The sequence below is a fragment of the Aequorivita sp. IT1183 genome (assembly GCF_058068265.1).
This window is the reverse complement of sequence record NZ_JBYRHS010000006.1, coordinates 173,014-286,343: the sequence shown is the minus strand read 5'-3', so window position 1 is coordinate 286,343 and position 113,330 is coordinate 173,014. Positions and strand designations below refer to the sequence as shown.

Below are 113,330 nucleotides of genomic sequence, written 5' to 3'. Positions count from 1 at the left end.
TGTCTGCATTTTTAACTTGAATTGAAAGCTGGCAGCCACGGTCGTCTGGATTACGTGGAGTTATAATTTTAATTGAATCATTTTTCATTTCGTCCAACAAAAACTCTAAATAGCCCGTTAGTTTTTCAGATTTCTTTCTAATATTTTCAAAACCTGCTTCGGAAAACGTGTCTAAAGAAGCACGAATTGCAGCCATTGAAAGTATTGGCGGATTGCTTAATTGCCATCCTTCAGCGCCGGGAAGTGCATCAAATTCATGGCGCATATTGAAACGTGTTTTTTTATTATGACCCCACCAACCCGCAAATCTATTTAGGTTTTCGTTATTTGCGTGGCGTTCGTGAACGAAGCTGCCGCCCAAACTTCCGGGGCCGCTGTTTAAATATTTGTAAGAACACCAAACAGCAAAATCGGCTCCCGTCTCGTGCAGATTTGGCTGGATATTTCCCGCACCATGCGCTAAATCGAAACCGACCATACAGTCGTATTTATGCCCCAGTTCTGTTATTTTTTTCAGTGGAAAAGATTGACCCGTGTAATAATTGGTGCTACCAATCATTAACAAAGCAATTTCATCTCCGTGGTTTTTCATTATTTCTTCCAAATCCTCAAATCGGCAAAGTTCTTCGCCTTTTCTGGGTTTCCAAAGAATTAAGCCATCTTTTGGGTCTATTCCGTGAAATTTCAACTGACTTTCAACGGCATATTTATCGCTCGGAAAAGCATCGCTTTCCACTACAATTTTATATTTGGTTTTTGTGGGTTGGTAAAATGAAACCATCATTAAATGAAGATTGGTTGTAAGGGTGTTCATTACAACTACTTCCGAGGGTTTTGCGCCCACGATTTTCGCCATGTTTTCGGCTAAAAACTCGTGATACGGTAGCCAAGGATGTTCACCTTCGGTATGCCCATCCACACCAAAATTTGCCCAATCTGTAAGTTCCTCTTTTATGTATTCTGCAGTAATTTTTGGTTGTAAACCAAGTGAGTTTCCGCAGAGATAAATAAGCGGTTCGCCTGAAGCATTTTTTGGAATGTGAAATTTATTTCTGAAAGAGGCCAAAGAATCTTCGGCGTCTTGTGTTTTTGCGTATTCTAAAGAGTTTTGGAACATTTGGATACGTTGTATTTTATAGGCTTTTTACAAAAATAGGAATTTATATTCGTTTAATTTTCAGTTTCTTTTTTCACTGAAATGTTGGTGAAATACAGCTTAAAACCGGCTGTGCTATCCTTATGCATTTTTGCAATTTCAATTCCGTTGAAGTTTTCATAATCTTCCCAAGTGGTAGTCATAGAAGGTTTTTCGGTATTTGCTTTTCTATAATTCCATTCTTTTATTTTGAAATTTTTATCATAAAAAAAATCGTAGGCATCGCCTGGAGTGTATCCACCTTCGTTTTTGTAAACAATTGTAAGTTGGTTTAACGTGTCTTTGGAAATTGGAGCGACAACATTTTCCTTTTCAGAAATCGTAATACCTTCATCCCAAATTAATTGAAAAGGTGCCAATAGCCAATATTTATCGTTAATAAAAGAAGCATCGGTTTTCATGATAATGCTGTCCATATTTGAATGGTTGTAGCTAACATTTTGTGTGGCGGTCCTCATTAGCACATTACCCGTTTTTGGTTTCCAAACCCAAGAGCGATCAAAATGATTTTCTCCCCGGTCTACGTTGAATGTAAACGCAATTTCTGAAACGTCTTTCCAATTTTGAAAGCCGTTGGCCTTTGCAATTTTATACCGAATATCTGTTTTTTGAAGTGAATTATTACCTTCCAATAATTCGTTCGAAGTAGATTTTTCAGTGTTATTACAGCTTATAAAAGTGAAAAATGTAAATAAAAGAGTGATAGTAATTTTCATAAAAAATATGTTTCTTGTAAAAGTAAGGAATACTTTTGGCTTTCATATTTTTTGTATTTTTAATCTGTAGAAACAATATAACTTCTGATTGGTATGCGAGTGATTGATAATAAAGAAAAGCATCGGTTTGAGGCCGAAGAGAATGGCTACAAAGCCATTATTGAATATTCTGTGAAGCCTGGCATCTTATCTCTTAACCATACCGAAGTGCCAAAAGAACTTGAAGGACAAGGTGTGGCCAGCGAAATGACCGAGAAAGTTTTATTGCAAATAGAACTTCGGGGTTTAAAAGTAGATCCCGTTTGCGCTTTTACTAAAAATTACATTGAAAGGCATCCTGAATGGAAATCTATTGTAGCCGAATAGGCCAAAATTAAAAGCCCTCTCAATTTTCTTGAAAGGGCTTTTGTTTTAAATGTTTTGTATTATTAATCAACGGCGTCTTCTATATCGTCCGCTACGTCTTCAATTTTGTCTCCTACTGATTCCTTTTCTCTACAGCTAATAAAGCTAGTGCTTACTAATCCTGCTGCAAATAAAATTAAAAATACCTTTTTCATAATAGTTTGAGTTTAATAATTAATGGATAGTTTTTATTTTAATTATGGTCTGCGGCCGGTTGCTAATCGGTATAAAATACCAATAATTGCTAAGACCAATAAAATGTGAATTAGGCTTCCTACAGCGTCACCGAAACCGAAAAAACCTACGAGCCATCCTATAATAAGGAGTACTACAATTAACCAAATGATGTCACCCATGATGTTAGTGTTTAAATGTTAGTGTGATTAAAACTACAATAAAAGCAAATATCTTTTAAATTTTTAACCGATGTTTAACGAAAACAGTTCATAAATGTGAAAAGCATTAGTAAATGTGTTTTTTGAGTTAATTATATACCTTTATCAAAAACTAATATTTTGGATCATTCAGAAAAATTTGAAACTAATAGGAAAACATGGAATACTAAAGTCGCAGTTCATGCGAAGAGTGATTTTTACGATTTGGAAAATTTCAAAAAGGGTGAAACTTCATTAAATAAATACGAATTGAATGCTTTAGGCGATATCTCAGAGAAGAGCATTCTTCATCTTCAATGTCACTTTGGACAAGATACGTTGAGCCTTTCTAGAATGGGAGCCAAATGCACTGGCGTTGATCTTTCTGATGACGGAATTGAACTCGCACAGCAATTAAATGCAGAATTAAAGCTTGACGCAAAATTTGTTTGTTGCAATGTTTTGGATACTTCGGAATATGTTTCAGAAAAATTCGATATCGTGTTTACAAGCTACGGTACTATAGGTTGGCTGCCAGATTTAAGACCATGGGCAAAAATGATTTCAGAGAGATTAAAGCCCGGAGGTTTCTTTTATATTGTGGAGTTTCATCCAATTGCTTGGATGTTTGATTATACTGTTTCTCCACCCGTTATGAAATACGGCTACCATCAAAAGGATACTATTTATGGAGAATATGAAGGAACTTACGCCGATGCATCTTCAAAAATGAAAAGCAAGGAATACGGTTGGAATCACAGTTTGGGTGAAGTAATTACGTCGCTTTCAGAAGCGGGACTTCAAATTCAATATTTAAAAGAACACGACGCCTCGCCCTATGATATTTTTCCGGGTTTGGTGAAAAATGAGGAAGGCATGTTTGAGCTTAAAGACAAGCTTTATCCATTGATTTTTGAAGTAAAAGCAATAAAAAATTCCACAGTTTGAAGCTGTGGAATTTTTAAAAATATATGATTTTAGTGAAATTTAATGTCCAGAGTTTTTCTTTAACAACTCGGGTAGTTTTGCCTTAAACTTATTCAATCTAGGGATGGAAACATTCTGGATATATGGATTTCCGGGATTGTTGCGTTCGTAATTTTGGTGATAAGCTTCGGCTTCCCAAAATTTTTGGAACGGTAAAACTTGTGCCGCCACTTTATCTCCGCCTAATTCCTTGCTTAATGTGACTATTTTTTCATCAATTATTTTCTTTTCAGCATCATTTTGATAAAATGCGATGGAACGGTAAGAGGCGCCGTGGTCTGGTCCTTGTCCGTTTACTTGCGTAATGTTTTGTGAAGCAAAATACACATCTACCAATTGGCTGAAACTTACAACTGCGGGATCATAAATAACCTCTACCGCTTCGGCGTGGTCTGCGTGATTTTTGTAAGTTGGGTTTTCTGTTTTACCTCCGCTATAACCAGAAACCGCTTCTTTAACTCCGTTTACACTTTCGTATACTGCTTCTACACACCAGAAACATCCGCTGGCGAAATAGGCTTTTTTTAATCCATCTGCCGCGTCCGTCTGAACTGGAGTTTGTTCTTTTAGTGCCAAAGCTTCTTCTTTCTTAGAATCATTGGAAGGTTTGCAAGCAGCTTGAAGAGAAAATAGAAGAATACTTGCGATTAAAACTGTTATCTTTTTCATACGTTTTTTTTTGACGTTGGTCTTTTATAAAATAAAAACCTTGCATTTAAGGTACAAAAAAAGCCTTCACTTTATGTGAAGGCTTTGTTATAATAAATTTTAGACGCTTATTTAAGCTTGGTAAACAAAGCTTCCATTTTTTCGCGTTCTTCTGTAGCTAAATCTGGATCAACCAAAATACGGCCACTGTGTTCGTCTGTAATAATTTTTTTACGACCAGCAATTTCCATTTGCACTTGTGGTGGAATGGTAAAGAAAGAACCTCCAGATGCACCGCGCTCTACAGCAACTACTGCCAAGCCGTTTTTTACATTTGTACGGATTCTTTTGTATGCTTTTATAAGGCGTGGCTCGATCTGAGTTTCGTAATTTTCAGATTGCTTTAGTAGCGTTTGCTCTTCCTTTTCAGTCTCTTTTAAGATTTCATCAAGCTCGCTTTGTTTGTGCTTCAAGTGCTCAGAGCGTTCGTCGAAACGTGTTTTAGTTTCTTCGATTACCTGACTTTTTTGCTCAATCTGTGCGCGATATTCTTTGATATTCTTATCTGCAAGTTGAATTTCAAGTTCTTGGAATTCAATTTCTTTGGTTAAGGAGTTGTATTCGCGATTATTGCGAACGTTGTCCTGCTGGGTAGCATATTTTTTCATCAGAGTCTTAGACTCTTCGATGTTGTTCTTCTTTTCTTTAATTTGATCTTCAATAATTTCAAGATCAGATTTAAGTTTTTCCAAACGAGTGTTCATTCCTGCTACTTCGTCTTCAAGATCTTCTACTTCTAGAGGAAGTTCACCGCGAACATTTCTAATTTCATCTATTCTTGAATCAATAAGCTGAAGGTCATAAAGTGCTCTTAACTTCTCTTCAACAGTAACTTCGGTTTTTGTTGCCATAAATTATAAATAGCTAATAGGATTGGTATTTGTTTGTGATAAAAGGACTGCAAAATTAGTCATTTTTTTCTTAAGGAAAGAATGTAAAAGATCTTTTGTGTATTGTTCACTTTCATAATGCCCAATATCAGCCAAAAGCATAGTGTTTTCAGCCTTAAAGAAGTCGTGATATTTGAAATCTGCCGAAATAAAAGCGTCAGCTCCAGCGTTTTTTGCACTGTCAATAGCAAAACTACCGCTTCCGCCGAGCACAGCAACCTTTTTAATAGGCTTATTTAATAGTGCTGAATGACGTACACAATCTGTTTTCATGGTTTTTTTCAAAAATTGCAGAAATTCAGTTTCATCCATCGCATTTTTAAATTCACCTATCATTCCTGAACCCAAATGTTGATTTGAATTTTCTAGTGTAGTAATCTCATAAGCAACTTCTTCGTATGGATGCGCTTCAAAAAGTGCCTTTAAAATATGGCTTTGAAGATGTTTCGCATAAGTAATTCCTATCTGTGTTTCTTCTTCAAAGTGAATCTTCCCTTTCGTGCCAATAACGGGGTTTGAATCTTTATTTCCTTTAAAACTTCCGCTGCCTTGAATATTAAAACTGCAGTTTTCATAATTGCCTATGCTTCCGGCACCAGCTGCAAATAGTGCATTTCGCACTTTTTCAGCATTTTTTGACGGCACAAAAGTGATGAGTTTTTTAATCGTTTCTTTTTGTGGAATTAAAACCGATCCTTTAATTAGTCCGAGTTTTTCGCAAATCATTGCATTCACTCCATTCCAGGAATTGTCCAGTGCCGTATGGTTTGAAAAAATGGCAATATCGTTTTTTATTGCTTTTTGAACTACCCGTTCAACGTATGTTTTGCCTGTGATTTTTTTCAATCCAGAAAAAATAATTGGGTGAAAGCTAACGATTAAGTTGCAGTTTTTTTCAATGGCTTCATCCACCACAGCTTCTAACGTATCGAGCGTTACCAATACTCCTGTAATAGTTGCATTTGCATCGCCAACGAGCAAACCCGTGTTATCAAAACCTTCGGAATAAGAGAGTGGTGAGAGTTGCTCGAGGAGCGAAATGACTTCCTTTACCTTCATTTTTTTATAGTTTCAGTAAAGATAGTAGTTTAAATAATTTTTGAAGAAAATGGGCTCCACTTAAAATTTCGAAATGTTTGCAGTGTAGATTTCCACTTTCGTGGGAATTTGTACTTTCGTGAAATGAATTTGCTCCGAAAACTTCTTTTTCCCTTTTCGTTGTTATACGGTGGTATTACGGCGCTGCGTAATTGGCTTTACGATAATAACTGGCTTAAAAGTAAAGCATACGATATTCCAGTTATTTGCGTGGGAAACCTATCTACGGGCGGAACGGGAAAATCGCCGATGATAGAATTGCTCGTTTCATTTTTAAAAAATGACCATAGAATTGCAGTTTTAAGCCGTGGATATAAAAGAAAAACTACGGGATATCGTAATGTTTTATCATGCGATTCTGTAGAAGAAGTGGGGGACGAACCACTTCAGTTTAAAAAGAAATTTCCTGAGATTAGCGTTGCTGTCTGCGAAGATCGACAAACAGGTATTGAAAAATTGCAGAATACCGCTGAGGTAATTTTACTCGATGATGCTTTTCAGCATAGAAAAGTTAAGGCTTCGCTGAATATTTTATTAACGTCTTTTGATTCGTTGTATATAAAGGATTGTATGCTTCCAACGGGTAATCTGCGCGAACCTAAATTTGGAGCAAAACGTGCCGATGTAATTGTGGTAACAAAATGTCCAGAAAATATAAGCGAATCTACAATTGACACAATAAAACTTAATCTAAAACCCAAAAACAATCAAGAAATCTATTTTTCAAAAATTGGTTATGATTCTGAAATTTATAACGGCAACGAACAAAAACCGCTATCGTATTTGGCCCACCGAGAGTTCGTTTTAGTAACTGGAATTGCCAATCCGAAGCCTCTGATTTCGTATTTAAAAAATGAAGGGTTGCGTTTTGAAGAAAAGACTTTTGCTGACCATCATAATTTCACTATTTCTGAAATGGATGAGTTGAAAAAACAACCATTGATACTTACTACCGAAAAAGATTTTATGCGGTTGCAACCAATTGCTAGCACAACGGAAATTTATTATTTACCAATAAAAACGGTGATTCTAAATGATGCCGAGGCCGCTTTTAAAAGTAGAATTAAAAGTGCGGTAGCGTTGAAGAAGTAGTTACTTTATTAAAAATTCATTGCCGCGAATGGCGCGATTAATTTTTTCGAAGAAATCTTCGGCGTTGAAGGGTTTTGGGATAAATTCATTGAAACCTGCTTTGTAGAAATCTTCCAAATTTTCCTCAATAGTTATTGCCGTTAATGCAATAATAGGAACAGTTTTATTGAACTCACGAATCTTTCTAGTAGCCTCAATTCCGCTTATTCCAGGCATGTGAATATCCATTAATATAACGTCGAAGTCGGTCTCTTTTACATTCGCTATTGCATCCATTCCATTATCTACAACGGTACAGATCATTTTCTTCTTCTCGAGAATTTTCTTGGTAATCATTTGGTTAATTTTGTTGTCTTCAACAATCAAAACCTTTTTATCTTCGAGCATATTACTTTCAACAACTACTTCTAAGTTTTTAATGTTTTTACTATCCTTTTCAACCTCGGCGATATCATAACTTATATTAAACCAAAACTTGGAACCTTCACCCAATTTACTCTCCAGAAATATCTTACTTCCCATAAGTTCTAAGAGGTTTTTCACAATGGAAAGTCCTAATCCGGTGCCGCCGTATTTTCTATTTATTTGAAGTGATCCTTGCGAAAATGATTCGAAAATTGTGTTTTGTTTCTTTTTTGAAATACCGTCTCCAGTATCTTCAACTTCAAAATGAACTACTACTTTCTTTGCAGATTTTTCGGCGCTTACTATCCGAACCCATATATCACCGTTTTCTGTAAACTTGATTGAATTACTAATAAGATTGATTAAAATCTGAGAAATTTTTAAAGAATCGCCTAATACTATATTTGGGAGTGTAGTGTCGTAATCATAGTTTAGGTTGTTGTTTTTGGCCTCGGCAGATTTTTTTAAAGCTATTAAAACGCCGTCTATTCGCTTCTTTAAATTGAAAGGAACTTTTTCAATCTCCACTTTATTTGCCTCCAGTTTGTTGAGGTCTAAAATATTATTGATTAACGAAAGCAAATATTCTCCAGAAAATTTAAGGGAATTTAGGTGTTCTTTTTGTTCTGGTTTGGGGTCTTCTTCCAAAAGTAAATGGGTTAAACCAGTTACAGTGTACATTGGGGTTCGTAATTCATGCGTAATTGTAGAGAGAAACTGAGCTTTGGCTTGCGAGGCGCGTTCTGCATTTTCTTTTGCTTCTTGAAGTTCAGTATTTTTGTCTTGTAAAAGTTCGTTAGCCTTCGCTCTTAGATTGTTGTTTTTATAAAGTGAAAGCGTTAAAAGTGACAAAATTAGAATTAAAGCTATACTAAGCCAGCCTGTAAGTTTGCCAAAAAACAACGATTTATCTTGCTTCTTTAAATCGTTTTGCTGATTTTCAATAATTAGATTTAAGTCGCCAATGTCAGATTCTTCCTTTAATCCACGCTCAATTGCTTTTAAATGTACTTGACGCAGCGAGTCTTTTTGAGCTAAATAAAATTTAAACTCCTCTTCAGCTTGAGAACTCTTTTTCTCTGCAATAAAAATTTGTGAATTGATTCGGTGATTTTCTATCAGTATTTTTGTGTACCCTTTATCGGATGCAATATCAGTAGCATACTTTAAAAGTATTTTTGCTTCTGTCAAAGGAGATGGGTAGGTGGACGGATCTATAAGTGAAAGTGCGTCTGCAAGATTGCAATACGCAATTGCCTCTTGATAAGGCAATTGTTGAGTTTTAAAATCATTTGCTGCGCTTTTTAAATACTTAATGGCCTCGGCGTAATTTCCAAGACGGTGTTCTAGTAATCCTTTGCCATAAAGAAAATCTGCTTTACTATTTCGGGCGTTAAGTACAGTGTAAATAGAATCTGCTTTATCTAGATATATTTCAGCTTTGGCAGTCTTACCTTGAGAAATTAGAATTAAGGCATAAAGATTATAAGCTTTTCCCTGCTTAAAAGTATTTTTATAAATTTCTCCGTTCGCAATCGCTTTCTCGGTCTCTTCTTTTGCCTTTTCAAAATACTCCAATTTATAATAAAGCTCGGCTATATTAAGCTCTACATCTGTTTTGTAACTTTTATATTTCGGAATAGATGCAAGCTTATTGGCATCGTTAAGATGTTTAATAGCCTCCATAAATTTTTCAGCTTCCACGGCTTTACTTGCCGAAAACTGCAACTGTTTTATGGTTACAATGGTATCTTCTATTTGAATGGAAAATGACTTAACTGAAATCAGTAAACACAAAATAAGAGGCAAGAAGATTTTGTATTTTAGAATCAATTGGCGCATTTGTTGGTTTAAGAAGTCAATAAATATAGTTATTTCACAGAAATTCTTTCTATTAAATCAACAATTCTAGCTGAATAGCCGATTTCATTGTCGTACCAACCAATTATTTTCACCATTTTCCCAATTACCGAAGTCATTCCTGCATCAAAAATACATGAGTGTGGATTGCCAACAATATCTATGGAAACAATAGGGTCTTCGGTATATTCAAGTATTCCGGCTAAAGAGTTTTCAGCAGCTTTTTTAAAGGCTTCGTTTATCTCTTCAATAGAAACTTCTCTTTTTACGTTTAGTGTTATATCTGTTAAAGAGCCATCCGGCACTGGAACGCGAATTCCGCAACCCCCAATCACGTCGGATAATTCTGGGAAGATTTTCGTTAGCGCCTTTGCGGCTCCCGTTGTAGTAGGAACAATGGATTGTCCAGCTGCACGAGCTCTGCGAAGATCTCGATGTGGCTGATCGTGCAAACTCTGATCTGTTGTATAACTGTGAACCGTTGTAATATACGCCTGCTCAATACCACAAAGCTCGTTTATAATTTTGAGCATTGGTGCGGCATTGTTGGTGGTACAAGATGCATTCGAAATTATTAAATCGTCTGGTTCGAGAATAGAATCATTTACGCCAAGAACTACTGTTTTTATGTCATCATCCTCGGGTGGGACGCTAAGAATAACTTTTTTAGCGCCATTTTTTAAATGATTTTCAAGCTGACTTTTGGTCTTAAACTTGCCCGTACTTTCTATAACAACATCTACGTTGCCCCATGAAATGGCTTCAATGTTTTTTTCTGAAGTAAACGTGACTTTATTTCCGGCAACGATAATTTGGTTTTCAGTATGTACAATTTCTTCCTTTAAAACGCCGTGAATGCTGTCGTATTTTAATAGATGGCTCAACGTTCGAGTATCTGCCAAATCGTTAACTGCCACAACTTTTATGGAAGGATGGTTGAGCAATAATCTAAACACATTGCGGCCAATGCGACCAAAACCATTGATACCTACCGTTATTTTTTTGTCCATTTCAGAAATACTAATTAGGTAAGATGTTTTTGCGCTTTATACGAAGACCGCACTAAAGCACCACTTTCTACGTGGCGGAAACCCATCTCTAAACCTACGGTTTCATATATTTTGAATTGCTCTGGGGTAATAAATTCTTTTACCGGAAGGTGTTTTTTTGAAGGTTGCAAATATTGCCCGATGGTTAAAATATCTAAACCTATGTTTCTTAAATCTTCCATCGTTTGGAAAACTTCGTCTTCCTTTTCGCCCAAACCGAGCATAATACCACTTTTGGTTCGCGGCAATCCAGATAGTTTCAAATAATTTAAAACCTCAAGGCTACGTTCGTATTTAGCTTGTATCCGCACTTCGCGGGTTAGGCGCTTTACAGTTTCCATATTGTGACTTATCACTTCTGGTTTTACTGCAATTATTCTATCTATGTTGCGAGTGTTTCCTTGAAAATCTGGGATTAAAGTTTCCAAAGTAGTTTCAGGATTCATTCTGCGAATCGCCTTTACTGTTTCGGCCCAAATTATAGACCCCATATCTTTTAAATCATCACGATCTACCGAAGTTACAACCGCGTGTTTAATTTTCATGATTTTAATAGAGCGTGCTACCTTTTCAGGTTCGTCCCAATCCACAGTTTCGGGTCTTCCGGTTTTTACGCCGCAAAATCCACAAGAACGAGTACAAGTATTCCCTAAAATCATAAAGGTTGCAGTACCCTCTCCCCAACATTCGCCCATGTTTGGGCAACTTCCAGAGGCGCAGATGGTATTTAATTTATACTTGTCTACCAAGCCGCGGAGTTCGGTATATTTTTTCCCGGTGGGAAGTTTAACGCGTAGCCATTTTGGCTTCGGTCCCGAGGTTCCGGGTGTCTTTTGAATTTCCAAAGTTTCTGTGCTCATATAGGAAGCAAAAGTACGAAAAAAAGCCCCCTAACGCCCCAATGGATTACGCCATTTTTTTGGAATTAGAAATTTGAATTTTTATTCGGAATTTGAGTGTTTTAATCTTTTTGCGTAATAATTTCTGCAAGAAGTTTTCGAGCTCTCAATAGCCGTACTTTTACGTTATTTAGCGGCTCTTCAAGTGATTCGGAGATTTCATTATAACTCATTTCCTGAAAATAACGAAGATTAATTACTTCCTGATAATGTGGTTTTAATAACTTAATGTAACGTAGAAGTTCTGCGAGATTTTGCTCTCGTATTAATTTGTCTTCTGGAGTGGGAGCGTGGTCGGCAATTTTGTGAACCTGTTCGTTAAAGGCATCTGTGGTGTTTGAATAAATAGAGGCATTTTTTTTTCGAGAGCGGTCTATCTGAATGTTTTTTGAAATCGTAACAAGCCAAGTAGAAAATGCGTAGTTTTCGTCAAATTTTTCAATTTTATCGAATGCTTTTGCAAAGGTTTCAATAGTTATATCTTCGGCTTCGTGCTCATTGCGAACTCTTTTAAGTTGAAAGCCATAAACTTCGTTCCAATAATAATCTAAGAGAAATTTGAAAGCACCCTGCCTTCCTTTTTTCGCCTTTTCAATTTGGAGCCCTATTTCTTCTGAAGTCATTTCCATCGCGAATTTTTTTCGCCTCTGTTGGAAATAAAGATACTCAATTGTGTTACAACCAAAAACAATTCATATAAAGGAATAAAAGGAACCAAATCTTGTTCTTTTAGTTTTTTTGCGGCGTTGCCAATAATAATATATTGCACTAAAAACCTGATAAAGGTTATTGCAAGTCCAAAAATCCAATATTCAGTAAATAGCGTTATAATTGCTAGCGGCCAGAAAAGGAAATTAAAAGTATAATAGGCGCCTAAAAGTATACGGTGCTTGGGTTTGTAAAGTTTGGCAGTAGAATAATGTCTCTTTTTTTGAGTGAGCCATTTTTTCTTTTTCTTCTTCGGAATTGAATATGTAAATGCTTCTGCCTCGGTGCAAATAGCAACGTTTTTTGAAGTTGCTGCTTCATTTACAAAAAGATCGTCATCGCCCGATGGAATTTTCATATGGCTCATAAAACCTTTAGTGTCGTAGAACAATTCGCTTGTATAAGCTAGGTTTCTACCCACGCCCATATATGGATTTCCCGCTTTTGCGTACGAGAAATATTGCACTGCTGTCATCAGCGTTTCAAAGCGGATCATTTTATTTAGAAATCCTGGTTGCTTTTCATAAGCTCCATAGCCTAAAACCAATTGATTTTCGTTTGAAAATTTACTGGCCATTGTGGCTAACCATTCATTACTGGCGGGATAGCAATCGGCATCGCTGAAAACGAGTCGTGTGTTTTTTGAACGTTTTATACCCAATGTAAGGGCATATTTTTTGTTTGCCCAAAAGGCTTCGTTATTTTTTACGTTTACAATTTGAATGCGGGTATCATTTTCGGCAAAAGCTTCCATTACTTCTAAGGTGTCGTCCACTGAAGCATCATTGATAAGTATAATATCGAAGTTTGGATAATTCTGTTGTTGCCAAAGCGGAATGTGCTTTTGAAGATTTTCGGCTTCGTTTTTGGCGCAAATTATTAATGAAATAGAGTGGTTATCCGAAGTAATTTTCTTTGCAGTTTTTAGAAAAGCAAATTTCGAAAAGAGGAGGTAGTAAGCGCAGTTAATCAACGCAACTGCGCCGAAAACGTAAAGTAGCACCATAAAGATTTACGATTGAAGTCCCAATAACTTAATCGGGAGATGATTTTAGTTAGGCGCGTTTGCGCTTTAATTTATATTCTTGAAATTGATAATTATTCTGACGGTGCTTCTGGTTTGTGGCTTTCCTCTGCACAGTTTTCAAACTGGTCTGGGGTTTTTCCACAGAATCCGCAAGCTTGGCCTTCTTTATTCAAAAACGGACTTTGGCTAGCGCAAGTTCCAGCAAATTTTCCATCTTTTTTAGCCCAAATTTTTATTGCAATACCTGCAACGCCAAGTAATAATAATACTAATGTGATAAGTAAAAGTTTCATATCTAAAGATATTTGATAAAAAGTGTAGCTGTTATGCCCAAAAAATAACCGTCTATAGATTCAAAATTGTGATGGGCATTTCATCACTTTAAATTAGGCCACAAAAATACAATCTTTCTTGTCGTTGTCCTCGGAATTTAAGTATTTTTAGCCTTCATTTTAAATATTTTAACGATGCTGAAATCAATTACTTTCTTATCCATAGCAATGTTCACTCTATTAACTATTTCGTGTAAAAACGAAACGCAGGATAGCAAAAATAGCGATGTTGAAAATGTTACTACACAGGTGCCGGTAGATACTACTATAAGACGCGCAGCGAAAAAAGATTTAACACCGGCAGATATTGCATTGCTACAAAGTGTAATGGCGCGCGTAATGAACGAACCCCAATTGAAGAGGTTTGCGAGTTATCTTGTAACGGCTGCGTTGACCGATCAATTGTCAAACGAAGGAGCATTTACTGTTTTTGGACCATCAAATACAGCGGTGGAATCCTTAACTGCTGAACGCACAAAGTTCTATTCAATTCAAGAAAACAGAGCAAAGTTAGAAGAAATGCTGAAATCGCATATTGTTGTGGGAAAAATGGATAAAGAAACCTTGCTGCAAGCTATTGGAAAAAGCGGAAAAGCAAAACTAAAAACTTTGGCAGGAACTACTTTAACAGCAACGAAATCTGGTGAAGACATAGTTCTTTCTGACGGGAAATCAGGAAGTGCTAAGGTTACAAGTGTTGGTGTAGAGGGATCGAACGGAATGGTTTATATTATTGACGGTGTGCTAAACGCGAACTAAAATACATTTACTTCGGGCTCAATAAAAATACCCGTCATTTCCTTTACCTTTTTTTGAATATCCATTGCGAGCTGCCATATTTGTTTTCCGGTGGCGTTGCCATAATTTACCAAAACCAAAGCTTGATTTTTATGAACGCCTGCCTCGCCAAAACGCTGGCCTTTAAATCCTGCTTTTTCGATTAACCAACCTGCCGGAATTTTAAATTCGGTGGGTGAAACTTCGTAAAATGGTGCTTCTGGAAAATTTCTTCGGAATGCTTGAAATGTTTCAGAATCAACTACAGGGTTTTTAAAAAAACTACCACTGTTTCCCAAAACTTTCGGATCTGGAAGTTTTGATTGGCGAATTGCAATAACCGCTTCTGAAATATCTTTTATAGTAGGAACTTCAATTTTTCTTTCAGCTAAATTCTTTTGAATGTCGCCGTAAGAAATACTCGTTTTATGATTCTTTTTTGTTAGCCGAAAAGTTACGCTAGTAATAATATATTTTCCCTTCGCAGCATTTTTGAAGATTGAATTTCGGTATTCAAAAGCGCATTCGGCTTTGCTGAATTTTCGTTCTTTTAAAGTGTCTATTTCAACCGTATTACAGCTTTCGAAAGTGTCTTTCAACTCCGCGCCATAAGCTCCAATATTTTGAATGGGCGCTGTACCCACATTTCCAGGAATTAAGGAGAGGTTTTCTAACCCGCCAAAATCTTTCGCGATGCAATACTGAACAAACTCGTGCCAGTTTTCGCCAGCCATTGCTTTTACGAAAACTTCAGTTTCGGTTTCTTTTAGAATTTCAATTCCCTTTAAATTTACGTGAAGTACAAATGCATTTAAATCGGCGGTGAGCAGCATATTACTGCCACCGCCGAGTATAAATAGTTCTTCAGAAGGTTTTTTGGAAAGTACCTGTTTAAGTTCTTCAATGGTTTCCACCGAAGAGAAATAGCGCGCATTGCTAGCTATTCCAAATGTATTGTAAAGTTTAAGCGATTTGTTTTCTTCAACCCGCATTAATCCTTATATTTTTGAAGCGCAATTTTTAAGATTTTTACCGCTCTAATAAGGCTTTCTTTTTTCAGAACGTAAGCAATACGTACTTGGTTTAAACCAACGCCCGGGGTAGAGTAAAACCCTGCCGCTGGAGCAACCATAATAGTTTCGCCGTTGTCGTCAAAATCTTCTAACAACCATTGCGCAAATTTATCACTATTTTTTACGGGCAACTGAACGATGCAGTAAAAAGCGCCTTTAGGCTCGCCAACAACAACGCCAGGAATTTCTTTTAATGCCGCCACTAATGTATTTCTGCGATCTTGATATTCTGTTTTAACATTGTCAAAATAGCTCTGCGGGGTTTGTAGTGCTGCTTCACTGGCAATCTGTGCAAAAGTTGGTGGACTTAAACGTGCCTGTGCAAATTTAAGCGCTGTAGCAATTACCTCTTTGTTTTTGGATACCAAACAACCTATACGGGCGCCACACATACTATATCTTTTGGAAACAGAATCGATGATGATTCCATATTCTGCCAAGCTTTCTTCTTCAAGAATTGAGTAGTGCTTAGAGCCATCGTAGGTAAACTCACGATATACTTCATCTGCAACCAAGTACAAATCATGCTTTTTTACGAGTTTTGCTAAGGATTGTATTTCTTCTTTAGAATAAAGATAACCTGTAGGATTTCCGGGGTTACAAATTAAGATAGCCTTTGTTCTCGGAGTAATAAGTTTTTCAAACTCTGCAATAGCAGGTAAGGCAAAGTTGTCTTCAATTTTTGAAATAACGGGAACAATCTTTACATCGGTGGCTGTTGCGAAACCGTTGTAATTGGCATAAAATGGTTCTGGAATAATTATTTCGTCGCCAGCATCAGCGATGGTGCCCATTGCAAACAATAGTGCTTCACTTCCGCCTGTGGTAACTATTAGATCCTGCGCTTCAACGGGGATGTTGTTTTTTTGATAATATTTTGCAATTTTCTCGCGATACTCCTGCGAACCTTCGGAACGAGTGTATGCAAGAATCTCCAAATTATGGTTTGCCACAGCTTCCATCGCAATTTCTGGCGATTTAATATCGGGTTGACCAATGTTTAGGTGATAAACGGTTTTGTTTGCTTTGTACGCTTTTTCGGCGTAGGGCACCAACTTGCGGATGGGTGATTCCGGCATGTGTTTCCCTTTATTTGAAACTGAAGGCATAGTGGTTTATTTTGAGGCAAAGTTGCGAAATATATTTTATAATTCCATAGTGCCCAATACAACATTCGCCTTTTTTTTATACCTTCAAGTGTTTTCAAGGTAATTCTTAAAATTTTGTATAAATATCTAATCTTATGGTTTTTATTTAGTTTTTCTGCTTCATTAGTGGCCCAACCTGGATTTTTTCTTCTAAACAATAAAAAGAAAGATCGAATTCCTTTTAAATTGGTTAACAACGTACCAATAATTCAATTAGAAATTAACGGCACCCCACTTTCCTTTATACTCGATACTGGTGTAAAATCTACCATACTTTTTAGCTTAGAACAGGCAGATAGTATTCAACTTCGTAATACTACACCAGTGCTTTTGCAAGGTTTAGGTTCTGGGGGCTCTGTGGAAGCTTTAAAAAGTTTGGAGAATAAAGTGAAGGTGGGTAACGCGATAGACACGAACCACAAAATATATATAATTTTTGATAGCTCGCTGAATTTTTCACCAAGAATGGGAATTCCGGTGCACGGCATTTTAGGTAATGAGTTTTTTAAGAATTTTATTGTGAAGATTAATTATTCAACGCAAATTATAACTATTTATAATTCTAAGAAATACACGTTGAAGCCTTGCAAAAAATGTGAAGATTTACCGCTAAATTTTGTGGGTGGGAAACCCTATATTTCGCTATTAATTGAATCTGAAAATTTAAAGGAAAAAGTTACGCTATTAGTAGATTCTGGCTCGAGTGACGTAATGTGGATTTTTGACAATCGCGATTTTATAAAAGAATCTCCCAAGAATTATTTTAATGATTTTTTAGGCCTCGGACTTAGTGGTAACATTTTCGGTAAGCGTACTAGAATTCCAGGTTTGTCCGTTGGGAGTTTTCACTTAAACGATGTAAACACCTCCTTTCCTGAAGAGGATGCTATTCGGAAAGCGCGTTATTATGAAGAGCGTGATGGCAGTGTTGGTGGTGGTTTTCTGAGTCGGTTTACAGTAACTTTCGACTATGGCAACCAGTTGGTGCGCTTCAAGAAAAACCGAAAATTTAATGAACCTTTCAATTATAATATGAGTGGTTTAACTTTAGAGCACGAAGGTGTAGAACTTATAAGGGAAGAACGCCAAGCCTCTGTTAATACAAATCGGGAAAACTATAATGAGAGTTTAACAATGAATAGTATTTCCATTACTACGGAAGTTCACTTTTCACTTGTGCCGAAATATGTTGTGGTAGATGTGCGCAAAGACTCTCCCGCGGCATTAGCAGGGATTCAAAATGGAGATGAAATTATTACTATTAACGGGAAGCCTTGTTATCAATTCAAATTATACGAGTTAATAGCCATGTTTTCCACAGATGAAGGTAAAAGAGTATCTATGGAAGTAAAAAGAGGGGGTTACATTAATAAGGTGAAGTTTTATCTAAAAAGTGTATTCTAAAAAAAATCCGGTAAAAGCAATTTGCTTCCACCGGATTTGATTTATAATAAGTAAAGTTTTCTAGCTTTTTTCCAGCACACTTGACGAATCATTCATTACTTCACCTTTAATTTTTAAAGCAACCATTGGTTCGCTGGCGTTAGAATAAACTGTAATAGTTTTTCTAATCGGCCCAACACGGTTTGTGTCGTACTTTACTTGAATGGTACTACTTGCACCGGGTGCAATAGGTCCATCTGGTTTTTTAGGTACCGTACAGCCACAGCTGGATTTTACATCACTAATAATAAGCGGGGCATCGCCAGTATTAGTGAATTCAAATACACGAACTCCGTCACTACCTTTTGCAATAGTACCGTAATCCACGGTGTCTTCCTTGAAACTGATTTTTGCTTGTTGCGCCTGAGCGGCAAAACCGATAAAGGCAACAAGAGCCATAAGAGCTAATTTTTTCATGATTTTATATTTTTAATATCTGCTAAAGTATATAACTTTTGAACAATGAGCAAAATAACTTATTCACTTTTATTATCCTTTAGTTATAATTACTTTTGCAGCATATTACACAAATACCAGACCAATGTATGGCTTTAGAAGCAAAATATAATTCAAAAGAAATTGAAAACAAGTGGTATAACTACTGGATGGAAAACCGTTATTTCCATTCTGAAGTTGACGAAAGAACGCCATACACCATCGTCATACCTCCACCGAACGTTACAGGTGTCCTACATATGGGGCATATGCTCAACAACACCCTGCAAGATGTTTTAATACGTCGAGCACGTTTACAGGGCTTTAACGCTTGTTGGGTGCCTGGTACAGATCACGCTTCTATTGCTACAGAAGCAAAAGTTGTTGCGAAGCTAAAAGCAGATGGAATAGATAAAGCGAACCTTTCTCGCGAAGAATTTTTAGAACATGCTTGGGAATGGACGCATAAACACGGCGGAATTATCCTAGAACAATTAAAAAAACTTGGCGCTTCCTGCGATTGGGAACGAACTAAGTTTACCATGGATGAAGAAATGTCAGCCTCGGTGATAAAGGTATTTGTAGATTTATACCGAAAAGGAAATATATATCGTGGTTTCCGAATGGTTAATTGGGATCCGCAGGCAAAAACAACGCTTTCTGATGAAGAGGTTATTTACGAAGAAAAACAAGGTAATCTTTATTACTTAAACTATAAAATTGATGGTAGCGACGACACTTTAACAATCGCCACTACGCGTCCAGAAACCATTTTGGGCGATACTGCAATTTGTATTAACCCGAATGATGAACGCTTTGCACACCTTCGCGGTAAAAAAGCAATCGTTCCTGTTTGCAACCGTGTTATTCCTATAATTGAAGACGAATATGTAGATGTTGAATTTGGAACAGGTTGTTTAAAAGTTACTCCCGCCCACGACGAGAATGATAAAATGTTGGGCGATAAACACAATCTTGAAATAATAGATATTCTTAACGATAATGGAACTTTAAACAGTTTCGGTCTTCATTATGAAGGCAAAGACCGTTTTGTGGTACGTAAGGAAATTGTAAAGGAACTTGAAGAAATGGGCGTGGTTTCAAAAATTGAAACCCATATGCACAAAGTAGGTACGAGTGAGAGAACTGGTGCTGTTATTGAACCAAAATTGAGCGATCAATGGTTTCTTAAAATGAAGGAACTAGCGCAACCAGCATTGGATGCAGTACTTGACAAAGAAGTGCATCTTGTTCCCGAAAAATTTATAAATACCTACCGCCACTGGATGGAAAACGTGCGCGACTGGAATATTTCTCGCCAGCTTTGGTGGGGACAACAAATTCCCGCATATTTCTATGGCGACGGAAAAGAAGATTTTGTGGTTGCTGAAAATATGAACGAAGCTTTAAAGCTAGCTCAAGAAAAAACCAACAACCCACAACTTACGGCCGAAAACTTAAAACAAGACCCAGATGCACTAGATACTTGGTTCTCATCTTGGCTATGGCCAATCAGCGTTTTCAACGGAATCTTGGAGCCTGACAATAAAGAAATAAATTATTACTATCCAACCAACGATTTGGTAACCGCTCCCGAAATATTATTTTTCTGGGTAGCACGAATGATTATCGCGGGTTATGAATATAGAAACGAAAAACCATTCACAAATGTTTACTTAACCGGAATCGTTCGCGATAAGCAGCGCAGAAAGATGAGTAAATCTTTGGGTAACTCTCCAGATCCAATCGATTTGATGGAAACCTATGGCGCCGATGGCGTACGTGTAGGGATGCTTCTTAGTTCGCCAGCGGGAAACGATTTAATGTTTGAAGAAGACCTTTGCAAACAGGGGAGTGGCTTCGTAAATAAAATTTGGAACGCTTACAGATTAATTGATGGTTGGGAAGTTTCATTGGAAAAAGAACAATCGCAAAGCGACATAATTGCATTACAATGGTACCGCAGTAAATTTCAAAAAACCCTTGCCGAAATTGAAGATCATTACGGTAAATACCGAATTAGCGATGCTTTAATGTCTACTTATAAGTTGGTTTGGGACGATTTCTGCTCTTGGCTATTAGAAATGGTAAAACCACCTTTTGGCGAAAAGATTTCAGAAAAAACTTATTTGGAAGTTATTTCAGTTTTGGAGGATAACTTGAAAGTGCTTCATCCTTTTGTTCCTTTTATTTCTGAAGAAATTTGGCAGCACATTACCCAGCGCGATATTTCGGAAGCGTTGATAATTTCTGAATGGCCAAAGTTTGAAACTTTCGACGAAAAGATTATTAAAGATTTCGAATTTGCTTCCGAAGTTATTTCTGGAATTAGAACTATTCGAAAAGAGAAAAATATTTCATTTAAAGATACAATTCAGCTTTCAGTTTTAAATAATGATAATGCTTCAAAGGAATTTGATGCTGTGATTTCAAAACTCGGGAATATTTCAGAATTAAATTACATTTCAGAAAAACTGGATGGCGCATTAACTTTCCGTGTAAAAAGTAATGAATATTTCATCCCAATTGCTGGCGCTATAAACGTTGAAGAAGAAATAGCAAAACTTTCTGAAGAGTTGAAATATACTGAAGGTTTCTTAAAAAGCGTACAGGGCAAGCTTAAAAACGAACGTTTCGTAAGCGGTGCTCCAGAACAAGTTGTAGCCTTAGAAAAACAAAAAGAAGCAGATGCTTTGGCGAAGATTGAAACGTTAAAGGCAAGTCTCCAGGGATTGAAATAAAATAGCTAGCTATTTCTTTTCTTGGATTTCTACTGGTGTGAAGAATGGCCAATACGTATATGGCATTTTCTTCAATTATATAATGTATCCCGTACGGAAATGTTTTTGTGAAGCAAATCCTGATATTTCGATATTTTTTTTGAAAGTTCTCAGGCTGCAATTTAATGTAGTGAAGTGTGCTTTTTAATTCTGCGGCAAACCGTAACCCTAGATTCATGTCTTTGTTCACGTACCAATTTATAGCTTCGAACATTTCGAAATCTGCTTCCGGTTTTACGATCAATTTATAAGCCATATTTTTGGCTAAGTTCGGTCTCTATTTCTTCAATTGATCTGCCAGTTTGGGGATTATTGTTGTGCTTTTTAAGCCGCTCGTCTAATATTTCTTTATGCGCTTCAGAAACAATATAATCATCTTCGTTGAATATTTCAGCTGTTAGAAAATCATCAACTTTTTGTAATTTTTCGGGGCTCATTACGGTCATTAAGCGTTCTATCAATTTATATTTTTTAGCCGCGATATCCATAATTCACAATTTTATTTAGTTGTAACCGATCTTTCCACCTGTTATTGTGCTTGCTAATTTAAGGCATTATATTTATTTAATCTCAGTTAAAAACTCCTAAATTACTCAAAATGAAGGTTAATTATTTTTAAAAGAAGCGTGCTTGTTCGTAACTTGTATGAAAATAAAATAATTATGGATCAATCAAAGTATGACGAAATGCAATCTATGCTTCACAAATTGGAAGACATTAAAAACAGTCAGAGAAGTATTATCGACAAAATTAACCACGTAATCACAGACCTTTTTCAGCATCCGGATTCCGACCTTGAAAAGGCTATGGAAGCAGCTCATCAAAAGTCTTCAGAAAATGTGGAGAAAATTAAAGAAGCAATCGAAGATTACGAAATAAAATTCAACAAGGCACAGCAGGCCTAGTTTATTTTCGGTATAAAAAATATTGATTTACAGCTTCAATATAAAGCTCTTTGGCCTCATCTGTCGTTAGTCCACGAGTTTGGAAAAGCGCATTGGTTTTAAATGCAGAAATGTGCGGTTTTCTGCCGCTGGGCTGGTGGGCTTCATTTGTAGCGCGTTTGTAATACGCATACAGTCGTAACAAAACATCAGCAGGAAAAGGGTCCTTGTGGTCGTTAATGCTTTTTACAGCATTTTTAAAAGTGATATCTAACTCTTCAGAAGTCATTATTTTTCAGCGATTATCGAGATTCCTCCTTTAACTTTTTGGTTTAGGACTACTTTTATTTTTGCGTCTAGCGGAAGAAAAATATCTACTCGCGATCCAAATTTTATAAAACCACTGTCCGACGCTTGATCTACTTCTTGGTCAACTTCGGCATAATTTACAATTCGTTTGGCCAATGCGCCTGCAATCTGACGGAATAAAATTTCGCCAAACGCATCATTCTTTACCACAACTGTGGTACGTTCATTTTCTTCGGAAGACTTCGGGTGCCACGCCACTAGATATTTTCCAGGGTGGTACTTGCTATAAACTATTTTTCCAGCTACAGGATAGCGCGTAATGTGAACATTTATTGGACTCATAAATACAGAAACCTGCATTCTTTTATCTTTGAAATATTCCTTTTCAAATACTTCTTCAATAACCACAACCTTGCCATCAACAGATGAAATCACTTGGTCTGGATGGATTAAAAAATTGCGTTTTGGGTTTCTAAAGAACTGCAAAACCAGTAATAAAAGAATAATTAAGGAAATAATAACTCCGCCACGAATTGTAGGGTGTTCAACAAATACATTTGCCAAAAGGCTTAGCCCGATAACTACTACCAGCGCTATAAAAATAATTTTGAATCCTTCTTTATGAAACATTGTCAACAATTAATAAAAATGCATAAACAAATGGACTGGCGTAAATAATGCTGTCAAGCCTATCGTACAACCCGCCGTGACCGGGCATAATAATTCCGCTATCTTTTACCCCTGCCTGTCTTTTAAACTTTGATTGGATTAAATCGCCAATTGTGCCAAAAACGGCTACAATAACTGCCAGCGTTATCCAAACCCACAACGGGTAATTTTGAGCCTCGAACTGGAAGTTGATTTGCAATACTTTAAAGATAATAAATCCTGCCAAAAGAGCCCCTATTAAACCGCCTACAAAACCTTCAATAGTTTTCTTTGGTGAAATACGTTCTAAGAGTTTATGTTTTCCAAAGTTCTTGCCAATAAGGAAAGCAAAAGTATCATTACTCCAAATTAGTATAAAAACTGCCACGATTATTTCGGGCATAAATTTACCGTTTATATTCATTATAGGAATAAGCGTAAGAAACACAAAGCCGCTAATGATGTAGAAAATTACAGTTATGTATTTTTTCTTTTCGAACATTGGTATTTTACTTGTCCAAAGTACGTCCTTTAATAGAAACAGATTTACAAAACCACTTAAAATTAGGAGTAGATAAATTGCATTGTCTGAAAAAACCGAATAACTTAAAAAATAAAATCCCGCGGCAAGTAGAAAGTACGCGAGATAACTGGTTAGATGTACAAGCTTTAAAAATTCGCTTAAGGTGATAATTCCAAGTACAAAGAAAAGCCCCATAAACCACTCGCGCGAGGTGAACATTGCAAAAATGATGATCGAAATGTATAATACGCCCGACAGGGTCCGTATGAGAATTTCCTTCATATTATAAGTCTTCCAGTAGCAACAAATATAGGTTTTTTGTGCTACTTCCATAACTCATAAAATCCTTTTCTTTTTCAGTTTCAAAGTCTTGAATAGTAGTGATGTTACTAGGAATATAGTTAGAACTTTGGTTTTTAATGGTTCGCAATCCTTCACTAATAGTGTCTACAAACTGACTAGTGGTTGCAAAAATAATTACGTTGAAAGGTAATTCTTTCAACTTCTTCTCCTTTATTTGATTTGATGAAAGTAAAATGGAGCCATTGTTCGCAATTAGCGATTCGCAGCTAGATAGAAAAAATGTAGACTCTGCAGACTTGCCAAAGTTGAGGTTGAAACCATCAAATTTTTGACACAGCTGTTCGTTGACACAGAATACATCTTGTTCGTACCAATCGTTTTCAAGCAATATATTATCAAAAGCTTCGGTAACTTCTTCCCAATTTTCACAGTAAATAAACTTGCCTCCATTGTTTTTGAAGTTGAAAGTGAATTTCTCGTCGATCGGAAGTTTTTGCTCTGGGTAATAACTACTTTGGTCGGTTTTGTCGGCTTTCTTAGCCTTCTCTTCCGACTTCTTATAATTGGGATTTAAAAGTCTTTTAAATAGACTCATTTATAGTGAATTGAGAAGTTTTTATACATGTTATACTTCAAATATATAAAATCTATATTGAAGTAGTAACACCTGCAAAGTAAAGTTTCGACCGCAAACTGAAAATGGCAACAATTAAGTTGTTGCCACTCTCGGTACTTCTTCTGGCACATCGAACGGACGGTCTCCAAATATTTTTTGAAGATTGTCTTTGAATATTACTTCTTTTTCAAGAAGCACGTTGGCCAACTCGGTCAATTTATCTTTGTTGTCTTCTAAAAGTTGTACAGCACGTTGGTACTGACCTTCTATTAGTGCAGATATTTCTTTGTCTATTAATTCTGCAGTTTTCTCGCTGTAAGGCTTAGAGAAATTATACTCATTCTGTCCGCTGCTATCGTAATAAGTTAGGTTACCTATTTTGTCATTCAAGCCATAAATAGTTACCATAGCGCGGGCTTGTTTGGTTACTTTTTCAAGATCGCTTAATGCACCGGTAGAAATTCTATTAAAAATAACTTTTTCTGCAGCACGACCACCAAGAGCTGCACACATTTCGTCAAGCATCTGTTCTGGGTGAATAATAAGTCTTTCTTCTGGTAAATACCAAGCTGCACCCAAAGATTGCCCACGAGGAACGATAGTTACTTTTACCAATGGAGCAGCGTGCTCTAGCATCCAGCTTACCGTTGCGTGACCAGCTTCGTGATATGCAATGGCGCGTTTTTCGGCCACTGTCATTATTTTGTTTTTCTTTTCAAGTCCGCCTACAATTCTGTCAACTGCATCTAGGAAGTCTTGTTTACCCACAGATTTTTTACCGTTTCTTGCGGCAATTAAAGCTGCTTCGTTACAAACATTCGCAATATCTGCTCCAGAAAAACCAGGTGTTTGTTTTGAAAGAAAATCTGTATCTAAGTTGTCATCCTTTTTAATGGGACGTAAGTGAACTTCAAATATTTCTTTACGTTCGCGAACATCTGGAAGATCTACATAAATCTGTCTATCAAAACGTCCCGCACGCATTAAAGCTTTGTCCAACACATCGGCGCGGTTTGTAGCTGCCAATACAATTACATTTGTATTGGTGCCAAAACCATCCATTTCTGTCAATAATTGGTTTAATGTATTTTCACGCTCATCGTTACTACCGGAGAAATTGTTTTTTCCACGAGCACGACCAATGGCATCTATTTCGTCAATAAAGATAATTGCTGGCGATTTTTCTTTCGCTTGTTTAAATAAGTCACGAACACGTGATGCGCCCACACCTACAAACATTTCAACAAAATCTGAACCAGAAAGTGAAAAGAAAGGCACTTTAGCTTCACCGGCTACGGCTTTTGCCAGCAATGTTTTACCAGTTCCCGGAGGACCTACCAACAATGCACCTTTCGGAATTTTACCACCTAATGAAGTGTATTTTTCAGGTTGTTTTAGGAAATCTACAATTTCTTGTACTTCTTCTTTTGCGCCTTCAAGACCTGCAACATCTTTAAAAGAGGTTTTTACGTCAGTCTTTTCATCAAATAATTTTGCTTTCGACTTCCCAATATTGAAAAGTTGACCGCCAGCGCCACCGCCGCCACCCGAAGACATTCGGCGCATAATGAAAATCCAAATGGCAATAATGATTACAAATGGTAAAATGCCCATTAGTATATCGCCCCAAACATTGGAGTCTGTATGCCATTCCATTTTCGTGGTTAGGCCATTCTCCGCTTTTATAGTTTTAAACGAATTTTCAAAATTTTGCAAATCTCCAAATTCAAACTGATAATCAGGATCATTTGGGCCTGGAGCCAAAAAGGCCGGAGTTTCTTCTTTTTTGGAATGAACTTCTTTAGCCTTAGCCTCTGTGGTAAGATATACCTTGGCAATCTTTTTATTTATTAAATCAACCTTTTCAACATCACCATTTTTCAGAAATTCTTCAAATTGGGCTTGATTCGTCTTTTCTGGTTGCGACCAACTGCCACCACCAAAAATTTGGATTCCAAAAAACAACAGAATTATTGCTGCATAGATCCAATAATAATTAGGTTTTGGTTTCTTTGAATCGCTCTTTTTACTTTTCTTTTCTTCGGCCATAAGGCTTGTATGTTTTTTAAAGTGTTGTTTCTATTTTAACCGATTTTGCATCGCCCCAAAGTCCTTCAATATCATAAAACTCGCGAATGTGCTTTTGGAAAACGTGTACAACTACGTGTACGTAATCCATAAGTACCCACTCCGAGTTGTCGCTGCCTTCAACGTGCCACGGTTTTTCTTTTAAAGCTTTGCTTACTGATTTTTGAACGGAATTTACAATGGCGTTTACCTGTGTGTTTGAGGTACCATTGCAGATTATAAAATAGTCACAAACGGTATTTTCTATATCTCTTAAGTCAAGTATTTCTATATCTTGTCCTTTTACATCTTCTATCCCTCTTATTATTTGGGCAATAAGTTGATCTGTTCCTGCTTGATTTTTCTGCATTAATTATTTTTCTTTTCTATTTCGCAAAGTTATTACTTTTTTGTTTCTTGAACCGCCTTTAAAGACGTAATACTAAACATATTTATCCTTTTGAATATAATCAAACTTAATGCCATCGATTCTACCAATACTTACTTAAAGCAGTTGGCAAAAGAAACGTCCATAATGGATGAAACCGTAGTCGTGACAGAAAACCAACTTTCGGGTCGTGGGCAAATGGGTAATGGTTGGTTGTCTCGAGAGGGTCAGAGCCTAACATTCAGCATGTTTAAAGCTTTTGAAGGCCTATTTGCCGAAGATCAATTTATAATTTCGGCAGCTGTTTCTTTGGCTATTGCCAACTCAATTGCCAAGTTAAAAGTACCGAATGTTACTATTAAATGGCCTAACGACATATTGTCAGCCAAAACGAAAATTGGCGGTATTTTAATTGAAAACGTGCTGGAAGGCAGTTATGTGAAATATTCAATAATTGGAATTGGAATAAATGTAAATGAAACAGATTTTCCAAATCTGTCGCAAGCAAGTTCAATGAAGCTTGAATCTGGAGATACTTTTCAATTAGAAGAAGTATTACATACAATTTTGAAAGCTGTATACAGTAATTTAGAAAATCTTTCTAAAGCCAATTTTTCTGAAATAAAGCAACTATATGAAAACGATTTATTCCGAAAAAATATCATTTCAGTGTTTGAAACACCCGAAGGTTTACATTTTAACGGAATTATAAAAGGTGTTTCAGATATTGGGGAGCTTTTGGTAGAAACTGAAGATAATGCTGAACAGAAATTTCAACTAAAAGAAGTGAAACTAATTTATTGAAACTATCCTTCGGCTCCGCTCAGAAACCGAAGTTTAAATATAAAGAGAAATTAAAGCTAAACCTGCTCCATATTTGAGACAAGCGTGTCAATAAATTTAGTGATTGGCCCTTTTATCATCATAGCCATCATAGTATTGAATTCACCTTCAAAAAGTAGTTCAACCGTTGCAGTGCTTTCAGAAACTTCAGTAATATTTGCAATCAACGTAAAAGGAATTTTATCGCTAATAGCACCTAAAACAACTTTGTTTGGTTTTTCAACTTCTTTAACTTCCAATGCAATTTCGGGCATTCCTTTTAAGCCAAAAACAAATGCGTTGTCTCGTATCACTTCAAATTTGCTAATGTTCTCGGGCATTAGTTTTTCAAAATTTTTAACATCTGTCAAAAAATCACAAAGTTCTGGAGCTGATTTTTGAACGGTTACTTTTTTGCTGTTTAATTTCATCTAAACTATTTCTTAATAATTATTATTGTTTTTTGTTTGGAACCCTAAATTACTTCGGCGGTACTTAGCATTCAACTTTAAATCTTGAATTACTGTCCCCAAGTTTCAGGACTATTGCGCCATTCTCCCAGTAACTTAGCCTCTTCGGCATTTATATATTTAGAATTTTCGGCTTCTTCAACTAACATTTGGTAGTTGCTTAAAGTGTTTAAAGTAACGTCTGCATTTTTAAAATTGTCTTCCGCAGTTTTAAAACCGTAGCTAAAAATAGCTAACATGCCTTTTACATTGGCATTGGCTTCTTTTAGTGCTTCAACAGCCATTAAGCTGCTTTTTCCGGTGCTTATCAAGTCTTCCACAACAATAACATTGGTGTTTGGTGCTAAATAACCTTCAATTTTATTTTGGCGTCCGTGGCCTTTTGCTTCGGGCCGAACATAACAAAAAGGAACGTTTAAATAATCGGCAACTAACACGCCAATTCCAATTGCTCCAGTAGCCACACCTGCAATCATTTCGGGCTTTCCGTAAAGCTCTACAATTTGTTTTGCAAGGTTTTCGCGGATGTAATTTCGTATGTCAGGGTAGGAAAGTGTGATTCGATTATCGCAGTAAATTGGAGATTTCCATCCAGAAGCCCAAGTAAAAGGGTTTTGTGGTTGCAATTTAATTGCATTAATTTGCAATAATAATCCAGCGGTTTTTTTGGCCGTTTCTTTGTTTAATATCATAGTGCAAATGTATAAAGTTTTTGTAAAAGATATCCCCATTATTCTGTCAACAGAAAAAAATATTGGGGAGCATTACACCACCATTCCTTTAAAACAAGCGCGTTTTAAAAAATTGGTGAAGAAAATAAACAACGGCGAGCTGCTATATGTGAATTTATATCACAAAAATGCAGAGAAACTGGAACGCTTTCTTCGGAAGAAGATAAAGGTTGTAGAGGCTGCAGGTGGTTTGGTTTATAACAGCAAAAAGGAAATTCTTTTTATCCGCCGAAACAAAAAATGGGACCTTCCGAAAGGAAAAATTGAAAAAGGCGAAACCCATCGCGAAGCTGCAAAACGCGAAGTTATTGAAGAAACTGGAGTTCAAGATTTAGAAATCCGCGAGTTTATAATGACGACCTATCACGTTTTTACCCGCAACGATAAGTTTAGGTTGAAGATAACCTATTGGTACGAAATGTTCAGCGATTACGAAGGGCCGTTGATTCCTGAGCCACAAGAGGGTATTAAAAAAGTGAAGTGGAAAAACTTCGAAAAATCGCAAAAGGCATTGCAAGATTCCTACGAGAATATAAAGCTAATTTTCCCGAAAGAATATCTAACGAGCCACCCGAACGATAGGATAACGGAGGTGTGATTTTTCATAATAGGGTGATTGTTTATGAATCCAGTCTAATTGCAAATACCAATTTTTCGCAAAATCGGGTTCGTTGCTTTTTTTAGTTTCGAATGCTGTTTTAATCTTCGGATTATCTGCTAAAAACTTTTCAGCTATATCTTCCCAAACGTAGGGCGAAAAACCTTCCTTTTGCTGTAGAATTGCATCGAAAAAATTCCAATTAAAAAATGAGTCCGGGGCCGATGGTTCTAGTGTTTCCAAGAGGTAACGCACGCCAGGTTGCTGCGTTTTTATTAATATATCGCCTTTTCGTAGCACCACATTTTCTGTTCTTTTTGCAACTTCAGTTTTATAATGTAAATAATGTCCTTCGTATGCATTCTTTACTGTTTCGTAATTTTTTATTCGATATACTTGAGCAGAAATAGTGGAGTCGTTTTTAATTTCTGAAAATTCAATTTTATTGAGTTTTAGTAATTCAATTACATTCCAATAGCCTTTTGGAATAACGTAAGCAAAGGGAATTGTTACAGAATCTGCTGGTTTAAAATGATTATAATAGGTAACGTCTTTTGTAAATGGCTTGTCGCGGAAGTACTTTAATCGCTCTGCACCCGTGATGTTGCTCGGCACCATTTTTCCTTCAAAACCTTTAAATGAAAGTGTAGTTGTTTTTAACGAATCTACTCGCCAAGAAATAGGGTAGTGGTTTCCAACTTTATATTTTTCGAAATAGTTTTTCCGAAGTGTTTTAATTTTTTCGGCATCAACATCTACAATATTTATAAAAGATTTCATCAATTCGTAAGTTCCATCAACCCTTTGTTTATAGGTTTTTAGCATATGTGTTTCCACCATCATTCCCAAAGTATTGAATAATGTAGTATACCCTGTTGAATAGCGCGGCGAATCCATAAACTGCGTGAAACCATTATCTGGCACTTGGTTAAATACATTTACATATGGGGTAATGTCCCATTGTTTTTGATGAAGCGAATCTTCCAATTGCGGCATCAATGAATTGTGAAGATAGTCTCCCAAAGTACCGCCTAATTTATTATGTTGTGTAAAAAGATGGGTAAGCGCGTATTGGTAATCAGCACCATTGCTAACGTGATTGTCAATAAACAACTCAGGATTTAACCAGTGGAATATTTCGGCAAAAGCTCTCGCGTTTTTAGTGTCGGCTTTTATAAAATCACGATTCAAATCATAATTTCGTGCGTTGCCGCGAAATCCGTATTCCTCGGGGCCGTCTTGATTGGTGCGGGTGGTGCTATTTCTATTTAGCGCACCTCCTATATTATATATAGGTATTGTAGTAATGATTGTGTTTTTTGGGGTGCGAATTTTGTTTTCGGCAAAGTCGCGAAATAAAAGCATTGTGGCATCAATACCATCGGGTTCGCCAGGATGGATTCCGTTATTTATAAGTAATACGTTTTTGCCGTTTTTTTGAAATGCGCTATTGGTTTTCTTTGCATTTGAATTTTGCGGATTAAAAACCACCAAATGAAGCGGAAAACCACTATCGGTTTCGCCTATTTCATATATAGAAATTGCAGGGTAATTTTCCGATAAAGTCGAATAGAATTCAATTATTTGCGCATAAGTTTCCGTTTCAGTGCCTTGCGATTTTTCATAAGGAATAAGTGTTTGTGAATGAATTGGAGCGAAAGAACCTAAACATAGTAGCAGTAAGAAAAGCTTCATAATTCGATGAATTTGGACAAATATAATGGTCTAAACTGAACTTTTTTGAAAAATGGCGTATCAAAAAACCCTAAAAAAAAGTTAAAATTTTTATGATTGATTACACTAAAGAGATAGGCGCTAGTGGGTTATATAAACTGAATTTCCCATTCGTTTTATTGAGGTTGCAATTGCTTTTTGTCTTTCTATATAATTCTTAGCTTTGGCAGAGTTAATTATTAATAATTTTAAAAATAGTATAATGAAAAAAATTACTTTATTGCTTAGTGCAATGATGCTGACTTTAGCAGCACAATCTCAAACTCTTCTTACTCAATCTGCAGATCCAACTAGCGTTACTGACGGTGGCGTTGCTTGTTGGGATTCAGCAGGTGGAACTTACAGTGAAAACTCTTTTTTAAGAGCTTATGTTCTTGCTGATTTTGGCGTAACAGGTCAATTTGTAATCTCTGAAGTTCAATACGGACAGGGAACTGCTGACGACGGTAAATTAATCAACTTAAACATTTACACTGCTGATACAGATGATTTAGCTACTGCAACATTAACATTAATTGGAGGAACTACTCACGTTAGTAGCTCTGCTGATGATCTTTCTGTAGTTACTGAGCCTTTAGTTGCTACTATTCCTGCAGGATCTATAGTTGTTTTTGAAGTAAATGCTGGTGACAGTGGAGTTAACACTGGCGAGACTTACTTCCCAGGAATTAACCTTACAGGTGAAAATGATGATAGTTACTTATTAGCTGAAGATTGTGGTATTTTAGATCCTACAACTGCAACTACAATCGGTTTCCCAGACAATCAATACGTAATGAGCGTTCTTGGTGACGAGCTTCTTTCTGTTGGAGATAACTTAGCCGAAATGGTTTCTGTATACCCAAGTCCTGCTACTGATGTATTGAATGTAAGACTTCCTTCAAATGTTGTAGTTCAGAATTCTGCTTTAGTAAGCATTCTTGGTAAAACAACTGGTGTTACTCTTTCAAATGGTGTAATGAATGTTTCTGGAATTGCTCCAGGAGTTTACTTCCTTAACCTTGAAACTAACATGGGAACTTATACTCAAAAAGTTATTAAGCAGTAATTGCTTTTTCCTAAACGGAAATAACTTTTAGAAAAGCCTCAATCGAAAGATTGAGGCTTTTTTTTGTTCACTAAACCTAGAAGAAAGCGTTATAGTTTTATAGCTACTTGATGAAGCTAAGTATGTGATTAATATTAAACTTACAGGTTCGTTTCAGCTTGTATTAGCAATAAAATGCTAAGTTGGCAAGCAAAGTATTGTGTAATAAAAAAAGTCCCTCAAACCTGTGTTTGAGGGACTTTTTAGCTATTGTATAATTAGTTGTTATCCGTTCATCGAAATCAAAAACTCTTCGTTGTTTCTGGTTTGTTTAATACGGTCGTTAATGAATTCCATTGCTTCTACAGGATTCATATCTGCAAGGTATTTGCGTAACACCCACATACGTTGAATTGTGTTTTCATCAAGCAATAAATCATCTCGACGTGTACTTGAAGAAGTAAGGTCGATTGCAGGGAAAATTCTTCGGTTAGAAATTTTTCTATCCAATTGAAGTTCCATGTTACCAGTTCCTTTAAATTCTTCGAAAATAACTTCGTCCATTTTAGATCCTGTTTCAGTCAAAGCCGTAGCGATGATACTTAGCGATCCACCATTTTCAATGTTACGTGCAGCACCAAAGAAACGTTTTGGTTTGTGTAATGCGTTTGCATCTACACCACCACTCAATATTTTACCACTGGCAGGCTGCACGGTGTTATATGCTCTAGCCAAACGCGTAATAGAATCTAAAAGAATTACAACATCGTGGCCACATTCTACCAAACGTTTTGCTTTGTCAATAACTAGGTTTGCAACACGAACGTGCTCGGTAGCCTCTTTATCAAAAGTTGAAGCAACTACTTCGCCACGAACATTTCGTTGCATATCAGTTACCTCTTCTGGGCGTTCATCAATTAAAAGTATAATTTGGTAAACCTCAGGATGGTTTGCTGCAATTGCATTTGCAATATCTTTCAGCAACATGGTTTTACCAGTTTTTGGTTGCGACACAATCATGCCACGTTGTCCTTTTCCTATAGGAGCAAAAAGATCTATAATTCTGGTTGAAATAGTACTTTGCTTATCTGCAAGGTTGAATTTTTCTTGTGGGAAAAGTGGCGTTAAATGCTCAAAAGAAACACGGTCGCGGACCACATTAGGGTTTAAGCCATTTATTTTATTCACCTTAATTAAAGGGAAATATTTTTCTCCTTCTTTCGGCGGACGTACTTCACCTAAAACTGTATCTCCAGTTTTTAGACCGAAAAGGCGTATTTGTGATTGTGAAACGTAAATATCATCAGGAGATGATAAATAGTTATAATCGCTAGAGCGCAAAAAGCCGTAGCCATCTTGCATTATATCTAGCACACCTTCACTTTCAATTATACCGTCAAATTCATAATCTGGCTCTCGGTAACGATTGCGTGAATCTTTGTTGCCATTACTTCTGTTGTCCTGCACATTACCGTCCTTTTGTCTGTGGCTTGGGTGTTTTTGACGATTATCAGAATTTGGATTATCGCTGCGCTGGTTTTTCTGTCTGTTGTCGTTAGCGTTGGGATTCGATTTTTGGTGTTGTGGTTTTCTGTCGCTTTCCTTTTTGTCGCCTTTATCGCTCTTATCATTGCTAGAACGCTTATCGGTTACAACTTTTTTATCGTCATCACCCTTATTGTCGTCATCGCTCTTTTTGTCATCATCACTTTTTTTGTCGTGATGTTGCTTTTTTGGCAATGGTTTTTTGTTTCTAGTGTCGTTTTTTTGCGGACGTGGTTTTTGTTCCTTGTCGCGATTATCGCTAGCAGCTGGAGTATTTTCCTCCTTTTTTGGTTCTGGGGAAGGTTCGTCCGCTTTTAGAACTGCTTTTACCGCCGTAGGATTGGCGGCTTGGTAATCGAGAATTTGATACACCAAGTCTAGTTTTTTTTGTGTGCGATATTTCGGCACATTGAGTTCTTTTGCTATATCCTGAAGTTCAGGTAGCTTTTTGTTTTTTAAATCTGAAATTTCAAACATGTATAAAATACTGTAGTTAAAGTTGATACTAATGTGTTCCTTTTGAGAAGATAAGTACGTTGAAAGTTTTTCGAAGACTAAGTAACCTTTATTGAGCTGGTTACGAATAGATACTGCAATAATACAATAATAAATTAAAAAGTACTGTTATTTTTTTTAAAAAGAAACTGTATTTTTGCTGCGCATTCAAGTTTTTTGCAAGATGATTCAACGTATTCAAACCATATATTTAGTAATATCTGCCATTATTATGGGAGCGTTGTTTATGTGGTTTCCTGTAATTTTAGGTGAAGACGGTTCTGTTATTGTAGAACGCAGTGAGCCTGTGGTTTCTGGATTGATATTCGTTTCAATTGCATTGGCTATAATTTCAATTTTAAGTTTCAAAAAGCGGCAGACACAATTTGTGTTTAACCGTTTAAATATAGTATCAAACTTTGTATTACTGGGAGTTTTCGTTTACAGATCGCTCACTTTATCCGGAGAAACATTAGTTTCAGAGAAGGGTATTGGGGTTCTTCTTCCTATCATTTCTATCGTATTTTTAGTGCTGGCCAATAAGGCTATTAAAAGGGATGAAGATCTTGTAAAATCTGTTGATCGTTTACGATAAACCAATCTTAGTATATTAGTGCAAGACCCTCAAAGGATGCCACCTTTGGGGGTTTTTTTTGTCTTCTGCTGAATTAATCCTGAGCGAGAAAGAAACACCCAGGTTATAGGTGTTGGTCATTTCGGCTCCGCTCAATGACCGGTTTCTGAGCGGAGCCGAAGTCACCCTCCTCAAGTTTATTTTGCAAACTCAATTACTTCTAAATTTTGGATTTTCTCACCATCAATTTCAAAACGAAGCATGGTGCGCACCTGTTGAAATCCGTGCTTGCCAACGGCGCCGGGATTCATATGCAGTAATCCTGTGGTTTTATCGGGCATTACTTTTAAAATATGCGAATGGCCGCAGATAAAAATTTTAGGAGGATTGGAGTAAATTTCCTGCCTTAGGGTAGGGTTGTATTTTCCGGGATAACCGCCAATGTGGGTTATCCAAACATCAACACCTTCGCACATAAATCGATTGTTAAGCGGAAATTCCATTCGGGCTTCCGTCCCGTCAATATTGCCATAAACGGCTCGTAATGGTTTTAATTTCTTGATGGCATCGGTAACTGCAAGATCGCCAATATCACCAGCGTGCCACACTTCATCGGCCTGTTTTATGTAGGTCAGGATTTTTTCGTCTATATAACTGTGGGTATCACTTAAGAGCAGAATCTTTTTCAAAGTAGGAGGAATTGTTGTTTGGCGAAGGTATTAAGTTTTTCAAAGTTATAACATAAATGCTGGCCTGTATATTGTAATTTTGTCGATTCTGAAAAAAAGCCAATTGCGATATTTTATTGAAATAGCCTACAACGGGAAAAATTACTTTGGATGGCAGCGCCAACCTAAGCAGATTAGCGTACAACAGGTTTTAGAGGAAACGTTTTCTACATTGCTTCGGAAGAAGGTAAAACTCACCGGAGCAGGAAGAACAGATACAGGAGTGCATGCAAAACAGCTTTTTGCGCATTTCGATTTTGATGCAATTAAAAATATTGAAAAACTCATTTTTAGAATAAATTCCTTTCTACCGAAAGATGTTTCAATAGTAAATATTTTGGAAGTAAAGGAAGACGCACACGCTCGTTTTCATGCAATTGAAAGAGAATACGAATATATAATTTCACTTGGCAAAGATCCTTTTTTACAGGATTTTGCGTTTCAAATTAAAAAAGCACCCAATGTTGATTTGATGAATCAGGCTGCGGAATTGCTATTGCAGCATAGAGATTTTCAATGCTTTTCGCGTTCTAAAACCGACGTAAAAACGTACAATTGTACAATTGTAAAAGCGAATTGGGAAGCTAAAAATAATAGACTTATTTTTACAATCGCCGCAGATCGTTTTTTGCGAAACATGGTACGTGCAATTGTGGGAACGCTATTGGATGTGGGTTTCGGAAAAACTTCTTTGGAAGATTTTAAAGCTATATTAAAAAGTAAAAGTAGGGAAGAAGCGGGCGCTTCGGCTCCAGCCCACGGGTTGTATTTAACGAAAGTGGCGTATCCGAAAGAGCTATTTTTGAAATAAAAAACAGAGACGAACGACAAACGAGGAGAAAGGGAAAAAATCTGATTAACGAATTCCAAATCCCGATTTTCAAATTAACGAATTAATAAATTACAGTGTCAGAAAATACAGGCAACGCATTCGATTTTAAGCTTTTTAAGCGCTTACTGGCTTTTACCAAGCCGTATAGCTTAATATTTTATTTTGTAGCATTTGCCGCGGTCATTATGTCTGGGCTGGCGGTGTTGCGTCCTTATTTACTAGAATTAGCCATTGATAATTCTATGGTTCCCAAAGACGGGGAAGGGTTTATGAAATATATCATCTTAATGGTGGTAGTTCTTTTTTTAGAGGTAATTTTTCAATTCGCCTTTATATTTTACACCAATTATTTAGGTCAGAGTGTAATTCGAGATATGCGCCAACAACTCTTCCGATTGATGATGAGTTTCAAAATGAAATATTTCGATAAAAGCGCCGTCGGAAGATTGACAACCCGAGCCGTAAATGATGTAGAAACTATTTCCAGTATTTTTAGTGAAGGTTTATTTATGATAATTAGTGATCTTCTAAAAATGCTTGTTATCGCTGGTTTTATGCTTTATCAAAGTTGGAAGTTGTCGCTTATAGCTTTTATTGTTTTGCCGTTCATTTTGTATGCAACTCGCGTATTTCAAAAAGCAATGAAAGTGGCTTTTGAAGACGTGCGTAACCAATTAGCCAACTTAAATACGTTTGTGCAGGAACGTATTACTGGAATGAAAATAGTGCAAATATTCACTCGCGAAAAAACCGAATACGAGCGTTTTCAGGAAATAAATAAGAGTCACAGAAAAGCTTGGATAAAGACAGTTTGGTATAACTCTATATTCTTTCCTATTGCAGAAACGGCGGGTGCTGTGGCTACTGGTTTGGTAGTTTGGTACGGTGGTTTAAATGTAATTAGCGGGGGAGCGGTAACTTTAGGTCTTGTTGTTGCATTTATTCAATATTCCGAAATGCTTTTCAGACCACTTCGTCAGATTGCAGATAAGTTCAATACACTGCAAATGGGTATGGTTGCTGCCAATCGTGTGTTTGGAATTCTCGATACCAAATCGCATATAGCAGATACGGGTACGGTAGAGTATAAAAGTACTAAGGGTGAAATTGAATTTAAAAATGTCTCTTTTGGTTATAATGAAGACGAAGAAGTAATTAAAGAAATTTCCTTTAGAGCAAATCCAGGTGAAACCGTTGCTATTGTTGGCGCTACGGGTGCCGGAAAAAGTACAATTATCAATCTACTAAATCGTTTTTACGAAATTAACAGCGGCGAAATCACGATTGACGATATTTCTATAAAGGATTATAAACTGGCATCACTTCGAAATCAAATAGCAGTCGTGTTACAAGATGTATTTCTATTTGCCGATACTATCTTGAATAATATTACACTCGGAAATCCAGATATTACTGAAGAAGAGGTGGTTGCGGCAGCAAAAGAAATAGGCGTCGATAAATTTATTGAATCACTCCCCGGAGGCTATCATTATAATGTGAAGGAACGCGGAAGTATGCTTTCTTCTGGGCAGCGACAGCTAGTTTCATTTTTGCGTGCCTATGTTAGTAAACCTAGTATTTTAATTTTAGATGAAGCTACGTCTTCCGTAGATACATATTCAGAAGAATTAATACAGACCGCGACAGACAAAATCACAAAAGGTCGTACTTCAATTGTAATTGCCCACCGTTTGGCAACTATTAAAAAAGCTGATAAAATTATTGTGATGGATGCTGGAAGAATTATGGAAGAAGGCACGCATAAAGAATTGCTAAAACTTGAAAATGGGTTTTATAGAAATCTTTATGAAGTTCAGTTTATGGCAGAAGAGACAATTTGAAAAGTCTAAATCATCTTTTAATACGGTATTTTCCCTACATTTGATAAATAACTTTCGTTATGGAAACATTAAAGCTTAAAGTAAATAAAGAAATTCTAGGCCAAATTTTGGAGATATTAAAGCAATTTAAGTCTGAAGATTTACAGATTGTTGTTGAAGAAACAGAAGATATTCAGAGGTTGAGAAATAGATTTGATGAGCTAAATTCAAAAGATGCTAAATTTATTTCCTTAGAAGAATTAGATGCCAATTTAGAAAAAACCATTTTAAAATATGAAAATTAAGGTTCTTGAAAGCTTTAATTTTGATTTGAACGAGCAAGTAGCTTTTATAGCCAGAGATAAACCTAGAGCAGCCAGAAAGTTTAAAAAAGACGTGATTGTCTTGCTTAAAGATTTAAAAAAATATCCTTTTAAGAATAGACGCTCAATACATTTTGAAAATGAAAATATTCGAGATTTGATTTTTAAGGGATATACAATTATTTATCTCGTTAAGCCGAATGATGAAATAATTGAGGTATTTGGCTTGATAAAATATCGAGATGGCCTGTAGGTGTGATTTAACTTAAATCCTTTTTCAGAATTTTCGTTAGCTCTTCAATATTATCGTAAAGCACAAAATCGCCATCTTTTAGATAAGAAATCTGGCCGTTTTCTTCTGAAACTACCAAACAAACCGCATCTGTTTTTTCTGTAATTCCAACGGCTGCACGGTGCCTAAGTCCGAACCGTAATGGTATCTTTTTGTCGTTTGAAACTGGTAAAATAACGCGTGTTGCTGTAATTCTATTTTCTTCAATAATCATTGCGCCATCGTGCAACGGACTATTTTTAAAGAAGACACTTTCAATAATAGGTTGATTAACTTCAAGATTCATTTCATCTCCCGTAGTTTTCACAAAATCAAGGCTATTATTGCGTTGCAGAACGATAAGTGCGCCGGTATTTGTGCTAGACATTCTTTTACAAGCAGCTATTATTCCGTCTACATTTATTTGAAGAGTTTTATCATTTCCGGAAAATTTAAACTGCTTTAAAAATCTGCGTCGCGCATTGAAATTCGTGGAGCCCAACATTAAAAGGAATTTCCTAATTTCAGGTTGAAAAACAACTACCAAGGCAAACATTCCAACGCCCAAAAAGCCACCGAGAATCTTACTTAAAAGTTCCATTTCTAACAATTGCGTAAAAACGTAAAAGGTGTAAACAATAATTATTCCGACCAAAATATTGATGGCCACTGTGCCTTTTACCAAATTATAGAGATAGTAAAGCAGGAATGCTACCAGCACAATGTCTACAATATCAATAATTCGAATGTCGAGAAAATCCAAGGAGGTGTGTTTTTTGTAAAAGTAAATTAAAAAATGATTCTATTGAAACTGTTGTCGGTATTGTTTTTTCTTATACTATTTGCTGCGATTATTATGAAAACTATATTATGGACTTAAAATTAATTTTGAAGAATTTGTAGCAATTTCACACATTCTACAGCCTCCTTTACATCGTGCACTCTTAAAATTGAAGCACTTTTTAAAAGTGCAATTGTATTTAATGAGGTTGTTCCGTTTAAAGCATTTTCTGCTGAAGTATCTAAGGTTTTATAAATCATCGATTTCCGAGAAACTCCCGCTAAAATAGGAACTCCCAAGTTTTTAAAAAGTTCTAAATTATTCAAAAGCTGAAAACTTTGTTCTCGGGTTTTTGCAAATCCGAATCCAGGATCGGCGATAATATCGTTTATTCCTTCGGCTCGGGCGAGAGCGATCTTTTCAGATAAATCCTTTATTACTTCAACTGTTACATTTTTGTAATCGGTTAATTTTGTCATTGTTTTTGGGGTGCCCCGCATATGCATCAAAATGTACGGAACCTTTAATTTAGCAACGGTTTTATACATTTCTGTATCTAAAGTTCCGCCAGAAACATCGTTTACAATTGCGGCTCCAGCTTCAATTCCGCTCTTTGCAACCTCACTTCTAAATGTGTCCACAGAGATTAAAGCTTCCGGAAATTCATTCAAAATAATTTCTATTCCTTTTACAACTCTTTCAATTTCTTCTTTTTCAGAAATTTCTTCGGCATTTGGGCGTGTGCTGTATCCGCCAATATCTAAAAACGTAGCACCGTCCGAAAGCATTTTTTCGGCTTGCTTCAAAATTTCGTTTTCTGAAAACGTTTTTCCGCCGTCGTAAAACGAATCTGGTGTAACGTTGATTATGCCCATCACTTTGGGTTCGGAGAGATCTATGAGTTTGCCGCGGCAATTAAGGGTCTGCAATTTTTTAATTTTTTTATCGCTTTCAAAATTCAAAAACTTTTAGTCAATGTGCCATTTGGCGAATAACTTTCAACTTTCAACTTTGAACTTCGAACTATTTAAGCGAAATTTACGCAAAATCTTACAATTCAGTAATGGCGGATACTTCAAATCAATACAACGACCAGATAGAAAAATGCAGGACGCTGTTTATCAACAAAATGCACGACTACGGTAGTGCGTGGCGAATTCTTAGGCTTCCTTCGTTGACAGACCAAATTTTTATTAAAGCACAACGTATTCGAGGTTTGCAACAAAATGCGCAGCAAAAAATTGAAGAGGACGAAACTAGTGAGTTTATTGGGATTGTAAATTATTCTATCATGGCCCTCATTCAACTTGAAAAAGGAGTTGTGGAGCAGCCAGATTTTTCTTTGGAAGTTGCTACCCAACTTTACGATGAACATGTTGCTGCAACCAAGCAATTAATGCTGAATAAGAATCACGATTACGGCGAGGCTTGGCGAGATATGCGAGTGAGTTCGCTTACAGATTTGATTCTTCAAAAATTGCTTCGTGTAAAGCAAATTGAAAATAATAGCGGGAAAACGTTAGTGTCTGAAGGCATTGATGCAAATTATCAAGATATGGTTAATTATGCTGTTTTTGCGCTAATTCATTTGGAAGAAAGTAAAGAGAAGGAAGAAAAAAGAGGAAAGAATAAAGAGTAAAGAAAGTCTTGACCGATAAATTTTCCAAGACTTCCTGCAAGGTTTTCAAAACCTTGTAGGTGTTAAAATAAAATAATGATAATACTTGCGAGATACCCACTGAGACGGAAATAGCTTGCAGAATATAAATAGTACGTATGAAAATAATAGTAGGAATATCTAGAATTATAGTTGGAGCACTTTTTATAATTAGTGGATTGATAAAACTGAACGATCCCGTTGGGTTTTCATTTAAACTAAAAGATTACTTCGCCCCCGAAGTTTTAGATCTTAATTTTCTTGTGCCGTACGCATTATTGATTGCAATTTTCGTTGTAATTTTTGAAGTATTGCTAGGTGTTGCGCTGCTTTTGGGCTATTTAAAAAAGTTTACACTTTGGGCGTTATTGCTAATGATAGTGTTTTTCACATTCCTGACTTTCTATTCGGCATATTTTAATAAAGTAACAGATTGCGGTTGCTTTGGCGATGCAATAAAACTAACGCCTTGGGAATCTTTCAGCAAAGACATTGTATTGCTGGTTTTGATTTTAATTCTTTTTGTGGGACAAAAATATATCCAGCCCTTTTTTACAAAAGGAACGCGCAGTATTTTAATTTTCGCATCATTTGTGGCTTGCCTTGGAATAACTTATTACGTGCTGCTACACCTGCCAATTATAGATTTTCGTCCGTATAAAATTGGGGCAAACATCAGAGAGGGAATGGCTGTTCCAGAGAATGCACCCGGACCTATTTATGAATACAAGTGGACTTTTAATATTAATGGCGAAGAAAAGGTGATAACTACTAATGGCGAATATCCGCAAGTTGATGGGGAGCTAATTAATACCGAGACTGAAATGATTCAGGAAGGCTACACACCGCCAATCCACGATTTCACAATGGAACGCGACGGTGAGGATTATACCACGCAATTTTTAGAAGAAGAAAATCTCGTGGTTATTATAGCATATAGCCTGGGAAATACGGAGAAAGACGGTTATATTCCAATTAAGGAAATTACAGATAAGGCTTTGGAAAATGGTTATAATGTAATAGGTCTTTCAGCCTCTTCGCAAGAAATGACAGAAGCGCTGGTGGAACAGTATAAACTGAACTTCAAGTTTTATTTCTGTGACGAAACTACGCTGAAAACGATTGTGCGAAGTAATCCAGGAATTTTGGAACTGGACAACGGAACAATCAAACAAAAACTTCACTGGAATGATACCTCAAAGCTGCAACTTCCAACTGTGAAAAGTGCAAGTTTAAAATTAGACCTTTCCTTAAAACAACGATTGGACAGTATTGGAATGCTAGACCAGCGATACCGACTATTAATGCAAGCTCAGTCTTTGGAAGAACGTAAAAAGTTGGGTGAAAAAATGGGTCTTACTGAAGCTGAATACAGCGGCGATTTGGCAAATATGCAAAGCGTTTTGGATAGTGTAAACATGCTTTTTGTTGAAAAATATTTTATTGAAAAAGGATATCCCGGAAAATCTGTGGTGGGTGAAGAATCGAGTCTTGTGGCGTGGAATGTTTTACAGCACAACCCCGATAAAATTCCGCTTTATTTGCCATTGGTAAAGAAAGCCGCTGACGCTGGAGAAATACCTAAAACTTCTGCAGCAATGATGGAAGATCGCTATTTAATGATGGAGGGGAAGCCACAAATTTACGGTACTCAAGGAATGAGTTATGACGATGCTCGTGGTTCTTTTATTTGGCCAATCGCGAATCCAGAAAATGTAAATCAAAGAAGAAAAGCAGCGGGTTTTGACGAAACTATTGAAGCATATTCAAAAATACTTTTTGGTAAAGATTTTCAATACGAGCCACGTACAATGGAACAAATAAACCAACAATAAAGTGGCAGTTTACATACTTCAAAAATTGGGTTATGCATTGCTTACTTTGTTTGGGGTTGTAACTGTTATTTTTCTTTTATTTACAATACTTCCCGGCGACCCCGCACGAATGATGTTGGGGCAAAACGAAACTGCAGAACAGCTTGCAATTGTAAAAAAGAAGTATGGTTTTGATCAGCCCGTTTCAATACAATATGTCCGGTATTTAAACGATCTGTTGCCTATTTCTTTTCACAGTACAAACCCAGACGATTATACGTTTCTTTCGAAGGGAAAATATAATGCCGCAGAATTATTTTCAGTTGGAAATACAAACGTAGTTCTAAAAACGCCGTACTTGCGCGAATCTTTTCAAAAGAATGGAAAAGAAGTAAGCGCAGTAATAGCTGAAACTCTCCCGAACACATTTATTTTGGCAGTTTCAGCAATTATTATTGCAATAATTATAGGGGTTTTTCTCGGAATTATTTCGGTGCTCTTCAAAGATGGATTTATAGATAAATTTATTCAATTAGTTAGCACCTTGGGGATGAGTGTTCCGTCGTTTTTCAGTGCAATTATTTTTGCATGGATTTTCGGTTTTTTACTTCACGAGTACACAAATTTGAATATGACCGGAAGCCTTTACTCAGTCGACGATTTTGGAAACGGCAAGCACATTCAGTGGAAAAATTTAATACTTCCGGCTATCGTTTTGGGTATTCGTCCGTTGGCTGTCGTAAGTCAGTTGATGCGTAATTCGTTACTCGAAGTTTTGAACCAAGATTACATTCGCACTGCAAAAGCAAAAGGGTTATCCAATTATCAAATTATAAAAAAACACGCGCTTAAAAACTCACTAAATCCTGTTGTTACTGCAATTTCAGGTTGGTTCGCAAGTATGCTTGCAGGTGCTGTTTTTGTGGAATACATTTTCGGGTGGAATGGTTTGGGAAAGGAAATAGTGAATGCATTAAACACCTTAGATTTACCTGTAATTATGGGCGCTGTAATAGTAATTGCCACATTATTCATTATAATTAATATTTTTGTAGACATAATTTACGGTTGGCTGGATCCTAAAATTAGTAGACAGTAGGCTCAGGATTTATCGTGTGCAATTCATCAGTCAGAAAACAATAAATTTGCAACAGTATCAACGTACCAATAATCAAAACTCATGAAACTATCAATAACATTTATTTTATTTGTAAGCTTTGCACAAGCGCAGCAAAAAACGTTTTCTGAAGCTGCGTTGAGCGAGAAATTTCTAGCTGAAGACAACACTGAAATCAGCTTTTCAGAAATACTTCAACAATATAAAGGCAAAACCGTTTTAATAGATATTTGGGCTACTTGGTGCAAAGATTGTATTGAAGGAATGCCCGCGCTGCATAAGCTTCAAAAGGATAATCCCGAAATTGTATTTTTGTTTCTTTCTTTAGATAAAGAAATAGAAAGTTGGAAACATGGAATTGAAAAGTACGGCGTGGTGGGCGAAAATTATTTTATACCCGCAGGTTGGAAAGGTGCCTTTTGCTCTTCCATAGATTTAGATTGGATTCCAAGATATATAATCGTAAATCCCGAAGGCGAAATAAGTCTTTACAAAGCCATTGAAACAAATGACGAAAATTTATTAAAAGCATTGAATAACTAATATTAAAAAGATACTCGCTGAAGTTTATATTGAGCGTAGTCGAAATACGGGCATGATTATGAGAAAAAAAATAGTAGCTGGAAACTGGAAAATGAATTACGATTTATCGGAAACTGAAATGTTTTTAGTTGACTTGAAAAAACAAGTTTATCCGGAAAATGTAGTAATAATGATAGCGCCGCCTTTTACGAGTTTGAACCATGCGTTCAATTCTTTGCGCGAGCATCCTGTTACGGTTGTCGCGCAGAATATGCACCAAAGTAATGATGGTGCTTTTACGGGTGAAATCTCTGCTAAAATGTTGAAAAGTGTAGGTACAAACACCGTTATTTTGGGCCATAGCGAACGTCGGGCCTATTTTAAAGAAGATGGTGCTACGCTTGCCGAGAAGGTAAATACCGCACTTGAAAATGAAATGACAGCTATTTTTTGTATCGGTGAAGAATTGGAAGATCGAAAAAATAACAACCATTTTGAATTGATAAAAACCCAGCTTACTGAAGGACTTTTTCATATTTCAGATGACGCTTGGGAAAATATAATTGTTGCCTACGAACCTGTTTGGGCAATAGGCACAGGCGAAACTGCTAGCCCAGAGCAAGCTCAAGAAATGCATAAATTTATACGTAAAACCATTGCCGAAAACTATTCAAAAGAGATTGCCGAAAAGGTTTCAATCTTGTACGGCGGTAGCGTAAAACCCGATAATGCAGCCGAAATTTTTGGACAAGCTGACGTTGACGGTGGGTTAATTGGCGGTGCGTCGCTGAAAGTAGATAGTTTTATGAAAATTGTAAATTCTTTTTAATGTCACATATATATATTGAATACATTTTTAAAGTAAGTCCGCTTCAACCTGGAACCGAAATTCTGATTGCTGAATTAGGCTACGCAGGCTTTGAAAGTTTTGTGGAAACTGAAGACGGCGTTACTGCATATATTCAGAAAGATGAATGGAACGAAAATATTTTAGAAGACATAAATATTTTGGATTCGGAAGAATTTGAAATCGATTTTACTACTTCTGAAATTGCACAAGTAAACTGGAATTCTGAATGGGAGAAAAATTTCGACGCAATTGAAGTTGATGGAAAATGTACCGTACGCGCGCCATTTCACCCAACTAAAAATTTTGAGTATGAAATAGTTATCGAACCAAAAATGTCTTTTGGGACGGGCCACCATGAGACTACTTTTATGATGCTTCAATTTATTTTGGAGAGGGATTTTAAAGAAAAAACTGTGCTCGATATGGGTTGTGGAACCGCTGTTTTGGCAATTCTGGCAGAAATGCGTGGGGCGTCAAAATTAGACGCAATAGATATTGACGAATGGTGTTTTGAGAATTCCATGGAAAACATTGAAAGAAACAGTTGTAAAAGCATTTCTGTTTTCTTGGGCGATGCTTCTTTGCTTTCCGACAAAAAATACGATGTTATTATTGCCAATATCAACAGAAATATTCTTTTGAACGATATGGAGACTTATAGAAAATGTTTAGATAAAGGCGGCGAACTTTATTTAAGTGGGTTTTATAACGAAGATTTGCCGATTATTACAGAAACTTGCAATAATCTAGGACTCAGTTTCGTTGAAAATAAAGAAAAAAACAAATGGGTTGCCGCAAAATTCGTAATTTAGTGAAAACGAATTTTCGAATCCCGGATTAATGAATTAACATGTATCGCGTTTTGAGTACTAAAGAAAAAATACAAGAAGATGTAGCGGTTGCCGAAAAAGAGAGCAACCTCAATGAAATTGTACTTTATAATGATGAAGTAAATACATTCGACCACGTAATTAATAGTCTTATATTTGCTTGTGAACACACGCCAGAACAAGCTGAGCAGTGTTCCATTATTGTACATTACAAAGGAAAATGCACCGTGAAAACGGGTGAGTTTAATGATTTAAAACCGCGCTGTAGTATGCTTTTAGAAGCTGGGTTAAGCGCAGAAATTGTTTAATACCAATCAAAATATATTGCAGAAAATATTACGGCGATTATAAGAATAATTAAAACAGTAATAATAAAACCTGCTCCAAAGCGGGTTTTTTTATTGTCTTGAAAGATGTAGTCTCTTTCCTGTTCGTTATCAGCGTCTTTTACGATTTTGGTCATAATAATGGATTTGAAGTATCCAAATTACTCAAAAATCTGCAATAGTTATAAAAATTATTTCATAAAAAAACCACGTTTTTTAGAACGTGGTTGCTTTAGTGTAGTGACCTTGCCAAGATTCAAACTTGGAACCTCCTGAGCCGTAATCAGGTGCGCTATTCAGTTGCGCCACAAGGCCATTTAATTCTCGCTTTAAGCGGGTGCAAATATATTTCTTTTTAAATTGCAAGACAAATTAAACTCGAAAAAAAAATGGATTTATCAAAATATATTCGAAATATTGAACATTTTCCTAAGGCTGGTGTTCACTTTAAAGACATTACACCGCTGCTTGCAAGTAGCGAAGCAATGGAAAATTGTGTGGAACAACTTCTGGCAATGGTTGGTGATCAAAAAATTGATAAGGTAGTGGCTATAGAGTCTCGTGGGTTTTTCTTCGGAACTCTTTTAGCCCAAAAACTTAACGCTGGTTTTGTGCCAATCAGAAAACCAGGGAAACTTCCTTACAATACATTAAAGGAGCCGTACCAATTAGAGTATGGAATGGATGCCCTTGAAATTCACGAAGATGCCATAAAAAAAGGTGAGCGTGTGTTATTACACGACGATGTTTTGGCTACCGGAGGCACAGCAAAAGCAGCTTGTAATTTAATTGAAAGTTTAGGTGGAGTAGTTGTGCAGTGTAATTTTATGCTGGAAATTGAATTTTTAAAAGGCATTAATAAATTGCGAGGCCAGACGGTTAAATCTCTTTTAAAATATTAATCCAAGGCATTTTTAGTAACCCATAATTTATAGGCGAACACAGCCATTTGAAGTTTGGAGGCCTTTTCAAGTTCAACACCACTTTTAGTGAAACTTGGCAGTACCTTACTATTAGCTTTGGCAAGCAATTTAAAAAACTTCTTTTTCATCTTAGTTTAAATATATTTTGAAATTAAGCATTTTGAATTGATATTATTGAAAAACTTAAGTTAAAAACTAATGATGAGATTATCGTAATAATTCAGGTTAGCACTGATTATGCTATTGATTCTTTTTAGCATTTACTATCTTCGCGAACAATTATTTTTCGATGGATTATTTAATGCTTTTTTTAGGTTTAGTTTTATTAGTTGTTGGAGGTGAATTTCTGGTTCGATCTTCTGTAGCGCTTTCATTCAAGCTACATCTTTCCAAGATGGTTATTGGGCTAACGGTAGTATCTTTTGCTACTTCGGCGCCAGAACTGTTGGTCAGCTTGCAGGCTGCACTCAACGGATTTTCAGATATTTCTATTGGTAATGTAATAGGCTCAAATATTGCCAATATTGGGCTGGTTCTTGGTATAACCGCAATTATTTCGCCACTGGCAATAGATAAAGATTTTTACAAACTTAATTGGCCTGTAATGATGGTGGCTTCAATTGCGCTTTATTTTATTCTGAAAAGCGGTAGAATAATAAGTCATTCCGAAGGCGTGGCATTGCTGCTGATGCTTTTTGTATATCTCTGGATTTTAATCAAAAGAGCAAAAGGACAGCGGAGCACTGAGCCGGTGGATGATAGTATTGACGATGGACTATCTCAAACTTCAAATTTTAAAATTACCATTTGGTTAATAATTGGAGCTGTTTCACTTTATGCAGGTAGTGAATTTTTGGTGAGTGGCGCAGTTTCCTTAGCGGAACAATTTGGCGTAAGCGAACGAGTTATTGCCATAACTATGATTGCTGTTGGAACAAGCATTCCAGAGTTGGCAGCTTCGGTTATTGCAGCCTTAAAAAAGGAGAAGGCTATTTCGCTCGGAAACCTAATAGGCTCTAATATTTTCAATATTTGTTCTGTTTTGGGTATTACGGCAATAATTCAACCTATAGTAGTTAAGAGTGAAGAAGTACTTACTAATGATATTTTCTGGATGATAGGATTTGCTGGAATTCTACTACCATTAGCATTTCTTCCTAAAGCATTCCAACTTGGTAGAAAAAGGGGCATTCTTTTGCTCGCAGCCTATGCTATTTTTATTGGAATGACGATTTTAAAATAATTTCAAAATCGTTTATCGCTAATTTATTAGGGGGTGTTTATAACTATTTTACTAATTTTTGCAAATTAACTGCCAAAATTTAGGGGGTGTATCTGTGTTTTTTCTATTTTTGCCTCGTCGAACCATAAAACAGAATCATGCCAACTTTAAGATTTTTTGCCATTAAGGAAACTTTTAATAGAGTTCCCGTACCAGTTTCAGAACCAGAAAGACGTTCAGAGATCTTCGGAAAAAACGTTTTTAATGAAGGTGCCATGCGGCAGTTTCTAACAAAAGATTCTTTTAAGAGTGTTATGGATGCCATTGAAAATGGTTCCAAAATAGAGCGACACATTGCAGACCATATTTCTACAGGTATGAAAGAATGGTCTATTGCAAAAGGTGCTACGCATTACACACACTGGTTTCAACCTTTAACTGGGGCAACTGCAGAAAAACACGATGCCTTTTTTGAAACGATGGAAAATGGCATGGCTATCGAAAAATTTGGAGGTGGTCAGTTGGTTCAGCAAGAACCGGATGCGTCAAGTTTTCCAAATGGCGGAATCAGAAATACATTTGAAGCTCGTGGTTATACAGCTTGGGATCCAACTTCACCGGCGTTTATTTATGGTACAACTTTATGTATTCCAACGGTTTTTGTTTCCTATACAGGCGAAGCTTTAGATTATAAAACACCATTACTCCGTGCGTTGCTATCAATAGATAACGCTGCAACTGCGGTGGCTAAGTATTTTGATAAAAACGTTACTAAGGTAAATGCAACTTTAGGTTGGGAGCAAGAGTACTTTTTAGTTGATAGTGCTTTGGCGGCATCTCGTCCAGATATTTCTTTGGCGGGAAGAACCTTGTTAGGGCATTCTTCAGCAAAAGGACAACAATTGGACGATCACTATTTTGGATCTATTCCTGCGAGAGTGTTGAATTTTATGCGTCATTTGGAAACCGAATGTATGCTTTTGGGTATTCCCGTAAAAACACGACATAATGAAGTTGCTCCAAACCAATTTGAATTGGCGCCTATTTTTGAGGAAACCAATTTGGCGGTAGACCACAATTCATTATTAATGGATTTGATGCACAAAGTAGCCGAAAAGCATAATTTTAAAGTTTTATTCCATGAAAAACCATTTGCAAATGTAAACGGAAGTGGAAAACACAATAACTGGTCTTTAGCTACTAATACAGGTGTTAACCTTTTAGGTCCTGGTAGCACACCAATGAAAAATCTTCAGTTTTTAACCTTCTTTATTAATACTATCAAAGCGGTTAATGATCACGAAGAGTTGCTTCGAGCTTCTATTGCAAGCGCGGGTAACGATCACCGTTTGGGCGCTAATGAAGCACCGCCGGCAATTATTTCGGCATTTATTGGATCACAACTTACTGAAGTTTTAGATGAGTTAGAAAAAGTAACTAGCGGTAAATTATCACCGCAGGAAAAAACAGACTTAAAATTAAATGTGGTTGGTAAAATTCCAGAAATTTTATTAGACAATACAGATAGAAATCGTACTTCACCTTTTGCTTTCACTGGTAATAAATTTGAATTTCGTGCTGTGGGTTCTACGGCAAACTGCGCGAATCCAATGACAGTGCTTAATGCAATTGTAGCAAGACAACTTATTGATTTTAAAACAGAAGTAGACATTCTTATCAAGGATAAGAAAATGAAGAAGGATGATGCTATTTTTAATGTTTTGAAGGAATATATAAAAGATTCTAAAAGAATTCGTTTTGAAGGTGATGGTTACGGAGAAGCTTGGGAAAAAGAAGCTAAAAAACGTGGTTTAAGCAATCACAAAACAACGCCACAGGCATTAAAAGCGAAAGTTTCTAAAAAATCCATCGCACTTTTTGAAGGGCTTGGCATTATGAGTAAAATAGAATTGGAGGCTCGTTATGAAATTGAAATGGAAGATTACGCAATGCGTATCCAAATCGAGGGACGTATATTGGGTGATATCGCGAGAAACCACGTTATTCCAACTGCTATTCAGTATCAAAATATTTTAATTGAAAATGTTCAAGGATTAAAAAATATTTACGGAACAGACTTTAAAAAGTTGGCTACTGAGCAAATGCAACTTATTGAACAAATAAGCGAGCACATTGCGAAAATAAACAAGGGCATAACCGAAATGATTGACGCGCGTAAAAAAGCAAACAAAATTGAGGATACAGTAGAAAAAGCCTTTGCTTATTGTGACGATGTAAAATCATATTTTCAGGTAATTCGCTACCATTGCGATAAGCTTGAATTGCTTGTAGATGATGAGCTTTGGCCACTAACTAAATATCGTGAGCTACTTTTTACTAAATAATTAATTAGCGAAAATTTTAATGTTTTATATTCTGAAACCGTCCAACTATTGTTGGGCGGTTTTTTAGTTATTAGGATTAATCTGTTCAATTTCCTAAAAACGTTGAAAGTTCACCTTTGTGGGCTTTTTTTTAATACGTATTTTTGCTACCATAATCATGAACAATGAGTAAAGAGATTTCAAAACGTTACGCGCAAAGAGGCGTATCTGCCGGTAAAGAAGATGTGCACAATGCTATCAAAAATGTAGACAAAGGATTATTCCCAAAAGCGTTCTGCAAAATTGTTCCAGATTACTTAACGGGCGATGAGGATCACTGCTTAATTATGCACGCAGATGGCGCAGGAACCAAATCATCTTTGGCGTATGCGTATTGGAAAGAAACAGGCGATTTATCGGTTTGGAAAGGAATTGCACAAGATGCGTTAATAATGAACATTGACGACCTTTTATGTGTTGGAGCGGTTGATAATATTATGCTTTCTTCGACTATTGGAAGGAATAAAAATTTAATTCCAGGTGAAGTAATTTCGGCTATTATTAACGGTACGGAAGAGCTAATTTCAGAAATGAAAAAGTTCGGAGTTACCATTCATTCCACTGGAGGCGAAACGGCAGATGTGGGCGATCTTGTACGAACAATCATCGTAGATTCTACGGTTACCGCTAGAATGAAGCGCAGCAATGTAATAAACAACGCCAATATTAAACCGGGCGATGTTATTGTTGGTTTGGCTTCTTTTGGACAAGCTACTTATGAAAAAGAATACAATGGTGGAATGGGCAGTAACGGCTTAACTTCTGCAAGGCACGATGTTTTCGAAAAATATTTGGCCAATAAATATCCTGAGACTTTTGATTCGTCAGTTCCTTCAGAACTTGTTTATTCTGGTTCAAAAAAGTTTGACGATGTTATTGAAAATAGTCCATTAAACGCTGGGAAATTAGTGCTTTCGCCAACGCGAACATACGCTCCAATTATTAAAGAAATTTTGACGCAATTTAGCAGCAATGAAATTCACGGAATGATACATTGTAGCGGAGGCGCGCAGACAAAAATTCTACATTTTATTGAAGATTTACATATCATAAAAGATAATATGTTTGATGTTCCGCCACTCTTCAAACTTATACAGGCAGAAAGTAAAACAGATTGGAAAGAGATGTATCAAGTTTTCAATATGGGGCACAGAATGGAACTTTATGTGCCAAAGGAAATTGCTGATAGTATTATAAAAATTTCAGAAAAATTTAATGTAGAAGCGAAAATTGTGGGAAGGGTAGAAACAGCTACTTCAAAGAAACTTACCATAAAATCAGCTATGGGCGAGTTTATATATTGATACCGCACTTATATTCGCTATTGATTTTTAATGCCATAATCCCTAAGTTCAGTACCAATAAAGCTAACGTCTCATGAAATTGCCTTTTAGAAAATATAAAGTGGGGCTGGCTATTTTTGCCATCTGTTTTATAGCAATAAGCATAGGTTTTCATATGGCTGAAAATTATTTTTGGTACCGCTTAATTCGTGCCATTTTTTGCTATTCCATTTTAGCGTATTTATTGTTAGTTTTCGGGTATAGGATTCAAAAGTGGATTGTCGTGTTTCTGTTTCTTAACGGAGCATCCTGTGTTGCAACGGTATGGTTTGAAAATGGATTAATAGCTAGTACGTCAATGATTTTGGCCTTTCTTTCTTATTTATCATTTTTCTGGTACATTATTCCGAAAATCAAACTACAGCATTTCACCAAAATATTCACGCTCTTTTTTGTCCTGATATTATTTGTTAACGGCTTTCTATTTATACAATTGATAGGAGCAATGAAAGAAATGACGTTAAATGAGACGCAATATTTTTTCATGCTTTTAAGTGGAATAACGGGTAGTTTATTGGGGTTTTTCGCTTTGTTTCACAATCATATTTACAATACATCGCAATCCATGAGCTTCATGATTCTGGTGCTTTTACTAGTTTTTTCTGGCGTCTTTAGAGGTATTGGGTATTACGATCTTGTTTTTGGTAGTACATTTGTTTACTTAGCCCGAATTTTATATGCGTTATCACTTTGTGTATTGGTTTACTTTTCATTTCTAGAAGTAAGGAATCAGAAGGATATAGAAACTAATAATTCTTAAACCACATTTTCCAATCTTCGAATTTTTAAAAAATTTCCATGAAAATTGAAAGATTTACCATTAGTTTCGTTTCGGTTAAAATTGTAAATTTGCACCCATTATAAAATCTCTATGTTAGAAAGGCTTCAAATAATAAAACAACGATTCGACGAGGTAAGCGACCTTATTATTCAACCAGATATAATGAGTGATCAAAAGCGCTATATTCAGTTGAACAAGGAATATAAGGATTTAAGAATTTTGATGGATAAAAGATCAGAATACTTGGAGCTTACAAACAATATAACCGAGGCTGAGGAAATTTTAGCTGACGGTAGCGATGCCGAAATGGTAGAAATGGCTAAACTACAAATGGAAGAGGCGAACACTCTTTTGCCAAAGTTAGACGAAGAGATAAAATTTCTTTTAGTGCCGAAAGATCCTGAAGACAGCAAGAATTCTGTAATGGAGATTAGGGCAGGTACCGGAGGCGACGAAGCGAGTATTTTTGCGGGCGATCTTTTAAGAATGTACACCAAATACTGTGAAAGTAAAGGTTGGAAAACCAATATTATAGATTTTAACGAAGGAACTAGCGGCGGTTTTAAAGAAGTTCACCTTGAAATTGAAGGCGAAGATGTTTACGGAACCCTTAAATTTGAAGCGGGAGTTCATCGTGTACAACGTGTTCCACAAACCGAAACACAAGGTAGGGTGCACACAAGTGCCGCAACTGTGATGGTTTTTCCGGAAGCGGAAGAATTTGATATAGAAGTAAACCCCAAAGATGTTCGCGTAGATTTCTTTTGTTCTTCGGGACCAGGAGGGCAATCGGTGAACACAACATACTCTGCAGTACGTTTAACGCACGTTCCCACGGGAATAGTTGCACAGTGTCAAGATCAAAAATCGCAACATAAAAACAAAGAAAAAGCATTTAAGGTTCTTCGTTCTAGATTGTACGATATGGAATTGGCGAAAAAGCAAGCCGAAGATGCTTTAAAGCGCGGCTCGATGGTTACCAGTGGAGACCGTAGTGCAAAAATTAGAACCTACAATTATTCGCAAGGTCGCGTTACCGATCACCGCATAAACCTTACTTTATACAACCTCGGGAATATTATGAATGGCGACATTCAAGAAATAGTTGACGAGCTTCAATTGGTAAGTAATACTGAAAAATTAAAGGAAACAGGCGAAAGTTTTTAAGCGAATAATCTTCTGAAATATAGCAGTATGACTACAGAAAATTTAATTTCAGAAATCAGAAACAAGAAATCCTTTCTTTGCATAGGCTTAGATGTAGATCTTGAAAAAATTCCAGATTTTCTATTAGAAGAAGAAGATCCTATCTTTTCTTTCAACAAAGCTATTATTGACGCAACACACCAATATGCGGTGGCTTATAAACCAAATACGGCATTTTATGAAGCATACGGTATTAAGGGTTGGAAGTCTTTAGAGAAAACGATAAATTATTTAAACGAAAAATATCCTGAAATTTTCACTATCGCAGATGCCAAACGTGGCGATATTGGCAATACTTCTTCGCGTTATGCCAAAGCCTTTTTTGAAGATTTAGGTTTTGATTCGGTTACTGTTGCTCCTTATATGGGCAAAGATTCTGTAGAGCCATTTCTGGCTTTCGAAAGCAAACATACTATTTTGCTCGCCCTAACGTCTAACGAGGGCGCATTCGATTTTCAAACTAAAAAAATTGAAGGCGAAGAAGTTTATAAACAAGTTTTGAAAACTTCAAAAAACTGGAAAAACAGCGAAAATTTAATGTATGTTATTGGCGCTACTAAAGCGGAATATCTTGCTGAGGTTCGTAAAATTGTTCCAAATAGTTTTCTGTTGGTTCCTGGAGTTGGAGCCCAAGGCGGAAGTCTAAAAGAGGTCTGCAGATATGGAATAACTGAAGATATTGGTCTGCTAATTAATTCTTCCAGAGGAATTATTTATGCTTCAGATGGAACTGATTTTGCTGAAGCTGCGGCCAAAGAGGCTAAAAATATGCAGCTTGAAATGAAGACTATTCTTGATGGAATTTACTGATCAATTAAATAGAACCATAAAACTTCCCGAAACCCCGAAGCGCATTGTTTCATTAGTGCCATCCCAAACTGAACTTTTGGTAGATCTCGGTTTACGCGATGCCATTGTTGGCGTTACTAAATTCTGTGTTCATCCTGCAGATTTAAAAAGTGAAAAGACAATTGTTGGCGGAACCAAAAATGTAAACTTTCAGAAAATTGAGTCACTGCAGCCAGATATCATAATTTGTAATAAAGAAGAAAACACCGAAGAAATGGTGAAAGAACTGGAGAATATTGCACCAGTTTGGATAAGTGATATTGAAACCATTTCAGATTCGACTAAAATGATTGCCCTATTGGGCGATGTTTTTGGGGTTTCTTCAAAAGCTTCAGAAATAATCTCGGAGATAAATTTTGAAGGTAAAAAGCATAAAGACTTTGTTCAATCTTCGGAGTCTAAGAAAGTACTTTATTTAATTTGGAAAAATCCATATATGGCAGCGGGACGTGCAACATTTATTAATTCTATGTTGCAAGAAAACAATTTTGAAAATGTTTTCTCCAGTAAGAAATCTCGTTACCCAGAAGTAGAAGCATCCGATTTTGAGAAAGCCGATTTAATACTTCTTTCCACAGAGCCTTATCCATTTAAAGAAGCTGATATCGATACTTTAGCGTATGAATTTGAAACTGAAGTGAAATTGGTAGATGGAGAGTATTTTAGCTGGTACGGATCGCGATTAATAAATGCCTATAAGTATTTTAATACCCTGCATTAACCTAATTATTTATCAGCTTGTTTAAACGATAGGTATTGAATTTCCTGAAAAAGTTTGTTAGCTTGGTTATGTGCCATTTCACTTTTTTGAGGATCTTTTGAGGATAACTCAAAAGAACGCTTCATTAAAAGTCTGTATCTTTCTTTTAATGCTTCAATCCTAGATTTTTTTCTAAACCAATTAAACATGCTAGCTTATTTATGCACTACAAAGGTAGTGTTGCGAATGGTAACTTTCTATTAACAAGAGGTTAATGGAATCATAAAGTAGCTTTGCCATTATTAATGCCAGTAATCCTTTTTCTTAATCCTGTAAAGCAAAAACTTGTTTTAGCAGTGTAGTAGTTCTCGCCGCAATATTGTTTCGTATATCCTTTTCCTCAATACTTATCATTTTGTACACTCCGCTTAAAGCTTGGTTAGTAACATAATCTGTTAAATCTGGATTCACTTTTGTTACAAAGGGAACTGAATTGTATTTGTTGATAATGTTTGTCCAGATTTGATCTGCTCCAACTTTTGCGAATGAACTTTGAATAACCGGATTAAATTTTGAGTAAAGTTGAGAGTTTGTTCGCTGCTCCAAATAATTGGTAGCCGCGTTATCTGGGCCCAATAAAATATTTTTCGCATCTGCGAAAGTAATTTCTTTTACTGCGCTCACAAAAATAGGCGTTGCTTCTTTTACAGCATCTTCTGCGGCTCTATTTAATGCTTTTATGCCTTCATCAGCCAAACTGCCCAAACCTATATCTCTAAGTGTTTGATCCACTCTCTGCAATTCTGCAGGCAACATGATTTTCACTAACTGATTTGAATAAAAACCATTCTCTTTGGTGAGTTTAGTTACCTGTTTTTCAATTCCAAGATCCAAGGCTTGTCTTAGCCCGCTTGCTATCATTGTAGGATCTATTACAGTTTGGGTGGGTAATGTATTAACTACCTGTTGTAGTTCTGCGCATGAAATTACAACAAACAAAGAGCAGAAAAGAAAGATTTTTTTAAGGATCATAGTTTCAAAATTAGGTAAGATTCAAATATAAAAAAAAGCCCCTCAATATTGAAGGGCTCTTTTTATAAAAATTTTTAAAGATCTTATTTAAGAACTTTAACTGTTTTTGTAGCATTTCCAATAGTTACTTGAACCAAGTAAGCTCCAGAAGCAAGACCGCTCATATCAACTTTAGGAGAGATAACTCCTGGTTGTTGTGTAAGAACTACTTTACCTAAAACATCGTAAACAGTTACATTGTCAACAGCAGCTTTAGAGCTGATATTCAATATATCTTTTACTGGGTTAGGATAAACACTGAAAGAACCTACTGCGAAATCTTCAACACCAGCTGAAGCAGTATCAAACATAATATCATCAACATAATATTCGTTGTTTGCGTCAATTGAGAAGAAATCTATTGCACCTACAGTACCGTCTGTTCCAAAACCAACTGGAGCACCGTCTACACCGTCAATAGACAATGTATAAGTAAGAACGTCAATGTCAAAATGAAATTTTACTTCGAACCAGAAATTCTGTGGGTAAGCATAGGTATTGTAAACTGTTCCATCAGCATCAATATCTTCAACAGTTCCAGGGCTTAAACCATCTAAGTTAAAAGTAATGTTTCCTGAGTTGAATACACCAGCACCGCCATTTCCAGCACCACCAGCTTCTGTTTCACCTTGAAAGTTAATGTAACCTGTTCTGTCAGTTGGGATGTACATCATAAATGATAAGTCATACACACCACTTGTTTGATTTCCAAGAAGTAAAAGTGCATCTTGAACACCATTGCTGCCGATTAGTCCTGATTGAGCACCAGAGTTAGCGAAAGCCGTAGTTGCTACTATGTCCTCAGCACCACCACCACCACTCCAGCTAGACCAATGGTCTTCGTGAACTGGACCTGGGGTATAATCTTCCATGTCGTCATTGATTATCTGCGCATTAGCAGAAAAAGTGAAAGCTCCTATAGCAAAAGCCAATAAGTAAATTTTTTTCATAATGTTAAGTTTTTAATTGTTTAATATTGATGCTGCAATATACAAAAATCTTCAAATATCGCAATAGTTTTTAGTTTTTTTTGTGATATCAATAGCGTTCTAAAGTATTATGTTCGTTAGGTTTTGACTAAATTTGCATTTCATAATTTAAAAAAAAATGTGCCATGGAGAAGGTAAATCCCTATAAACCAAAATATAAAGTACGAATTGTAACAGCCGCCTCATTATTTGATGGTCACGACGCCGCAATCAATATTATGCGTCGAATTATACAATCTACTGGGGTAGAGGTGATTCATTTGGGTCATGATAGGAGTGTAGAAGAAGTTGTAAATACAGCTATTCAAGAAGATGCAAATGCAATAGCTTTAACTTCGTATCAAGGAGGCCATAACGAGTACTTTAAATATATGTATGATTTGCTACAGGAGAAGGGTGCCAGTCATATCAAAATATTTGGCGGAGGGGGCGGAGTAATCCTACCATCAGAAATAAAGGAATTGACAGATTATGGTATAACCCGTATTTATGCGCCAGATGATGGACGTGAAATGGGACTTCAAGGAATGATAAACGATTTGGTGGAGCGTTCTGATTTTCCGATAGGCGATAAATTGAATGGTGAAGTTGATAAATTAGCGAATAAAGAAATAGGTGCAATTGCACGAATTATATCATCTGCCGAAAATTTTCCGGATGTTGCAAAAGTAGCGTTAGATGAAATTCATATTAAAAACCAAAAAATAACGACCCCTGTTTTAGGTATTACCGGAACAGGTGGTGCGGGAAAATCTTCGTTAGTTGATGAATTGGTGCGTAGGTTCTTAATTGATTTTCCAGAAAAAACCATCGGTATTATTTCTGTAGATCCTTCTAAAAGAAAAACTGGTGGAGCCTTACTGGGTGACCGTATTAGAATGAACGCTATAAATTCTCCAAGGGTTTATATGCGTAGTTTGGCGACACGCCAGAGCAATCTTGCGCTTTCTAAATATGTATCTGAAGCAATTCAGGTTTTGAAAGCAGCGGAATATGATTTAATTATTCTTGAAACTTCTGGTATTGGTCAGAGCGATACCGAAATTATAGAGCATAGTGATGTATCACTTTATGTAATGACGCCCGAATTTGGTGCAGCTACTCAGCTCGAAAAAATCGATATGCTAGATTTTGCAGATTTGGTAGCTATCAACAAATTTGACAAGCGCGGGTCTTTGGATGCGCTTAGGGATGTAAAAAAACAATACGTTCGTAACCATCAGTTGTGGGAAACACCACAAGATGAACTTCCAGTTTATGGAACCATTGCTTCACAATTCAATGATCCAGGAATGAATAAGCTTTATAAAGCTGTTATGAAAGAGATTGCTGAAAAGACTGATTCTGAGCTTCATAGCGATTATCATGTTTCTGAAGAAATGGAAGAAAAAGTTTTCGTTATTCCACCGGCGCGTACGCGATATCTTTCTGAAATAGCTGAAAATAACAGAGCTTATGACAAAAAAGCTTTGGAGCAAGCAGAAGTAGCTCAGCGACTTTATGGAATTTTCAAAACAATTGAAACAATTTCAGGGAAACAACCCGAACTCGATAAAGCTGGAATTGTTTCGGAAACAATAGTTGATTCTGAAAAAAATAAAGATCTGTTGAAGTTGTTACTTGCTGAATTTGATCGTGAAAAGCTAAATTTAGATCCCTATAATTGGGAAATTATTACCGGTTGGGACAATAAAGTAAACAAATACAAAAACCCAGTTTACAGTTTTAAAGTACGTGGAAAGGAAATAAATATAAAGACACATACTGAAACGCTATCGCACACACAAATTCCAAAAGTATCTTTACCGAAATATCAAGCTTGGGGCGACATCTTAAAATGGGTGCTTCAAGAAAATGTACCGGGTGAATTTCCTTATACGTCAGGACTTTATCCTTTCAAAAGAACAGGGGAGGACCCAGCTAGAATGTTTGCAGGCGAAGGTGGTCCAGAGCGTACAAATCGTCGTTTTCATTATGTAAGTATGGGTTTACCAGCCAAAAGGCTTTCCACAGCATTTGACAGTGTAACTCTTTACGGAAACGATCCAGATTTAAGACCCGATATTTATGGAAAAATAGGTAATGCGGGAGTTTCAATTTGTTGTTTAGACGACGCTAAAAAACTCTACTCGGGTTTCGATTTAAGTCACCCAATGACTTCAGTAAGTATGACAATTAATGGTCCCGCACCAATGTTGTTAGGTTTCTTTATGAATGCGGCTATCGACCAAAATTGCGAGAAATATATAAAGGAAAACGATTTAGAGGCGGAAGTAGAAAAGAAAATTGCTACCCTTTATACTGAAAAAGGAATTGAACGCCCTAAATATCATGGAGAACTTCCTGAAAGCAATGATGGACTCGGACTTATGCTTCTAGGAGTTACCGGCGATCAAGTTTTGGATTTGGAGGTTTACGATAAAATTAAATTTGAAACTTTACAGCAAGTGCGTGGAACCGTTCAAGCTGATATTTTAAAGGAAGATCAAGCACAGAATACCTGTATTTTCTCTACGGAATTTGCATTGCGTTTAATGGGCGATGTACAGGAATATTTTATTGAGAAAAAAGTTCGAAATTTCTATTCGGTTTCTATCAGTGGTTACCACATTGCCGAAGCGGGTGCAAATCCTATTACGCAACTTGCTTTTACACTTTCCAACGGTTTTACATATGTTGAGTATTATTTAAGCCGCGGAATGGATATTAACGAATTTGGTCCGAACCTTTCATTCTTCTTCAGCAATGGAATAGATGCTGAATATTCAGTTATTGGTCGTGTGGCTAGAAAAATATGGGCTAAGGCATTAAGTAATAAATACGGTGCCAATCCTAGAGCTCAGATGTTGAAATATCACATTCAAACTTCTGGTCGTTCGTTGCACGCACAGGAAATAGATTTCAACGACATTCGTACTACTTTGCAAGCTTTGTATGCTATTTATGATAACTGTAACTCGCTGCACACAAATGCGTATGACGAAGCAATTACTACTCCTACGGAAGAAAGCGTACGTCGAGCAATGGCTATTCAGTTAATAATTAATAAGGAACTTGGATTGGCTAAAAATGAAAACCCTATTCAAGGTTCATTCATTATCGAAGAATTGACAGATTTAGTTGAAGAAGCCGTATTAAAAGAATTTGATAGTATAACTGAACGTGGCGGCGTTTTAGGAGCTATGGAAACGATGTATCAGCGCAGTAAAATTCAAGAGGAAAGTTTGTATTATGAAACCTTAAAACACAACGGTGATTTTCCAATTATTGGGGTAAATACTTTTTTGAGTAGCAAAGGTTCGCCAACAGTTCTTCCAGCGGAAGTTATTCGCGCAACAGATGAAGAAAAGCAGGTACAGATACAAACCCTAAAAAATCTTCAAAAAATGCATGCGGACAATTCAACAAGCGTAATTGAGAAAGTGAAAACTGCTGCTATTCACAATGAAAATATGTTTGAACAATTAATGAATGCAACTAAAATATGCTCCTTAGGCCAAATTACCGAAGCCCTGTTTGATGTTGGTGGGCAGTATAGACGAAATATGTAAATAAATTTTTGAATCACGACAAAAATACGTATATTTGTGTCAAATGTCGTGATTGTGGAAACTTATGATAATCGTACTAATGTAAATTTAGCTAAAGAACCCGAAGTCTTTTACCTTATTAATAACCCTTTCGATAGAATCGTTGGGGTTTTAGGAGGTATTGCCCAGGTAGGGCAAGTGGTAAATAGCGATATAGATCTTATTGCAATTACCAGAAAAGGTTTGCCTAAAAGCGTTGTTTATTCGTTGTGTGAAGTTTTAGATATTTCCATGGATAGATTGAGCGATTTGCTTCATATTTCTCATAGAACGTTGCAGCGAAAAGCAGATGATGATCTTTTGGGGGTTTCAAATACAGAACAACTTTTTGAAATTGCAGAAGTGGTTTCAGAAGGAATAGCGGTTTTAGGAACACTCGAAAATTTTAGAAATTGGTTACATTCAAAACCTTATATATTTAGTGGTCAAAAACCTTTAGATTTTTTGGATACAAGGTTTGGAATTCAACATGTTACAAATATCCTTGGGCGTATTGCTCATGGAATTCCTTCATAATTGTGCGTATTTTCAGAATAGCTAAAACACAGTATATCGACGATTTATCGGGTGAAGGGGCTCGTTTATATGGAGGGAGATGGAATAAGATTGGCGATCCGATGTTATATTTTTCAGAAAACCTATCACTGAGTTTATTAGAAATAATAGTACATATTGAATTTGCACAATTGCCTTTGGATTATTCGTTTTTAGAAGTTGAAATTCCAGATGAGGATATTAAAACTGTACTTTCTATTGATTTTATAAATCCAAAATGGACCACGGAGGCAGCTGTTAACCAGTTGCAAATGTTCGGTTCGGGATGGTTAAAAAATCAAGAAAGTTTAGCGATGCGGGTGCCTTCAGCCATATTATCTCTAGAAAATAATATTCTTATTAACCCAGCTCATTTAGATTCGGGGAAACTTAAAGTAGTTCGAAAAGGTAAATTTAGTGTGGACCCTAGATTGGTTCGCTAATCATTCTTCTTCGTCATCGAGATTTTCTTCATCCCAGTCTTCATCAAAATCATCGGAATCTGAAAAAAATTCGTCGGGAAGGTTGCTCGGGTCGAAGGGAATATCATCGGGGTCGTGATCATCGTAATTTACGCCGGGTGGGTTGAAAAGTCCCCAACGGTCTATAATATAATCCCAAGGGTCAAAAGATTTCACCCATTCAGCAAAAAGTATTCTGAATTCTTCAACCTCTTTTCGCAGCAAATCTAAATATTCAATATCCTTAAAACCGTGCATTTGTATTCCACGAACGTCGGTAATTAATTCTCTAGCAGCTTTACGAATAATAGCCGCATTTTCCATTTTAAGATCGTAGATTTCAACAGCTTCGGCACCAGAAATTTTTGCAGGAATTGTATAAGCGTTTTCCATTAGGTAATCTAGGTTGTGCGCTAACATTTCCTTTTCAACTTTACGTTTAAAGACGATATCAGTTTTTTCAACAGAAGTAACAATATGCCGCACTAACTCCCTGATTTCCTCTGCTTTTATGAAAATGGGCATCTGCCGCACGCGATTGTGCCGCTCCATTGGATCGAAATCATTCTCCTCGTCAAACATTTATAAATAGTTATGCCTTTTACAAATGTAACAATTGAAATGGAAAGAAGTAGGGTAAATGTTTGAAGTGTAAATTACAGCGTCAACCTCCAAGTATGTTGAAGTTTTCTGAACTTTTTAAGCTCTTTTCGAAGTAATGGTAAAAAATCTTTTCCGTTACTATTTACTCTTTCTAAACGTTCGCAGTTTTTATAGAGCAAATTTGATAATCGCATTACCGAAGCTGCGTATTTATGCTTTTCTTCGGAAAACGGCTGGCTTTCGGCCTTTAATATTTGCGGTCCTAAGGATACAGATTGTTGTACAATATCTCCCGTGAAGTAAATATTCGGATCTTCAGAGCCATTTTTATGTAAATGCGCTAAATCATGACCAATGTAGGCAGAAATATTTCTAGCCAACGAGAATATATCTAATGCTTTTGAGTAAACAGCAGATTGCGAATTTTTTCCAAAGGTGTGGGACGACATTTTTCTTTTTTTAAGCGTATCAAATTTAAGGACTAAACAGCACATTTTACAATAATAATTAAAGCAAAATTGTATATTTGATTTAATTATTAATGATTTTTTTAAATATACTTTAATATGAGCATTGACTTGTTAAATTGGAAAATTTTAAATTGTCTTCAAAAAAATGCGCGTCAGCCCAGTACCGAAATAGGAAGAAAGGTAGGTATTAGTTCGCCTGCGGTGTCGGAACGTATTAAAAAAATGGAAGATTCGGGTATAATTACTGGTTATTTCACTGTTGTTTCGCCCTTTGAAGCTGGCTATCAATTTAAAGCAATTATTACCCTTCGAGCCTTTATGGGGAAGTTAAAACCATTTCTAGATGTGGTGAAAACTTATGACGAAGTTCTAAATTGTTACCGTATCACTGGAAATGAAAATATTGTAATGGAAGTAGTTCTCAAGAATCAAAAACATTTAGAAACTTTTATTGACCAACTGATTGTTTACGGCGAAACCAAAACCCAAATTGTTCTTTCGCACGTGGTTAAAAACAACGATTTGAAACCACTAAAATAGATTTTGTTAAAGAGTTAATAATTGGTTTATTTTTAAGAATTCTGCATCATTTTTCATAGTATATTAGCTATACGTCTACAAATTAAAATGTTATGAAAAACTATACTATTCACTTTTTAATAATTACTGTTGTATCAGTATTATTAGGTTTTACAGGTTTAGAATTTCCGGGTGCTAAAGTAGTTAGGATAATTTGTCTTTTTGCGAGTATCGGCTTAATGATTTCATGTGCTGATGCAGTTATTGTTTCGCGAAAACAACGCCGCGCGAAAAAACAATCACATATAAAAAACTGAAATTTAGATATTTCCAGTGTTAGATTTCTTCAACAGAAAGTAGAGCCATATTGTCAATAAAGCTATTAAAAGAAGGAAGATTGCGAAAAACGTCCATGTGTTAAAATAGCCAAAACTATTTACGAGATTCATTCCTCCATTATGGCCAATTAAATGTGCAAAACTGAAGCTCATACTATACAAACCCATATAACTTCCTTTTCTACCTTTGGGAGCCATTTCTAATGCGAGCGCATTCGAAAAGGGAAAACCAATCATTTCACCGAGTGTCATTAGTAGCATTGCTACCACTAATATACCACTCCAACTTGTTAAGTTTAGTACTAAAAAGCTAAGTCCGAGAAAAAATATTCCCCAAAACGTTGCCATAGTTTTCGAAATCTGTTTTCGGTCTAACCAAGCAATTAAAGGCATTTCGAATATTACAATTGTAGCTCCATTCAGAAATAGCAACCAGCCAATTACATCTTCAGAGAGAAAATGAACCTGCTCGTAAAATATCGGCATCACCGAAAAATATTGAACAAACGCAAGACTGTTTGCCACCATTATTACGAAAAACAGTATAAATAATTTATTCAAATAAGGAGCAACTCCTTCTTTAACGACGATCGTTTTACCGGCGTTATTGTCCTTTTGTTTCTTCGGTTGTAAAAGAAGAATTACAGCAATTGCCGCCATTATACAAGTAAGACCATCAATCCAAAAAAGAGAAGTATAGTTTAAATGCGCTATAATTAAACCACCTACTAATGGCCCAATGGAGAAGCCTAAATTTATAGCCAGCCGGATTAATGCTATACATCTAGTTATGTTTCCTGGTTTACTGTAGGTGTCTGCGGCAACAAATATGGCGGGTCGTCCTGCGTCCGTCATCATTGTTAATATAAATATACCAATGCAAAAACCATAAAACGTTTCGATAAACTGCAAGAGTACAAAGCCTACGCCACCTAAAAATAGACTCGCAAGAATAACTTTATAAAAACCAATTGTATCGGTTAATCTACCGCCAATATATGTGCCTACCAAAGAACCTAAACCAAAGCAGGACATAATCCACCCCACTTGTGGTAGATTGAAACCTTCAACATTTACAAGATAAAGAGATAAAAAAGGAATAACCATTGCCCCAGCACGATTAATGAACGTAACCAAAGACAATAGCCAGATTTCTCGCGAGAGGCCGCGAAAATTTGCTAAATAGTTGGTATATATCTTTTTCATACTAGGTTATAAATCTAAAACGTCCCGGTTAAAGCCGAGACGTTTCTATATTGAATAAATTAATTGCTAAAGTGTCAATACATACATCGCCGGCATTTCTTTCTAGAAATGACCTGATACTTGCGGCAGGTGTATGAGTTATTTTTCATTTTTTATGAATTATTCATCAAATGTAGTGAAAAAATTAATTATAAATAAAACGGAGGCCTAATTGTAGTTTTTATATTTTTACTAAAAACTACAGATGAAAGGATTACTATTATTTCTCAGCTTCTTTTTAATATGCGTAACTATTTCGGCACAAAATGAAGAATTAATTTCTGAAAGCAAAGCAGAACAAATTAAGCTAAATGAAGAATTCAGCAATCCTGAAACCACAATTTTAGAACCAAAGGATTTCAAAAACTTTAAAGGTTTAGTATTTTATCCCATTGAAGAAAAATTTATTGTTGAGGCAAAATTTGTCCGAACACCAGATGAGAAACCGTTTTTAATGCCAACCACAACTGCGCGAAAACCGGAATATGTAAAATATGGCGAAGCACATTTCACGCTAGAAGGAAAAGACTTTATTTTGAATCTTTTTAAAAGTGTGCAACCATACGATGAGCCAGGTTACGACGATTATCTCTTTCTGCCTTTTACAGATTTAACGAGTGGCGATGGCTCCTATGGTGGAGGAAGGTTTTTAGATCAGCGTATTCCTGAAGGAGATAAAATAGTCATTGATTTTAATAAAGCTTATAACCCATATTGTGCCTACAGCCCACGATATTCGTGCCCAATACCGCCAGAGGAAAACGATTTATTAATTAGAATTGAAGCGGGTGTGAAAGATTTTGGGAAGCATTAAATTACCTTCACTAACCACATTCCCAAAAAAACCATCGCGAAGCCAATAACGAAGCTGGCAATAGTATAAAGCGCAAAAGACATAAAATCTCCACTTTTTAGGAAAAGGTGGTTTTCATAAGCAAATGTTGAAAAGGTAGTAAAACCGCCACAAAATCCTGTAGCTAAAAACAATACAGTATTTTGCGAAAGTGTTTCGTTTTTTAAAGCAAGTCCTAGAATTATTCCGATTAGTAAACTCCCCAGAATATTTGCTGCAAAAGTACCGTAGGGTATTCCAGTTTCGTAGTTGTTAAAATACTTGGATAGCCCGTATCTAAAAGTGCTTCCCAAGCCGCCGCCTAAAAAAACCAATGCTAACTGCTTCATTTACATTCCTTCTTCTATAGGTTCGGGTACAGAGATTATTGGTATGTAAATTTCTGTTAACCAATTGGCGGGGTTGAGTACCTCCTCTGGGTTGGTTATATAAACTTCAAACATTTTTCGGTTTGTGTCTATTTGGTGGTCGTTTTTAGTAATGTACTGTCTTCCTTTTAAATATGCTTCGGAAAGATGTTCATAATTTCCTTTAAGCGAAATTTTTACTGCCGTTACTCGCTCCATAAATCCACAAACAACTGGACTTCCTTCTGGCGTAATAACCTGCGCATTCACAGGTACTGCCGCTGAAAAAATAACGGTGTTGTTTGTATTGTCTATTTCGTTATAAATGGTGAAAGGTTTTCCTGCCATAGCGAGATTGTTCTGGGTAATAAAACTCATTACTTCATTCATTAAAGGAGCCATTTTTTCATCAACCTCGTCTTGTTTAGCAACTGTAGTTGTATACATATAATAACCGCCGCCATATTGCGTAACACCGTCAACATTTATGGAATACTGTTTCATATCTTCGGCTACTTCAACGGCAATTCCTTCAAGACCAGATTTATTCATTTGGTGCATCGCTGTTTCAAAGTCAAAACCGCTTAATGAATAATATGCTTTATCAATAAGGGTGTGTTCGCCTTTCATTCCCCAAGTTACTTTTGTGCCGCCATCGGCATCTTCAAATTTCCAATACACTTTTGGGTTTCTTTCTCCAGCAGGCGTATATAAAGTTAAATCTTGTTCTATTTCTTTATTCGGAATAACCTTTGTTGTAGTCATAGCGCCACTCATTTCGCCATCCCAAGAATACGATGCGCCTTCACCCGAAGTTTTTTCGGCATAAGTAAAAGTCATGGTAGAGTCTTGTTTTTTCCACGGCCCCCATTTTTCCCAGCTTTTATAATTATTCACTTTACTGAAAACAACTTCTGGCGGTGCTGCAATTATTGCGGAATCCTGAATGTCATATGTTCCATCTTGTGTTCCGAAATAAATCGCGCTACCGATAATAATAATGAGAAGAAGAAAAAATAAGTACTTTAATATTTTCATTTGGTTGGGTGTTAATTGGTGTTGCTAAGATAGTGAAAAATCATGGACGCATTTTACAATCAATCTCGCTCATTTGCAGTGTTTTTTTTAAAATATTATTGCGATTATTAATTTAGTACATTTGCGGGAATCTAAAAATTTTATAATATGAAGAAGACCTTTTTTATTGCAATGGCAATAAGCGGTTTATTGTTTTTTTCTTGTAAAGACAACAAAGCAGAAAACGATTTAGCTCAAGTGGAAGCAGTTGAAACCACAGAATTTGACTACAACGTAGAATCGTTTGGCGATATAAAAATATTGCGTTATCAAATTCCGGGTTGGGAAAAACTTACCCTAAAGGAGCAGAAACTTGTATACTACCTTACGCAAGCTGGACTAGCGGGAAGAGATATTATTTGGGATCAAAACTACCGTCATAACCTTACTATCAGAAAAGCGTTAGAGAATGTATACGCCAATTATAACGGCGATAAAAACTCTGAAGACTGGAAAAATTTTGAAACCTACTTAAAGCGAGTTTGGTTTAGTAACGGGATTCACCACCATTATTCCAATGCTAAAATGAAGCCTGAATTTTCTTCAGATTACTTAAAGCAACTTTTAACCGATACCAACACAACCTTGGAAGGTGAAGCTTTTGAAGTAATTTTTAACGATAAAGATGCTAAAAAAGTAAACCAAGCAAAAGGTGTAGATAATGTAGCTGAAAGTGCCGTTAACTTTTATGGGCCAGACGTTACTAATAAGGATGTAGAAGCTTTTTATGCTAAAAAGATTTCTCCAAATCCTGAAAAGCCATTGTCTTTTGGTTTAAATTCAAAATTGGTGAAAGAGAATGGACAACTTAAAGAATTGGTTTACAAGTCTGGCGGACTTTATGGCTCAGCAATAGATAAAATTGTAGAATGGCTAGAAAAAGCCCAAGGTGTTGCCGAAAACAAAGCACAGGGTGATGCACTTGGTCTTTTAATTCAATATTATAAATCTGGAGATCTTCAAACGTGGGATGACTACAACGTAGCTTGGACTTCTGCAACAGCAGGGAATATAGATTACATAAACAGTTTTATTGAAGTGTATAACGATCCACTTGGTTATAGCGGCTCGTATGAGACGGTAGTGCAACTAAAAGATTTTGATATGTCTGAAAAAATGGCAGTTGTTTCTGAAAACGCACAGTGGTTTGAAGATAACTCGCCATTAATGGAAGAACACAAAAAGAAAAACGTTGTAGGTGTAACTTATAAAGTAGTAAATGTAGCTGGAGAAGCTGGTGATGCTTCACCAAGTACGCCAATTGGTGTAAACCTTCCAAATGCAAACTGGATACGCGCTGCTGTGGGTAGTAAATCTGTTTCATTAGGAAATATTATTGAAGCTTATAACAATGCAGGAAGCAGTGGCAGATTGAAAGAATTTGTTAATGATGCCGAAGAACTTGAATTGGAAGAAAAATACGGGCAAATAGGCGATAAATTACACACCGCACTTCACGAAGTAATTGGTCATGCATCTGGACAAATGAATCCTGGTGTTGGTGAAACCAAAGAAACATTAAAAAACTACGCGTCTACATTAGAAGAAGGCCGTGCAGATTTAGTTGGTCTTTACTATTTATACAACCCAAAACTTCAAGAATTAGGATTGGTTGATGATTGGAAAAAAGTTGGTATGGCCGCATACGACGGTTACATCCGTAACGGTTTGATGACGCAATTAATTCGTTTGAATTTAGGCGATAATGTTGAAGAAGCACATATGCGTAACCGCCAGTGGGTTTCTTCTTGGGTTTTTGAAAAAGGAAAAGCAGACAACGTAATTGAAAAAATTACGCGCGACGGCAAAACCTATTTCAATATCACTGATTACGATAAACTTCACGACTTATTCGGTCAATTGCTTCGCGAAACACAGCGAATTAAAAGTGAAGGGGATTATGCAGCGGTAGAGCATTTAGTTGAAACCTACGGTGTAAAAGTAGATCAAAAAATTCATAAAGAAATATTGGATCGCAACAAGCAATTTACTGCAGCGCCTTATAGCGGTTTTGTGAATCCTATACTTGTTCCAAAAATGGATGCCAATGGTGAGATTGAAAGTTTCACTATAGAGCAGCCAAAAGGTTTTGCAGAACAAATGACTTACTATTCTGAAAATTACAGCAATTTACCAGCGGTAAACTAAGAGTACAATTTATAAAATTTAAAAGCCTTCAAAAGTAATTTTGAAGGCTTTTTTAATTGAATATTACTTTGGTTAATGTAATACGTTTTTATAATCGCTCAATAATAAGGTTTACTAAAAGCGTCGTGGAAGTATAATCTTCATCGTTTTCAATTGCCTTTTCAATTGCTTTTTTGGCTTGTTTCAAAGCTTTTGAATATTCTTTTGTTTTGTAAAGTAATGCGGCATAAGTATCAAGATTGTAACTGTTTTCATTTAGTTGAATAGAACGAAGCACAATTTCAATACATTTTGAAAGAACTTCGGCTTCGTTATGTTCTTCATAACCGTGCCAAGCCAAAAGGTTTAACGAGCTCCAATCGAACCATTTATCACTTATTTCTTTATCACTATATTCATCAAATGTTGCCTTTGTGGTTAGTTCAAAATTTTCGTTTATAAGTTCTCTAAATTTCTCTTTAGAAAGTGAGCCTTCTTGTACGCCTACATTGGCACCATCCATAATAAAATAGAACGTGGGTATAGATTCAATTCCTAGATAATCATCAGTCTCGTTAGCATCTACATCCATTCGGTAAAAAGTAACCTCACCCTTATATTCTTCGGCCAATTCCTCCATTATAGGCGACATTATTTTGCAAGGTGCACACCAAGTAGCGTAAAAATCGATTATAAATGGTTTGGTACTGTTTTCAATTGCGCTGGCAACTGTATCGTCTGTTAAGGTCTTTACTTGCCCATAGCTTAAAATTGAGAAAGTAAATAAAGCAGTTAAAAGAATATAATTTTTCATAATAACAGGTATTAGTTCGTATTCAAATTTAATTTATGCCAAAACAAAAAAAAATACCCAATTAAGGGTATTTTTAAATATTGTGAATTAAATATTATTTCAATCTAGCTATCAATTTAGAAAACCAATTTTTTGCCTATATTCAAAATAGATAATTGAAATAATTACAAGGTTAGTTGCATTCTAAAGCAGGAGTCTTCTGTAACGGTAACAGTACCATCCCAGTTATAGCCTTGGCAACTTGCGGTATAATTGTATGTGCCTGGTGTTAAGTCGCTAAAATTACCGCCTGCACCATCTGGCACACAATCTGGAGTTCCAGAAGTATAGTAACTAGAAATAGAACTGGAGCCCACGCCACTTAAGTTTACGGTAATTGGGCCACAACCAAAATCTGAGCTAGTCCAAAACTTTACATCTCCTTTGTTGCTTCCGCCGCCACCGCCACCGCCGCCACCGCCGTTGCCGCCAGCATCGCTGCAATCAACTCCATAGCCTCCAATAATTACATCAACGGCTCCATTGGCATCCAGATTTGCTTCCAAAACAAACTCGACTCCATTTATTGCAACTGTGCAAGTATTTGGTGGAATATCACCCAAATTGTGAGCATAAAGCGTTACGTAATTGAAACCATTATACCCAAAATCATAATCAACACTTATTGGGCTAGAAGGACCGTTAAGTGTTTGTTCGTCTATAATTACATTACCATTTGCAATAATAGAAACGATATCACCGTCTACAGTACCGTGATCCCAAACCGAAATATTGGTTATTCTGCTTGAAATTTCTATACATCCTAAATAGTTATTCGTTCGCCCAAAAGAGGAAGAAGGTATTATGGAAGTTTCATTTACCTCTACGATTTCTTGTTCAGGTTCGGCCTCTTCCTCTTCTTCACAACTTATAAAAAAGAAGCAGAAAATTATTAAAAACGGAAATAAATACATTAGTTTTTTCATAATATAATTTGGATTAAGGTTAGTGTTTTGTTCGTTTTCACTTTTAAATTTTATGCATTGATTGTCAAGTTTCTGGTTAATTTCTGAGAAAACCCGTAGTGCATCGCTTAGTCTTATTGCAATCGTTTCCTCTCTCCCCAAAGAGTATATATTGCTCAGGATGTTTCAAATTTCACAATGCACTTTTAGGTTTTTTCTTCTATATAAATAGAATGCCTAATCAAACAGATTCCATTTTTCAGTTTTTAAAATAGCAAACTTCGAATGGATTTAGACAAATATAGGGTAGGGGGGAATTCCAAAAAATACCTACTAGTAGGTATTTTTAGCAGGAAATTTATACGAATGTTTTTGTAGTGAATCGAATAAAAAGTAGGCGAGCACTAAGAGAATAGCGAGCTCGGCTAAAAAGTTATTTTTTTAAATATGTCTTTACAACTAACAGAAAAAGGATGAATGCTATAAAACCTAGCAGTATCCAAAAACTACCTTTATAGTATTTTTTGTGAAGTTTTTTATCTCCGCGGTAACTGAAAATCATTACAATTACGAAGACAATAAAAAATAAAACAGCAAAAACCCACTGGCCGGTACTAAACATAAATTTGTAGTTTTACAGTTGTCAAAAATACAATACTAATTTAAAAATCACCCTTCTATCAGGGCTTTAATATGAAGAATAAAATAAACGCAGTTACTGAATTTCATAAAGCATTTAGCCTTGGAATACAAAATACGCCAACTGCCAATTTAGACTTAAAAAAGAACTTATTGCGCTACGAACTTATGCGCGAAGAGAACGAAGAATACCTTGAAGCCGCAAATAATAACGATTTGGTTGAGGTTGCAGACGCACTGGGCGATATGCTCTATATTTTATGCGGAACTATCATTGAACATGGAATGCAGGATAAAATTGAAGAAGTGTTTAATGAAATTCAACGAAGTAACATGAGCAAGTTGGGCGCAGATGGAAAGCCTATTTATCGTGAAGATGGAAAGGTTTTAAAAGGTCCCAATTATTTTAAACCGAATATTAAATCCATTCTTGAAAAGTAGCCAACAAAAAAGTCCAAAACTTTACGTTTTGGACTTTTTTAAATATGTTTTTGTTTTTCAGTTAAACTACTTCAAATCTCCAGCCAAAAGGGTCGTCGCTGCGGTTGTATTGAATGTCCATCAATTCTTTTTTGAATTGCAAAGCAAAACCATCTTCCTGTTTTTCGATGTCATAAACGGTTTCTTTATAACTGAAAGCGCTTACTGGGCTAATAACTGCTGCAGTTCCAGCTCCAAAGATTTCTTTTAAACTTCCGTTTTTAGCAGCTTCCACAATTTCAGAAACTAAAACTGGTCTTACTTCAATAGTAATGTTGTCTCTTTCTGCAAGTGCCAAAACACTTTTTCGAGTAACACCATCTAAGATTCTATCGCTAACTGGAGCGGTTAAAAGTGTGTCGTTCACTCTAAAAAATACGTTCATTGTTCCGGCCTCTTCCAATAATTTATGCTCGCTGGCGTCTGTCCAAATAACTTGATGAAAGCCTTTTTCGCGGGCTAAATTAGTAGGGAAAAATTGTGCGCCGTAATTACCGGCTGCTTTTGCTGCACCTACACCACCATTTGCCGAGCGGCTGTAATGTTCTGCTATTACTACTCTAACATCGCCTGTGTAATAAGCTTGCGCTGGCGACATTAAAATCATGAATTTATATTCTGTTGAAGGCGATGCAGAAACGCCAACTTGTGTTGCAATTACAAACGGACGAATGTAAAGTGAATTTCCAAGACCTTGTTGTACCCAATCTTTATCAATATTTACGAGGGTAGTTAACGCCTCAAAGAAAATATCTTTCGGGAACTCTGGAATGGCCATCCGTGTGGACGATTTATTTATTCGATTAAAATTTTCTTCAGGTCTAAAAAGCCAAACTCTATTATCTTCATCCTTGAAAGCTTTCATGCCTTCAAAAACCGCTTGCCCATAATGAAAAACTTTTGCAGCCGGCGAAATGGTTAACGGACCGTATGGTTTAATGGTCGGGTTTTGCCAAGCACCATCTTTGTAATCACATTCAAACATGTGATCGGTGAAAGTATTTCCGAAAGTAAGATCGTTGAAATCTACTTCTCCAATTCTTGAAGATGCAACTTTTTGGATATCTAGTTTTTGTGTCGTAGACGGATTCATGAAGAAAAGTGTTTATTTGGTAAAAATAGGTAAAATTTAGACCATATAAAATTCAAAAAATCATTAAAATTGCAAAGCATTACCAATCAATAATTTATTAAAAACTTCAATATGAAAAAAATACTAGTTGTATTTTCCCTAATGGTAGCTTTAGTTAGTTGCAAAAACGAGAAAACAGAAGACAAGCCAGCACTAGAAACGGAAGAGATAGCAGTGAACTATCAAACGTTTGGCGATAAAATAACAAACCAAGATGTTTTAGATAAATCAGCTATTGCAAAAAGATATAACGATTTAAAAATTGGCGACACTATAAATGTAAAATTCACCACCCAAGTAAAGGAAGTTTGCCAAAGTAAAGGTTGCTGGATGAAAGTTGATATGGGTGAAAAAGAAGCGATGGTGCGTTTTAAAGATTATGGTTTCTTTATGCCAAAAGACATTGCAGGCAAAGAGATTATCGCCGAAGGAAAAGCTTATATTGAAGAAATGAGCGTTGAAGATCAACGTCATTATGCCGAAGATGGCGGTGCAACTGCTGAAGAAATCGCTGCTATTACTGAAGTTAAGCGCACCCTTGCGTTTGAAGCTAATGGCGTACTTATTCCTGAAGAGGCAAAACAATAACTTTTGAAACGAACCTTATTTAAAACGGGCGACGGCTCTTACACGCTGCACATTGCAGAGTGGGATGAACAATACCACTCTAAGCACGGTGCAATAGCCGAAGCTCTTCATGTTTTTATAAAAGAAGGGCTTTACCACTGGTTTTCTGAAAATGAAATGGGCGAGGTATCAATTCTCGAAATTGGTTTTGGCACAGGGCTAAATGCTTATCTCACTTTTTTAGAAACCGAAAAAAATCCGTTTAAAGTAAATTATACGGGTGTTGAAGCATATCCATTAGAAATGGAGGAAATCAACGCGCTCAACTATACTTCGCTTTTAAATACTTCCGAAGAAAAATTTAATGAAATGCATCTTTCCGCTTGGGAAGAAAAAACCACTGTTTCTGAAAATTTTCAACTTACAAAACAACAAAAACTCTTTTCTGAAATTACAGATGAAAATTCTTTCAATTTAATCTATTTCGATGCCTTCGGCATTCGTGTACAGCCCGAACTTTGGACTGAAGAAATTTTTCAGAAAATGTATAATTCTTTAAAACCTAACGGTGTTTTAGTAACCTACGCGGCCAATGGCAACGCACGACGTGCCATGCAGGCAGTTGGTTTTAAAGTGGAACGTCTTCAAGGCCCACCCGGTAAAAAAGAAATGTTGCGGGGCACGAAAATTTAAGATTCATAGTTCAAAATTCAAATTGAAATAAGTGGTTCGAAATGCATCGAAATGACTTAATTCTCCACCTGTAAATTCTAAATTTCACAATCTTCCGTTAATGGTCTTTGTCAGGTGTATTTGAATTTATAAATTTAAGTTTATGATCAAGAAGGTATTAATAACGGGGGCCACGGGTCTTATTGGCTCAGAGCTAGTAAGGCAATGTCACCATGAAGGAATTGCAGTTAACTACCTCACTACAAGCAAAGAGAAAATTAAAAACACTGAAAATTATAAAGGATTTTATTGGAATCCTGATACCGGTGAAATTGATACGAATGCTTTTGACGGTGCGGAAGCAATAATTAATTTAGTGGGAGCATCCATCGCAAAAAGATGGACCAAAAAATACAAAAAGATTATTCTCGATAGCCGCATTGAGAGTATGAACTTAATCTATGAAACTCTCAAAAAAATAGATCACAGCGTTGTGCATTTTATTTCAGCTAGCGGCATAGGCATCTATCCCAATTCAAAAACAAAACTATACACAGAAGAAGACAAAGAAGTTGACGATACTTTTTTGGCAGAAGTTGTAGTTGCATGGGAAGCTGCTGCCGCAAAATTCAAAAGCTTAGGAATGGGCATGGAAGTTAGCAAAGTGCGTACAGGAATGGTTTTAGCAAAAAATGGTGGCGCTTTGCCTAAACTAGTTAAACCAATTAAATACGGAGTTGGTGCTCCTTTAGGAAGTGGCGAGCAGTGGCAATCTTGGATACACCTTGAAGATATTGCAGGCATTTATCTATTTCTTCTTAAAAATCAGTTGGAAGGAAAATACAATGCCGTAGCACCCAATCCTGTGCAAAATAAAAAAATGACCAAAATGATTGCTACAAAATTAGATTGTCCGTTGTGGTTGCCAAATATTCCGAGTTTCGCTTTAAAACTATTATTAGGCGAAATGTCTGTTTTGGTGTTGGAAGGACAATTGGTCAGTTCGCATAAAATAGAAGAACTTGGGTATCATTTTAAATACTACAATTTAGAAAACACTTTGCAGGATTTACTGTAAACTAAAAGAGAGCGGCATATGCCGCTCTCTTTATTATTTATATGCTAAGCAATTATGCTTTCGTAGCAACTAACAACACATTAATTTTAATAACGTCATTGATAAATTTGTCACCCAAACTTGGGAAAATAGATTTTGAGCCGTAGTTCACGTTCCATTTTGTTCTGTCTATTTCAAAAGCTTCACTTTTAAGTGTCATTTTATCACCATCCATTGTTACAACTGCAGGAAATTCAACAGCGTTGGTTTTGTCTTTAATAGTCAAGTTTCCTTTAACTATATTATTTTCAAGACCTGTCATTTCAAATTTAGCAGTTGGATATTCAGTTACATTAAAAAAGTCACCTTCTTTACCTTCAACAGTACCTTTTAAGTGTGCTTCTAAGTTTGCTTTCTCTTTTCCTTCTAAATCTTCATCATTAATACTATTCATATCGATAATAAAGTTTCCAGCTTCAACCTTTCCATCGTTTAAATGAATTGTTCCAGAAGTAAGGCTAATAGTTCCGTGGTGTTTGCCAGTTGGTTTAGCACCTTCCCACATAATTTGTGATGCAGCAGCGTCTACTGAGTATGCAGTAGCAGTTTCGGTAGCTTGTGCAGCTTCTCCAACTGTTGTAGCTGTTTCCTTTTCAGTGTTTTTGCAAGAAAATGCACTAACTGCAAGAACGGCCATTAAAGTAATTTTAAAAAATGTAGATTTCATAAATTCAAGTTTATAATTTAGGATGCAAAAATATGATTAATAGTCAATAATTCAGTTAAGGAAGTATTAAATAAAACCCTGTGACATTTTGACATTTTATAACAAATGGCAGTACTTTTGCTCCCTTCAGAAAAAATTGAAACATACGCTACTATGAGCAAAAACGATAATTTGAATGAAACCCAACGCGAAGCGGATTTAGGTTTTGACGAACAGGATATAAATGAGCAGGAAATTGCCGAGGAAAAAGTAACCGATGCACTTACAGAGTTACAAGAAGAATTTCAAAACGAAAAGGACCGCTACTTGCGTCTTTTTGCTGAATTTGAAAACTTTAAAAAACGCACTGCTCGCGAACGCATTGAAATGTTTAAAACTGCAGGTGAAGACGTTATAACTTCGTTGTTGCCAGTTTTAGACGACTTCGAGCGCGCATTAAAAGAAATTGAAAAAAGTGAGAACGACAGCCTGTTTAAGGGTGTTGGGCTTATCAATAACAAACTGAGCGAAACTTTAAAGTCTAAAGGGCTTTATTTAATGGAGGTTAACGCTGGCGATGTTTTTGATTCAGAATCTCACGAAGCGATTACACAAATTCCAGCCCCGAATGCTAAGCTAAAGGGTAAAATTATAGATGTAGTAGAAAAAGGATACAAATTAGGCGATAAAATAGTTCGCTATCCAAAAGTAGTTATAGGACAATAATATGAAGGAAGATTATTACGAAATATTAGATATATCAAAGTCCGCCACAGTGGCGGAAATTAAAAAAGCATACCGAAAAAAGGCAATTCAATATCATCCCGATAAAAATCCGGGCGATCACGAAGCTGAGGATAAGTTCAAGAAATCTGCGGAAGCTTACGAAGTATTGAGCGATCCCAACAAACGTTCTCGTTACGATCAGTACGGGCATCGCGCATTCGAAAATGGCGGCGGTGGCGGCGGATTCGGCGGCGGCGGAATGAATATGGACGACATATTCAGTCAGTTTGGAGATATTTTTGGCGGTGGCGGTTTTGGCGGCGGCGGTTTTGGTGGCGGTGGCCGCAGAACCATGAAGGGGAGTAACCTTCGTATACGCGTTCAGCTTACCTTAGAAGAAATTGCCAATGGTGTTGAGAAAAAGATTAAAGTAAAACGCAAAAAACTAGCAAACGGAACAACCTACAAAACCTGTTCTACTTGCAATGGTCAAGGGCAAGTAACACGAATTCAAAATACAATTTTGGGTCGTATGCAAACTGCTGCTACGTGTAGTACTTGCGGTGGATCTGGACAGATTGTAGATTCTAAGCCAGCAAATGCAGACGCCGATGGAATGTTGGTGACTGAAGAAACAGTATCTATTAAAATACCAGCAGGTGTAGTAGATGGCATGCAGCTAAAAGTTTCTGGAAAAGGAAACGATGCGCCAGGCAATGGAATTCCTGGTGATCTTTTGGTTGCCATTGAAGAAAAGCCACACGATTATTTACAACGTGAAGGCGACAATTTGCATTATGATTTATATATAAGTTTTTCTGAAGCAACTTTGGGTACTTCAAAAGAAATTGAAACCGTTACTGGAAAAGTGCGTATCAAGATTGATAGTGGTGCCCAGAGTGGAAAGATTTTAAGACTTAGAAGTAAGGGAATTCCTAGTATCAATGGATACGGAACTGGCGATTTGTTAGTTCATGTAAACGTTTGGACACCCAAATCTCTTTCAAAAGAACAGAAAGAATTTTTTGAGAAAATGAGCGATGACGAGCATTTTCAACCGAAACCAGAAAAAGAAGACAAGTCGTTTTTTGAGAAAGTAAAAGATATGTTCTCTTAATTAAACGTTAAATAAATATTTTTGCATATATTTGAAATGTCGCTTCGTCTTAGAAGTGATAATTTTTCTTTTTCATAGCAATTTTTTTTCCCACCCAAGAATTTATTTTTGGGTGGGTTTTGTTTTTAGGCCCCCATAGCTGGAATTTTTGAAGTGACCATTTCCAAGGCATTATTTTTTTCTCTTTCGTTTTTGCCTTTTCTATTGTCTAAAAAAAATCATAAATCTTACCCCTTTAAACTTTAGGGTGCATTCAAATCAATATATTTACAGAACAATTTAACTTTATGGAAAAACTTTTAGTAGTCAACAATGTTTCTAAAATCTACGGCGATTACAAAGCGCTAAACGATGTATCCATCGAGGTAGAAAAAGGAAGCATCTTTGGCTTGCTGGGTCCTAATGGGGCCGGAAAAACTACCCTTATACGAATCATCAACCAAATTACAATGCCCGATGCTGGCTCGGTTATTCTCGACGGAGAGCCACTTCAGCCACATCATATTAAAAACATTGGTTATTTACCCGAAGAACGCGGTCTTTACAAATCTATGAAAGTCGGGGAGCAGGCACTATACTTGGCGCAGCTTAAAGGGCTAACAAAACAAGAGGCTAAAGAAAGATTAAAATATTGGTTTGATCGGTTAGATATAGGCGATTGGTGGGATAAAAAAATCCAGGAGCTATCTAAAGGGATGGCGCAGAAAATCCAATTTGTAGTTACCGTGCTTCACGAACCGAAACTATTAATTTTTGACGAACCATTTAGTGGTTTCGACCCAATAAACGCCAATCTAATTAAAGATGAAATTCTTAAACTTCGCGATGACGGGGCAACGGTAATTTTTTCAACGCACCGTATGGAATCGGTGGAGGAAATGTGCGATCATATTGCGCTAATACACAAATCGAATAAAATATTGGATGGAAAATTAATCGATATAAAGCGTCAATATAGAAACAATACTTTCGAAATTGGTTTGATTACTCAAAATCCCCTAGAAGCTACGGCTTCGTTAAAGGAAAAATTTGAAATTTTCCCAGCTACATTTACAAGTATCAATGACGAATTACAATACAAAATAAAGAAACCAGATTCAGTTTCGCCTAACGATTTTGTAAACTATTTAACTTCGCTTGGACAATTAACCCACTTTGTAGAAGTGGTGCCATCTGTCAGTGACATTTTTATTGAAACCATCCAAAAAAATTAACCAATAATGAACCATCTTCCTCTAATAATAAAAAGGGAATACCTAACCAAAGTTCGCAATAAATCCTTTATTGTGATGACGTTTTTGAGCCCGCTTATTTTCGTTGGTATTTTTGCTTTGGTAGCATATTTATCCAGTCTTAACAACGATACCGTTCGTCAAATTTCAGTATTGGACGAGAGTGGAATGTTTGCAGATGAATTCAACTCTACGCCACATTTACAGTATAAAATGCTAAGTGGATTAGAGTTGGAAGATGCAAAAAAAATAGCTGAAAACGGTGAGATTTACGGCCTTTTGTACATTCCAAAAACGGAAAGTCTCGATCAACTTTCAGAAAAAATTACCTTTTATTCTGAAGATTCGCCATCGTTGTCATTAATGGGCGACATCAATGATTTGCTTGAAAATAAGGTAAACAACCTAAAATTAAGGGAAGCTGGTATTGATTCAGAAACCATTAAAAGCCTTCACATAAATATTAGGGCCAACCAAGAAACCTTTAAAGGAAAGGAAACATCAAAACTTGGCTCGGGTCTTAAGCTAATTTTTGGCGGTGCCGCAGGGTATTTGCTTTTCATGTTTATCATTATTTATGGAAATATGATAATGCGAAGTGTAATTGAAGAAAAAACAAGTCGCGTAATTGAAGTAATTATTTCATCTGTTAAACCGCGAACATTGCTACTGGGGAAGATTTTCGGAACCACACTTGCCGGAATTACACAGTTTGTAGTTTGGGTGGTGTTAATTTTGGTTTTAATGACGGTTGTCACCTCTGTTTTTGGAATAGATCCTTCTGCTGGTTCACCCTCGCAACAGGTATTGGAAAATAGCGTAGCTGGCGGGACCCAAGAGATTATGAATAATGTAATGATAGAAATCAACAATTTGCCTATTACAAATCTAATTGTAATGTTCCTGTTGTTTTTTGTGGGCGGTTACTTGTTATATGCTTCCTTGTATGCATCGGTAGGTGCTGCTGTAGATAACGAAACCGACACCCAACAATTTATGATGCCTATTTTAATGCCTTTAATTCTGGCAGTTTATGTTGGCTTTTTTACGGTAATAGATAATCCGCACGGAACTGTTTCGCAGGTTTTCTCGTATATTCCTTTTACATCGCCAGTGGTAATGTTAATGCGTATTCCGTTTGGTGTTCCGCTTTGGCAACAAATTATTTCGGTAGTTATTTTATTCGCAACATTCATTGCTATGGTTTGGTTTGCGGCTAAAATTTATCGCGTAGGTATATTAATGTATGGTAAAAAACCAACGTACAAAGAAATATTTAAGTGGCTGAAATACTAAAATATCCTTGCCGAAGTATGCTATGAAATCGGCGGTGATTTTCCTAATAATAAAAAAAAGAAACTATGAAAAAGAACACTTTTATTGCCTCATTTCTTTTGCTTTTTGCTTTTGGAATGACTGCTCAAACTACAGATTTGGCGAGAATTGAATATTTGAACCTGAATTTTTCGAAGTCGGAGAATTCTATTAATCGTTATCGTGCCCTGGTACAAGCGCCTATTCCTATTAATAAGGAAAAGAAAAGTTTTTTTGTTGTTGGTTTGGAATACCGATACGTAGACATAAATATTAAAGACAGTGAAGATCTTTCGGCTTTTATGGGTTCAGTACCTCCCTCTGAAAATATTCAAAATAATCTAGTTACCTCTGTTAAACAAATGGACGGATACGTAGGCTACACTTGGATGCAGAACGAAAATTGGCGTTTTGGAGCTAAGGCTGGGGTTAAAATTCAAAGTGATTTTGAAGGTAGTTTGATGAGCGACGATTTTATTTATGAAGTTGGAGCCTACGCCATAAACGATAATAAAAATACTATTGAAGAGGGCGAAAAACCTTATAGATTTATAGCTGGACTTGTTTATTCCACTACTCCCGGAAGATGGTACCCTTTGCCCTTATTAAATTATTATAAAGAATTTCACCCTAATTGGACATATACGCTGGGAGTGCCGAAAACGAACGTTAGGCATTATTTAAATGACAATCATAAAGATGCTTTACAGGCATTTGCTACGTTGGATAACATTTATGCCAATATCCAGCAAAATTTTGATCCCGTAGGAAACCTTGGCGAAGATGGCACAGTTGCCGAAAGTATACAATTGACAATTGGTCTTTTAGGCTTGGGTTACGAGCATTTCTTTACCGAACATCTTTTGTTTTATGGTTATGCAGCGCACTCGGTTTATAACGATTTTAGATTGGAAGATGGCGATGGCAAAAAAGTTTATAAAATTAATACCGAAAATTCGCCTTATTTTAGGGCAGGTTTAAAATTTAAATATTAATGGCGAGAATACTTATAATAGAAGACGAAGCAGCAATTAGAAGGGTTTTAGTGAAAATTCTTTCCGAAGAAAATCAAGGATACGAGGTTTTTGAAGCCGAAGATGGCCTTGCCGGAATGGAAATTATCAAAAATGAAGATTTCGATTTGGTGCTTTGCGATATTAAAATGCCAAAAATGGACGGCGTGGAGGTTTTGGAAGCTGTAAAAAAGATAAAACCAGAAATACCGATGGTTATGATTTCCGGCCACGGAGATCTTGAAACCGCAGTAAATACAATGAAACTGGGGGCATTCGATTATATTTCGAAACCGCCAGATTTAAATAGATTGCTTAACACAGTTCGTATTGCTTTAGACCGAAAAGAATTGGTGGTTGAAAATACGCGCCTCAAAAAGAAGGTTTCGAAAAACTACGAAATGGTTGGTGAATCGCCAGAAATTGAGCGAATAAAAGAAATGATCGAGAAGGTGGCGCCCACCGAAGCCCGCGTTTTGATTACTGGCCCCAACGGTACCGGAAAAGAATTGGTAGCACATTGGCTTCACCAAAAAAGTGAACGAAGCAATGGCCCAATGATAGAGGTTAACTGTGCTGCAATCCCAAGCGAATTAATTGAAAGCGAGCTTTTCGGCCACGTAAAAGGTGCATTTACTTCAGCAATTAAAGACCGTGCAGGAAAATTTGAAGCCGCAAACGGCGGAACAATATTCTTAGATGAAGTGGGCGATATGAGTCTTTCTGCACAAGCAAAAGTGCTTCGAGCATTGCAAGAAAATAAAGTGCAGCGCGTAGGTAGCGATAAGGATATTAAGGTAGATGTTCGGGTTATTACAGCAACAAATAAGGATTTAAAAAAAGAAATAGCCGAAGGAAACTTCCGTGAAGATTTGTATCACAGATTGGCGGTTATCCTTATAAAAGTACCGTCTTTAAACGATAGAAGAGACGATATTCCTTTATTAGTAGATTATTTTTCTGAAAAAATTTCAACCGAACACGGCACAGCTAAAAAGAATTTTACCGCTAAAGCCATAAAGCAATTGCAGGAGTATGAGTGGACTGGAAACATCCGTGAGCTTCGTAATGTTGTGGAGCGTCTAATTATTCTAGGCGGAAAAGAAATTAGTGTTGAAGATGTGAAACTCTTCGCTAGTAAATGAGTCCATTAGTAGGTGAAGCTTTCTGCTGGCGTTGAGAATTCATATAGTTTAAAGGTTTGTGTGTTCGGCGTTTAATTTTTATTGTTTAATTTCATACGGATAATGAAACAATCGCCTCAAAAGTTTCAAAAAAATCTAAAGTATTCACAGTATCAGCAGCGCTATGAAAGAAATAAAAATTGAAGATTTTAAAGTTACCGAAACCATAAAACTGGATGGCACTCTAAATACTTGGGATTTAGAAGCGTCTAAAGACGAACTGGAAGAACAATTAGAAGACACCCGAAGAAAGCTGGGTAAACTTCAAGATACCTTATACGCACACGGAAAATACGCCGTTTTGGTTTGCCTTCAAGGAATGGATACCGCAGGAAAAGACAGTCTTATTCGCGAAGTATTTAAAGATTTTAACGCACGTGGAGTTGTCGTTCATAGTTTTAAAACGCCAACTGCACTAGAGAAAAGACACGACTATCTTTGGCGCCATTACATTGCTTTACCCGAACGCGGAAAGTTTGGCGTATTCAACAGAACACATTACGAAAACGTGCTGGTAACAAGAGTTCACCCAGAATATATTCTTGGCGAAAATTTGCCCGATGTAAATAGTTTGGAAGATATTGACGACAAATTTTGGGACAAACGCTTTCAGCAGATCAACGATTTTGAAAAGACGATTCAACAAAATGGAACGGTCATATTCAAATTCTTTTTAAATCTCTCCAAAGACGAACAAAAGGATCGTCAACTCCGAAGATTAGATAGGCCAGATAAAAACTGGAAGTTTTCCCCAGGCGATCTTGACGAACGCGCTTTGTGGGAAGATTACCGAAAATATTATGAAGAGGCAATTAACCGCACTTCAAAACCGAATGCGCCTTGGTATATTATTCCTTCAGACGATAAAGACACCGCGCGAGTTATAGTTGCTGAAATTATGCTGCAAGAGCTCAAAAAATATAAAGACATCAAAGAGCCGGAACTAGATGACGATATAAAAGCCAAAATTTCCGAATACCGCGAACGCCTTAAAAATAGTTAATTGTATTTTCGTTTTAACACATATTTCTCTCTGTTCGAACGCAGTCGAGAACAAATTCTTTTAAAATTCTATCCATGAAAATCTTCCCAATCTCTACATTACTTTTCTTTTTATTTCTTTCATCAGCAAGCATTTCGCAGAATGCGGTTCAAGATTCTTTAATGATGAAAAAACTTTATAATGCAGCGTTAACCGACGGAAAAGCGTATGATTGGCTGGATCATCTTTCTAACGAAATAGGTGGCAGACTTTCAGGTTCCTTTGAAGCTGAAAAAGCTGTAAAATATACGGAAGCAGAATTAAAAGAACTTGGTTTCGACAAAGTTTGGCTACAGCCCGTAATGGTTCCAAAATGGACTCGTGGTTTTAAAGAATACGCCTACATAGAATCGCCCTCTGGCGAAAAAACGGTAACAAATATTTTAGCACTTGGGGGTTCTGTTCCCACTCCTAACTTAGGCATTAAAGCGGAAGTTGTGGAAGTTCAGAATTTTGAAGAGCTGGCAACTTTAGGAAAGGAAAAAATTGCAGGTAAAATAGTTTTCTTCAACCGCCCAATGCAGCCAGATTTAATTCATACAGGTCACGCTTATGGCGGCGCAGCAGACCAACGTTATGCAGGAGCAGCGCAAGCGGCTAAGTATGGTGCAATAGGCGTTTTGGTGCGTTCATTATCATTAAAAAGTGACTATACACCACATACGGGCGCAATGAGCTATGGCGACACTACGGAAGCAAATAAAATTCCGGCAGCAGCAATTAGTACTAAAGATGCAGATTATCTTAGCGGGCTGTTGAAACTTGTACCACAACTGCAGTTTTATTTTAAGCAAAATTGTAAAACTTGGGACGATGTGCCGTCATTTAATGTAATTGGTGAAATTACTGGTAGCACCTATCCTAATAAATATATGGTGGTTGGCGGACATTTAGATAGTTGGGATGTTGGCGATGGCGCGCAGGACGATGGGGCAGGAGTAGTGCAAAGTATGGAAGTACTGCGATTATTCAAAAAAATAAATTATAAACCAAAACACACCATTCGCGTGGTTTTGTTTATGAATGAAGAAAATGGTTTACGCGGCGGTTTAAAATATGCCGAAGAAGCGAAACGAAAAGGTGAAAAGCACGTTTTTGCTTTAGAAAGCGATAGCGGTGGCTATACTCCAAGAGGTTTTTCGCTAGAAACTGATGCTGCCAACTTGGCTCAAATCCGGTCTTGGTCATCACTTTTTTCACCTTATTTTATTCATTTATTTGCGGAGGGACATAGCGGTGCAGATATTCGCCCAATGACCGGAAACATTAATGTTCTCGCTGGGCTGCAACCAGATTCACAACGTTATTTTGATATTCACCACACAGCAAACGATACTTTCGACCAAGTAAACAAACGCGAGTTAGAACTTGGAGCAGCAACTATGGCTAGCTTAATGTATTTAATGGATACTTACGGGGTTAAATAAGTGTTCAGTATTCAGTGATCAGTGTTCAGTGGCAGTTTTTGAAGCATCTTTTTATAATTAATTCTGAATTCAGAATTCAGAATTGAAAAAATGCCATTACCACCAAACAACAAAAATACGTTCCATTTTATGGGGCGTTTTTTTATAGATTAATGGCGATCTTTCATTTTGAATTTGTGTCTCAATCTCTTTTTCTACTTCGGAAAAGGAAAGCCAAGTTTCAATAGTTTCCGTCGGTAAAAGCCATTCTTTTTTAGTGGGAATTGCGTACAGAGCAGTTTGATCTTCTTCGGCGAAATCGATTTGTTTTATCCAATGCCCAACGATGCAAGCCGCGTGATTATTTGCGAAAGCACTGCGATTCATTTTTTTTGGAAGAAATAAAAAAGCCTTTAAACACAATTGCTGAACCGTTGGAATTTCAATTTCGAGTTCTTCTAACTTTTGAATTGTTTCAACTTTTTGAAGTAACGGAAATTGTTTCAACTTTACCTTTTCCAATTTATCAAAAAGACTGTCTTTTCGGTTTGGACCAATCCATTTTTCTTCTTCGGTAGCACCAATAGTTTCATCGTACAAATAAAATTTACACGCCAATTCTATATGAATAATCGTTGCGTTATTCAGATTCTTAACAATGAAATCCAACTCGCCTAGAGTTTCTTTTTCACCATTTATTTGAAGATTAGCGGTGAGAAGTTTATAGTTTTTAGAACCCTTTATATATGCCTCAAAACAGGCTTCGGCTTGCATTCCGACTACCAAATTATTTGGATAATTGAAGTCAACTTCACTTAGCTTTTCATCTAAAAAGTCAAAGTTTTCAAAGGGATATTTTTCCGACGATATTTTTAATTCGGGAGCATTTATAAATGAATTTAGGATGTCTAAATCTTGTGATTTCAAAAGATGAAAAATACTTTAGTTATATTGGGTTGCCGTGTAATTTATTTCTCCGTGCTTCTCAGCGGTTCTCTGTGAGGTTTTGTGTAATAGTTGTTTCGCAGAGGTTCACGGAGTAAACAGAGTTGCACAAAGCGCTTTAAAAGTTAAGCTCTAAACTTCCAAGCTATAAATCTACTTTGCTTATTGCCTTGTTCCATTTCAACTATTTTCACTTCAGTTGGCTTGGTTTTATTGATTGCTCGTTTAATATTTTTCAAGTTCTCTTTTTGCGAAACGATAGATGTAAACCAATGAACCTGCTCTTTAAACTGTATGCTTTCTTCGGCCATCTTTTTAATAAACGCTTCCTCGCCTCCTTTGTACCACAACTCGTTGCTGAGGCCACCAAAATTCTTGGTGTTTTCTTGGTTAAGCTCCAGGTTTTTAAACTTGCGTTGGTTGCTCTGTTCGGCCTCGGTTCGGTTTTTAAAAAAAGGCGGATTACAAACTACCACATCAAAATTATCTGTGGGCAGGATGATGTTTTCCAAAATTTGGGTTTTGAACTGTTGGTGCCGCAAATCAATATTTTTTAAACTCTCATTTTTACTTATGATTTCCTGCGCAATGCCCAGTGAATCTAGATTTACTTCACTGGCAGTAGCCTTCCATTGAAAGTGACGTGTGGCAAGAATGGGATAAATTAAGTTGGCGCCCGTGCCAATATCCAACAAATGAATATCCTCTTTGGGAAGCAAATCTGCAACATGTAAAAGATAATCTAGCCTACCGGGAATGGGCGGACAAAGATTATTCTCGGCGATGTGCCATTCTGAAATGCCATAGTGTTCTTTTAGCAAAGCCGTATTCAACGCCTTTACCGCCTGGTGATCGGCAAATTTTATGGAGTTGTTGCCAAATTCATTTTCAAAAACGAATTCTTTTAAAGGCGGGTACGTTGCTATAAGCGTTTCAAAATTATAGTCTTTATTAAAGGGATTTTTGGGATGCACAGCTTGTTTTTTTAGAAAAGTAAAGGTACTACAATATTATTGGCCTATTTCCGCAAGGTTGGGGAAGCTTAGATTTCGCACTTAAATTTTCAGAAATAAAAAAATGTTGAACATATAGTAAAAGAAACTATCTTAGGAGTTAATAATGAGCTGATTGCCTTTTGTTTTTAAAACGAAACTGGTTTTGGCGATAGACGATTTAAAAACAAAGTATGTGATATAGATTTTACGGCTGGGAAAATACTTTTTGGAATGCATTTTATTTTCAAAATATATAATTAATCTTCAACAACCAACCATTATGACGACCCGTAGAAAATTTATCCAGCAGGTATCTGTGGCTACTGCCGGTACCATTTTTTTGCCAACTCCTTCTTTTGGCAACATTTTTACTCCCAAAGCAAAATCAGTAATTATTATTGGCGCTGGTTTCGCTGGCCTTGCGGCAGCCTATAAGCTGAAACAACGAAATATAAACTGCACAATTTTGGAAAGCCGCCCACGCATTGGTGGACGTGTATTTTCCCATCAAATAGATAAGGATTTGGTGGTAGAACTTGGTGGCGAATGGGTGGGCAACTCGCATACCCGAATACATGAACTTTGCGGCGAGCTAAATTTAGAACTTCAGAATAATCAGTTCGATACTCACTTAATTTACAAAGGTGAATATTCGCCAGCGGGAAAGTGGGACTACAGCGAAAAATGGAACAACACTATGACCAAAATGCTGGAAGACTACGGCAATATTTCAGAAAAAGAAAAACTAATTATGGACAAAATGGATTGGTGGCGCTATCTAGTTCAAAACGGTTGCGATGGCCGCGATTTGGATATTCGTGAATTGATGGACAGTACAGATTTTGGCGAAAGCATTCGGCAGGTTTCTTCCTTCGCGGCTTTGGCGGAATATGCCGAAAGCAGCGAAAAGAATGAAATGGACCTTAAAATAAAAGGTGGTAATGGTATGCTGGCAGAGCGCCTTTCAGAAAAAATAGGAAAGGAAAAAATTCTGCTGAAACACACCGTTAGTAGGATTGTTCAGGACGATAAAGTAAAAGTGTATTGCGACAACGGAACTGTATTTGAAGCCGATAAAATTATCTGTACCATCCCAACCTTCGCGATGAACAAAATAGACTGGCAACCTGGCCTTCCCACTGAAAAAGTGGGTGTTATTAACGAACTGCAATACGCGCGCATTAATAAACACGCCATGCTTTTTAACGAACGGTTTTGGAAAGACGAAAGTTTTGATATGGTTACCGATCAAAATCCGCACTACTTTTATCACGCAACAAAAAACCAAAAATCTAATAAAGGCGTGCTTATTTCATACAGTATAGGCGATAAAGCTGCCATAATTTCAAACCAAAACGATGCTTGGAATGCTAAAATGGTTGCTGATACTTTAAGTCCGCATTTTGGAAATGTGGCTAGTAAATTAGAAAAGCAGGTAAATTATTATTGGGGCACAGACCATTATTCAAAAGGATCTTATGCAATGTATGGAAAAGACCAATGGTTTAGGGTGCGGCCAATTTTACAGCAACCTTTTTTGAATACACACTTTGCTGGAGAACATGTGGCAGATTGGCAAGGATTTATGGAAGGCGCAATTAATACGGGGGAAGAAGCTGCCGAAATGATTTAAGAAATTACCATTCTAAATTATTGGAGCAATTTTTCTTGAAGCATTGCCTTTGTTTTTGCTTCCTCGTTTGCAATAATTGCATTTTTTACCGCTCGAAAAGTGATGTCTTTTGCTTCGGCATACGAAATGTTATAAACACGTTCCACGTTGCTGAATTCTTCTGGGAATTGCTCCAAAAGCGAATCGTAATAAATGTCTAATTGGTCTTGATTTGGTAGCTCGAATTTTAATTTCAACTGAAATCTTCGCAATAGCGCGGTATCAATAACGCTGGGATGATTGGTTGCTGCAATTAATAAAACGTTGCTTGGCAGCTCGTCAATTAACTGAATTACCGTGTTTACTAATCGTTTCATTTCGCTGGAATCTGTATCGTCGTGATCGCGAAGTTTGCCGATAGAATCAAATTCGTCTAAAAGCAATACCGCATTTTCTCGAGCGGCTTTTTTAAAGACTTCGGTAATATTTCTCGCGGTTTCGCCCAAACGGGAGGAAACTATATTCCCCAGATTTAAGATGATAATCTTTTTGTTTAACGCCTGCGCAATGGCTTTGGCAGTGGTTGTTTTGCCACAACCCGTGTGGCCAAAAAGAAATATTTTATTATCGACCGGAAGCTTGTATTGGTTTAAAACTTCGAGGTGTTTAAACTCTTTCAGCAATTGATTTAAAACATTTTTATTCGCCTCGCTTAAATGGATTTCATCCAAGCCAATAGTCGCTTCTTTAGAAATGATTATAAAATCTGATAGAGCCATTTTGCATCTGAGTTTAAGATTGCAAAAATAGCGAAGCTTTTATTATGATTGATAGGTTTTTTGGGGAAGAAAATCTATTTGTTATTATCAACATTAATGTCTGGTTTCGCGCAACCGATAGTTCTCGACTGCGCTCGAACGGACAGATGTTTCGGGAGAAATTTTAAATTTACTGAACTGAAAACCGCTATTTACCTTTTTAAAACACTTTCATATTTCGCAATCCATTCATCTACGGAAAACTTTGTGGAGAGATCTCCCAACAATTCAAAAGGAATATTTTTTGGTTTTTTAAAGCGAACACAGCTTTTGCCCATATCTAGTTTTCCCTTTGCGTGTTTGGGGTATTCAGCAACAAACCACGCCATAAGTTCAGGATCTGTATAAATACCAGAATGGTAAAAACCGATGTGGTTTTTCTGCGAAGCAATGCTCATAAACGGCAGCGCATCGGTGGGTTTGCAATGATAGCCGTCCGGGTAAATGCTGTGCGGCACCACATAACTTATCATTCCGTATTGCATGGTTTCTTCAAAACCTTTTGGGAGATTGTTTTTTACTGTTTCGCGTAGTTTTTGTATAACTTCCTTTCGATCTTCGGGAAGCTCAGATATGTATTGGTTGGGAGTGGTGGCTTTTGATTGCATTATTTAATATTCAAAGTTTAAAATTCAATGTTTAACGTATAAGTTACGAGTTTTTGAAAGAGTACTATTTATGGATTCAACACTTATTCCTTTCTTAAAATCGTTTCCATCTTTTTGCCTCTTGCCAGCTCGTCTATTAGTTTATCCATATAACGGATTTTTTGCATCAGTGGTTCTTCAATATCTTCTACGCGGTAGCCGCAGATTATGCCCGTAATTTTTGAAACATTTGGGTTTAATTGTGGGGCTTCGGCAAAGAATGTTTCGAAGCTAGTTTTGGTATCTATTTGCTGTTGCAAACCGTTTTGGTCAAAACCCGTTAGCCAGCAAATAATAATGTCTACTTCTTCTTTGGTTTTTCCTTTTTTTTCTGCCTTGGTAATGTAGTGCGGGTAAACACTGGCGAAGGACATTTTATAGACTCTTTCGTTTTTCATTATGTGCTATTGAAGTTGGAGGGCTAATTTACATAAAGATATTCTTTACCCAAAGGGCAACGACGCGCCATGGCGCACTATCGAAAGCAATAAGCTCGAAAGATTGTTCAACAATAATAAATAGTCCCACATATTTTAGGGTAGGGTGTATTTTACCATTCTTTAGTTTGTCCCATATCCATGCAACAATAATTAGGCTATAAGCAAGCACGATGGCGAACCAAATTTCGGGATGCGGAATGCTGGGGAAGAAGTGACGAAACCGAAACCACGCTGGCCAAAGCACAACGATGGTGGCCAATAGCATTAGCCGTTTGTGTACTGCAGATTTTTTTCTGTAATAAATACCCGCAACTACCAAGCTAAAAAATAAAAGTCCAGAACTTAGTACTCCCACAAAACCTGAATATGCGGTAATACCAAACCCAAGCGCCAATTCTTTTTCTACCGCAAAAAGGCCTACGGGTATCATGGTTATAGATACTCCTGCGGCAACCAAAAGCCCCACCATTCCCAAAATTTGATGGATGTAATATTTCCGATTGTGTATTAATGCCGTTTGCACTACAAAGAGAATAATCCATAAAAAAGCGAATGCCCCATGTAAATGCACTGGCCAAGGTGCTGAAAAACTACCTTCATATACCGGATAAAAAAATGTCTTTGAAAAACCTATGAGCGCTACCAGCAAAGCCAATATAGCCATAATAAAGAAAAAAGAAGGAGTTCTTTTTTTGTGCAGCCGTGTAGTTTTTACATTGGGCATAACTAATTCAGGTTGGTACAATTAAAGATAGGAATATTTTTTAATTGAAGTGCAATTGCCTCACAATGAGTTAATAATTTAGATTAACTCCTATAATGCTTTTGATAGTGTAGGGTTACTTTTACAGCTTTATATTATTGGGCATGAGCGGGAGAGGCTCGCGCTAACTGGTAATATCATTCTTTCTTATTTTTTTTATTCTGGCCCATGGATATACCAATTCCGGCGCCAATAGCTATTCCTACTGCGATCCACAACCCAACATTATGCGTTAGAACACCTATTACACTTCCAATGGCAACACCTATTGCTGCTCCTAAAGCTGTTTTTTTTTTCGTTTTTTATAATGTTATAATTGTTTTAGATATATGTTGCTAACGTGCGACAGGGGAATTAAGCACAACGTTTAATGTACAATGCGCATTAATACATTTTACATAGTGTTAGGTGCTTTTATTATTTAATAAATTGTCTCACTCAACTTTTACTAATTTACCCATCTTTAGTTCTTTTTTAGCTACAACTTGATAGGTATTATTTTCACTGACTAATATCATTTTATCAGTTTGTTCTATCAAACCATTCAAATCAATATCTAATACTTTTATATCATTTGATTGAGAAGTGCCACAAATTTCTAGTACAATAGGGATTAATTGAAAATATTCTTTATTGTCCTCAGTAATAAAGTTAAGTTTTGTAAATAATAGAGGGCATCCTAATCGGTTATCGCTACCGCCACCAATTCCTGTGTAAGAATATTGTAAAGTATATATATTTAGCAAGCTATCATAGTTGGTATTAGAACGATATCCCATTATTCCTGATTCATTAGTTGCGAAAATGCCATTTTGATATAATTCTAAACTAATCAGACTATCGTTTTGATTGATTTTTGTAAAACTAATTTCGATTTTCTTGGATTTAAAAACACCGTCTTGAGCAAAAGAAATATTTCCAAACATTAGAATAATAAATGTCAGGACTATGTTAACTTTCTTCATTTAATCTTGAATTTTATTATAAGTTGTATCGTCTGAATAAGTACTCTTTATGAATTTTTTTGTTTGCTTTCTCCAGTTAATTTTTTCGATAATATAATGTGGCATATTACTATTTAAGTATATCTTTTCTCTATCTTTTATATCAAAGTCGAATAAAAACTTTCCTGTTCTAAACTTAAAATCTACAGCGTAGTAATTGTCTTCATTATTAAATGGTAGGTATATAATCATACTACTATTATTGTGATATAAAGCAAATGAAAATCGTGGTCCTATGGTTGTAATATTTAAAATAAAATAATTCGTTTCTTCATCATAATCAAAGTAATGTTTTAGGTCTTCATTTGGAATGGTTCTTCCATACACATCTGCAAATTTATATTCTGTCTTAAATTGTTCTAGATTTATTTTTTCATTGTTTTCATCACGAAGAATTAGTGCAATCCGTGTATCAAATGATGGCTGTGCATCAACTTGAAGGTAGCTAATTAGTAAAAAAAGAAGTATGATTGAATTTTTCAAGTATTTGATTTTTTTAGAAATGAATTGTCGTTCATCTGAATTGTACCTAAAAATGTGGATAAACACCCTAGATTGTTTTGAAAAGGTCGCATTGCAAATGCTCCATTTAACTAGACTCGCTTTACAAAAGCGCGCCAGGGGTGCGAGCGGGAAGCTAGTGCTAGCGGGATACCTTTAATTTACTAATGTGGTATGTAATTAAATAAAGGATTGAAATTATCATTAAAATATTAATGGCAATGTTAATCGCGTTCATATGCTCGTATTGGTTCAATGATAATATTAAAATTGTTAGCAAAAATAAACTATGCAAAGTCATCATCAGAATTCTATTTCGTTTCTTCATTTCTTTTTTCTGAAAAGGAACCAGTACGTTTATTAGCGAATAAAATACCAAGAAAAGAAAAGTAAAAAGAATAGCATAAGAATCTACAGAATTCCAATCTAAGTATTCGGATTTATCTTTAACCATTAAGATAACCGTGAGTATTGCAAATAATACCCAAATACCAAATAAGAATGATATTATTGAATTAATAAGTTTCATATTTCACATGTTGGTGGACACGAGCGGGACGCTCGCGCTAGCGGGAGTCTTCTGCTTTGCTTTTTTAACCTTAAAATACATTATAATAAGAAAAACCATTGCCAGCAGGATAAATGGTACATCTATAACATTTAAAAATCTTGGTTCTATAAATGGACCGTTAGGAGTGGCGTTTAGTAGTATCATTATTTTCTTACTGTTGCGGGCACACGCGATGCAATCGCGCGGCAGCGGGGGTAATTGGAACTGTGATGGTAACTTTTAAAATAGTTTCTTTTTTCCACGGATTATTAATTATATAGTGGGCACACTTTGCAAAAGCGCGCCAGGGAAATTTTATTTAAGGTCTAATGACATGAAAGTCGTTGTCCTCAGTTTCTAAATCCAATAAATATTTTTCTGCGTTCATTCGAATCCGTTCAATCTCTTCCTTCATTGGTCTAATTTCCAATTCTCTATTTTCAGCGTTCACTTGATAAATAAATATTAATTCTTCTCTTAATATGATTCTCCTGACGAACTTTTTAGCATCATATAAATAATTAAATGCACTTCTATTTGGTAAAACTAATTCTAACATCCCATTGTACATATTATCATCGTTTAGCCAATGGTCAAATTTTTCATCAATATGAATTAAATAATTTCTAGCATTTTTATTGTATAAGGGTGATTCATCGGATGGTTGGAGCGTTTCTTGAAGGAATTTATTCCTAAACTCTGCATTTGGTTTTTTTGAAAAAATATAATTTGATACAATTGTGGCATGAACGAGAGCAGTTTGTAGGTTTATCCATAAAGTCTTATGTTGAATTTCTTCAGTATCTTTTAATTGGTCTTCGACAAGCTTAAAGCCTTTAAGAGATGCAATACATTGAGCATAAACTTCATCTACAAGAGAATATATTTTCAGAGTTTCCATGATTCGGCAATTTAATTACGCACCATTTGTAATTATTAATTTAGGTCACTATCTATTAGTAATTTGATTGAGCTAGATATTTCAAATAGTTTTTTAATATGATCCATAAAGACCAAATTTGGAATACCATTTTTATCCATATGCTTTTTTGTGCCATATGTTTCTATTATGGAGTTTATCTCTGTTGTAAAATCAAGAATACTTACTTCTAGAATTGCCTGCTTGGGAATAGTAATAATTGAAATACTATTTATTTTTTCCATTTTGGTTCCAAGTAAAGAAATCAAATTTTGGAAAAGGGGATTTATTTCTTCTACATTTTTATTAGTTACTTGATCTAGTTTTAAAATTATTTTATCAATGTTTTCTTTATTAATTTGTAAATCGCTTTCTAACTTATCTATTTCTTCTTTACTAAATTTTTCTATGTTTTTTAATCTATCTATTTCCTTTCTTTGTATAGCATTACTTTGATTCATGCTTTCAATAAATTTATGAACTGATTTTATTTCCTCCTCTACCTGAAACATAGGAATCTTAGTACTCGATATAAATCGAACCATTTCGAATTCAATATCTCTTAGTATTGAATGAATTTCACTATAAACAACTAGCTTCTCCTTTCGTTTAAAATCTCTTCTTTCATCTGTCCTTTTTTGATAAAACTGGATTACTGCCCAAATCAAACCAAGTACTGCAACCGGTGACAAATATTTAATTAATTCAGACATAGGTTAAGGTTGTTTTAATACTACAATCAAATATAACAAAACAATAGTTTACTTAAGATCGTGATCATTACTGATACCCCGCCGCCTGCAACTTAAACAACTCTGAGTACAATTTTGGGTGCGCCATTAACTCTTCGTGGGTGCCAAGCTCTAATACTTGTCCGTTTTGCAATACCAAAATACGGTCTGCCATGCGCACGGTGCTAAAGCGGTGGCTAATAATAATGCTGGTCTTGCCTTTGGTGAGGGCAATAAAGCGTTCAAAAACATCGTACTCTGCTTGGGCGTCCAGTGCGCTGGTGGGTTCGTCTAGCACCATAACATTTGCGTCTTTCATATAGGCGCGGGCGAGAGCCACTTTTTGCCATTGTCCGCCACTTAGTTCCTGGCCTTTATAAAAACGTCTTCCTAGGCGTTGCTCAAGGCCATCGGCCATTTCGGTCACTACTTGTTCGGCGAGACTTTTACTGGCAGCGTAGCCTATTACTTCATCGTTATCTATTTCCGAAATATTACCCACGGCTATATTTTCGCGCAGCGTAAATTCATATTTAAAAAAGTCCTGAAAAATTACCCCAAAACGTTTTCGGTACGCATCCACATCAAACTTATTTATGTTGATGCCGTCCAAAAGTATTTCGCCTTGTGTGGGTTCGTAAAAACGGAGGAAGAGTTTTATAAGCGTGGTTTTTCCTGCGCCATTTTGGCCCACGAAAGCCATTTTTTCACCAGCTTTCATTGAGAATGTTACGCCTTTTAAAACATCGGTTTTACTACCTGGGTAGGCAAAGTGTAGATTATTTACTGTGAATCCTTGGGTGATGGTTTTGGGCATTGGGGTTTTTGCTTCTGCAGTCTGCTCGATGGTTAAATCTATAAAGTCGAAATAATCCTGCAAGTAAAGCGCACTTTCGGCAATACGGGTAAAGCGCGAAAAGAAGCCCTGCAGATTGTTTCGCAGCCTGTTAAACGAGCCTGAAAGAAAGGTGAGTTCCCCAATACTAATAGCGCCCACCAACACGCGCATAATTATATAAACGTAGGCGCCGTAATAGCTAACCACCCCCAAAACGTTAAACATAGAACCGTACAGACTTTGCTTAAGCGACAGCTTTTTATTGATGAGGTAATAGTCGTTTGATAGATTTTTAAACCGTTCCGCGATAAAATCGGTTAAGCCGAAAAGCTTAATTTCTTTTGCAGTTTGATTGTTGGCACCAATGAAGCGCAGGTAATCTAATTCGCGACGTTCCGCCGTCCAACTGCGTGCTAACGAATAACGGGTGCTGCTAAATTTCGCTTCATTTATAAACGATGGAATAATACTGAGGATTAAAATCAGTATTAAAATAGGTTCAAAATAAACCAATCCCGCAATAAGTGAAATCATTGAAATCAGGCTTTCGGCCTGCCCCAGCGCATTGGTCATTAAATCTACGCGGCTGTTGGTTTGGGTTCGGGCGCGTTCCAGTTTGTCGTAAAACTCTGGGTCTTCCAGTTGCGAAATGGTGAGCTCAGCAGTTTTGCGAATTATTTTTTCGGAAGACATATTGGAGTATAAATCGCCCAAAAGTCCGTCGGTAAGGTTTATCAATCTCCCCAACAAATCTGAAAGCACCGCCACGCAGAATTCGATGATTACTAAATTCCAAAGCAGCGTAAAATCTTTGTCTTCGAGGGAAACTTGCAGGATTATTTCGTCAATAATCAGTTTCCCCACCCAAAGGATAACCACGGGGGTGAAAGCGTTTATTAGCCGGCTAAATGTGTTTGCGAAAAACAACCTCGGACTGCTGCGAAATATTTCCTTAAAAAACCGTGGAATGGTTTTTAGGGCCTTAAAAGAATCCTTGACGCTGGTTTTCTTTTCTTTTTCGGTAATGGATTTTGGTTGAGGTCTTGCCATTTTTTTAATTCTTAATTCAGAATTCAAAATTCAGAATTATTGAAATACAAAGCTATTCTAAAAATCACAACAACTATCTTTGCGCAAAAATTTTAGACATTGGCGTTTTCAGATTACACTAAAGAATTTAAATTCAACATCAAGTTGGCGACCCCTGTAATTTTAGGTATGCTGGGTCATCAAGTGGTGGCGTTGGTCGATAATATTATGGTTGGGCAACTTGGTAGTGCCGAGCTTGCCGCCGTTTCCTTAGGAAACAGTTTTATGTTTGTGGCGATGAGTATTGGGATTGGATTTTCTACGGCAATCACACCTTTAGTTGCCGAAGCCGACGGTGAGGGCGATCGCGAAAAAGGAAAATCTTCTTTTAAGCACGGGCTGTTTTTGTGCATTATGCTTGGCTTGGTGCTTTTTGCAATGGTAATGTTTGCCAAACCATTAATGTACGTAATGAGCCAACCCCCAGAAGTGGTAGATTTGGCGATGCCATATTTAACGCTGGTTGCGGCATCTTTAATTCCGTTAATAATTTTTCAAGGTTTTAAGCAGTTTAGCGACGGTATGTCTATGACGCGCTTCCCGATGTATGCAACTATTATAGCCAATTTGGTAAACGTATTGCTGAATTATATGTTCATCTTTGGAAAGTTCGGCGCACCAGAAATGGGTGTAGTTGGCGCAGCAATTGGAACGCTGGTTTCGCGAGTTGTAATGGTAGGTTATCTTTGGTATTTGTTAAGCCGAAAAGAAAAGTCGCGCTATTTTGTTACCGAAATTAAAATTTTCACACTCAGCAAAGCAATGCTGAAAAAGTTGTTGAACCTCGGATTTCCTTCTGCTATGCAAATGTTTTTTGAAGTGGGAATTTTCACTTCGGCAGTTTGGCTTTCTGGAATTCTGGGAAAAAATGAACAAGCCGCAAACCAGATTGCACTGAATCTATCTTCAATGACTTTTATGGTTGCGATGGGTTTTAGCGTGGCAGCTATGATACGGGTGGGCAATCAAAAAGGATTGAAAAACTTTCTAGCTTTGCGTCGTGTTGCAATTTCAATCGTTTTACTTACGGGGCTTTTATCGTTAGTATTTGTAGCCGGATTTATAATATTTAAAGACTCTTTACCGAAAATATTCCTCGATTACGACAATTTAGCACTATTTGCAGATAACAACGAAGTTGTAATCTTAGCGTCACAATTATTGATTATTGCAGCTATCTTCCAATTTACTGATGCTTTGCAAGTGGTTGCGCTTGGCGCATTACGCGGAATGCAAGATGTAAAAATACCAACTGTGCTTACGTTTATAGCCTATTGGATTATCGGTTTTCCTGTTTCATATTACTTAAGTATGCATACTTCATTAGAAAGTATGGGAATCTGGATTGGATTGTTCGCAGGACTAACGGCCAGTGGAATTATGTTATTCATCAGATTTAATTATCTTTCCAAGAAATTGATTAGGCAGGGTGCTGGATGATGAGTGCATGAAATTTTATAATAAAAAAGGTTGCTGAGCGGAGGCGAAGCACCAATTAACGTTTACAAATAATACTAAACTACCTCAAACAATGGATTTCCCAAAATATTTATTAGGCGACAATAGCGAATATCCCACTGCGATTTTCGTAATACATACTGAATTTCCTCGTTTCATAATTAATCTTGAAGACGATGAAGTGGAATGGTTGGAAGATTTTGATAAAGAAGACCAAAAGGAATTAGAAGCAGAAGCCGAAGGATTAATTCAGGGTGCCAACGATTTTTACGATCGTGAGATTGCACTTTACGACGAGGATTAATTTATATAACCACGAATTATTAAATTAAAACATTCGTGCTTTCGTAGTGAAAACTGCACTGAATTTATAGAATTACAGAATAATGCTCGACGAACTTTTAAAATACGATACCGAATTTTTTCTATTTTTAAATGGTTTAGGAAATACATCTTGGGACGGATTCTGGCTATTTGTAACCGAAAAGTGGTCGTCTATTCCGTTGTATGCCTTTATGCTTTATTTAGTTTATAGACATTACGGTATAAAAGGAACTTTGGTTATTATGGTTTCCGTTGCATTAATGATTACGGCTACAGACCAAATAGCAAGTCTTTTTAAATACGGAATTATGCGTCCAAGACCTTGCAAAGTTGAAGAATTACAACCACTTATGCGCTTTGTGGCAGATGGTTGTGGTAGGTATGGATATTTTTCAGCACATGCGGCAAGCTCTATGGCTGCTGCTGTTTTTCTTGGATTGAGTCTTCAGAAATGGTATAAATACTTACCGTTTTTATTGCTGGTTTGGGCAGTAATTACTGGCTACAGCCGAATCTATTTAGGCGTCCACTACCCGCTAGATGTAATTAGCGGAATGGCTTTTGGCGGATTAACAGGCTGGTTATTTTATCTGCTTCAACGATGGGGGCAGAAGAAGTTTAAAACTCAAAAAGCTTAACTGTTCTCAAAAACCTGTCAGGTTTGGGAAAGTTACTCCTTCGTAACAATAAACAACTCTCTGTACAATCTTGTTTTATGCGTTCGGCTGTCCGGACCCTTCGGATTCATATCGTAACGCGCTATGTGTTCTCTTTTAAAATCTGGATAGGTTTGCGCGAAATGGTCTAAACTTTCTTCAGAAACCAACACACCAAATCGGTTTTCGGTGGGCGTTATAAATTCTCCATCTATATTTAGCATTTGCATCTTTTGGCCATAATCCCAAATAAGTTCGGGAGTCATTCCTGAAAATTCATAAACTTTTAGATTCTCTTTTTCTTCAAAAGAATGTAATTCTGAAAATGGTTTATAGTCAGGATTGATAGTGATAGCTTTACTTAACGGAAGTCCGAACCAAATAACGCTTACAATAAAAGCAATGGTTAAATAAAATACAGTTGCTATTTTTCTTCGGAAAAGATTTCGAACAATAAATATTGCAATTATAAATAACGCGATGGATAACAGTACAAACCAAAGCCAGTTTCCTGCAAGGCCGTCCTTCAAAAATATGTATCCTCCTATTGGAAATGCAATGCCAATTAAGGCTATCAGCCCAAAGTTGAAATAGACTGGAATAGTTTCACGTTTATCTTTCAACTCTTTAAATCTTCGGAAGAGATATTCAATATAAAACCCCGTATTCAGTGCCATCGGAATTAAAACTGGTAATAAGTAGCGCGATTTTTTCTCAGGAATTAAGGAAAGCAAAATCACGGAAATCATCGTCCAAAGAAAGGTGAAGCGATACGCTTTTTTATTGAAAACCTTGTTTTTTAAATATGGGTACAACAATGCGATAAACGCTGGGATGGTCCAAACGCCGCTTTGGGTGAAAAAGCTCCAGTAATAATAAAATGGTTTTGTTTCGTAGCTAATCCAATTGGTTGTTTCTTTTTTGGTGATCTCTACTGCCGCAGGATCAAAATTAAGCGTGTACCAATGCCACCAGCCTGAAACTACAAAAGCGACTGCCAAAAATGCCAGCAGCGGCAACCAGCGCGCTTTGAAGTTTTTGTACTTGTAAACAATTCCGAAGGCAATTAAAAAGGGCAGGAGCAGACCATAAAATGAAACCGGCCCCTTGCTTAAAAACGAGCAGCCAAAGAAAAGTGCTGCTAAAATCGCGTTTCGGTATTTGTGGGTTTCTTCCGTGAAAAATAAATAAAGCAGATAGATGCAACCCACCATAAAACCGTGCGTATAAATATCCCACTGTCCATCGCGTGCAGAAGCCACGATGTAAAAAGAAGTAGCCATTATTAGCGAGCTGATAAAAGCATATAATTTTTCAGAAGTAAGTTTTTGTGCGAATTTGAAAGAGAACAAAACCAAAATCAAAGTCATAATAGCCGCCGGAAGTCGCAATGCCCAAATTGTTTTGAGACTAAAAATAGCTGCGGAAAATGCCGTTAACCATGTGGGAAGTGGCGGTTTTTGATAGCGCGGTTCGCCGTTAATTGTGGTAAGCAGCCAGTTGCCATCGTTTAGCATTTCGCGGGCTGTAATAAAGTTGCGCGCTTCCATAATATTTACTGGCAGTGCGTCTAAATTCACAAAAAAAATAGCTGCGCAGGTGAGTAATAAAAGCAATAAATAGTTTTTTTCAATTTTCATCTGTATTAAATATTTGATAAATAGGAAGATGGAATGCCCAAGTTATTCATTTTCGGTTGGTTCATAATCTTTAATGGGCATTTCATAACGCACTTGTTTTTTCCAAATGAAAATATTTCTGACGTAAATAATAAGTCCGGCGGCGTGACCAACCAATAACACGGGATCTTGTCTAAAAATTCCGTAGGTTAAAATTAGGGAAGCGCCCAAAACGCTCATTCGCCAAAAGCCGAGCGGCAATTGCGAGGTTTTTGTTTTTTCGGAAACGATCCATTGATATACAAAACGCAACGTAAAAATTACTTGCGAAACGATGCCCAAAAGTAATAACCAGAATGGAATGTCGTCGTTATTAAAAAGCTTATCGATATCGTATTCGCCGTTATTGTATGCGTAAAGCACTACAAACACAGGGAATACGTATAGAAAAATCTGTAACCATTTTGGCGATTTTTGCCATTCGCCCTGCAATTGTAAATTTCGAATGTAGATATAATACGTCAGCGCTTGCCCGAGCATAATGGCGAAATCGTCGCGTAAATGTCCATAAACGAAAAGTAAAAAGGAAGCGATTAAACTCAGTTTCCAAAATGTTGACGGCGTAATAACACGTTTGTTTTTTTCGGAAAGAATCCATTGCACAAAAAGCCTTCCGCTAAAGAGGATTTGCGCTAAAAAACCAATGCTGTACACAATCCAATTGCTCATCCTTTGCTCTTAATCTCGTAATTGATGTATTTTTTCTTCATCCAAAGGTAAGCGAAGCAGTCCATTAAAGGACCAAGTAATCTGTTCCATAGTCCGAATTTTGCTGTGCCCGCCATTCGCGGAAAATGCTGCACGGGTATCTGAACAATTTTACCATTTTGCAATAAAATCATTGCCGGTAAAAAACGGTGCAAGCCTTTAAACATAGGGATTCGCTTGGCATTTTCGGTTCTAATTACTTTTAATGGGCAGCCAGTATCGTCCATTCCGTCGTGGGTAAATGCGCGACGGATGCCATTTGCAATTGTGGACGACATATTTTTTACGAATTTGTCTTTCCTATTTGCACGAACGCCAGTAACCAAATCATAATCGCCAATGTGTTGCAGCAATAAATTAAAATCTTCGGGCGCGGTTTGCAAATCGCTATCTATATAACCAACCAACGGACTTTCAACATGGTCAAAACCCGCTTTAATCGCGGCGCTTAACCCTCGGTTTTCTTTGAAAGAAATATATTGAAAATCTTCATTGCGTTTGCAAATATCCTCAATCAACGTTTGGCTATTGTCTTTAGAACCATCGTTTACAAAAAGAATTGAAGTTTTCTTTGTGGCAATTTTGGTGTAGGCTAATAATTCTTTTTCTACCCGCTGTAGGTTTTCTTCTTCGTTGTAAACGGGTACAATTATGGTAAACTCGTACATTTAGTTTTTTTGAAAAGCTTTGTGCAAAAGTATTTCTTTTTTGTAGAATACAGCAGAACGTTAAAAAAGATGTTATTTTGCAGTTGAAATTGGAGTAGGATACAATACCAAAGCGAAACAGGACGGATTTCGAATTTAAATCTGTTGCCGTTTTTGGTTCTTGATTCCCTTCAGTCTTGATTCAAAAAATGAAAGAATGAAAATATTGGTTACCGGAGCTGCCGGATTTATAGGATCGCATACTGCGGAGAGGATGAAATCAATGGGGCACGACGTGGTTGGGGTAGATAATTTTTCGCCTTATTACGATCTTTCTTTAAAGAAATTGAATGCTGAAGCACTTACAGCAAAAGGTGTTGAAATTCTAAATCTTGATTTAAGAACGGACGATCTAAAAGCAAACCTTCCAACGGATTTGGATTATATTTTCCACTTTGCTGCGCACCCAGGTATTTCAGATGCTTCCACGTTTCAGGATTATTTCAGTAATAATATTTTGGCAACACAACGACTGTTGGAGTTTGCTGAGAAGCTTCCGAAAAACCCCTTTTTTGTAAATATTGCCACTTCATCAATTTATGGATTGGAAGCAACTTTTCCAGAAACCGTTGCGCCTAAACCTGCATCGTGGTATGGTGTTACCAAACTTGCAGCAGAGCAATTGGTTCTGGCAAAAAGCAGAGAAAATAAGCTGGAAACAACTTCGTTTAGGCTTTTCTCGGTTTACGGCCCACGCGAAAGACCCGATAAACTTTATACTCGTTTAATAGATTGTGGTTTAAATAATAAGAAATTTCCACTCTTTGAAGGCAGTGAAAAACACTTGCGCAGTTTTACGTATGTGCAGGATATTGTGGACGGAATTGTAAGTGTTTTTGGAAAAGAAAAGATTTGCAATGGCGAAATTTTCAATCTCGGTACCGAAACTGAAAGTACCACCGCACACGGAATTGCAACAGTCGAAGAAATACTCAATACGAAAATAGACACTGAAAAGTATCCCCCCCGCGCTGGCGATCAGTCGCGAACCAAAGCAAATATTGACAAAGCAAGAAAATTGTTGAATTACAATCCGCAGACTTCTTTAAAAGAGGGTTTGCTAGCGCAGACGGAATGGTTTAAAAATAATTTTTAACTTCAGACTTCATTTTTTTTAAAACCTTGTAATGCTTAAAATACTCCAAATCATAACCATTTTGCAAGGAGTTTTTCTAATTGTGGCACTTTTGGCCAACAGGGAAAAATATCAAAAGCCTACATTTTGGTTGTTTATAGGGAGTATTGCTTCTATTTTATTTTACGTTATTGGCGATGATGATAATGGTTTCTTTGTAGAGAATTTAGATTGGTTTTTCTTTGATTCCTCTTTATTTATAACCTTTCTCTTACTGTTTGTAATGTATTTTGTTTCTCGAAGTGAAACCTTTAAACTTAAACATTTTGTTTATTTTCTGCCAAACCTGCTATATTTTATCATTGAATTTTATGAAAAATATTATGTAGCAGAAGATGTAATTTTTATTGAAATTTTGGAACTACTGGTAGAATTAAGCTTTTTATGTTATCTGCTTTTTACCACTCGGATTATCATAAAGTCGGATAGAAAAAAATGGATGGCCTTTTTTATTCTTCCATTAGCAATTATTATGAGTTTGGCGTTGGTGAATGAAATTTTAGGGTGGTTTGCCATTGGGCAGATACCTTACTTTAGCGACCCAGAAAACAGTGCTTCAACGCTTATTGTAATTGCATTTCTCTTTTACTTTATGGCTTGGAAACTGGTTGTGGCTCCATCAGAGATTGTTCCTTTTTCTGAAATAAAAAAATACCAAACCTCTGGTCTCAAAGAGAATTTAATTGAAGATTATTCAAAGAAAATTATTGCTTTTATGGAGGAAGAAGAAGGTTTTATGGATAATAAACTCTCGTTGACTTTGTTAGCACAAAAACTGAAAATTCCCAAACAATATATTTCAGAAATTCTGAATACCCATATGAATACTAACTTTCAAGATTTTGTAAATGGGTATCGAATTGAAGCTTTTTTAGAAAAACAAAATGATGCCAAATATTCTAACTACTCATTATTGGGAATTGCTAATGAAGTTGGTTTTAGTTCAAAATCTAGTTTTTATGCAACTTTTAAAAAGCATAAAGGCGTTACGCCTACAGAGTATCGAAAACTCTTAAAATAGTTTCCTAATATGTCCACAATAAGCATACAGGACATCAACAAAGCATTGTAAACATTGTATTATCCGATTAGAGTCTAACTTCGTACTCTAATTCAATTTTCGTGTCTAAACTTTTCCCACAGCGGTTTAAACTGCTTTTTTATTTCGTAAAAACATTTATCATTTTATCGACTCTAGTTCGAATTATTTTTGTGCTTTGGGTCTTTCAAGAAGTAGATACTTCGTTTTTTAAACTAGCAAATACTTTTATTGTAGGCCTATTATTTGATGTAGGGACGGTTTCGTTTTTTGCACTTCCGTATGCACTGTATTTGCTGTTAATACCAACACGTTGGTACGGATCTTTTTTTGATAGGATCGCGACGTGGTTTGGCTATTCACTTGGGATAGTTATCTTTTTATTTTCCTTTTTTGCTGAAATTACTTTTTGGGAAGAATTCAAAAACCGATTCAACTTTATCGCGGTAGATTATCTAATTTACACCTATGAAGTAGTTAAAAACATAAACGAATCGTACCCAATCCCTTTACTGATTAGTGGGATTTTGCTCTTTACTGCGGCGCTACTTTTTATTACGAAGCGAAAAGGCATTTTTCAGAAAACATTTAAAAGTGAAAGTACTTTTAAGGAAAAGATATTTCCAACCCTGCTTGTTTTTAGTACGGTTGTAATCTTCGTTTTACTAGTGAAAAACAAAGATGCGGAGCAGTTTAAAAATCGTTATAATAACGAAATTGCGAAGACGGGTATCTACTCCTTTTTTGCAGCTTTTCAAAATAACGAACTCTCCTTTACAGATTTTTACAAAACCCTTCCCGTAAACGAGGCTTTTTCTGAAGTGAAAAATGAATTAGAAAAACGCGGCGATAGCCTGTTATTTCCCGAAAAGGATTTGATTTACAGAACTATTTCGAATAAGGATTCATTGCCGGAACAAAGGCCAAACGTAATTTTTATTTGTGTGGAAAGCTTGAGTGCTAATTTTTTAGGATCTTTTGGCAATACGGAAAATATAACGCCAACACTGGATTCTTTGGCGAACCGTAGTTTGTTTTTTACAAATCTTTTTGCAACTGGAACTCGCACCGTTCGGGGTATGGAAGCTATAACACTTTCCATTCCGCCAACACCCGGTCGCAGTATAGTAAAGCGCGAAAATAACCAGCAACTTTTTACCATTGGCGAAGTTTTTAAACAAAAGGGATACGAGCGAAATTTCTTTTATGGCGGCGACGGATATTTCGATAATATGAATAGTTATTTTGGAGGCAATGGTTTTAATATTGTGGATCGTGGCCGTGGTTTTTTACTGGATGCCAGCATAACAACTACTCGAACCAATATTGAAGATGACGAAGTAAGCTTCGAAAATGCTTGGGGAATTGCTGACGGCGATATTTACGATAAAGTAATGAAAGTAGCTGATGAGGCTCACAGCGCCGGAAAGCCATTTTTCGATTTTGTAATGACTACCAGTAACCACCGCCCATACACATATCCTGAAGGAAAAATAGATATTCCTTCTGGTACGGGAAGAAGTGGCGCCGTAAAATATACCGATTATGCAATTGGTGAATTTTTAAGGAAAGCCCAGAAAAAAGATTGGTATAAAAACACGGTCATCATAATTATGGCAGACCACTGTGCATCCAGTGCTGGACGGCAGGAACTTGATGTAAAAAATTATCATATTCCCGGATTAATGCTGAATGTTCCCAATGTTCCTGCTGAAAAAATAGATAAAATGGCTTCGCAGATAGACATATTCCCAACCTTGTTTTCACTGCTTAATTGGAAGTATGAAACCAATCTATTCGGCACCAATATTTTCAATATGAAACCTGAAGAAGAGCGAGCTTTTGTTGGCACTTACAGGAAACTTGGTCTTTTGAAAAAGGATGGAAGCATTATGATTTTAGGCGATCAAAAGGTGTCAAATTTTTACCGTTGGAATCGGGAATCGAATGAGCTATTACCAATGAATGATAATAGTGAGTTTTTGAATGATATTATTTCAAATTATGAAACCGCAGATTATTTATTCAGAAATGAGGGATTGAAATTAAGCACTTTGGGAATTGAAAACTAACATACATTTTATAATAAATCCTATAGCGGGAAAAGGGAGCAACAAACTTCCAATTGCATTGGTTGAGACATTTTTCCCAAAGAATGAATACACAATTGTTATAAAAAAAACCGCCTTTATTGGGCATGCGACTGTTTTAACAAATAGTTCAATTAATGAAGGCGCAGAAATAATTGTGGCTTGCGGTGGCGATGGAACGATAAACGAAGTTGCATCTTGTTTGGTGAATAGTGCTGCTATTTTGGCAATTATGCCAATGGGTTCGGGAAATGGATTGGCTTCTAATTTAAGAATTCCGCGAAACATTAAAAAAGCGCTTTCTATTATAAAGAATCAAAAGGTAATTACAATCGATACGGGCACAATTAACGGCGCGTCTTTTTTCAGTAATACAGGAATCGGCTTTGATGCCCACGTAATTTCAGATTTTGAAGAAAAGACCACCCGTAGACTTTTTAGTTATGTGCGATCAACACTGCGAACGCTGAAAAATTATCACTATAAAAATATAGTGGAACTGAAATACAACGGTACTACCGAATTGATTTCACCCTTTCTACTTTTCGTTTCAAACTCAAACGAAATGGGTTATAAAATGAGTTTAACACCGCGAGCTTCATTGCAGGATGGTTTGTTAGATTTAGTAATCGTTCCCGAACTTTCAAATTTTAAACTTCTTCTTTTTACAATGCTATTTCTTTTCAAAAAACATCATTGGTTGAAAGAAGTGCGATTTAAACAAGTTACTTCATTACAGATTAAAAGTCTGGACAATTCAATATTAAAGGCCCAAAAAGATGGTGGTTTTTTTGTTCCTAAAGAATCAAAATTTGAAATTAAAATTCACCCGAAGAATTTGAAGGTTTGTGTAAAAAAATAGCAAGATGAAAAAAGTAGCAGAAGTGACGCTTATATTTTGGATTATGAAAATTTGCGCAACCACTTTGGGAGAAACCGCTGGCGACATGTTATCGATGACCTTCAATATTGGTTACGGGCTTAGTTCCATAATTTTGATTGCTGCTTTTATAGTTACGTTAGTAGCGCAGTTGAATGCAATAAAATACATTCCTATTTTGTATTGGTTAGTTATTCTCGCCACAAGTACTGCTGGCACAACGATGTCTGATTTTATGGATCGCACTTTGGGCTTAGGCTATGCCACGGGCGCGCTGATATTAAGCATAATGCTAATTTCAATGCTTTTTATTTGGTATAAAAGTGAAGGCTCACTTTCGGTAACAGATATTAAAAACTTTAGGCCAGAAATGTTTTATTGGATTACCATTTTAATCTCAAACACTTTGGGAACGGCACTTGGCGATTATTTGGCAGATGACTCGGGGCTAGGTTTTGGCGGAGGCGCATTATTGATTGGTCTGCTTATACTTGCCACTGCGCTTCTGTATTATTTCACTAAAATCTCGCATATAATTTTGTTTTGGATAGCTTTTGTATTAACGAGACCTTTTGGCGCTACCTTTGGAGATTTACTCACCAAATCTGCAGATAAAGGTGGTTTTGATTTGGGTACAATTGGCTCGTCTGCTGTACTTTTCGCTGTATTGGTAATTCTCATTATTTATGCAACAGTGAAACTACAAAGGGAGAAGGCATTAACTTAAATGAGAAATAATGAAAACATTCGTAAGCAGCATTTCTGGTAAAGAATTTCCCGAAACCGAAAAAATGCATGCCAAGACTATTCGAAAAGCTATTTTCGATTTGATAAAAAAGGAGCATCCTTCTTTTAACCATAACAGTCACGTTTCTATTTCAGAATTAAATCAATACCGACAAAAATACATTTCAGAATATTTACTCAATGAAGTGGGTGAATTGGGTGAACTTGAAAAGGATGTTTTGGAAACCATCCAAAATCAGGAAACACTTTCTTCAAAAATTATTTTAGATGAAGCGTTAGTTAAATTTACTTACGGACAACGATTGGCAGATAAGATTGCAAGTTTTGGTGGCAGTTGGAGATTTATAATCATGTTTGGGGTTTTCATCCTAGTCTGGATGTGTATTAATATAATTTTTTTAGCGAGCAAACCTTTTGATCCGTATCCATTTATTCTACTGAATTTAATTCTTTCATGCTTGGCAGCATTGCAGGCTCCAGTAATTATGATGAGTCAAAACCGGCAAGAGGAAAAAGACCGCGAGCGATCCAAACAAGATTATATGATTAATTTAAAATCTGAGTTGGAAATACGCATGCTTCACGAAAAACTGGACCATTTAATTATACACCAGCAACAGGAATTACTAAACATTCAGCAAGTACAAGTGGAAATGATGGAAGATATTATGAAGCAGTTAAATAAGAAATAAACTGTTTTAATTTTTAATAGAAAGTAATTTCTCTGCAGCTTCAAAAGGAGTGGTTCTATTTTCGTCCAAGGCTTTTAACTGTTTTTCAAGCTCTATTTTTACTTCAGGATTTGCGTAGAACTCACTTTTCAATCTACTTTCTACGGTTTGCATTAGCCAGAATTTGTTTTGCTCTTTTCTTTTATGCTGAAAATAGCTGTTGCTCTTTACCGTTTCAAAATAATTTGAAACAACTTCCCATATTTCAGAAATACCTTCATTTTTTAATGCACTACAAAGAAGCGTTTTTGGTGCCCAACCATTCTCCTTTGCGGGATAGAGGTGCAATGCACGGTTAAACTCGGTTTTAGCCATTCTTGCAGCCTTCAAGTTGTCGCCATCTGCTTTGTTGATTACGATGGAGTCTGCCATTTCCATAATGCCGCGTTTTATACCTTGCAACTCATCGCCCGCACCAGCAAGTTTTAGCAATAGAAAGAAATCGGTCATGGAATGTACCGCAGTTTCACTTTGACCAACACCAACAGTTTCAATCAAGATTACATCAAAACCTGTAGCTTCGCATAGTATAATTGATTCTCGGGTTTTTCGTGCCACTCCACCCAAAGTATCGCCACTAGCCGAGGGACGTATAAATGCATTGGGTTCTTTAACAAGTTCTTCCATTCTAGTTTTATCACCAAGAATGCTGCCTCTGCTAATGCTGCTACTAGGATCTACCGTTAGCACTGCGACTTTTTTCCCTTGAGCAACTAAAAATTTTCCGAAGCTTTCAATAAATGTGCTTTTGCCTACTCCCGGAACTCCTGTAATACCAATGCGTACCGAGCGATTGGCGTGCGGCAAACATTGTTCAATAATGTCCTTTGCCTGCTGTTGATGTTTTTGAGCGGTGCTTTCAATAATAGTAATAGCTCGACTAAGGGAAGCTTGGTTATGCGCTAAGATTGCTGAAACCAATTCTTGAGTTGAAGGAGATTTATTTTTTAAAATCTTGTGCCTTTCAGCAACCTTTTCATTTATCGTGTTAGGTTGCGAAACGCCTTTTTTTTCGTTTAATGCGCTAGTATTTTTTTTGGTGTCTGCCACAGCGTGAATTTAGGACAATTTTATGAATATGTTCTTTAAGAAACGAGTTTTAGGTAGTATCTTGAAAATTAATAATTTTAAAATTCAGAAAAAAATGAAAATCTTATATGAAGCTTCTTCCACTGCTGAAGGCGGAAGAAAAGGCCACGTAAAATCAGAGGACGGAAAAATTAATATGGACCTGTCTGTACCAAAAGGTCTTGGCGGTGATGGCGGAAAAGGCACCAATCCAGAGCAACTTTTTGGAAGTGCATATGCAGCTTGTTTTGGAAGTGCTGTGCAATTAGTAGCAGAAAGTAAAAAAATTAAATTGGGTGACGATATGAGCGTAACGGCTAATATTGAAATCGGAAAAACTAAAGACGGCGATTTACAACTGCGTGCTACCTTAGACTGCTATTTACCTGGTGTAGATGTAGAAACAGGGGAGAAGTTAGTAAACGAGGCCCACGAAGTATGTCCTTATTCTCGTGCCACTCGCGATAATATAACAGTAACTTTGAATCTTCTTTTAGATGAATAGTTAAGAATTTTATCAATAAATAAAGCCCCGTAATCGGGGCTTTATTATTTTACATTGCTTTGAGGTCAATTACTTTTCCCCCTTGATTCTCTTTATTAGAATCTTCGCTTTTTACAGCTACGAAAGGGCTTTTCTTTGGCTGTTGTGCAGCTTGTTTTATGTACCATTCTAATTGATACTTTTGTTTTTGAAGAATTTCCAGTGTACTATCTGGTAATTGCTTACGTTCCAGAAGTTCATCGTATCTTTTTATATTATTACGGTCGCGATTTATGCAAGAATTTACAATAGCAACCGCATCAAAATGCTCCAAAGCATCTTTTATTTCCTGCCAAGTACGATCAATATTTCCTTTTTCGGAATCTTGTTTTAAAGGTTCAATATCTCGCGAGTGGAGTTCGTTTGAAATATCGTGGCTCATCCGGTTTCGCTCGACGGCCATATAGTTTAAAAATCGTTTTAAGTCCGTTGTTTGCGCATCGAGTGCGGCGTTGTAGTAAAGTTTTTCTGCTTCGAAACAGGCTACTAACAAACGGTTTAGTTTATCAAAATCGGCGTAATTCTTTTTCATAGTTATACAATTTCACCAAAGTTAATATAATTATGAGTCATTATAAAACCGTAATTCTCAAATATTTCATAAAAATTTAAGTCAATTTTGAAACATCTTGTAATTTATGTCGTCTTTTAATTGAACAGCAACCAAAAAACCATCTAGTTTGTCAGATTTACTATTAATAGAACAATGTAAACACTGTGACCGGAAAGCGCAAATAGCACTTTACGGCAAATATTGCGATGGTATGTTTATAATAGCCAACAGGTATTTAAGAGACACCGCGGCCGCGGAAGACGCAATGCAGGAGGCCTTTATTAAAGCATTCAAAAAACTGAGTCAATTTAATGGCGAGGTAACTTTTGGAGCTTGGCTAAAACGCATCGTAATAAATACCTGCCTTGATACTATAAAGAGTAAAAAGATGGAATTGCAATCTTTAAACGATGAGGTTTTTACAATGGTTGATGAAAGTTCTGATTGGACGATTGCTGATGAAGCTACCATTTCGGAAGTGTTGGCCGCGATTGAAACCTTGCCAGAAAATTACA

General features: G+C 36.5%; 121 protein-coding genes, 1 tRNA gene and 2 pseudogenes (2 of these 124 only partly in view). 61 read left to right on the top strand and 63 right to left on the bottom strand.

The genetic code is table 11. The features are described 5' to 3' along the window. Positions 1-1,117 carry the 5' portion of a kynureninase gene (kynU, locus tag AC3RVF_RS14070; RefSeq protein ID WP_489693624.1) on the bottom strand. The gene continues 149 nt to the left of window position 1, outside the view, so 1,117 of the gene's 1,266 nt are visible here — the first part of the coding sequence; it begins with the start codon at positions 1,115-1,117; its stop codon lies off the left edge, out of view. A gap of 53 nt (positions 1,118-1,170) precedes the next feature. Continuing rightward, complete coding sequence (locus AC3RVF_RS14065; RefSeq protein WP_489693623.1) at positions 1,171-1,872, bottom strand: hypothetical protein; 702 nt, start codon at positions 1,870-1,872, stop codon at positions 1,171-1,173. 93 nt (positions 1,873-1,965) lie between these two features. On the opposite strand from AC3RVF_RS14065, the gene AC3RVF_RS14060 reads away from it, so the two are divergent. Then, positions 1,966-2,238, top strand: a complete 273-nt coding sequence (locus tag AC3RVF_RS14060; RefSeq protein WP_489693622.1) for a GNAT family N-acetyltransferase — start codon at positions 1,966-1,968, stop codon at positions 2,236-2,238. Positions 2,239-2,300: 62 nt separating this feature from the next. On the opposite strand, the gene AC3RVF_RS14055 is transcribed toward AC3RVF_RS14060, so the two are convergent. Both AC3RVF_RS14055 and AC3RVF_RS14050 read right to left on the bottom strand, forming a co-directional pair. Next, positions 2,301-2,432: a hypothetical protein gene (locus AC3RVF_RS14055; RefSeq protein WP_489691863.1), complete on the bottom strand. Its 132-nt coding sequence runs from the start codon at positions 2,430-2,432 to the stop codon at positions 2,301-2,303. A 42-nt stretch (positions 2,433-2,474) separates the two neighbouring features. Beyond that, positions 2,475-2,633 (bottom strand): lmo0937 family membrane protein, encoded by a 159-nt coding sequence (locus AC3RVF_RS14050; protein WP_489691862.1) that lies wholly within the window; start codon positions 2,631-2,633, stop codon positions 2,475-2,477. Positions 2,634-2,792: 159 nt separating this feature from the next. Here AC3RVF_RS14050 and AC3RVF_RS14045 point away from each other — a divergent pair, with 159 nt between their 5' ends. Then, positions 2,793-3,599 (top strand): class I SAM-dependent methyltransferase, encoded by an 807-nt coding sequence (locus tag AC3RVF_RS14045; RefSeq protein ID WP_489691861.1) that lies wholly within the window; start codon positions 2,793-2,795, stop codon positions 3,597-3,599. A 39-nt stretch (positions 3,600-3,638) separates the two neighbouring features. On the opposite strand, the gene msrA is transcribed toward AC3RVF_RS14045, so the two are convergent. The 3 genes from msrA to AC3RVF_RS14030 all read right to left on the bottom strand — a co-directional run bounded on the left by msrA (position 3,639) and on the right by AC3RVF_RS14030 (position 6,295). Then, positions 3,639-4,307, bottom strand: a complete 669-nt coding sequence (msrA, locus tag AC3RVF_RS14040; RefSeq protein WP_489691860.1) for a peptide-methionine (S)-S-oxide reductase MsrA — start codon at positions 4,305-4,307, stop codon at positions 3,639-3,641. Positions 4,308-4,414: 107 nt separating this feature from the next. Next, complete coding sequence (locus tag AC3RVF_RS14035) at positions 4,415-5,197, bottom strand: zinc ribbon domain-containing protein (protein WP_489691859.1); 783 nt, start codon at positions 5,195-5,197, stop codon at positions 4,415-4,417. Between the two features lie 3 nt (positions 5,198-5,200). Next, entirely contained in the window at positions 5,201-6,295 is a 1,095-nt protein-coding gene (locus AC3RVF_RS14030; RefSeq protein WP_489691858.1) for a Nif3-like dinuclear metal center hexameric protein, read from the bottom strand. 123 nt (positions 6,296-6,418) lie between these two features. Here AC3RVF_RS14030 and lpxK point away from each other — a divergent pair, with 123 nt between their 5' ends. Beyond that, positions 6,419-7,426 (top strand): tetraacyldisaccharide 4'-kinase, encoded by a 1,008-nt coding sequence (gene lpxK / locus AC3RVF_RS14025; RefSeq protein WP_489691857.1) that lies wholly within the window; start codon positions 6,419-6,421, stop codon positions 7,424-7,426. Here the strand turns inward: lpxK and AC3RVF_RS14020 are convergent, their stop codons facing one another. The 6 genes from AC3RVF_RS14020 to AC3RVF_RS13995 all read right to left on the bottom strand — a co-directional run bounded on the left by AC3RVF_RS14020 (position 7,427) and on the right by AC3RVF_RS13995 (position 13,667). Next, positions 7,427-9,664: a tetratricopeptide repeat-containing hybrid sensor histidine kinase/response regulator gene (locus AC3RVF_RS14020; RefSeq protein WP_489693621.1), complete on the bottom strand. Its 2,238-nt coding sequence runs from the start codon at positions 9,662-9,664 to the stop codon at positions 7,427-7,429. A gap of 38 nt (positions 9,665-9,702) precedes the next feature. Beyond that, entirely contained in the window at positions 9,703-10,701 is a 999-nt protein-coding gene (gap, locus tag AC3RVF_RS14015; RefSeq protein WP_489691855.1) for a type I glyceraldehyde-3-phosphate dehydrogenase, read from the bottom strand. A 14-nt stretch (positions 10,702-10,715) separates the two neighbouring features. Beyond that, positions 10,716-11,600, bottom strand: a complete 885-nt coding sequence (gene lipA / locus AC3RVF_RS14010; RefSeq protein WP_489693620.1) for a lipoyl synthase — start codon at positions 11,598-11,600, stop codon at positions 10,716-10,718. A gap of 101 nt (positions 11,601-11,701) precedes the next feature. Beyond that, a complete protein-coding gene (locus tag AC3RVF_RS14005; protein ID WP_489691853.1) occupies positions 11,702-12,268 on the bottom strand; it encodes an RNA polymerase sigma factor in 567 nt (188 codons plus the stop codon). After that, positions 12,259-13,353, bottom strand: coding sequence for a glycosyltransferase (locus AC3RVF_RS14000; protein ID WP_489691852.1), 1,095 nt, complete (start codon positions 13,351-13,353; stop codon positions 12,259-12,261). The genes AC3RVF_RS14005 and AC3RVF_RS14000 overlap by 10 nt, the downstream gene beginning before the upstream one ends. Before the next feature lie 92 nt (positions 13,354-13,445). Continuing rightward, positions 13,446-13,667 (bottom strand): membrane or secreted protein, encoded by a 222-nt coding sequence (locus tag AC3RVF_RS13995; RefSeq protein ID WP_489691851.1) that lies wholly within the window; start codon positions 13,665-13,667, stop codon positions 13,446-13,448. A gap of 174 nt (positions 13,668-13,841) precedes the next feature. Between AC3RVF_RS13995 and AC3RVF_RS13990 the strand changes: the two genes are divergently transcribed. Continuing rightward, on the top strand, positions 13,842-14,465 hold the full coding sequence (locus tag AC3RVF_RS13990) for a fasciclin domain-containing protein (RefSeq protein ID WP_489693619.1): 624 nt from the start codon (positions 13,842-13,844) through the stop codon (positions 14,463-14,465). On the opposite strand, the gene murB is transcribed toward AC3RVF_RS13990, so the two are convergent. Beyond that, positions 14,462-15,475 carry a UDP-N-acetylmuramate dehydrogenase gene (murB, locus tag AC3RVF_RS13985; RefSeq protein ID WP_489691849.1) on the bottom strand — a complete coding sequence of 338 codons (1,014 nt, stop codon included), beginning with the start codon at positions 15,473-15,475 and terminating at the stop codon, positions 14,462-14,464. The genes AC3RVF_RS13990 and murB overlap by 4 nt on opposite strands. Beyond that, complete coding sequence (locus AC3RVF_RS13980) at positions 15,475-16,665, bottom strand: pyridoxal phosphate-dependent aminotransferase (protein WP_489691848.1); 1,191 nt, start codon at positions 16,663-16,665, stop codon at positions 15,475-15,477. Before AC3RVF_RS13980 ends, murB begins: the two co-directional genes overlap by 1 nt. 114 nt (positions 16,666-16,779) lie before the next feature. Here AC3RVF_RS13980 and AC3RVF_RS13975 point away from each other — a divergent pair, with 114 nt between their 5' ends. Beyond that, positions 16,780-18,108 (top strand): aspartyl protease family protein, encoded by a 1,329-nt coding sequence (locus AC3RVF_RS13975; RefSeq protein ID WP_489691847.1) that lies wholly within the window; start codon positions 16,780-16,782, stop codon positions 18,106-18,108. A 60-nt stretch (positions 18,109-18,168) separates the two neighbouring features. Here AC3RVF_RS13975 and AC3RVF_RS13970 read toward each other — a convergent pair whose 3' ends face one another. Further along, positions 18,169-18,564, bottom strand: a complete 396-nt coding sequence (locus AC3RVF_RS13970) for a DUF1573 domain-containing protein (RefSeq protein ID WP_489691846.1) — start codon at positions 18,562-18,564, stop codon at positions 18,169-18,171. 128 nt (positions 18,565-18,692) lie between these two features. Here AC3RVF_RS13970 and AC3RVF_RS13965 point away from each other — a divergent pair, with 128 nt between their 5' ends. Next, positions 18,693-21,323, top strand: coding sequence for a valine--tRNA ligase (locus tag AC3RVF_RS13965; RefSeq protein WP_489691845.1), 2,631 nt, complete (start codon positions 18,693-18,695; stop codon positions 21,321-21,323). Between the two features lie 34 nt (positions 21,324-21,357). Here AC3RVF_RS13965 and AC3RVF_RS13960 read toward each other — a convergent pair. Both AC3RVF_RS13960 and AC3RVF_RS13955 read right to left on the bottom strand, forming a co-directional pair. After that, positions 21,358-21,618, bottom strand: a pseudogene (locus tag AC3RVF_RS13960) (type II toxin-antitoxin system RelE/ParE family toxin); the annotation flags it as partial. Next, positions 21,608-21,850: an addiction module protein gene (locus AC3RVF_RS13955; RefSeq protein WP_489691844.1), complete on the bottom strand. Its 243-nt coding sequence runs from the start codon at positions 21,848-21,850 to the stop codon at positions 21,608-21,610. The pseudogene AC3RVF_RS13960 and the gene AC3RVF_RS13955, both read right to left, overlap by 11 nt. A 174-nt stretch (positions 21,851-22,024) precedes the next feature. Here AC3RVF_RS13955 and AC3RVF_RS13950 point away from each other — a divergent pair, with 174 nt between their 5' ends. Next, positions 22,025-22,267, top strand: coding sequence for a hypothetical protein (locus tag AC3RVF_RS13950; protein WP_489693618.1), 243 nt, complete (start codon positions 22,025-22,027; stop codon positions 22,265-22,267). A gap of 1 nt (position 22,268) precedes the next feature. Here the strand turns inward: AC3RVF_RS13950 and AC3RVF_RS13945 are convergent, their stop codons facing one another. The 6 genes from AC3RVF_RS13945 to rsfS form a co-directional block, all read right to left on the bottom strand. Then, on the bottom strand, positions 22,269-22,535 hold the full coding sequence (locus AC3RVF_RS13945) for an acyl-CoA-binding protein (RefSeq protein ID WP_489691842.1): 267 nt from the start codon (positions 22,533-22,535) through the stop codon (positions 22,269-22,271). After that, positions 22,535-23,185 carry a phosphatidylserine decarboxylase family protein gene (locus tag AC3RVF_RS13940; RefSeq protein WP_489691841.1) on the bottom strand — a complete coding sequence of 217 codons (651 nt, stop codon included), beginning with the start codon at positions 23,183-23,185 and terminating at the stop codon, positions 22,535-22,537. Before AC3RVF_RS13940 ends, AC3RVF_RS13945 begins: the two co-directional genes overlap by 1 nt. Next, a complete protein-coding gene (locus AC3RVF_RS13935) occupies positions 23,175-24,008 on the bottom strand; it encodes a phosphatidate cytidylyltransferase (RefSeq protein ID WP_489691840.1) in 834 nt (277 codons plus the stop codon). The genes AC3RVF_RS13940 and AC3RVF_RS13935 overlap by 11 nt, the downstream gene beginning before the upstream one ends. 1 nt (position 24,009) lies before the next feature. Beyond that, complete coding sequence (locus tag AC3RVF_RS13930) at positions 24,010-24,624, bottom strand: LUD domain-containing protein (RefSeq protein WP_489691839.1); 615 nt, start codon at positions 24,622-24,624, stop codon at positions 24,010-24,012. A gap of 114 nt (positions 24,625-24,738) precedes the next feature. After that, a complete protein-coding gene (gene ftsH, locus AC3RVF_RS13925; RefSeq protein WP_489691838.1) occupies positions 24,739-26,694 on the bottom strand; it encodes an ATP-dependent zinc metalloprotease FtsH in 1,956 nt (651 codons plus the stop codon). Positions 26,695-26,710: 16 nt separating this feature from the next. After that, a complete protein-coding gene (gene rsfS / locus AC3RVF_RS13920) occupies positions 26,711-27,082 on the bottom strand; it encodes a ribosome silencing factor (RefSeq protein WP_489691837.1) in 372 nt (123 codons plus the stop codon). A 90-nt stretch (positions 27,083-27,172) separates the two neighbouring features. On the opposite strand from rsfS, the gene AC3RVF_RS13915 reads away from it, so the two are divergent. After that, on the top strand, positions 27,173-27,904 hold the full coding sequence (locus tag AC3RVF_RS13915; RefSeq protein ID WP_489693617.1) for a biotin--[acetyl-CoA-carboxylase] ligase: 732 nt from the start codon (positions 27,173-27,175) through the stop codon (positions 27,902-27,904). Between the two features lie 56 nt (positions 27,905-27,960). On the opposite strand, the gene AC3RVF_RS13910 is transcribed toward AC3RVF_RS13915, so the two are convergent. Then, positions 27,961-28,353 (bottom strand): SRPBCC family protein, encoded by a 393-nt coding sequence (locus AC3RVF_RS13910; RefSeq protein ID WP_489691835.1) that lies wholly within the window; start codon positions 28,351-28,353, stop codon positions 27,961-27,963. A gap of 89 nt (positions 28,354-28,442) precedes the next feature. Then, positions 28,443-29,084, bottom strand: a complete 642-nt coding sequence (gene pyrE, locus AC3RVF_RS13905) for an orotate phosphoribosyltransferase (RefSeq protein ID WP_489691834.1) — start codon at positions 29,082-29,084, stop codon at positions 28,443-28,445. A gap of 7 nt (positions 29,085-29,091) precedes the next feature. Here pyrE and AC3RVF_RS13900 point away from each other — a divergent pair, with 7 nt between their 5' ends. After that, positions 29,092-29,721 carry an NUDIX hydrolase gene (locus tag AC3RVF_RS13900; protein WP_489691833.1) on the top strand — a complete coding sequence of 210 codons (630 nt, stop codon included), beginning with the start codon at positions 29,092-29,094 and terminating at the stop codon, positions 29,719-29,721. Here AC3RVF_RS13900 and AC3RVF_RS13895 read toward each other — a convergent pair. Beyond that, a complete protein-coding gene (locus AC3RVF_RS13895; protein WP_489693616.1) occupies positions 29,683-31,416 on the bottom strand; it encodes a M14 family metallopeptidase in 1,734 nt (577 codons plus the stop codon). The two genes, AC3RVF_RS13900 and AC3RVF_RS13895, sit on opposite strands and share 39 nt — an antisense overlap. Before the next feature lie 241 nt (positions 31,417-31,657). On the opposite strand from AC3RVF_RS13895, the gene AC3RVF_RS13890 reads away from it, so the two are divergent. After that, complete coding sequence (locus tag AC3RVF_RS13890; protein WP_489691831.1) at positions 31,658-32,503, top strand: T9SS type A sorting domain-containing protein; 846 nt, start codon at positions 31,658-31,660, stop codon at positions 32,501-32,503. 264 nt (positions 32,504-32,767) lie between these two features. Here AC3RVF_RS13890 and rho read toward each other — a convergent pair whose 3' ends face one another. After that, the gene (gene rho, locus AC3RVF_RS13885) at positions 32,768-34,504 is read right to left on the bottom strand and encodes a transcription termination factor Rho (protein WP_489691830.1); all 1,737 of its coding nucleotides are present in this window, start codon (positions 34,502-34,504) and stop codon (positions 32,768-32,770) included. A gap of 202 nt (positions 34,505-34,706) precedes the next feature. Here rho and AC3RVF_RS13880 point away from each other — a divergent pair, with 202 nt between their 5' ends. Then, the gene (locus AC3RVF_RS13880) at positions 34,707-35,117 is read left to right on the top strand and encodes a DUF4293 domain-containing protein (protein ID WP_489691829.1); all 411 of its coding nucleotides are present in this window, start codon (positions 34,707-34,709) and stop codon (positions 35,115-35,117) included. A 176-nt stretch (positions 35,118-35,293) separates the two neighbouring features. Here the strand turns inward: AC3RVF_RS13880 and AC3RVF_RS13875 are convergent, their stop codons facing one another. Beyond that, positions 35,294-35,785, bottom strand: coding sequence for a metallophosphoesterase family protein (locus AC3RVF_RS13875; protein WP_489693615.1), 492 nt, complete (start codon positions 35,783-35,785; stop codon positions 35,294-35,296). A 103-nt stretch (positions 35,786-35,888) separates the two neighbouring features. Between AC3RVF_RS13875 and truA the strand changes: the two genes are divergently transcribed. The 4 genes from truA to AC3RVF_RS13855 all read left to right on the top strand — a co-directional run bounded on the left by truA (position 35,889) and on the right by AC3RVF_RS13855 (position 39,052). Continuing rightward, positions 35,889-36,635: a tRNA pseudouridine(38-40) synthase TruA gene (gene truA / locus AC3RVF_RS13870; RefSeq protein ID WP_489691827.1), complete on the top strand. Its 747-nt coding sequence runs from the start codon at positions 35,889-35,891 to the stop codon at positions 36,633-36,635. Positions 36,636-36,730: 95 nt separating this feature from the next. Next, positions 36,731-38,497: an ABC transporter ATP-binding protein gene (locus AC3RVF_RS13865; RefSeq protein ID WP_489693614.1), complete on the top strand. Its 1,767-nt coding sequence runs from the start codon at positions 36,731-36,733 to the stop codon at positions 38,495-38,497. A gap of 59 nt (positions 38,498-38,556) precedes the next feature. Continuing rightward, positions 38,557-38,781, top strand: a complete 225-nt coding sequence (locus tag AC3RVF_RS13860) for a hypothetical protein (protein WP_489691825.1) — start codon at positions 38,557-38,559, stop codon at positions 38,779-38,781. Continuing rightward, the gene (locus tag AC3RVF_RS13855) at positions 38,771-39,052 is read left to right on the top strand and encodes a type II toxin-antitoxin system RelE/ParE family toxin (RefSeq protein ID WP_489691824.1); all 282 of its coding nucleotides are present in this window, start codon (positions 38,771-38,773) and stop codon (positions 39,050-39,052) included. Before AC3RVF_RS13860 ends, AC3RVF_RS13855 begins: the two co-directional genes overlap by 11 nt. A gap of 7 nt (positions 39,053-39,059) precedes the next feature. On the opposite strand, the gene AC3RVF_RS13850 is transcribed toward AC3RVF_RS13855, so the two are convergent. Both AC3RVF_RS13850 and folP read right to left on the bottom strand, forming a co-directional pair. Then, positions 39,060-39,833, bottom strand: a complete 774-nt coding sequence (locus AC3RVF_RS13850; protein WP_489691823.1) for a diadenylate cyclase — start codon at positions 39,831-39,833, stop codon at positions 39,060-39,062. A gap of 119 nt (positions 39,834-39,952) precedes the next feature. After that, positions 39,953-40,780: a dihydropteroate synthase gene (gene folP, locus AC3RVF_RS13845; protein WP_489693613.1), complete on the bottom strand. Its 828-nt coding sequence runs from the start codon at positions 40,778-40,780 to the stop codon at positions 39,953-39,955. Between the two features lie 134 nt (positions 40,781-40,914). On the opposite strand from folP, the gene AC3RVF_RS13840 reads away from it, so the two are divergent. The 7 genes from AC3RVF_RS13840 to AC3RVF_RS13810 all read left to right on the top strand — a co-directional run bounded on the left by AC3RVF_RS13840 (position 40,915) and on the right by AC3RVF_RS13810 (position 46,949). Further along, a complete protein-coding gene (locus AC3RVF_RS13840; protein WP_489691821.1) occupies positions 40,915-41,490 on the top strand; it encodes a DUF1599 domain-containing protein in 576 nt (191 codons plus the stop codon). A gap of 137 nt (positions 41,491-41,627) precedes the next feature. Further along, on the top strand, positions 41,628-43,343 hold the full coding sequence (locus AC3RVF_RS13835) for a BT_3928 family protein (protein ID WP_489691820.1): 1,716 nt from the start codon (positions 41,628-41,630) through the stop codon (positions 43,341-43,343). 1 nt (position 43,344) lies between these two features. Then, positions 43,345-44,421, top strand: a complete 1,077-nt coding sequence (locus tag AC3RVF_RS13830; RefSeq protein ID WP_489691819.1) for an ABC transporter permease — start codon at positions 43,345-43,347, stop codon at positions 44,419-44,421. An 81-nt stretch (positions 44,422-44,502) separates the two neighbouring features. Then, positions 44,503-44,982: a TlpA family protein disulfide reductase gene (locus AC3RVF_RS13825; RefSeq protein ID WP_489691818.1), complete on the top strand. Its 480-nt coding sequence runs from the start codon at positions 44,503-44,505 to the stop codon at positions 44,980-44,982. Positions 44,983-45,040: 58 nt separating this feature from the next. Beyond that, complete coding sequence (tpiA, locus tag AC3RVF_RS13820; protein WP_489691817.1) at positions 45,041-45,790, top strand: triose-phosphate isomerase; 750 nt, start codon at positions 45,041-45,043, stop codon at positions 45,788-45,790. After that, positions 45,790-46,623 carry a 50S ribosomal protein L11 methyltransferase gene (gene prmA, locus AC3RVF_RS13815; protein ID WP_489691816.1) on the top strand — a complete coding sequence of 278 codons (834 nt, stop codon included), beginning with the start codon at positions 45,790-45,792 and terminating at the stop codon, positions 46,621-46,623. The genes tpiA and prmA overlap by 1 nt, the downstream gene beginning before the upstream one ends. Before the next feature lie 50 nt (positions 46,624-46,673). Next, positions 46,674-46,949, top strand: a complete 276-nt coding sequence (locus AC3RVF_RS13810) for an ATP-dependent Clp protease adaptor ClpS (RefSeq protein WP_489691815.1) — start codon at positions 46,674-46,676, stop codon at positions 46,947-46,949. Here AC3RVF_RS13810 and AC3RVF_RS13805 read toward each other — a convergent pair. Further along, positions 46,946-47,104, bottom strand: a complete 159-nt coding sequence (locus AC3RVF_RS13805; protein ID WP_489691814.1) for a hypothetical protein — start codon at positions 47,102-47,104, stop codon at positions 46,946-46,948. The two genes, AC3RVF_RS13810 and AC3RVF_RS13805, sit on opposite strands and share 4 nt — an antisense overlap. Positions 47,105-47,208: 104 nt before the next feature. Beyond that, a tRNA-Arg gene (locus AC3RVF_RS13800) sits at positions 47,209-47,282 on the bottom strand. 74 nt (positions 47,283-47,356) lie between these two features. Here AC3RVF_RS13800 and AC3RVF_RS13795 point away from each other — a divergent pair. Further along, positions 47,357-47,869, top strand: coding sequence for an adenine phosphoribosyltransferase (locus AC3RVF_RS13795; protein ID WP_489691813.1), 513 nt, complete (start codon positions 47,357-47,359; stop codon positions 47,867-47,869). Here the strand turns inward: AC3RVF_RS13795 and AC3RVF_RS13790 are convergent. Beyond that, entirely contained in the window at positions 47,866-48,018 is a 153-nt protein-coding gene (locus tag AC3RVF_RS13790; protein WP_489691812.1) for an SsrA-binding protein, read from the bottom strand. The two genes, AC3RVF_RS13795 and AC3RVF_RS13790, sit on opposite strands and share 4 nt — an antisense overlap. 161 nt (positions 48,019-48,179) lie before the next feature. Here AC3RVF_RS13790 and AC3RVF_RS13785 point away from each other — a divergent pair, with 161 nt between their 5' ends. From AC3RVF_RS13785 to AC3RVF_RS13755, 7 genes are all read left to right on the top strand, one after another. Continuing rightward, complete coding sequence (locus tag AC3RVF_RS13785; protein ID WP_489691811.1) at positions 48,180-49,133, top strand: calcium/sodium antiporter; 954 nt, start codon at positions 48,180-48,182, stop codon at positions 49,131-49,133. A 137-nt stretch (positions 49,134-49,270) separates the two neighbouring features. Next, the gene (locus tag AC3RVF_RS13780) at positions 49,271-51,457 is read left to right on the top strand and encodes a glutamine synthetase III family protein (protein ID WP_489691810.1); all 2,187 of its coding nucleotides are present in this window, start codon (positions 49,271-49,273) and stop codon (positions 51,455-51,457) included. A 164-nt stretch (positions 51,458-51,621) separates the two neighbouring features. Then, a complete protein-coding gene (locus AC3RVF_RS13775) occupies positions 51,622-52,800 on the top strand; it encodes an AIR synthase related protein (protein WP_489693612.1) in 1,179 nt (392 codons plus the stop codon). Between the two features lie 73 nt (positions 52,801-52,873). Continuing rightward, the gene (locus AC3RVF_RS13770; RefSeq protein WP_489691808.1) at positions 52,874-53,599 is read left to right on the top strand and encodes a hypothetical protein; all 726 of its coding nucleotides are present in this window, start codon (positions 52,874-52,876) and stop codon (positions 53,597-53,599) included. Between the two features lie 111 nt (positions 53,600-53,710). After that, positions 53,711-54,787, top strand: a complete 1,077-nt coding sequence (gene prfA, locus AC3RVF_RS13765) for a peptide chain release factor 1 (protein ID WP_489691807.1) — start codon at positions 53,711-53,713, stop codon at positions 54,785-54,787. Between the two features lie 27 nt (positions 54,788-54,814). Then, a complete protein-coding gene (gene pyrF / locus AC3RVF_RS13760; RefSeq protein ID WP_489693611.1) occupies positions 54,815-55,636 on the top strand; it encodes an orotidine-5'-phosphate decarboxylase in 822 nt (273 codons plus the stop codon). Continuing rightward, positions 55,623-56,396 carry an ABC transporter substrate-binding protein gene (locus AC3RVF_RS13755; protein ID WP_489693610.1) on the top strand — a complete coding sequence of 258 codons (774 nt, stop codon included), beginning with the start codon at positions 55,623-55,625 and terminating at the stop codon, positions 56,394-56,396. Before pyrF ends, AC3RVF_RS13755 begins: the two co-directional genes overlap by 14 nt. A 5-nt stretch (positions 56,397-56,401) precedes the next feature. Here the strand turns inward: AC3RVF_RS13755 and AC3RVF_RS13750 are convergent, their stop codons facing one another. From AC3RVF_RS13750 to AC3RVF_RS13740, 3 genes are all read right to left on the bottom strand, one after another. Next, a complete protein-coding gene (locus tag AC3RVF_RS13750) occupies positions 56,402-56,584 on the bottom strand; it encodes a Lacal_2735 family protein (protein ID WP_489691804.1) in 183 nt (60 codons plus the stop codon). Positions 56,585-56,699: 115 nt separating this feature from the next. Continuing rightward, the gene (locus AC3RVF_RS13745; protein ID WP_489691803.1) at positions 56,700-57,407 is read right to left on the bottom strand and encodes a DUF4197 domain-containing protein; all 708 of its coding nucleotides are present in this window, start codon (positions 57,405-57,407) and stop codon (positions 56,700-56,702) included. An 83-nt stretch (positions 57,408-57,490) separates the two neighbouring features. Beyond that, a complete protein-coding gene (locus AC3RVF_RS13740) occupies positions 57,491-58,396 on the bottom strand; it encodes a T9SS type A sorting domain-containing protein (RefSeq protein ID WP_489691802.1) in 906 nt (301 codons plus the stop codon). A 164-nt stretch (positions 58,397-58,560) separates the two neighbouring features. Here AC3RVF_RS13740 and AC3RVF_RS13735 point away from each other — a divergent pair, with 164 nt between their 5' ends. The 3 genes from AC3RVF_RS13735 to AC3RVF_RS13725 are packed head-to-tail and all read left to right on the top strand — an operon-like array spanning position 58,561 to position 63,002. Further along, positions 58,561-61,986 carry a methylmalonyl-CoA mutase family protein gene (locus tag AC3RVF_RS13735; protein ID WP_489693609.1) on the top strand — a complete coding sequence of 1,142 codons (3,426 nt, stop codon included), beginning with the start codon at positions 58,561-58,563 and terminating at the stop codon, positions 61,984-61,986. A gap of 54 nt (positions 61,987-62,040) precedes the next feature. Continuing rightward, complete coding sequence (locus AC3RVF_RS13730; RefSeq protein WP_489691800.1) at positions 62,041-62,541, top strand: Xre family toxin-antitoxin system antitoxin; 501 nt, start codon at positions 62,041-62,043, stop codon at positions 62,539-62,541. A gap of 2 nt (positions 62,542-62,543) precedes the next feature. After that, positions 62,544-63,002, top strand: a complete 459-nt coding sequence (locus tag AC3RVF_RS13725; protein WP_489691799.1) for an RES family NAD+ phosphorylase — start codon at positions 62,544-62,546, stop codon at positions 63,000-63,002. On the opposite strand, the gene AC3RVF_RS13720 is transcribed toward AC3RVF_RS13725, so the two are convergent. Both AC3RVF_RS13720 and AC3RVF_RS13715 read right to left on the bottom strand, forming a co-directional pair. After that, a complete protein-coding gene (locus tag AC3RVF_RS13720) occupies positions 63,003-63,602 on the bottom strand; it encodes a hypothetical protein (protein WP_489691798.1) in 600 nt (199 codons plus the stop codon). Between the two features lie 74 nt (positions 63,603-63,676). Beyond that, a complete protein-coding gene (locus AC3RVF_RS13715; protein WP_489693608.1) occupies positions 63,677-64,072 on the bottom strand; it encodes a hypothetical protein in 396 nt (131 codons plus the stop codon). A 117-nt stretch (positions 64,073-64,189) separates the two neighbouring features. Here AC3RVF_RS13715 and AC3RVF_RS13710 point away from each other — a divergent pair, with 117 nt between their 5' ends. Together AC3RVF_RS13710 and AC3RVF_RS13705 are read left to right on the top strand one after the other, a co-directional pair. Continuing rightward, complete coding sequence (locus AC3RVF_RS13710) at positions 64,190-64,633, top strand: Lrp/AsnC family transcriptional regulator (protein ID WP_489691796.1); 444 nt, start codon at positions 64,190-64,192, stop codon at positions 64,631-64,633. A gap of 92 nt (positions 64,634-64,725) precedes the next feature. Next, a complete protein-coding gene (locus AC3RVF_RS13705) occupies positions 64,726-64,929 on the top strand; it encodes a hypothetical protein (protein WP_489691795.1) in 204 nt (67 codons plus the stop codon). A gap of 3 nt (positions 64,930-64,932) precedes the next feature. Here AC3RVF_RS13705 and AC3RVF_RS13700 read toward each other — a convergent pair whose 3' ends face one another. After that, complete coding sequence (locus AC3RVF_RS13700) at positions 64,933-66,156, bottom strand: MFS transporter (protein ID WP_489693607.1); 1,224 nt, start codon at positions 66,154-66,156, stop codon at positions 64,933-64,935. Between the two features lie 244 nt (positions 66,157-66,400). Here AC3RVF_RS13700 and AC3RVF_RS13695 point away from each other — a divergent pair, with 244 nt between their 5' ends. Then, positions 66,401-67,009, top strand: coding sequence for a DUF1684 domain-containing protein (locus tag AC3RVF_RS13695; protein ID WP_489691793.1), 609 nt, complete (start codon positions 66,401-66,403; stop codon positions 67,007-67,009). On the opposite strand, the gene crcB is transcribed toward AC3RVF_RS13695, so the two are convergent. Both crcB and AC3RVF_RS13685 read right to left on the bottom strand, forming a co-directional pair. Next, positions 67,006-67,377 carry a fluoride efflux transporter CrcB gene (gene crcB / locus AC3RVF_RS13690; RefSeq protein ID WP_489691792.1) on the bottom strand — a complete coding sequence of 124 codons (372 nt, stop codon included), beginning with the start codon at positions 67,375-67,377 and terminating at the stop codon, positions 67,006-67,008. The genes AC3RVF_RS13695 and crcB overlap by 4 nt on opposite strands. Beyond that, positions 67,378-68,433: an SRPBCC family protein gene (locus tag AC3RVF_RS13685; protein WP_489693606.1), complete on the bottom strand. Its 1,056-nt coding sequence runs from the start codon at positions 68,431-68,433 to the stop codon at positions 67,378-67,380. It lies immediately after the preceding gene. Positions 68,434-68,580: 147 nt separating this feature from the next. On the opposite strand from AC3RVF_RS13685, the gene AC3RVF_RS13680 reads away from it, so the two are divergent. Next, positions 68,581-70,620, top strand: a complete 2,040-nt coding sequence (locus AC3RVF_RS13680; protein WP_489691790.1) for a dipeptidyl-peptidase 3 family protein — start codon at positions 68,581-68,583, stop codon at positions 70,618-70,620. 88 nt (positions 70,621-70,708) lie between these two features. On the opposite strand, the gene AC3RVF_RS13675 is transcribed toward AC3RVF_RS13680, so the two are convergent. Further along, positions 70,709-71,413 (bottom strand): thioredoxin family protein, encoded by a 705-nt coding sequence (locus tag AC3RVF_RS13675; protein WP_489691789.1) that lies wholly within the window; start codon positions 71,411-71,413, stop codon positions 70,709-70,711. 164 nt (positions 71,414-71,577) lie between these two features. Then, positions 71,578-72,378 carry a hypothetical protein gene (locus tag AC3RVF_RS13670; RefSeq protein WP_489693605.1) on the bottom strand — a complete coding sequence of 267 codons (801 nt, stop codon included), beginning with the start codon at positions 72,376-72,378 and terminating at the stop codon, positions 71,578-71,580. Between the two features lie 672 nt (positions 72,379-73,050). Here AC3RVF_RS13670 and AC3RVF_RS13665 point away from each other — a divergent pair. Then, complete coding sequence (locus tag AC3RVF_RS13665) at positions 73,051-73,437, top strand: pyrophosphohydrolase domain-containing protein (protein ID WP_489693604.1); 387 nt, start codon at positions 73,051-73,053, stop codon at positions 73,435-73,437. 61 nt (positions 73,438-73,498) lie between these two features. Here AC3RVF_RS13665 and AC3RVF_RS13660 read toward each other — a convergent pair whose 3' ends face one another. Beyond that, complete coding sequence (locus tag AC3RVF_RS13660) at positions 73,499-74,569, bottom strand: branched-chain amino acid aminotransferase (protein ID WP_489693603.1); 1,071 nt, start codon at positions 74,567-74,569, stop codon at positions 73,499-73,501. Between the two features lie 111 nt (positions 74,570-74,680). On the opposite strand from AC3RVF_RS13660, the gene AC3RVF_RS13655 reads away from it, so the two are divergent. From AC3RVF_RS13655 to AC3RVF_RS13645, 3 genes are all read left to right on the top strand, one after another. Next, positions 74,681-75,196 carry a DUF4920 domain-containing protein gene (locus AC3RVF_RS13655; RefSeq protein WP_489691785.1) on the top strand — a complete coding sequence of 172 codons (516 nt, stop codon included), beginning with the start codon at positions 74,681-74,683 and terminating at the stop codon, positions 75,194-75,196. 3 nt (positions 75,197-75,199) lie between these two features. Continuing rightward, entirely contained in the window at positions 75,200-75,868 is a 669-nt protein-coding gene (gene mnmC2, locus AC3RVF_RS13650) for a tRNA (5-methylaminomethyl-2-thiouridine)(34)-methyltransferase MnmC2 (RefSeq protein ID WP_489691784.1), read from the top strand. A gap of 142 nt (positions 75,869-76,010) precedes the next feature. Continuing rightward, complete coding sequence (locus AC3RVF_RS13645) at positions 76,011-76,925, top strand: TIGR01777 family oxidoreductase (protein WP_489691783.1); 915 nt, start codon at positions 76,011-76,013, stop codon at positions 76,923-76,925. Between the two features lie 52 nt (positions 76,926-76,977). On the opposite strand, the gene AC3RVF_RS13640 is transcribed toward AC3RVF_RS13645, so the two are convergent. Then, positions 76,978-77,631 (bottom strand): YceI family protein, encoded by a 654-nt coding sequence (locus tag AC3RVF_RS13640; protein WP_489691782.1) that lies wholly within the window; start codon positions 77,629-77,631, stop codon positions 76,978-76,980. A 105-nt stretch (positions 77,632-77,736) separates the two neighbouring features. Here AC3RVF_RS13640 and AC3RVF_RS13635 point away from each other — a divergent pair, with 105 nt between their 5' ends. The 8 genes from AC3RVF_RS13635 to AC3RVF_RS13600 all read left to right on the top strand — a co-directional run bounded on the left by AC3RVF_RS13635 (position 77,737) and on the right by AC3RVF_RS13600 (position 86,665). Then, entirely contained in the window at positions 77,737-78,336 is a 600-nt protein-coding gene (locus tag AC3RVF_RS13635; RefSeq protein ID WP_489691781.1) for a nucleotide exchange factor GrpE, read from the top strand. 1 nt (position 78,337) lies between these two features. Next, positions 78,338-79,453, top strand: coding sequence for a molecular chaperone DnaJ (gene dnaJ / locus AC3RVF_RS13630; protein ID WP_489691780.1), 1,116 nt, complete (start codon positions 78,338-78,340; stop codon positions 79,451-79,453). 287 nt (positions 79,454-79,740) lie between these two features. After that, complete coding sequence (locus tag AC3RVF_RS13625) at positions 79,741-80,667, top strand: ABC transporter ATP-binding protein (protein ID WP_489691779.1); 927 nt, start codon at positions 79,741-79,743, stop codon at positions 80,665-80,667. A gap of 6 nt (positions 80,668-80,673) precedes the next feature. After that, positions 80,674-81,981: an ABC transporter permease gene (locus tag AC3RVF_RS13620; RefSeq protein ID WP_489691778.1), complete on the top strand. Its 1,308-nt coding sequence runs from the start codon at positions 80,674-80,676 to the stop codon at positions 81,979-81,981. 65 nt (positions 81,982-82,046) lie between these two features. Further along, the gene (locus AC3RVF_RS13615) at positions 82,047-82,994 is read left to right on the top strand and encodes a hypothetical protein (RefSeq protein ID WP_489691777.1); all 948 of its coding nucleotides are present in this window, start codon (positions 82,047-82,049) and stop codon (positions 82,992-82,994) included. Beyond that, positions 82,994-84,157 carry a sigma-54-dependent transcriptional regulator gene (locus tag AC3RVF_RS13610; protein ID WP_489691776.1) on the top strand — a complete coding sequence of 388 codons (1,164 nt, stop codon included), beginning with the start codon at positions 82,994-82,996 and terminating at the stop codon, positions 84,155-84,157. Before AC3RVF_RS13615 ends, AC3RVF_RS13610 begins: the two co-directional genes overlap by 1 nt. A 163-nt stretch (positions 84,158-84,320) precedes the next feature. Further along, on the top strand, positions 84,321-85,199 hold the full coding sequence (locus AC3RVF_RS13605) for a PPK2 family polyphosphate kinase (RefSeq protein WP_489691775.1): 879 nt from the start codon (positions 84,321-84,323) through the stop codon (positions 85,197-85,199). A gap of 74 nt (positions 85,200-85,273) precedes the next feature. Next, positions 85,274-86,665: a M20/M25/M40 family metallo-hydrolase gene (locus AC3RVF_RS13600; protein WP_489693602.1), complete on the top strand. Its 1,392-nt coding sequence runs from the start codon at positions 85,274-85,276 to the stop codon at positions 86,663-86,665. A 96-nt stretch (positions 86,666-86,761) separates the two neighbouring features. On the opposite strand, the gene AC3RVF_RS13595 is transcribed toward AC3RVF_RS13600, so the two are convergent. After that, positions 86,762-87,571 carry a DUF1853 family protein gene (locus tag AC3RVF_RS13595; protein WP_489693601.1) on the bottom strand — a complete coding sequence of 270 codons (810 nt, stop codon included), beginning with the start codon at positions 87,569-87,571 and terminating at the stop codon, positions 86,762-86,764. 143 nt (positions 87,572-87,714) lie between these two features. After that, positions 87,715-88,563, bottom strand: coding sequence for a 23S rRNA (adenine(1618)-N(6))-methyltransferase RlmF (gene rlmF, locus AC3RVF_RS13590; protein WP_489691772.1), 849 nt, complete (start codon positions 88,561-88,563; stop codon positions 87,715-87,717). Between the two features lie 301 nt (positions 88,564-88,864). Between rlmF and AC3RVF_RS13585 the strand changes: the two genes are divergently transcribed. Continuing rightward, a complete protein-coding gene (locus AC3RVF_RS13585; RefSeq protein ID WP_489693600.1) occupies positions 88,865-90,217 on the top strand; it encodes a flavin monoamine oxidase family protein in 1,353 nt (450 codons plus the stop codon). A gap of 17 nt (positions 90,218-90,234) precedes the next feature. Here AC3RVF_RS13585 and AC3RVF_RS13580 read toward each other — a convergent pair whose 3' ends face one another. From AC3RVF_RS13580 to AC3RVF_RS13535, 10 genes and pseudogenes are all read right to left on the bottom strand, one after another. Beyond that, entirely contained in the window at positions 90,235-90,975 is a 741-nt protein-coding gene (locus tag AC3RVF_RS13580) for an AAA family ATPase (RefSeq protein ID WP_489693599.1), read from the bottom strand. 191 nt (positions 90,976-91,166) lie between these two features. Then, on the bottom strand, positions 91,167-91,622 hold the full coding sequence (locus tag AC3RVF_RS13575) for a DUF1801 domain-containing protein (RefSeq protein WP_489693598.1): 456 nt from the start codon (positions 91,620-91,622) through the stop codon (positions 91,167-91,169). Between the two features lie 83 nt (positions 91,623-91,705). Continuing rightward, positions 91,706-92,059 carry a DUF2200 domain-containing protein gene (locus tag AC3RVF_RS13570; protein ID WP_489693597.1) on the bottom strand — a complete coding sequence of 118 codons (354 nt, stop codon included), beginning with the start codon at positions 92,057-92,059 and terminating at the stop codon, positions 91,706-91,708. 28 nt (positions 92,060-92,087) lie between these two features. Continuing rightward, on the bottom strand, positions 92,088-92,825 hold the full coding sequence (locus AC3RVF_RS13565) for a hypothetical protein (protein WP_489691767.1): 738 nt from the start codon (positions 92,823-92,825) through the stop codon (positions 92,088-92,090). A 176-nt stretch (positions 92,826-93,001) separates the two neighbouring features. Continuing rightward, a pseudogene (locus AC3RVF_RS13560) lies at positions 93,002-93,145 on the bottom strand (glycine zipper domain-containing protein); the annotation flags it as partial. Positions 93,146-93,298: 153 nt separating this feature from the next. Continuing rightward, positions 93,299-93,829, bottom strand: coding sequence for a hypothetical protein (locus AC3RVF_RS13555; RefSeq protein ID WP_489691766.1), 531 nt, complete (start codon positions 93,827-93,829; stop codon positions 93,299-93,301). Continuing rightward, positions 93,830-94,351 (bottom strand): hypothetical protein, encoded by a 522-nt coding sequence (locus tag AC3RVF_RS13550; protein ID WP_489693596.1) that lies wholly within the window; start codon positions 94,349-94,351, stop codon positions 93,830-93,832. It lies immediately after the preceding gene. Between the two features lie 887 nt (positions 94,352-95,238). Next, positions 95,239-95,820: a hypothetical protein gene (locus AC3RVF_RS13545; protein ID WP_489693595.1), complete on the bottom strand. Its 582-nt coding sequence runs from the start codon at positions 95,818-95,820 to the stop codon at positions 95,239-95,241. A 35-nt stretch (positions 95,821-95,855) separates the two neighbouring features. Further along, entirely contained in the window at positions 95,856-96,551 is a 696-nt protein-coding gene (locus AC3RVF_RS13540; protein WP_489693594.1) for a hypothetical protein, read from the bottom strand. Positions 96,552-96,618: 67 nt separating this feature from the next. Next, the gene (locus AC3RVF_RS13535; RefSeq protein WP_489693593.1) at positions 96,619-98,457 is read right to left on the bottom strand and encodes an ABC transporter ATP-binding protein; all 1,839 of its coding nucleotides are present in this window, start codon (positions 98,455-98,457) and stop codon (positions 96,619-96,621) included. Positions 98,458-98,556: 99 nt separating this feature from the next. Here AC3RVF_RS13535 and AC3RVF_RS13530 point away from each other — a divergent pair, with 99 nt between their 5' ends. The 3 genes from AC3RVF_RS13530 to AC3RVF_RS13520 all read left to right on the top strand — a co-directional run bounded on the left by AC3RVF_RS13530 (position 98,557) and on the right by AC3RVF_RS13520 (position 100,916). Next, entirely contained in the window at positions 98,557-99,936 is a 1,380-nt protein-coding gene (locus AC3RVF_RS13530) for an MATE family efflux transporter (protein ID WP_489693592.1), read from the top strand. 91 nt (positions 99,937-100,027) lie between these two features. Next, positions 100,028-100,258 carry a hypothetical protein gene (locus AC3RVF_RS13525; RefSeq protein WP_489691761.1) on the top strand — a complete coding sequence of 77 codons (231 nt, stop codon included), beginning with the start codon at positions 100,028-100,030 and terminating at the stop codon, positions 100,256-100,258. Positions 100,259-100,340: 82 nt separating this feature from the next. Then, positions 100,341-100,916 (top strand): phosphatase PAP2 family protein, encoded by a 576-nt coding sequence (locus AC3RVF_RS13520; RefSeq protein WP_489691760.1) that lies wholly within the window; start codon positions 100,341-100,343, stop codon positions 100,914-100,916. A gap of 32 nt (positions 100,917-100,948) precedes the next feature. Here AC3RVF_RS13520 and AC3RVF_RS13515 read toward each other — a convergent pair whose 3' ends face one another. The 3 genes from AC3RVF_RS13515 to AC3RVF_RS13505 are packed head-to-tail and all read right to left on the bottom strand — an operon-like array spanning position 100,949 to position 103,989. Next, positions 100,949-102,574, bottom strand: coding sequence for an ArnT family glycosyltransferase (locus AC3RVF_RS13515; protein ID WP_489693591.1), 1,626 nt, complete (start codon positions 102,572-102,574; stop codon positions 100,949-100,951). 42 nt (positions 102,575-102,616) lie between these two features. Further along, positions 102,617-103,282: a lipid-A-disaccharide synthase N-terminal domain-containing protein gene (locus AC3RVF_RS13510; RefSeq protein WP_489691758.1), complete on the bottom strand. Its 666-nt coding sequence runs from the start codon at positions 103,280-103,282 to the stop codon at positions 102,617-102,619. After that, positions 103,279-103,989, bottom strand: coding sequence for a glycosyltransferase family 2 protein (locus AC3RVF_RS13505; RefSeq protein ID WP_489691757.1), 711 nt, complete (start codon positions 103,987-103,989; stop codon positions 103,279-103,281). Before AC3RVF_RS13505 ends, AC3RVF_RS13510 begins: the two co-directional genes overlap by 4 nt. Before the next feature lie 196 nt (positions 103,990-104,185). Between AC3RVF_RS13505 and AC3RVF_RS13500 the strand changes: the two genes are divergently transcribed. From AC3RVF_RS13500 to AC3RVF_RS13475, 6 genes are all read left to right on the top strand, one after another. Continuing rightward, the gene (locus AC3RVF_RS13500; RefSeq protein ID WP_489691756.1) at positions 104,186-105,124 is read left to right on the top strand and encodes an NAD-dependent epimerase/dehydratase family protein; all 939 of its coding nucleotides are present in this window, start codon (positions 104,186-104,188) and stop codon (positions 105,122-105,124) included. A 31-nt stretch (positions 105,125-105,155) separates the two neighbouring features. Continuing rightward, complete coding sequence (locus AC3RVF_RS13495) at positions 105,156-106,184, top strand: helix-turn-helix domain-containing protein (RefSeq protein ID WP_489693590.1); 1,029 nt, start codon at positions 105,156-105,158, stop codon at positions 106,182-106,184. Positions 106,185-106,375: 191 nt separating this feature from the next. Next, on the top strand, positions 106,376-108,274 hold the full coding sequence (locus tag AC3RVF_RS13490; protein ID WP_489693589.1) for an LTA synthase family protein: 1,899 nt from the start codon (positions 106,376-106,378) through the stop codon (positions 108,272-108,274). After that, a complete protein-coding gene (locus AC3RVF_RS13485) occupies positions 108,264-109,154 on the top strand; it encodes a diacylglycerol/lipid kinase family protein (RefSeq protein WP_489693588.1) in 891 nt (296 codons plus the stop codon). The genes AC3RVF_RS13490 and AC3RVF_RS13485 overlap by 11 nt, the downstream gene beginning before the upstream one ends. Before the next feature lie 4 nt (positions 109,155-109,158). Then, positions 109,159-109,899, top strand: coding sequence for a COG4705 family protein (locus AC3RVF_RS13480; RefSeq protein ID WP_489693587.1), 741 nt, complete (start codon positions 109,159-109,161; stop codon positions 109,897-109,899). A gap of 10 nt (positions 109,900-109,909) precedes the next feature. After that, a complete protein-coding gene (locus AC3RVF_RS13475; RefSeq protein ID WP_489691751.1) occupies positions 109,910-110,611 on the top strand; it encodes a DUF1003 domain-containing protein in 702 nt (233 codons plus the stop codon). A 6-nt stretch (positions 110,612-110,617) separates the two neighbouring features. On the opposite strand, the gene meaB is transcribed toward AC3RVF_RS13475, so the two are convergent. Then, positions 110,618-111,700, bottom strand: a complete 1,083-nt coding sequence (gene meaB / locus AC3RVF_RS13470; protein WP_489691750.1) for a methylmalonyl Co-A mutase-associated GTPase MeaB — start codon at positions 111,698-111,700, stop codon at positions 110,618-110,620. A gap of 94 nt (positions 111,701-111,794) precedes the next feature. Between meaB and AC3RVF_RS13465 the strand changes: the two genes are divergently transcribed. Next, positions 111,795-112,223 carry an organic hydroperoxide resistance protein gene (locus AC3RVF_RS13465; RefSeq protein WP_489691749.1) on the top strand — a complete coding sequence of 143 codons (429 nt, stop codon included), beginning with the start codon at positions 111,795-111,797 and terminating at the stop codon, positions 112,221-112,223. Between the two features lie 49 nt (positions 112,224-112,272). On the opposite strand, the gene AC3RVF_RS13460 is transcribed toward AC3RVF_RS13465, so the two are convergent. After that, entirely contained in the window at positions 112,273-112,794 is a 522-nt protein-coding gene (locus AC3RVF_RS13460; protein WP_489691748.1) for a DUF2383 domain-containing protein, read from the bottom strand. A 148-nt stretch (positions 112,795-112,942) separates the two neighbouring features. Here AC3RVF_RS13460 and AC3RVF_RS13455 point away from each other — a divergent pair, with 148 nt between their 5' ends. Then, a protein-coding gene (locus AC3RVF_RS13455; protein WP_489693586.1) for an RNA polymerase sigma factor crosses the window boundary here: on the top strand, positions 112,943-113,330 show its 5' portion. Its footprint extends 158 nt past the window's final position; only the first 388 of its 546 coding nucleotides appear in the window; the start codon lies at positions 112,943-112,945; its stop codon lies beyond the right edge, outside the window.

What these genes read in the sequence shown, in the direction of transcription:
- AC3RVF_RS14065 (WP_489693623.1), bottom strand. Translation starts at nt 1,872, where the DNA reads ATGAAAATTACTATCACTCTTTTATTTACATTTTTCACTTTTATAAGC.
- AC3RVF_RS14060 (WP_489693622.1), top strand. Translation starts at nt 1,966, where the DNA reads ATGCGAGTGATTGATAATAAAGAAAAGCATCGGTTTGAGGCCGAAGAG.
- AC3RVF_RS14055 (WP_489691863.1), bottom strand. Translation starts at nt 2,432, where the DNA reads ATGAAAAAGGTATTTTTAATTTTATTTGCAGCAGGATTAGTAAGCACT.
- AC3RVF_RS14050 (WP_489691862.1), bottom strand. Translation starts at nt 2,633, where the DNA reads ATGGGTGACATCATTTGGTTAATTGTAGTACTCCTTATTATAGGATGG.
- msrA (WP_489691860.1), bottom strand. Translation starts at nt 4,307, where the DNA reads ATGAAAAAGATAACAGTTTTAATCGCAAGTATTCTTCTATTTTCTCTT.
- AC3RVF_RS14035 (WP_489691859.1), bottom strand. Translation starts at nt 5,197, where the DNA reads ATGGCAACAAAAACCGAAGTTACTGTTGAAGAGAAGTTAAGAGCACTT.
- AC3RVF_RS14030 (WP_489691858.1), bottom strand. Translation starts at nt 6,295, where the DNA reads ATGAAGGTAAAGGAAGTCATTTCGCTCCTCGAGCAACTCTCACCACTC.
- lpxK (WP_489691857.1), top strand. Translation starts at nt 6,419, where the DNA reads ATGAATTTGCTCCGAAAACTTCTTTTTCCCTTTTCGTTGTTATACGGT.
- gap (WP_489691855.1), bottom strand. Translation starts at nt 10,701, where the DNA reads ATGGACAAAAAAATAACGGTAGGTATCAATGGTTTTGGTCGCATTGGC.
- lipA (WP_489693620.1), bottom strand. Translation starts at nt 11,600, where the DNA reads ATGAGCACAGAAACTTTGGAAATTCAAAAGACACCCGGAACCTCGGGA.
- AC3RVF_RS14005 (WP_489691853.1), bottom strand. Translation starts at nt 12,268, where the DNA reads ATGGAAATGACTTCAGAAGAAATAGGGCTCCAAATTGAAAAGGCGAAA.
- AC3RVF_RS14000 (WP_489691852.1), bottom strand. Translation starts at nt 13,353, where the DNA reads ATGGTGCTACTTTACGTTTTCGGCGCAGTTGCGTTGATTAACTGCGCT.
- AC3RVF_RS13995 (WP_489691851.1), bottom strand. Translation starts at nt 13,667, where the DNA reads ATGAAACTTTTACTTATCACATTAGTATTATTATTACTTGGCGTTGCA.
- AC3RVF_RS13990 (WP_489693619.1), top strand. Translation starts at nt 13,842, where the DNA reads ATGCTGAAATCAATTACTTTCTTATCCATAGCAATGTTCACTCTATTA.
- murB (WP_489691849.1), bottom strand. Translation starts at nt 15,475, where the DNA reads ATGCGGGTTGAAGAAAACAAATCGCTTAAACTTTACAATACATTTGGA.
- AC3RVF_RS13980 (WP_489691848.1), bottom strand. Translation starts at nt 16,665, where the DNA reads ATGCCTTCAGTTTCAAATAAAGGGAAACACATGCCGGAATCACCCATC.
- AC3RVF_RS13970 (WP_489691846.1), bottom strand. Translation starts at nt 18,564, where the DNA reads ATGAAAAAATTAGCTCTTATGGCTCTTGTTGCCTTTATCGGTTTTGCC.
- AC3RVF_RS13965 (WP_489691845.1), top strand. Translation starts at nt 18,693, where the DNA reads ATGGCTTTAGAAGCAAAATATAATTCAAAAGAAATTGAAAACAAGTGG.
- AC3RVF_RS13955 (WP_489691844.1), bottom strand. Translation starts at nt 21,850, where the DNA reads ATGGATATCGCGGCTAAAAAATATAAATTGATAGAACGCTTAATGACC.
- AC3RVF_RS13950 (WP_489693618.1), top strand. Translation starts at nt 22,025, where the DNA reads ATGGATCAATCAAAGTATGACGAAATGCAATCTATGCTTCACAAATTG.
- AC3RVF_RS13945 (WP_489691842.1), bottom strand. Translation starts at nt 22,535, where the DNA reads ATGACTTCTGAAGAGTTAGATATCACTTTTAAAAATGCTGTAAAAAGC.
- AC3RVF_RS13940 (WP_489691841.1), bottom strand. Translation starts at nt 23,185, where the DNA reads ATGTTTCATAAAGAAGGATTCAAAATTATTTTTATAGCGCTGGTAGTA.
- AC3RVF_RS13935 (WP_489691840.1), bottom strand. Translation starts at nt 24,008, where the DNA reads ATGAAGGAAATTCTCATACGGACCCTGTCGGGCGTATTATACATTTCG.
- AC3RVF_RS13930 (WP_489691839.1), bottom strand. Translation starts at nt 24,624, where the DNA reads ATGAGTCTATTTAAAAGACTTTTAAATCCCAATTATAAGAAGTCGGAA.
- ftsH (WP_489691838.1), bottom strand. Translation starts at nt 26,694, where the DNA reads ATGGCCGAAGAAAAGAAAAGTAAAAAGAGCGATTCAAAGAAACCAAAA.
- rsfS (WP_489691837.1), bottom strand. Translation starts at nt 27,082, where the DNA reads ATGCAGAAAAATCAAGCAGGAACAGATCAACTTATTGCCCAAATAATA.
- AC3RVF_RS13910 (WP_489691835.1), bottom strand. Translation starts at nt 28,353, where the DNA reads ATGAAATTAAACAGCAAAAAAGTAACCGTTCAAAAATCAGCTCCAGAA.
- pyrE (WP_489691834.1), bottom strand. Translation starts at nt 29,084, where the DNA reads ATGATATTAAACAAAGAAACGGCCAAAAAAACCGCTGGATTATTATTG.
- AC3RVF_RS13900 (WP_489691833.1), top strand. Translation starts at nt 29,092, where the DNA reads ATGTATAAAGTTTTTGTAAAAGATATCCCCATTATTCTGTCAACAGAA.
- AC3RVF_RS13895 (WP_489693616.1), bottom strand. Translation starts at nt 31,416, where the DNA reads ATGAAGCTTTTCTTACTGCTACTATGTTTAGGTTCTTTCGCTCCAATT.
- AC3RVF_RS13890 (WP_489691831.1), top strand. Translation starts at nt 31,658, where the DNA reads ATGAAAAAAATTACTTTATTGCTTAGTGCAATGATGCTGACTTTAGCA.
- rho (WP_489691830.1), bottom strand. Translation starts at nt 34,504, where the DNA reads ATGTTTGAAATTTCAGATTTAAAAAACAAAAAGCTACCTGAACTTCAG.
- AC3RVF_RS13880 (WP_489691829.1), top strand. Translation starts at nt 34,707, where the DNA reads ATGATTCAACGTATTCAAACCATATATTTAGTAATATCTGCCATTATT.
- AC3RVF_RS13860 (WP_489691825.1), top strand. Translation starts at nt 38,557, where the DNA reads ATGGAAACATTAAAGCTTAAAGTAAATAAAGAAATTCTAGGCCAAATT.
- AC3RVF_RS13855 (WP_489691824.1), top strand. Translation starts at nt 38,771, where the DNA reads ATGAAAATTAAGGTTCTTGAAAGCTTTAATTTTGATTTGAACGAGCAA.
- AC3RVF_RS13840 (WP_489691821.1), top strand. Translation starts at nt 40,915, where the DNA reads ATGGCGGATACTTCAAATCAATACAACGACCAGATAGAAAAATGCAGG.
- AC3RVF_RS13835 (WP_489691820.1), top strand. Translation starts at nt 41,628, where the DNA reads ATGAAAATAATAGTAGGAATATCTAGAATTATAGTTGGAGCACTTTTT.
- AC3RVF_RS13825 (WP_489691818.1), top strand. Translation starts at nt 44,503, where the DNA reads ATGAAACTATCAATAACATTTATTTTATTTGTAAGCTTTGCACAAGCG.
- tpiA (WP_489691817.1), top strand. Translation starts at nt 45,041, where the DNA reads ATGAGAAAAAAAATAGTAGCTGGAAACTGGAAAATGAATTACGATTTA.
- prmA (WP_489691816.1), top strand. Translation starts at nt 45,790, where the DNA reads ATGTCACATATATATATTGAATACATTTTTAAAGTAAGTCCGCTTCAA.
- AC3RVF_RS13805 (WP_489691814.1), bottom strand. Translation starts at nt 47,104, where the DNA reads ATGACCAAAATCGTAAAAGACGCTGATAACGAACAGGAAAGAGACTAC.
- AC3RVF_RS13795 (WP_489691813.1), top strand. Translation starts at nt 47,357, where the DNA reads ATGGATTTATCAAAATATATTCGAAATATTGAACATTTTCCTAAGGCT.
- AC3RVF_RS13790 (WP_489691812.1), bottom strand. Translation starts at nt 48,018, where the DNA reads ATGAAAAAGAAGTTTTTTAAATTGCTTGCCAAAGCTAATAGTAAGGTA.
- AC3RVF_RS13785 (WP_489691811.1), top strand. Translation starts at nt 48,180, where the DNA reads ATGGATTATTTAATGCTTTTTTTAGGTTTAGTTTTATTAGTTGTTGGA.
- AC3RVF_RS13780 (WP_489691810.1), top strand. Translation starts at nt 49,271, where the DNA reads ATGCCAACTTTAAGATTTTTTGCCATTAAGGAAACTTTTAATAGAGTT.
- AC3RVF_RS13775 (WP_489693612.1), top strand. Translation starts at nt 51,622, where the DNA reads ATGAGTAAAGAGATTTCAAAACGTTACGCGCAAAGAGGCGTATCTGCC.
- AC3RVF_RS13770 (WP_489691808.1), top strand. Translation starts at nt 52,874, where the DNA reads ATGAAATTGCCTTTTAGAAAATATAAAGTGGGGCTGGCTATTTTTGCC.
- prfA (WP_489691807.1), top strand. Translation starts at nt 53,711, where the DNA reads ATGTTAGAAAGGCTTCAAATAATAAAACAACGATTCGACGAGGTAAGC.
- pyrF (WP_489693611.1), top strand. Translation starts at nt 54,815, where the DNA reads ATGACTACAGAAAATTTAATTTCAGAAATCAGAAACAAGAAATCCTTT.
- AC3RVF_RS13755 (WP_489693610.1), top strand. Translation starts at nt 55,623, where the DNA reads ATGGAATTTACTGATCAATTAAATAGAACCATAAAACTTCCCGAAACC.
- AC3RVF_RS13750 (WP_489691804.1), bottom strand. Translation starts at nt 56,584, where the DNA reads ATGTTTAATTGGTTTAGAAAAAAATCTAGGATTGAAGCATTAAAAGAA.
- AC3RVF_RS13745 (WP_489691803.1), bottom strand. Translation starts at nt 57,407, where the DNA reads ATGATCCTTAAAAAAATCTTTCTTTTCTGCTCTTTGTTTGTTGTAATT.
- AC3RVF_RS13740 (WP_489691802.1), bottom strand. Translation starts at nt 58,396, where the DNA reads ATGAAAAAAATTTACTTATTGGCTTTTGCTATAGGAGCTTTCACTTTT.
- AC3RVF_RS13735 (WP_489693609.1), top strand. Translation starts at nt 58,561, where the DNA reads ATGGAGAAGGTAAATCCCTATAAACCAAAATATAAAGTACGAATTGTA.
- AC3RVF_RS13720 (WP_489691798.1), bottom strand. Translation starts at nt 63,602, where the DNA reads ATGTTTGACGAGGAGAATGATTTCGATCCAATGGAGCGGCACAATCGC.
- AC3RVF_RS13715 (WP_489693608.1), bottom strand. Translation starts at nt 64,072, where the DNA reads ATGTCGTCCCACACCTTTGGAAAAAATTCGCAATCTGCTGTTTACTCA.
- AC3RVF_RS13710 (WP_489691796.1), top strand. Translation starts at nt 64,190, where the DNA reads ATGAGCATTGACTTGTTAAATTGGAAAATTTTAAATTGTCTTCAAAAA.
- AC3RVF_RS13705 (WP_489691795.1), top strand. Translation starts at nt 64,726, where the DNA reads ATGAAAAACTATACTATTCACTTTTTAATAATTACTGTTGTATCAGTA.
- AC3RVF_RS13700 (WP_489693607.1), bottom strand. Translation starts at nt 66,156, where the DNA reads ATGAAAAAGATATATACCAACTATTTAGCAAATTTTCGCGGCCTCTCG.
- AC3RVF_RS13695 (WP_489691793.1), top strand. Translation starts at nt 66,401, where the DNA reads ATGAAAGGATTACTATTATTTCTCAGCTTCTTTTTAATATGCGTAACT.
- crcB (WP_489691792.1), bottom strand. Translation starts at nt 67,377, where the DNA reads ATGAAGCAGTTAGCATTGGTTTTTTTAGGCGGCGGCTTGGGAAGCACT.
- AC3RVF_RS13685 (WP_489693606.1), bottom strand. Translation starts at nt 68,433, where the DNA reads ATGAAAATATTAAAGTACTTATTTTTTCTTCTTCTCATTATTATTATC.
- AC3RVF_RS13680 (WP_489691790.1), top strand. Translation starts at nt 68,581, where the DNA reads ATGAAGAAGACCTTTTTTATTGCAATGGCAATAAGCGGTTTATTGTTT.
- AC3RVF_RS13675 (WP_489691789.1), bottom strand. Translation starts at nt 71,413, where the DNA reads ATGAAAAATTATATTCTTTTAACTGCTTTATTTACTTTCTCAATTTTA.
- AC3RVF_RS13670 (WP_489693605.1), bottom strand. Translation starts at nt 72,378, where the DNA reads ATGAAAAAACTAATGTATTTATTTCCGTTTTTAATAATTTTCTGCTTC.
- AC3RVF_RS13665 (WP_489693604.1), top strand. Translation starts at nt 73,051, where the DNA reads ATGAAGAATAAAATAAACGCAGTTACTGAATTTCATAAAGCATTTAGC.
- AC3RVF_RS13660 (WP_489693603.1), bottom strand. Translation starts at nt 74,569, where the DNA reads ATGAATCCGTCTACGACACAAAAACTAGATATCCAAAAAGTTGCATCT.
- AC3RVF_RS13655 (WP_489691785.1), top strand. Translation starts at nt 74,681, where the DNA reads ATGAAAAAAATACTAGTTGTATTTTCCCTAATGGTAGCTTTAGTTAGT.
- AC3RVF_RS13645 (WP_489691783.1), top strand. Translation starts at nt 76,011, where the DNA reads ATGATCAAGAAGGTATTAATAACGGGGGCCACGGGTCTTATTGGCTCA.
- AC3RVF_RS13640 (WP_489691782.1), bottom strand. Translation starts at nt 77,631, where the DNA reads ATGAAATCTACATTTTTTAAAATTACTTTAATGGCCGTTCTTGCAGTT.
- AC3RVF_RS13635 (WP_489691781.1), top strand. Translation starts at nt 77,737, where the DNA reads ATGGCAGTACTTTTGCTCCCTTCAGAAAAAATTGAAACATACGCTACT.
- dnaJ (WP_489691780.1), top strand. Translation starts at nt 78,338, where the DNA reads ATGAAGGAAGATTATTACGAAATATTAGATATATCAAAGTCCGCCACA.
- AC3RVF_RS13625 (WP_489691779.1), top strand. Translation starts at nt 79,741, where the DNA reads ATGGAAAAACTTTTAGTAGTCAACAATGTTTCTAAAATCTACGGCGAT.
- AC3RVF_RS13620 (WP_489691778.1), top strand. Translation starts at nt 80,674, where the DNA reads ATGAACCATCTTCCTCTAATAATAAAAAGGGAATACCTAACCAAAGTT.
- AC3RVF_RS13615 (WP_489691777.1), top strand. Translation starts at nt 82,047, where the DNA reads ATGAAAAAGAACACTTTTATTGCCTCATTTCTTTTGCTTTTTGCTTTT.
- AC3RVF_RS13610 (WP_489691776.1), top strand. Translation starts at nt 82,994, where the DNA reads ATGGCGAGAATACTTATAATAGAAGACGAAGCAGCAATTAGAAGGGTT.
- AC3RVF_RS13605 (WP_489691775.1), top strand. Translation starts at nt 84,321, where the DNA reads ATGAAAGAAATAAAAATTGAAGATTTTAAAGTTACCGAAACCATAAAA.
- AC3RVF_RS13600 (WP_489693602.1), top strand. Translation starts at nt 85,274, where the DNA reads ATGAAAATCTTCCCAATCTCTACATTACTTTTCTTTTTATTTCTTTCA.
- AC3RVF_RS13585 (WP_489693600.1), top strand. Translation starts at nt 88,865, where the DNA reads ATGACGACCCGTAGAAAATTTATCCAGCAGGTATCTGTGGCTACTGCC.
- AC3RVF_RS13580 (WP_489693599.1), bottom strand. Translation starts at nt 90,975, where the DNA reads ATGGCTCTATCAGATTTTATAATCATTTCTAAAGAAGCGACTATTGGC.
- AC3RVF_RS13575 (WP_489693598.1), bottom strand. Translation starts at nt 91,622, where the DNA reads ATGCAATCAAAAGCCACCACTCCCAACCAATACATATCTGAGCTTCCC.
- AC3RVF_RS13570 (WP_489693597.1), bottom strand. Translation starts at nt 92,059, where the DNA reads ATGAAAAACGAAAGAGTCTATAAAATGTCCTTCGCCAGTGTTTACCCG.
- AC3RVF_RS13565 (WP_489691767.1), bottom strand. Translation starts at nt 92,825, where the DNA reads ATGCCCAATGTAAAAACTACACGGCTGCACAAAAAAAGAACTCCTTCT.
- AC3RVF_RS13555 (WP_489691766.1), bottom strand. Translation starts at nt 93,829, where the DNA reads ATGAAGAAAGTTAACATAGTCCTGACATTTATTATTCTAATGTTTGGA.
- AC3RVF_RS13545 (WP_489693595.1), bottom strand. Translation starts at nt 95,820, where the DNA reads ATGGAAACTCTGAAAATATATTCTCTTGTAGATGAAGTTTATGCTCAA.
- AC3RVF_RS13540 (WP_489693594.1), bottom strand. Translation starts at nt 96,551, where the DNA reads ATGTCTGAATTAATTAAATATTTGTCACCGGTTGCAGTACTTGGTTTG.
- AC3RVF_RS13535 (WP_489693593.1), bottom strand. Translation starts at nt 98,457, where the DNA reads ATGGCAAGACCTCAACCAAAATCCATTACCGAAAAAGAAAAGAAAACC.
- AC3RVF_RS13525 (WP_489691761.1), top strand. Translation starts at nt 100,028, where the DNA reads ATGGATTTCCCAAAATATTTATTAGGCGACAATAGCGAATATCCCACT.
- AC3RVF_RS13520 (WP_489691760.1), top strand. Translation starts at nt 100,341, where the DNA reads ATGCTCGACGAACTTTTAAAATACGATACCGAATTTTTTCTATTTTTA.
- AC3RVF_RS13515 (WP_489693591.1), bottom strand. Translation starts at nt 102,574, where the DNA reads ATGAAAATTGAAAAAAACTATTTATTGCTTTTATTACTCACCTGCGCA.
- AC3RVF_RS13510 (WP_489691758.1), bottom strand. Translation starts at nt 103,282, where the DNA reads ATGAGCAATTGGATTGTGTACAGCATTGGTTTTTTAGCGCAAATCCTC.
- AC3RVF_RS13505 (WP_489691757.1), bottom strand. Translation starts at nt 103,989, where the DNA reads ATGTACGAGTTTACCATAATTGTACCCGTTTACAACGAAGAAGAAAAC.
- AC3RVF_RS13500 (WP_489691756.1), top strand. Translation starts at nt 104,186, where the DNA reads ATGAAAATATTGGTTACCGGAGCTGCCGGATTTATAGGATCGCATACT.
- AC3RVF_RS13495 (WP_489693590.1), top strand. Translation starts at nt 105,156, where the DNA reads ATGCTTAAAATACTCCAAATCATAACCATTTTGCAAGGAGTTTTTCTA.
- AC3RVF_RS13480 (WP_489693587.1), top strand. Translation starts at nt 109,159, where the DNA reads ATGAAAAAAGTAGCAGAAGTGACGCTTATATTTTGGATTATGAAAATT.
- AC3RVF_RS13475 (WP_489691751.1), top strand. Translation starts at nt 109,910, where the DNA reads ATGAAAACATTCGTAAGCAGCATTTCTGGTAAAGAATTTCCCGAAACC.
- AC3RVF_RS13465 (WP_489691749.1), top strand. Translation starts at nt 111,795, where the DNA reads ATGAAAATCTTATATGAAGCTTCTTCCACTGCTGAAGGCGGAAGAAAA.
- AC3RVF_RS13460 (WP_489691748.1), bottom strand. Translation starts at nt 112,794, where the DNA reads ATGAAAAAGAATTACGCCGATTTTGATAAACTAAACCGTTTGTTAGTA.